Annotated in this window: 108 protein-coding genes and 3 tRNA genes (2 of these 111 running past the window's edge); 50 read left to right on the top strand and 61 right to left on the bottom strand. The window is 32.8% G+C overall.

Translation table 11 applies throughout. The features are described from left to right. On the top strand, positions 1–1,518 hold the 3' portion of the coding sequence (locus tag Q361_RS01135; protein WP_103724866.1) for a M1 family metallopeptidase. 363 nt of this gene lie to the left of the window's left edge; only the last 1,518 of its 1,881 coding nucleotides appear in the window; its start codon lies off the left edge, out of view; the stop codon is at positions 1,516–1,518. Between the two features lie 114 nt (positions 1,519–1,632). Here the strand turns inward: Q361_RS01135 and Q361_RS01130 are convergent, their stop codons facing one another. From Q361_RS01130 to Q361_RS01120, 3 genes are all read right to left on the bottom strand, one after another. Beyond that, positions 1,633–3,630: a TonB-dependent receptor gene (locus tag Q361_RS01130; RefSeq protein ID WP_103724865.1), complete on the bottom strand. Its 1,998-nt coding sequence runs from the start codon at positions 3,628–3,630 to the stop codon at positions 1,633–1,635. A gap of 53 nt (positions 3,631–3,683) precedes the next feature. Next, a complete protein-coding gene (locus Q361_RS01125) occupies positions 3,684–4,538 on the bottom strand; it encodes a hypothetical protein (protein WP_103724864.1) in 855 nt (284 codons plus the stop codon). 113 nt (positions 4,539–4,651) lie between these two features. Further along, positions 4,652–5,038 (bottom strand): hypothetical protein, encoded by a 387-nt coding sequence (locus Q361_RS01120; RefSeq protein WP_103724863.1) that lies wholly within the window; start codon positions 5,036–5,038, stop codon positions 4,652–4,654. A gap of 675 nt (positions 5,039–5,713) precedes the next feature. Between Q361_RS01120 and Q361_RS01115 the strand changes: the two genes are divergently transcribed. From Q361_RS01115 to Q361_RS01095, 5 genes are all read left to right on the top strand, one after another. Then, the gene (locus Q361_RS01115; protein WP_103724862.1) at positions 5,714–6,304 is read left to right on the top strand and encodes a Crp/Fnr family transcriptional regulator; all 591 of its coding nucleotides are present in this window, start codon (positions 5,714–5,716) and stop codon (positions 6,302–6,304) included. Continuing rightward, complete coding sequence (locus tag Q361_RS01110; protein ID WP_103724861.1) at positions 6,304–7,545, top strand: hypothetical protein; 1,242 nt, start codon at positions 6,304–6,306, stop codon at positions 7,543–7,545. The genes Q361_RS01115 and Q361_RS01110 overlap by 1 nt, the downstream gene beginning before the upstream one ends. A gap of 77 nt (positions 7,546–7,622) precedes the next feature. Then, positions 7,623–8,177 (top strand): fasciclin domain-containing protein, encoded by a 555-nt coding sequence (locus tag Q361_RS01105; RefSeq protein ID WP_103724860.1) that lies wholly within the window; start codon positions 7,623–7,625, stop codon positions 8,175–8,177. A 144-nt stretch (positions 8,178–8,321) separates the two neighbouring features. Next, on the top strand, positions 8,322–8,762 hold the full coding sequence (locus Q361_RS01100) for a c-type cytochrome (protein WP_103724859.1): 441 nt from the start codon (positions 8,322–8,324) through the stop codon (positions 8,760–8,762). Beyond that, positions 8,749–10,050 carry a cbb3-type cytochrome c oxidase subunit I gene (locus Q361_RS01095; RefSeq protein ID WP_169929237.1) on the top strand — a complete coding sequence of 434 codons (1,302 nt, stop codon included), beginning with the start codon at positions 8,749–8,751 and terminating at the stop codon, positions 10,048–10,050. Before Q361_RS01100 ends, Q361_RS01095 begins: the two co-directional genes overlap by 14 nt. Positions 10,051–10,085: 35 nt before the next feature. Here Q361_RS01095 and ric read toward each other — a convergent pair whose 3' ends face one another. The 10 genes from ric to Q361_RS01045 form a co-directional block, all read right to left on the bottom strand. Further along, entirely contained in the window at positions 10,086–10,817 is a 732-nt protein-coding gene (gene ric, locus Q361_RS01090; protein WP_103724857.1) for an iron-sulfur cluster repair di-iron protein, read from the bottom strand. 56 nt (positions 10,818–10,873) lie between these two features. Next, a complete protein-coding gene (locus Q361_RS01085; protein WP_103724856.1) occupies positions 10,874–11,317 on the bottom strand; it encodes a copper resistance protein CopD in 444 nt (147 codons plus the stop codon). After that, a complete protein-coding gene (locus Q361_RS01080; RefSeq protein ID WP_103724855.1) occupies positions 11,318–11,689 on the bottom strand; it encodes a group III truncated hemoglobin in 372 nt (123 codons plus the stop codon). 3 nt (positions 11,690–11,692) lie between these two features. After that, the gene (locus Q361_RS01075) at positions 11,693–12,460 is read right to left on the bottom strand and encodes an ABC transporter permease subunit (protein WP_103724854.1); all 768 of its coding nucleotides are present in this window, start codon (positions 12,458–12,460) and stop codon (positions 11,693–11,695) included. Then, complete coding sequence (locus Q361_RS01070) at positions 12,457–13,200, bottom strand: ABC transporter ATP-binding protein (RefSeq protein WP_103724853.1); 744 nt, start codon at positions 13,198–13,200, stop codon at positions 12,457–12,459. Before Q361_RS01070 ends, Q361_RS01075 begins: the two co-directional genes overlap by 4 nt. After that, entirely contained in the window at positions 13,197–14,429 is a 1,233-nt protein-coding gene (locus Q361_RS01065) for a nitrous oxide reductase family maturation protein NosD (RefSeq protein ID WP_103724852.1), read from the bottom strand. Before Q361_RS01065 ends, Q361_RS01070 begins: the two co-directional genes overlap by 4 nt. Next, entirely contained in the window at positions 14,426–14,746 is a 321-nt protein-coding gene (locus tag Q361_RS01060) for a nitrous oxide reductase accessory protein NosL (protein ID WP_169929236.1), read from the bottom strand. Before Q361_RS01060 ends, Q361_RS01065 begins: the two co-directional genes overlap by 4 nt. 101 nt (positions 14,747–14,847) lie before the next feature. Next, positions 14,848–15,447, bottom strand: a complete 600-nt coding sequence (locus Q361_RS01055; protein WP_103724850.1) for a hypothetical protein — start codon at positions 15,445–15,447, stop codon at positions 14,848–14,850. A 52-nt stretch (positions 15,448–15,499) separates the two neighbouring features. After that, positions 15,500–17,473: a Sec-dependent nitrous-oxide reductase gene (gene nosZ / locus Q361_RS01050; RefSeq protein WP_103724849.1), complete on the bottom strand. Its 1,974-nt coding sequence runs from the start codon at positions 17,471–17,473 to the stop codon at positions 15,500–15,502. A gap of 58 nt (positions 17,474–17,531) precedes the next feature. After that, on the bottom strand, positions 17,532–18,002 hold the full coding sequence (locus Q361_RS01045; protein WP_103724848.1) for a c-type cytochrome: 471 nt from the start codon (positions 18,000–18,002) through the stop codon (positions 17,532–17,534). 462 nt (positions 18,003–18,464) lie between these two features. Between Q361_RS01045 and Q361_RS01035 the strand changes: the two genes are divergently transcribed. Further along, the gene (locus Q361_RS01035) at positions 18,465–19,034 is read left to right on the top strand and encodes a DDE-type integrase/transposase/recombinase (RefSeq protein WP_103724846.1); all 570 of its coding nucleotides are present in this window, start codon (positions 18,465–18,467) and stop codon (positions 19,032–19,034) included. 478 nt (positions 19,035–19,512) lie between these two features. Here the strand turns inward: Q361_RS01035 and Q361_RS01030 are convergent. The 4 genes from Q361_RS01030 to Q361_RS01015 all read right to left on the bottom strand — a co-directional run bounded on the left by Q361_RS01030 (position 19,513) and on the right by Q361_RS01015 (position 23,093). Further along, a tRNA-Asn gene (locus Q361_RS01030) sits at positions 19,513–19,586 on the bottom strand. A 27-nt stretch (positions 19,587–19,613) separates the two neighbouring features. Continuing rightward, a tRNA-Asn gene (locus tag Q361_RS01025) sits at positions 19,614–19,687 on the bottom strand. A 77-nt stretch (positions 19,688–19,764) separates the two neighbouring features. Further along, on the bottom strand, positions 19,765–21,099 hold the full coding sequence (gene rseP / locus Q361_RS01020; RefSeq protein WP_103724845.1) for an RIP metalloprotease RseP: 1,335 nt from the start codon (positions 21,097–21,099) through the stop codon (positions 19,765–19,767). A gap of 71 nt (positions 21,100–21,170) precedes the next feature. After that, a complete protein-coding gene (locus tag Q361_RS01015; RefSeq protein WP_103724844.1) occupies positions 21,171–23,093 on the bottom strand; it encodes a M1 family aminopeptidase in 1,923 nt (640 codons plus the stop codon). Positions 23,094–23,315: 222 nt separating this feature from the next. Between Q361_RS01015 and Q361_RS01010 the strand changes: the two genes are divergently transcribed. The 5 genes from Q361_RS01010 to Q361_RS00990 all read left to right on the top strand — a co-directional run bounded on the left by Q361_RS01010 (position 23,316) and on the right by Q361_RS00990 (position 28,604). Next, entirely contained in the window at positions 23,316–25,091 is a 1,776-nt protein-coding gene (locus tag Q361_RS01010) for a tetratricopeptide repeat protein (RefSeq protein ID WP_103724843.1), read from the top strand. 14 nt (positions 25,092–25,105) lie between these two features. Continuing rightward, a complete protein-coding gene (locus Q361_RS01005; protein WP_103724842.1) occupies positions 25,106–25,423 on the top strand; it encodes a DUF4286 family protein in 318 nt (105 codons plus the stop codon). A 47-nt stretch (positions 25,424–25,470) separates the two neighbouring features. Continuing rightward, positions 25,471–26,250 carry a 16S rRNA (adenine(1518)-N(6)/adenine(1519)-N(6))-dimethyltransferase RsmA gene (gene rsmA, locus Q361_RS01000; protein WP_103724841.1) on the top strand — a complete coding sequence of 260 codons (780 nt, stop codon included), beginning with the start codon at positions 25,471–25,473 and terminating at the stop codon, positions 26,248–26,250. Continuing rightward, positions 26,240–27,589 carry a magnesium transporter gene (gene mgtE / locus Q361_RS00995; protein ID WP_103724840.1) on the top strand — a complete coding sequence of 450 codons (1,350 nt, stop codon included), beginning with the start codon at positions 26,240–26,242 and terminating at the stop codon, positions 27,587–27,589. The genes rsmA and mgtE overlap by 11 nt, the downstream gene beginning before the upstream one ends. Positions 27,590–27,656: 67 nt before the next feature. Next, positions 27,657–28,604 (top strand): 2-hydroxyacid dehydrogenase, encoded by a 948-nt coding sequence (locus Q361_RS00990; protein WP_103724839.1) that lies wholly within the window; start codon positions 27,657–27,659, stop codon positions 28,602–28,604. 84 nt (positions 28,605–28,688) lie between these two features. Here the strand turns inward: Q361_RS00990 and Q361_RS00985 are convergent, their stop codons facing one another. From Q361_RS00985 to recA, 4 genes are all read right to left on the bottom strand, one after another. Next, on the bottom strand, positions 28,689–30,122 hold the full coding sequence (locus tag Q361_RS00985; RefSeq protein WP_103724838.1) for an outer membrane beta-barrel protein: 1,434 nt from the start codon (positions 30,120–30,122) through the stop codon (positions 28,689–28,691). After that, positions 30,123–30,674, bottom strand: coding sequence for an RNA polymerase sigma factor (locus Q361_RS00980; protein ID WP_103724837.1), 552 nt, complete (start codon positions 30,672–30,674; stop codon positions 30,123–30,125). A gap of 14 nt (positions 30,675–30,688) precedes the next feature. After that, positions 30,689–31,096, bottom strand: coding sequence for a hypothetical protein (locus Q361_RS00975; protein WP_103724836.1), 408 nt, complete (start codon positions 31,094–31,096; stop codon positions 30,689–30,691). A 306-nt stretch (positions 31,097–31,402) separates the two neighbouring features. Then, on the bottom strand, positions 31,403–32,407 hold the full coding sequence (gene recA / locus Q361_RS00965; protein WP_103724834.1) for a recombinase RecA: 1,005 nt from the start codon (positions 32,405–32,407) through the stop codon (positions 31,403–31,405). Positions 32,408–32,523: 116 nt separating this feature from the next. Here recA and Q361_RS00960 point away from each other — a divergent pair, with 116 nt between their 5' ends. Then, positions 32,524–33,261, top strand: coding sequence for a lysophospholipid acyltransferase family protein (locus tag Q361_RS00960; protein WP_103724833.1), 738 nt, complete (start codon positions 32,524–32,526; stop codon positions 33,259–33,261). A 1-nt stretch (position 33,262) separates the two neighbouring features. Beyond that, positions 33,263–34,249, top strand: coding sequence for an acyl-ACP desaturase (locus Q361_RS00955; protein WP_103724832.1), 987 nt, complete (start codon positions 33,263–33,265; stop codon positions 34,247–34,249). Positions 34,250–34,333: 84 nt separating this feature from the next. Here Q361_RS00955 and Q361_RS00950 read toward each other — a convergent pair whose 3' ends face one another. Then, on the bottom strand, positions 34,334–34,726 hold the full coding sequence (locus tag Q361_RS00950) for an HIT family protein (protein WP_103724831.1): 393 nt from the start codon (positions 34,724–34,726) through the stop codon (positions 34,334–34,336). Positions 34,727–34,729: 3 nt separating this feature from the next. Then, entirely contained in the window at positions 34,730–35,206 is a 477-nt protein-coding gene (greA, locus tag Q361_RS00945) for a transcription elongation factor GreA (protein WP_103724830.1), read from the bottom strand. A gap of 184 nt (positions 35,207–35,390) precedes the next feature. Here greA and Q361_RS00940 point away from each other — a divergent pair, with 184 nt between their 5' ends. Beyond that, complete coding sequence (locus tag Q361_RS00940) at positions 35,391–35,813, top strand: Rieske (2Fe-2S) protein (RefSeq protein ID WP_103724829.1); 423 nt, start codon at positions 35,391–35,393, stop codon at positions 35,811–35,813. On the opposite strand, the gene Q361_RS00935 is transcribed toward Q361_RS00940, so the two are convergent. The 9 genes from Q361_RS00935 to Q361_RS00895 all read right to left on the bottom strand — a co-directional run bounded on the left by Q361_RS00935 (position 35,810) and on the right by Q361_RS00895 (position 46,912). Next, complete coding sequence (locus Q361_RS00935) at positions 35,810–37,912, bottom strand: TonB-dependent receptor (protein WP_103724828.1); 2,103 nt, start codon at positions 37,910–37,912, stop codon at positions 35,810–35,812. The two genes, Q361_RS00940 and Q361_RS00935, sit on opposite strands and share 4 nt — an antisense overlap. A gap of 189 nt (positions 37,913–38,101) precedes the next feature. Further along, positions 38,102–38,503: an alternative ribosome rescue aminoacyl-tRNA hydrolase ArfB gene (gene arfB / locus Q361_RS00930; protein WP_103724827.1), complete on the bottom strand. Its 402-nt coding sequence runs from the start codon at positions 38,501–38,503 to the stop codon at positions 38,102–38,104. A gap of 2 nt (positions 38,504–38,505) precedes the next feature. After that, on the bottom strand, positions 38,506–40,044 hold the full coding sequence (locus Q361_RS00925) for a DUF4301 family protein (protein ID WP_103724826.1): 1,539 nt from the start codon (positions 40,042–40,044) through the stop codon (positions 38,506–38,508). Beyond that, positions 40,020–40,631, bottom strand: coding sequence for a nicotinamide riboside transporter PnuC (pnuC, locus tag Q361_RS00920; protein ID WP_103724825.1), 612 nt, complete (start codon positions 40,629–40,631; stop codon positions 40,020–40,022). The genes Q361_RS00925 and pnuC overlap by 25 nt, the downstream gene beginning before the upstream one ends. Next, the gene (locus Q361_RS00915; RefSeq protein WP_103724824.1) at positions 40,628–41,359 is read right to left on the bottom strand and encodes a geranylgeranylglyceryl/heptaprenylglyceryl phosphate synthase; all 732 of its coding nucleotides are present in this window, start codon (positions 41,357–41,359) and stop codon (positions 40,628–40,630) included. Before Q361_RS00915 ends, pnuC begins: the two co-directional genes overlap by 4 nt. An 18-nt stretch (positions 41,360–41,377) precedes the next feature. Beyond that, a complete protein-coding gene (locus tag Q361_RS00910; RefSeq protein WP_103724823.1) occupies positions 41,378–42,004 on the bottom strand; it encodes a 4'-phosphopantetheinyl transferase family protein in 627 nt (208 codons plus the stop codon). Positions 42,005–42,090: 86 nt separating this feature from the next. After that, the gene (locus tag Q361_RS00905; protein WP_103724822.1) at positions 42,091–43,461 is read right to left on the bottom strand and encodes a DUF5689 domain-containing protein; all 1,371 of its coding nucleotides are present in this window, start codon (positions 43,459–43,461) and stop codon (positions 42,091–42,093) included. 4 nt (positions 43,462–43,465) lie between these two features. Further along, positions 43,466–44,098 carry a choice-of-anchor J domain-containing protein gene (locus Q361_RS00900; protein ID WP_103724821.1) on the bottom strand — a complete coding sequence of 211 codons (633 nt, stop codon included), beginning with the start codon at positions 44,096–44,098 and terminating at the stop codon, positions 43,466–43,468. A 9-nt stretch (positions 44,099–44,107) separates the two neighbouring features. Further along, positions 44,108–46,912 carry a TonB-dependent receptor gene (locus tag Q361_RS00895; RefSeq protein WP_103724820.1) on the bottom strand — a complete coding sequence of 935 codons (2,805 nt, stop codon included), beginning with the start codon at positions 46,910–46,912 and terminating at the stop codon, positions 44,108–44,110. 140 nt (positions 46,913–47,052) lie between these two features. Between Q361_RS00895 and Q361_RS00890 the strand changes: the two genes are divergently transcribed. The 8 genes from Q361_RS00890 (at position 47,053) to Q361_RS00855 (ending at position 58,954) form a co-directional block, all read left to right on the top strand. Next, positions 47,053–48,162: an endonuclease/exonuclease/phosphatase family protein gene (locus Q361_RS00890; RefSeq protein WP_103724819.1), complete on the top strand. Its 1,110-nt coding sequence runs from the start codon at positions 47,053–47,055 to the stop codon at positions 48,160–48,162. Between the two features lie 61 nt (positions 48,163–48,223). Continuing rightward, a complete protein-coding gene (locus tag Q361_RS00885; protein ID WP_103724818.1) occupies positions 48,224–48,757 on the top strand; it encodes a 3-hydroxyanthranilate 3,4-dioxygenase in 534 nt (177 codons plus the stop codon). A 226-nt stretch (positions 48,758–48,983) separates the two neighbouring features. Next, on the top strand, positions 48,984–50,537 hold the full coding sequence (gene amaB / locus Q361_RS00880) for an L-piperidine-6-carboxylate dehydrogenase (RefSeq protein WP_103724817.1): 1,554 nt from the start codon (positions 48,984–48,986) through the stop codon (positions 50,535–50,537). A 140-nt stretch (positions 50,538–50,677) separates the two neighbouring features. Further along, positions 50,678–51,553: an ABC transporter ATP-binding protein gene (locus Q361_RS00875; RefSeq protein ID WP_103724816.1), complete on the top strand. Its 876-nt coding sequence runs from the start codon at positions 50,678–50,680 to the stop codon at positions 51,551–51,553. 1 nt (position 51,554) lies between these two features. Further along, the gene (locus tag Q361_RS00870; protein ID WP_103724815.1) at positions 51,555–55,202 is read left to right on the top strand and encodes an ABC transporter permease/M1 family aminopeptidase; all 3,648 of its coding nucleotides are present in this window, start codon (positions 51,555–51,557) and stop codon (positions 55,200–55,202) included. A gap of 149 nt (positions 55,203–55,351) precedes the next feature. Further along, a complete protein-coding gene (locus tag Q361_RS00865) occupies positions 55,352–57,265 on the top strand; it encodes a S9 family peptidase (RefSeq protein ID WP_103724949.1) in 1,914 nt (637 codons plus the stop codon). A 95-nt stretch (positions 57,266–57,360) separates the two neighbouring features. Beyond that, positions 57,361–57,753, top strand: coding sequence for a 30S ribosome-binding factor RbfA (rbfA, locus tag Q361_RS00860; RefSeq protein ID WP_103724814.1), 393 nt, complete (start codon positions 57,361–57,363; stop codon positions 57,751–57,753). Position 57,754: 1 nt separating this feature from the next. Continuing rightward, positions 57,755–58,954: an ABC transporter permease gene (locus Q361_RS00855; RefSeq protein ID WP_103724813.1), complete on the top strand. Its 1,200-nt coding sequence runs from the start codon at positions 57,755–57,757 to the stop codon at positions 58,952–58,954. 5 nt (positions 58,955–58,959) lie between these two features. Here the strand turns inward: Q361_RS00855 and dusB are convergent, their stop codons facing one another. The 3 genes from dusB to Q361_RS00840 are packed head-to-tail and all read right to left on the bottom strand — an operon-like array spanning position 58,960 to position 61,984. After that, entirely contained in the window at positions 58,960–59,943 is a 984-nt protein-coding gene (dusB, locus tag Q361_RS00850; RefSeq protein ID WP_103724812.1) for a tRNA dihydrouridine synthase DusB, read from the bottom strand. A gap of 27 nt (positions 59,944–59,970) precedes the next feature. Next, positions 59,971–60,726 (bottom strand): TIGR03915 family putative DNA repair protein, encoded by a 756-nt coding sequence (locus Q361_RS00845; protein ID WP_103724811.1) that lies wholly within the window; start codon positions 60,724–60,726, stop codon positions 59,971–59,973. Further along, complete coding sequence (locus Q361_RS00840; protein WP_103724810.1) at positions 60,704–61,984, bottom strand: putative DNA modification/repair radical SAM protein; 1,281 nt, start codon at positions 61,982–61,984, stop codon at positions 60,704–60,706. The genes Q361_RS00845 and Q361_RS00840 overlap by 23 nt, the downstream gene beginning before the upstream one ends. Positions 61,985–62,292: 308 nt before the next feature. On the opposite strand from Q361_RS00840, the gene lepA reads away from it, so the two are divergent. The 4 genes from lepA (at position 62,293) to Q361_RS00820 (ending at position 67,047) form a co-directional block, all read left to right on the top strand. Further along, positions 62,293–64,089 (top strand): translation elongation factor 4, encoded by a 1,797-nt coding sequence (gene lepA, locus Q361_RS00835; protein ID WP_103724809.1) that lies wholly within the window; start codon positions 62,293–62,295, stop codon positions 64,087–64,089. Between the two features lie 249 nt (positions 64,090–64,338). Continuing rightward, positions 64,339–65,451: an NAD(P)/FAD-dependent oxidoreductase gene (locus Q361_RS00830; protein WP_103724948.1), complete on the top strand. Its 1,113-nt coding sequence runs from the start codon at positions 64,339–64,341 to the stop codon at positions 65,449–65,451. A 4-nt stretch (positions 65,452–65,455) separates the two neighbouring features. Continuing rightward, complete coding sequence (gene mtgA / locus Q361_RS00825) at positions 65,456–66,196, top strand: monofunctional biosynthetic peptidoglycan transglycosylase (protein ID WP_103724808.1); 741 nt, start codon at positions 65,456–65,458, stop codon at positions 66,194–66,196. Between the two features lie 47 nt (positions 66,197–66,243). Next, positions 66,244–67,047 carry a TIGR00266 family protein gene (locus tag Q361_RS00820; RefSeq protein ID WP_103724807.1) on the top strand — a complete coding sequence of 268 codons (804 nt, stop codon included), beginning with the start codon at positions 66,244–66,246 and terminating at the stop codon, positions 67,045–67,047. Positions 67,048–67,106: 59 nt separating this feature from the next. Here the strand turns inward: Q361_RS00820 and Q361_RS00815 are convergent, their stop codons facing one another. From Q361_RS00815 to Q361_RS00780, 8 genes are all read right to left on the bottom strand, one after another. Beyond that, complete coding sequence (locus Q361_RS00815) at positions 67,107–69,329, bottom strand: TonB-dependent receptor (RefSeq protein ID WP_317047123.1); 2,223 nt, start codon at positions 69,327–69,329, stop codon at positions 67,107–67,109. 164 nt (positions 69,330–69,493) lie between these two features. Continuing rightward, entirely contained in the window at positions 69,494–69,844 is a 351-nt protein-coding gene (locus Q361_RS00810) for a hypothetical protein (RefSeq protein WP_103724805.1), read from the bottom strand. A gap of 33 nt (positions 69,845–69,877) precedes the next feature. Next, a complete protein-coding gene (locus tag Q361_RS00805; RefSeq protein WP_103724947.1) occupies positions 69,878–72,151 on the bottom strand; it encodes a hypothetical protein in 2,274 nt (757 codons plus the stop codon). After that, complete coding sequence (locus tag Q361_RS00800) at positions 72,111–73,109, bottom strand: hypothetical protein (protein ID WP_103724804.1); 999 nt, start codon at positions 73,107–73,109, stop codon at positions 72,111–72,113. Before Q361_RS00800 ends, Q361_RS00805 begins: the two co-directional genes overlap by 41 nt. A gap of 137 nt (positions 73,110–73,246) precedes the next feature. Beyond that, positions 73,247–74,236: an aspartate-semialdehyde dehydrogenase gene (locus Q361_RS00795; RefSeq protein ID WP_103724803.1), complete on the bottom strand. Its 990-nt coding sequence runs from the start codon at positions 74,234–74,236 to the stop codon at positions 73,247–73,249. A 137-nt stretch (positions 74,237–74,373) separates the two neighbouring features. Beyond that, positions 74,374–74,751, bottom strand: a complete 378-nt coding sequence (gene mscL / locus Q361_RS00790; protein WP_103724802.1) for a large conductance mechanosensitive channel protein MscL — start codon at positions 74,749–74,751, stop codon at positions 74,374–74,376. A 77-nt stretch (positions 74,752–74,828) separates the two neighbouring features. Continuing rightward, positions 74,829–77,276, bottom strand: coding sequence for a bifunctional UDP-N-acetylmuramoyl-tripeptide:D-alanyl-D-alanine ligase/alanine racemase (locus tag Q361_RS00785; RefSeq protein WP_103724801.1), 2,448 nt, complete (start codon positions 77,274–77,276; stop codon positions 74,829–74,831). Positions 77,277–77,283: 7 nt separating this feature from the next. Continuing rightward, complete coding sequence (locus Q361_RS00780) at positions 77,284–77,907, bottom strand: thymidine kinase (protein ID WP_103724800.1); 624 nt, start codon at positions 77,905–77,907, stop codon at positions 77,284–77,286. Between the two features lie 173 nt (positions 77,908–78,080). Between Q361_RS00780 and Q361_RS00775 the strand changes: the two genes are divergently transcribed. The 4 genes from Q361_RS00775 to Q361_RS00760 all read left to right on the top strand — a co-directional run bounded on the left by Q361_RS00775 (position 78,081) and on the right by Q361_RS00760 (position 81,982). Next, entirely contained in the window at positions 78,081–78,806 is a 726-nt protein-coding gene (locus tag Q361_RS00775; protein WP_103724799.1) for a hypothetical protein, read from the top strand. 116 nt (positions 78,807–78,922) lie between these two features. Next, positions 78,923–79,594, top strand: a complete 672-nt coding sequence (rsmI, locus tag Q361_RS00770; protein ID WP_103724946.1) for a 16S rRNA (cytidine(1402)-2'-O)-methyltransferase — start codon at positions 78,923–78,925, stop codon at positions 79,592–79,594. Between the two features lie 3 nt (positions 79,595–79,597). Then, on the top strand, positions 79,598–81,289 hold the full coding sequence (recJ, locus tag Q361_RS00765) for a single-stranded-DNA-specific exonuclease RecJ (RefSeq protein ID WP_103724798.1): 1,692 nt from the start codon (positions 79,598–79,600) through the stop codon (positions 81,287–81,289). A 36-nt stretch (positions 81,290–81,325) separates the two neighbouring features. Then, positions 81,326–81,982: a peptidoglycan-binding domain-containing protein gene (locus tag Q361_RS00760; RefSeq protein WP_103724797.1), complete on the top strand. Its 657-nt coding sequence runs from the start codon at positions 81,326–81,328 to the stop codon at positions 81,980–81,982. Between the two features lie 9 nt (positions 81,983–81,991). Here Q361_RS00760 and Q361_RS00755 read toward each other — a convergent pair whose 3' ends face one another. Continuing rightward, the gene (locus Q361_RS00755; protein WP_103724796.1) at positions 81,992–83,119 is read right to left on the bottom strand and encodes a glycine-rich protein; all 1,128 of its coding nucleotides are present in this window, start codon (positions 83,117–83,119) and stop codon (positions 81,992–81,994) included. Positions 83,120–83,316: 197 nt separating this feature from the next. Between Q361_RS00755 and Q361_RS00750 the strand changes: the two genes are divergently transcribed. Continuing rightward, on the top strand, positions 83,317–83,958 hold the full coding sequence (locus Q361_RS00750) for an HD domain-containing protein (RefSeq protein ID WP_103724795.1): 642 nt from the start codon (positions 83,317–83,319) through the stop codon (positions 83,956–83,958). Positions 83,959–84,039: 81 nt separating this feature from the next. Here Q361_RS00750 and Q361_RS00745 read toward each other — a convergent pair whose 3' ends face one another. The 7 genes from Q361_RS00745 to Q361_RS00715 all read right to left on the bottom strand — a co-directional run bounded on the left by Q361_RS00745 (position 84,040) and on the right by Q361_RS00715 (position 89,795). Continuing rightward, positions 84,040–84,822, bottom strand: a complete 783-nt coding sequence (locus Q361_RS00745) for an enoyl-CoA hydratase/isomerase family protein (RefSeq protein ID WP_103724794.1) — start codon at positions 84,820–84,822, stop codon at positions 84,040–84,042. 161 nt (positions 84,823–84,983) lie between these two features. After that, the gene (locus Q361_RS00740) at positions 84,984–86,396 is read right to left on the bottom strand and encodes a sensor histidine kinase (protein ID WP_103724793.1); all 1,413 of its coding nucleotides are present in this window, start codon (positions 86,394–86,396) and stop codon (positions 84,984–84,986) included. A gap of 108 nt (positions 86,397–86,504) precedes the next feature. Continuing rightward, positions 86,505–87,053, bottom strand: coding sequence for a CopD family protein (locus tag Q361_RS00735; protein ID WP_103724792.1), 549 nt, complete (start codon positions 87,051–87,053; stop codon positions 86,505–86,507). Next, on the bottom strand, positions 87,054–87,521 hold the full coding sequence (locus Q361_RS00730) for a hypothetical protein (protein ID WP_103724791.1): 468 nt from the start codon (positions 87,519–87,521) through the stop codon (positions 87,054–87,056). It abuts the gene before it with no gap. Then, positions 87,506–88,522, bottom strand: a complete 1,017-nt coding sequence (hemH, locus tag Q361_RS00725; protein WP_103724790.1) for a ferrochelatase — start codon at positions 88,520–88,522, stop codon at positions 87,506–87,508. The genes Q361_RS00730 and hemH overlap by 16 nt, the downstream gene beginning before the upstream one ends. Continuing rightward, positions 88,519–88,923 (bottom strand): FEKKY domain-containing protein, encoded by a 405-nt coding sequence (locus Q361_RS00720; RefSeq protein WP_103724789.1) that lies wholly within the window; start codon positions 88,921–88,923, stop codon positions 88,519–88,521. Before Q361_RS00720 ends, hemH begins: the two co-directional genes overlap by 4 nt. Beyond that, entirely contained in the window at positions 88,923–89,795 is an 873-nt protein-coding gene (locus Q361_RS00715) for a helix-turn-helix transcriptional regulator (RefSeq protein WP_103724788.1), read from the bottom strand. Before Q361_RS00715 ends, Q361_RS00720 begins: the two co-directional genes overlap by 1 nt. A 230-nt stretch (positions 89,796–90,025) precedes the next feature. Here Q361_RS00715 and hemA point away from each other — a divergent pair, with 230 nt between their 5' ends. From hemA to Q361_RS00660, 10 genes are all read left to right on the top strand, one after another. Beyond that, on the top strand, positions 90,026–91,276 hold the full coding sequence (hemA, locus tag Q361_RS00710; protein WP_103724787.1) for a glutamyl-tRNA reductase: 1,251 nt from the start codon (positions 90,026–90,028) through the stop codon (positions 91,274–91,276). 13 nt (positions 91,277–91,289) lie between these two features. Next, positions 91,290–92,216 carry a hydroxymethylbilane synthase gene (gene hemC, locus Q361_RS00705; RefSeq protein WP_103724786.1) on the top strand — a complete coding sequence of 309 codons (927 nt, stop codon included), beginning with the start codon at positions 91,290–91,292 and terminating at the stop codon, positions 92,214–92,216. A gap of 36 nt (positions 92,217–92,252) precedes the next feature. Next, positions 92,253–92,924 carry a uroporphyrinogen-III synthase gene (locus Q361_RS00700; RefSeq protein WP_103724785.1) on the top strand — a complete coding sequence of 224 codons (672 nt, stop codon included), beginning with the start codon at positions 92,253–92,255 and terminating at the stop codon, positions 92,922–92,924. An 11-nt stretch (positions 92,925–92,935) separates the two neighbouring features. After that, positions 92,936–93,961, top strand: coding sequence for a uroporphyrinogen decarboxylase (gene hemE, locus Q361_RS00695; protein ID WP_103724784.1), 1,026 nt, complete (start codon positions 92,936–92,938; stop codon positions 93,959–93,961). A 471-nt stretch (positions 93,962–94,432) separates the two neighbouring features. Continuing rightward, positions 94,433–95,335 (top strand): oxygen-dependent coproporphyrinogen oxidase, encoded by a 903-nt coding sequence (gene hemF / locus Q361_RS00685; RefSeq protein WP_103724782.1) that lies wholly within the window; start codon positions 94,433–94,435, stop codon positions 95,333–95,335. A gap of 41 nt (positions 95,336–95,376) precedes the next feature. Next, positions 95,377–95,739, top strand: coding sequence for a four helix bundle protein (locus Q361_RS00680; protein WP_103724781.1), 363 nt, complete (start codon positions 95,377–95,379; stop codon positions 95,737–95,739). A gap of 32 nt (positions 95,740–95,771) precedes the next feature. Next, positions 95,772–96,767, top strand: a complete 996-nt coding sequence (gene hemB, locus Q361_RS00675) for a porphobilinogen synthase (RefSeq protein WP_103724780.1) — start codon at positions 95,772–95,774, stop codon at positions 96,765–96,767. An 85-nt stretch (positions 96,768–96,852) separates the two neighbouring features. Beyond that, complete coding sequence (locus Q361_RS00670; RefSeq protein WP_103724779.1) at positions 96,853–97,257, top strand: c-type cytochrome; 405 nt, start codon at positions 96,853–96,855, stop codon at positions 97,255–97,257. Between the two features lie 86 nt (positions 97,258–97,343). Further along, positions 97,344–97,817 (top strand): methylated-DNA--[protein]-cysteine S-methyltransferase, encoded by a 474-nt coding sequence (locus tag Q361_RS00665; protein WP_103724778.1) that lies wholly within the window; start codon positions 97,344–97,346, stop codon positions 97,815–97,817. Positions 97,818–97,848: 31 nt separating this feature from the next. Next, positions 97,849–98,562 carry a 3'-5' exonuclease gene (locus Q361_RS00660; RefSeq protein WP_103724945.1) on the top strand — a complete coding sequence of 238 codons (714 nt, stop codon included), beginning with the start codon at positions 97,849–97,851 and terminating at the stop codon, positions 98,560–98,562. Positions 98,563–98,609: 47 nt separating this feature from the next. Here the strand turns inward: Q361_RS00660 and Q361_RS00655 are convergent, their stop codons facing one another. Then, entirely contained in the window at positions 98,610–98,990 is a 381-nt protein-coding gene (locus tag Q361_RS00655; protein WP_103724777.1) for a heavy-metal-associated domain-containing protein, read from the bottom strand. Between the two features lie 83 nt (positions 98,991–99,073). Between Q361_RS00655 and Q361_RS00650 the strand changes: the two genes are divergently transcribed. The 5 genes from Q361_RS00650 to Q361_RS00630 all read left to right on the top strand — a co-directional run bounded on the left by Q361_RS00650 (position 99,074) and on the right by Q361_RS00630 (position 103,404). Then, positions 99,074–99,940, top strand: coding sequence for a DMT family transporter (locus tag Q361_RS00650; RefSeq protein WP_103724776.1), 867 nt, complete (start codon positions 99,074–99,076; stop codon positions 99,938–99,940). A 137-nt stretch (positions 99,941–100,077) separates the two neighbouring features. Continuing rightward, positions 100,078–101,394: an adenosylhomocysteinase gene (gene ahcY, locus Q361_RS00645; RefSeq protein ID WP_103724775.1), complete on the top strand. Its 1,317-nt coding sequence runs from the start codon at positions 100,078–100,080 to the stop codon at positions 101,392–101,394. 134 nt (positions 101,395–101,528) lie between these two features. Continuing rightward, on the top strand, positions 101,529–102,800 hold the full coding sequence (gene serS / locus Q361_RS00640) for a serine--tRNA ligase (protein WP_103724774.1): 1,272 nt from the start codon (positions 101,529–101,531) through the stop codon (positions 102,798–102,800). A 63-nt stretch (positions 102,801–102,863) separates the two neighbouring features. Beyond that, a complete protein-coding gene (mce, locus tag Q361_RS00635; protein ID WP_103724773.1) occupies positions 102,864–103,265 on the top strand; it encodes a methylmalonyl-CoA epimerase in 402 nt (133 codons plus the stop codon). Positions 103,266–103,330: 65 nt separating this feature from the next. After that, a tRNA-Ile gene (locus Q361_RS00630) sits at positions 103,331–103,404 on the top strand. 37 nt (positions 103,405–103,441) lie between these two features. Here Q361_RS00630 and Q361_RS00625 read toward each other — a convergent pair. The 4 genes from Q361_RS00625 to Q361_RS00615 form a co-directional block, all read right to left on the bottom strand. Then, complete coding sequence (locus Q361_RS00625) at positions 103,442–103,900, bottom strand: 6-pyruvoyl trahydropterin synthase family protein (RefSeq protein WP_103724772.1); 459 nt, start codon at positions 103,898–103,900, stop codon at positions 103,442–103,444. Between the two features lie 7 nt (positions 103,901–103,907). Then, positions 103,908–104,081 carry a hypothetical protein gene (locus tag Q361_RS13690; RefSeq protein WP_169929235.1) on the bottom strand — a complete coding sequence of 58 codons (174 nt, stop codon included), beginning with the start codon at positions 104,079–104,081 and terminating at the stop codon, positions 103,908–103,910. 1 nt (position 104,082) lies between these two features. After that, positions 104,083–104,841: an enoyl-CoA hydratase/isomerase family protein gene (locus tag Q361_RS00620; RefSeq protein ID WP_103724771.1), complete on the bottom strand. Its 759-nt coding sequence runs from the start codon at positions 104,839–104,841 to the stop codon at positions 104,083–104,085. Positions 104,842–104,923: 82 nt separating this feature from the next. After that, positions 104,924–105,754, bottom strand: a complete 831-nt coding sequence (locus Q361_RS00615) for an Omp28-related outer membrane protein (protein ID WP_103724770.1) — start codon at positions 105,752–105,754, stop codon at positions 104,924–104,926. A gap of 94 nt (positions 105,755–105,848) precedes the next feature. Here Q361_RS00615 and Q361_RS00610 point away from each other — a divergent pair, with 94 nt between their 5' ends. The 3 genes from Q361_RS00610 to Q361_RS00600 are packed head-to-tail and all read left to right on the top strand — an operon-like array spanning position 105,849 to position 109,084. Further along, positions 105,849–106,328, top strand: a complete 480-nt coding sequence (locus Q361_RS00610; RefSeq protein ID WP_103724769.1) for a TlpA family protein disulfide reductase — start codon at positions 105,849–105,851, stop codon at positions 106,326–106,328. 3 nt (positions 106,329–106,331) lie between these two features. After that, positions 106,332–108,011 carry a DUF6029 family protein gene (locus tag Q361_RS00605; RefSeq protein ID WP_103724768.1) on the top strand — a complete coding sequence of 560 codons (1,680 nt, stop codon included), beginning with the start codon at positions 106,332–106,334 and terminating at the stop codon, positions 108,009–108,011. After that, entirely contained in the window at positions 108,011–109,084 is a 1,074-nt protein-coding gene (locus Q361_RS00600; protein ID WP_103724767.1) for a hypothetical protein, read from the top strand. The genes Q361_RS00605 and Q361_RS00600 overlap by 1 nt, the downstream gene beginning before the upstream one ends. A gap of 68 nt (positions 109,085–109,152) precedes the next feature. On the opposite strand, the gene Q361_RS00595 is transcribed toward Q361_RS00600, so the two are convergent. From Q361_RS00595 to rpiB, 5 genes are all read right to left on the bottom strand, one after another. After that, positions 109,153–109,884, bottom strand: coding sequence for a T9SS type A sorting domain-containing protein (locus tag Q361_RS00595; RefSeq protein WP_103724766.1), 732 nt, complete (start codon positions 109,882–109,884; stop codon positions 109,153–109,155). A gap of 47 nt (positions 109,885–109,931) precedes the next feature. Beyond that, a complete protein-coding gene (locus Q361_RS00590; protein WP_103724765.1) occupies positions 109,932–111,746 on the bottom strand; it encodes a T9SS-dependent choice-of-anchor J family protein in 1,815 nt (604 codons plus the stop codon). Between the two features lie 358 nt (positions 111,747–112,104). After that, the gene (locus tag Q361_RS00585) at positions 112,105–114,237 is read right to left on the bottom strand and encodes a Tex family protein (protein WP_103724764.1); all 2,133 of its coding nucleotides are present in this window, start codon (positions 114,235–114,237) and stop codon (positions 112,105–112,107) included. A 69-nt stretch (positions 114,238–114,306) separates the two neighbouring features. Next, positions 114,307–115,209 carry a cation diffusion facilitator family transporter gene (locus Q361_RS00580; RefSeq protein WP_103724763.1) on the bottom strand — a complete coding sequence of 301 codons (903 nt, stop codon included), beginning with the start codon at positions 115,207–115,209 and terminating at the stop codon, positions 114,307–114,309. After that, positions 115,209–115,343 carry the end of a ribose 5-phosphate isomerase B gene (gene rpiB / locus Q361_RS00575; RefSeq protein ID WP_103724762.1) on the bottom strand. It continues 297 nt past the right edge of the window, so 135 of the gene's 432 nt are visible here — the last part of the coding sequence; its start codon lies off the right edge, out of view; the stop codon is at positions 115,209–115,211. The genes Q361_RS00580 and rpiB overlap by 1 nt, the downstream gene beginning before the upstream one ends.

Here is a 115,343-nt window from a genome sequence, read left to right as displayed (position 1 = left end):
TCTTATTTTTTACAAGATGGAAAGCCTGCTACACTTATAGATAAAGAAACCGTACTTGAAGTAATTTTACCCAAACCAATACTCCCAAAAAGTTCTACTGTATTTACGTTAGATTTTAATGGTCAAGTACCTGTACAAATACGCCGTTCTGGAAGAAACAACAAAGAAGGCGTGGCACTTTCTATGGCGCAATGGTACCCAAAAATAGCCGAATTTGATTTTGAAGGCTGGCACGCAGACCCTTATATTGCAAGAGAGTTTCATGGTGTTTGGGGCAATTTTGATGTGAAAATCACTTTAGACAAAGATTATATAATTGGAGCTACAGGATACTTACAAAACGGCAACGAAATAGGTTATAATTATCAAGATAAAGGCGTTGTAGTTACAATACCAAAAAAACAAAAAACACTAACTTGGCATTTTAAAGCGCCAATGGTTCACGATTTTACTTGGGCTGCCGACAAAGAATATATTCATGATGTAGTAAAAACAGATTTTGGTACCACGCTTCATTTTTTATATAAAAACAATCCTGACATTATAGACAATTGGAAAAAAGCACAGCCAGAAACAGTAAAGCTAATGCAGTATTATAATACCATTGTAGGCAAATACCCTTACGAGCAATATTCTGTAATACAAGGCGGTGATGGAGGTATGGAATATGCCATGTGTACTTTAATACTAGGCGAAGGTAAACTTGAAGGACTCGTAGGTCTTATTGCCCATGAAATGGGACACTCTTGGTTTCAACATATTTTGGCTACCAACGAAAGTAAACACCCTTGGATGGACGAAGGTTTTACAACTTATATAGAAGACTTAGGCATGCACTATTTAGCCGAAAATAAAGGAGAACGCCCAGTTGTAGGCTCATACAATTCATATAGAAAATTGGTAGAATCTGGTAAAGAACAACCACTATCAACTCATGCCGACCGATATGATGTGAATTTTGCGTACAGTATAGCCTCATATAGCAAAGGAGAATTGTTTTTAACGCAACTTGAATATTTAGTAGGAAAAGAAAACGTTATTAAAACACTTCAAAAATACTTTGATGAATTCAAATTTAAACACCCAACACCCAACGATATTAAACGCACCGCAGAGCGTATTACCAACGCACATTTAGATTGGTATTTGGTAGATTGGACACAAACAACAAACACCATAGATTATGGCATTAAAAATGTTGAAGCAAATTCAACAAACTCAAATACTACCAATATTACGCTCGAACGAATAGGTAGAATGCCTATGCCTATAGATATATATGTAGAATATACAGACGGTAGCAAAGAAAGTTTTTACATTCCGCTAAAAATGATGCATTACCAAAAAGAAAATCCTACTCCTGAAATTTCTAGAACTATTTTGGGCGATTGGGCTTGGGCAATGCCTACTTATACTTTTACTATTTCGAAACCAAAATCTTCAATACAATCAATTTCTATAGATCCATCTGGTTTAATGGCTGATGTAAAATTAAACAACAATGTGTTTAAACCTTAAATTAGAATTTCAAAGTATAAAAAACACGCCTAATAAAGCGTGTTTTTTATACTCTATTTTTATAAATTAATTTTTTAAACACTAGCTTACACAAATACTATTGAGGCTTGTTTATTAAAAACTAAATACAGTATTAATATAGCAATTTCTCCCTTGTCTTGGAACATTATTCCAATCTGAATACGTTGAGTAATAGGCATCGAGCAGGTTTTCAACCCCAAGTTTTAAAATTACTTTCGCTTGAGGCATCGTAAATTTGTAGCCTACGTTTGCATGGAGTAAAGCGTAATCTGGTGTTTTATCTTCTCCATAAATAGCACCAAAATGTACTTGTTTTGTGTTTCCTTGAATTGATAATTCTGATAAAAATCTATTTTTAGTATACAAAATAGATGTTGAATATCGAATAGGACTTATAAATGGTAAATTAATATTCATAAAATCTTTACCCCTACTATATACCAATTGTATGTTACTTTTTACATACTTAGAAAATTTATATTCGGTTTGCAAACTCACATTAAAAATTGTGGCATAGTCTAATGCAGAATATATTTTTACGCCTGTTGCTCCTATAGTCATTGGAACTAAAGCTGGGTTTGGTTTTCCTACAATATAATTTGCAATATGAAAATATGATGAATTTAATTGTAACGCTATTTTTTCTTTCTTAAATTCAAAAAAGAAATTCCCTTCAAAAGACGACTCGTTTTTTAAATTTGGATTTCCAATATTATCATAATTTTCAAAACTATTAAACAAGTAAAATCCATAGGCTTCTGTAACCGAAGGAGCTCTTTCGCCGTAGGCAACACCAAATCCAAATTGGATATGATTCTTGAAATAATTATAATTTCCGGCAAAACTTTTTAAAACCCTATTGCTTTTTGCTGTCATATTTGGATAAAAAATTTGCAAACTATTCAACCCAAAAGTGCTTTGTACCGTATTTGCATGGTTACCCAATGAGGCGGAAAATTTTACATTTGAATGACAATTTAAAAAATAACTATCTTCTAGAAAAGCACCATGATAAGCCGTAAGAACATCTGGCCAAGTAAGCATAAACATTGGATTTTCGTTTGGATTTGCAGGATACATAGTCATTTCGGCCAAAGATGTGTTGTAAAACGAATTGATATTGAGCAAAAAATGATGTTGGTTTTGTTTAAAATTTAGTTTAGAGTAAAATCCAAATGTTTTACTCCACCCTGGCATATCCATATGTATGGGAACAAAAGGGCGTTTTGTATCGTCCATTTTGTGCATAATTGTATTGTAATACAATTTTGTTTCCCAATGGTTTATCTTTTTGTTCAATGGGGAATACTCATATTTTAAAGAAGTGATAATTGCTTCGGCAATAGAAACGTCCATAGGCAAAGCAGGATACCCAACATTGGTTGCTTTGTCGTAAATTAATGAAGCCTCAATGTGTTTGTTTTTATCGATTTTAAAACCTGATGTAGATGAGAAATTTACTTTTTTAAACTGCGAAAATAAAATTTCTTGATGCTTTCCAGCTTTGTAATTTTCGGCATCACGTAACATAAAATCTGTATCAAAATAAAACAAACTATCCTGATACTGTATAGACGAACCTATAATTTTTTGCTTATTATTTGTTTCAAAACCAGAGTTAATATTAAAATTCCAGTTTTTAGCTCCAAAAACCGTATTATTTCTTTTCAAATCGATTGAACCCCCAATTGTATTACCAAAACACGACCCTTCTTGACCAGAACAAACTGTTGCTTCAGATAAGTTGGACACTTCAACATACGATGTTATTGGATCCATTTTATCTGTACATGCACCAAAAATGCGCATACCGTCTATAGTAATCAAAGTGCGTTCTGTAGACATCGAATTAAGCGTTGGTTCCCAAGCATAAGCTCCTCGCTTTATCATTCCAACTTTAGCCGATTTTTGCAAATAATCATCGAGTGTGGTAAGTACTTTTGTTTGTTTTTCAAAAAGTTGCGCTTTTTTACCAATTATAATAACTTCTTGCATTTTAATAGGCAACAAAGTATCGGTTTTGATGTTGTTTTGAGCAAAGTTGAATGTGTAGCAATAGATTAAAAAACCGATAGTAAGTAGATTTTTCATATCAAAAAAATAAAAAGACCAAAGCCACGTATTGCTTTGGTCTTTTAAAAAAATTAAAATTCTACTTCAAAATAAATACTACTAGACGTAACTACATCGGTAATTTCTTCTCCTTTAACTATAGTACCATCAGGTTTTGCCAATTGAAGGTTTATTTTCCAATAGCCTGTCATAGTCAATGACAATTTACCTGTATACAAATTTCCTACAGCGCTTTGTGTTGCGTGTACATTGTTTGGAGAACTGTGATTGCCCATACTAGGCATTCTTGGATCTATTTTTAGAGTGTATCCATCAACCACAGGAAAATTCATCATGTCTTGCATTTTCCAAACGCCTACTACCAAGTCATTAATTGCTACTTTTGGATTACGCGGACTAACATAGGCTACCAAATATTTTACACCATCAGAACCTGTAAATGTGTTTACTGTTCTTTTTGGAGAAGCAGGAACATCAATAACCGATGTAACACTATACGAAGTACCATCAATAGTATAATCTATTTTTAAGTCCCAATATTCTGTAGCGTTTTGTGGCATTTGAAACATAATGTAACCATTGTAAAGCGTACCGCTAGGAGATACTTTTTTTACTTCAGATTTTGGGCATGAATGGCTCATCATTGTCATGTGCATAATAGGTAACCAAGTTACAGTAGCATTTGTAATGTATTGATTGTTGGCTTTGTCTTTTATTCGCAAGCTTATTTCATTGTATCCTTGAACTGTTGCACCTGTAGTAGAGTATAACTCTACAACGTGTGTTGAATTACTCAATTCTTTAAATTTTATTAATCCATCAAGTTCATTAACAACGGGAGTTTCTGTTTCATTATCTTTTGAACATGATGTAAATAGTATTGCTACAATTAAAATAGCAAATAGATTTTTTATAAATAGTTTCATTTTTTTATATTATTTAATTTTAGGATATAAAAATCCTGTATCAACTTGATTAGACAAATCGACAATGTATAGTGATTCAATTTTAATTTGGGTAATACTACGTTTTACGTATTTTAACTAATAGAAAAAAATGATGTTGGTGGGTGAAACACAGAATTACTCATCAAATGAGAATATAAGTTTGAATATGTACACTGTGTAGGTTTTTTGGAATAAAAATAAATTTGTGCAACAAAAATATCGGTTATTTCATTGCAAAATAAAAGTTCTGTTTCTTGGGAAAATGTATTTTTTTTATCAGAATTAAGCGGTTTATCATCATTTGACGCCTTTGCTAGTTCTTTCATTAAATGACATTTCCCATTACATTTAAGTTGGGGTTTTGATTTGTTCTCACAAAGAACTTTAGAGATATAATCATAATTGACTACATAATCTATAACCGGCAAAATTGGCTTTAGAAATAGTGCTAAAACAAGTACAATTATGATTTTATTCATAAGGCAAATGTACAACAGATACTAGGAATTTTATATGATTTGAGTCATATTCTTTCGCTTTTTCTGGCATTTTTTAAGTAAATACACAACAATATATTGGATTCTAGGTGCATAAAATATTTTTAACGTGACTTACTATGGTTTTGTTTTGCACAACGCAAAAACAAATAGTATAAAATAAAAAAAGCCACTAAATAGCGGCTTCTATTGTTAGCTCCCCCTACTGACAAAATCTCGAACCAAATTTCTTTATTTTCGGGACTTTCCGAGATATAGCCCATCCCTGCTGGGCTCGAAACATTTTTATTTTTATGATTAACTGCCGAAAATTGGGCAGGTAGATTTTTTAATTTTAGTTGACTATAAAATGGATTTTTTGATGTTTTTATCTTTTTTACCTAATCTGAAATCATCTTTTGTTTCTCAAACCTATTGCCTAATATTCGTACTGCCTAATGATAAACAACTTACATTCTAACACCTTTATTATAAAAGACTTTCTAAATTACAGCCGTTCTTTCTCATCATTTTTATTCTTTGTATCTATTATAGGGAGTCACTTTTTATATGACTATGGTCATAATTTTAGTATTTTTATAAAATTAACTTTGTAATCATAAGTCGAAAAAGCTATCTGGCAACGGTTTTTTCAATTTAAAAAATATATTATCAATCATGCAAATTGATTTAGATTTATTATTTTCTTATGGAGCTATAGCAAAAGAATATAAGAAAAATGAAGTGATTTTTGACGAAGATGAAATTGCCAATTTCTACTATCAAATTATAGAAGGTAACATTCGAATGTTTAATTCTAACTATGATGGTAAGGAATTTACGCAAGGTTATTTTTCCATTGGTCAATGTTTTGGAGAGCCTCCTTTGTTTATTGATGAAAAATACCCAGCAACAGCGGTAGCTTTTCAAGACAGTAAAATTATTAAACTATCTAAAGATAAATTTTTAAAAATTTTAGACGAATATCCATCAATTCAAAAACAATTCATGATCTTGATGGCCAAACGCATTCACTCTAAAGCTAAAACATCAAAAGACATCATCAATCAAAAGCCTGAGTTTAGAATCTTAGCATTTTTGAATGCTCACAAAAAAGGTACTGATTGCAAAACAAAAGAATTAGTTCCATTTACAAGACAAGAAATTGCCAATTTTACAGGGTTAAGAGTTGAAACTGTAATTCGTGCTTTTGCAAAAATGAAGACCTGCAATAAAATTGATATTATCAATCACAAAATATATTATTAATGCAATTGAACAATAAATTTTGGTTAAAAGTTTCATTAGTAAACCTATTAATAGTAGCTTGCTTAGGTCTTTTAATGCGCTATAAAATTGGTTTTAAATTTCCATTTTTTGACCAAAAACATCTACAACATTCACACTCCCATTTTGCTTTTTCTGGTTGGATTAGTCATACTTTAATAGTATTGATGATTATTTATTTAGAGAAAAAAATAAAGAATATAGAAAATAAATTTATTGAGAAATACAATAAAGTTTTATTTGTCAATTTAATTTGTGCATACGGAATGTTGGTCTTTTTCATCATTCAAGGTTATGGGTTGTTTTCGATTATTTTTTCAACTTCTTCTATTGTAGTTACTTGTATTTTTGCTTATTATTTCATAAAAAATTTGAAGTTGATTTCTGATAATGATTTGCCCAAAAATTGGTTCAAGGCAGCACTTTTTTTCAATATTTTTTCATCAATAGGAACTTTTGCTTTGGCTTATATGATGGTAACCAAAAACATTCATCAAGAAGAATATTTGGCTTCAATTTACTATTATTTACACTTTCAATACAACGGATGGTTTTTCTTTGTATGTATGGGGTTGCTGTTTTCTTTTTTACAATTAAAATCAGAAGAAAATCCGTTTTTTAAGAATATTTTCAAACTATTTTTTGCAGCTTGCATTCCAGCTTATTTTCTTTCCACACTTTGGTTAGATTTGCCAATTATCATTTATATTTTAACTGTAATTTCCGCTTTTATTCAAGTTTATACTTGGTTTAGATTTTTACTAATTATAATAAAAACGAAACGAAAATTTCTTGAAAATTCTCATTTCGTTTTGCGTTATATTTTACTTTTTGTTGGTTTTGCCTTAAGTATAAAATTTTTGCTTCAATTGTGTTCAACAATTCCTGTTATTAGTCAACTTGCCTTTGGGTTTAGACCGATAGTAATTGCTTATTTACATTTGGTTTTGTTAGCCATTATTAGTTTATTTTTACTTTTTTACATTTATGCTAATCATTTAATTCACTTTAACGAACCAATAAAAATTGGCATAATTATTTTCTCAATTGGTGTTTTCTTAAACGAAATAATTCTTGCTGTTCAAGGTATTGCATCGTTTAGTTACACACCAATACCGTATGTGAACGAGATGCTTTTTGTAGCTGCAATTATTCTAGTTTCTGGAATTGGGATTATTGCTTTTTATTCTATAAAAAAAGTTAAAAATATTCCATTATTATGATTGCACTCATAAAATAACAGTTTCATAATTAGGTACTTTGTATGTATACTTTGAAAGTATATAAAAAAGTATCTATTATGAAAAAATCAATTAAAACATTGTTATTGGCAAGTTTATTTATTGCCATAGGTTGTAAACAAAACGAACAAACAGCAACAGAGTCGACAGCTCAATCAACAGAAGTTCAATCTGGTGGTCAAGAGAATGTTGTTGATGAAACTTCGGTGCCAAACATAGTGCAAACCGCTATTGGAAGCAAAGACCACACTACTTTAGTTACGGCTGTGAAAGCAGCAGGATTGGTAACTTCTTTGAGTAATGCTGGACCATTTACTGTTTTTGCTCCAACAAATGCCGCTTTTGAAAAATTGCCTGCAGGAACCGTTGACGATTTATTAAAACCCGAGAAAAAAGGGGATTTAGAAAATATTTTAGGTTATCATACTTATGTAGGAACTCTAAAAACAGAATATATGCAAGATGGACAAGAGTTTGACATGGTATTTGGTGGAAAAATAAAGATAACTAAAAAAGGCGAAAAAACCTTTGTAAACGGTTCTGAAATAACCACATCTATAGAAACTGGTAATGGAATAATACATGTAATAGGCGATGTACTTTTACCAAAATAACATAATTATTAATTCAATTTGATTTTTGTTTTTCTTTAAACTGAAAAAGCGTGAATTGTCGTAATTCACGCTTTTTTGTGATTTAAATCATATTTATAATCCTCAAGTTTTATTCAATTTGCAGAACATTTGCCTAATTTAATTATGGAAAATTCTAAAAAATACCTTCTGCTTTTAACTTTATTAGTTTCTGTTTTTTCAATCTATAATTTTACAATTTATACTTCCAAATCTGATTATGGAACCATTCACCTTTCTAAAAAAGCTATAAATGGCGAAAACATTTGGCTAAAAAACAACTGCAACTCTTGTCATCAACTTTATGGACTTGGTGGCTATCTAGGACCTGATTTAACCAATATTTATTCTACAAAAGGAAAAGGCGAAGTCTATATAAAAGCTTTTATAGAAAGCGGTGTTAAGGCTATGCCAAAGTTCGATTTATCTGAAAAAGAAAAAGACGATTTAGTTCAATTTTTAAAAGAAGCAGATCAAACAGGTTATTACCCAAATATTGATGCTAATATAAAACCAAATGGTTGGGTTTCTATTAAATACAAAAATCAGAATTATGAAAACAAATAAGTATTCTTTCTTTTTTATATCTGTCGGATTAATTGCCTTATTATTAGGACTTCTTTGCGGATTATTAGCTGGTTTTCAATATATAATTCCTGACTTTATAAAAGAAATTTTGCCTTTTACTGTTTTGCGACCGCTTCATACATTATTTGTAGTTTCCTGGATATTGCTTGGTGCAATTGGAGGCATTTATTACTATATTGAAAATGCAAATCAAAAGCTAGTTAAATGGCATTTTGGGCTCTTTATCATAACTGGAATTGGCATCAGTATTTCATATTTATCTAAAAATTTTGAAGGAAAAGAATACTTAGAATTTCCAAGTTATTTCTATTTCCCAATTGCTTTAGGTTGGATAATTTTTGGTGTAAACTATTTCAAAACAATGCTTCCAAACTTTAAAGATTGGCCAGTTTACTATTGGATGTGGGCAACTGGAATCGTTTTTATGATTTATCATTTTACCGAAGCACATTTGTGGATACTTCCTTATTTTAGAAGCAATTATATTCAAAATATTACCATGCAATGGAAAGCTGGTGGCTCGTATGTTGGCTCATGGAATATGCTTGTTTATGGAACTTCGTTATTTGTAATGTCAAAAATTAGCAATAATGAAAGTTATGCTAAATCTAAAAAAGCCTTTTTCTTTTACTTGCTTGGTTTGACCAACTTAATGTTTGGCTGGGCGCATCATATTTACATAATCCCAACTGCACCTTGGATTAGATATTTTGCTTATGCAATCAGCATGACCGAATGGATTGTTCTTATTTCGATAATTTATGACTGGAAAAAAAGTTTATCTGAACAAAATAAAATCGACTATTCACTAGCATATAAATTGATGATTTTAGCTGATATTTGGGTGTTTTTAAATCTGTTTTTGGCATTATTACTTTCTATTCCATCGATAAATTTATTTACACACGGAACTCATATTACTGTCGCTCATTCAATGGGAACGACTATTGGAATAAACACTTTAATTCTCTTGTCATCAATTGCTTACATTTTGGAAAATGAAAATAAATTTACTTTTATTTCCGAAAAAAGAATTAGAAATGGAATAAAAATTTTCAACCTATCATTCCTTTTTTTCTGGATAAGCATGCTTATTATGGGAATGAAAAAAGCACATTGGACATTTTTTAAGCAATCAGTTTCTTTTAGCCAATTTCAAGATTCATTGCATTGGTTTTATGTAGTATTTGTACTTTTCGGATTGGGAATTTTAGTTGGATTGTACATTATTGTTTTTGAGTTTCTAAAAGGCATAAAAAAAGCGTGAAAATATTTCACGCTTTCTCAATTTTCCTTAAAACTTTAATCTAAAATATTGAACATTTCTTCTAATTCAACTGCTTTTTGAAACAGAATATTGTTTTCTAGATGGATATGTTTATGCAAATCTTCTTCATATTCTTTTAGCATTGCAAAAGTTACTTTATATGTTTCACATGCGTCAATTGGTGGATTGTACTCGTTGGTTAATTCTGAAATTTTAACAAACAAATCGCCTTCGGTTTCGTGATCATGTTTTAGCATTGCAATAGGATTTTCAACAGTTCCGAATCCTGGTTGTTGAATAGTTTCGTTCTTTTTTATTGCATTTGTCATGGTTTTAATGAATGGAAACAAAACAACTTCTTCTTTTTGCAAATGATTTAGTAATTCACTTGATGCAATTTTGAATAAATAATTGATTTCAAATAATTCAGGATGTCTTTCACCATGAACTTTACATAATTTATCCAAATACATCAATAAAACAGGTGTTTTTTCTTGAATATATTCATGATGTTTTTCAATAATATAATCAATCAATAAATTTGGTGAAAACGATTTAAAATCCATTTCTGAAGAAGAATTGGTGTTTAAAACTGTGTTGATTTCACTTTCAATTTGATTAATACCTAAACCTTTTGCTTGGCAAACTTCATCAAGAGTTTTGTTGCCTTTGCAACAAAAATCTATTTTATATTTTGAGAAAAGAGCTGCTGTCCTAAAGTCTGTGGCAACATATTCTCCAACTGTCATTTTTTTTGTAGTATTCATGTTTAATAATTTTAATCAAATGTATAACTTGAAAAAAACCTAAAACATGACTATAATCATAAACCACCTACACGTACTAAACTTCCTAAAATAAGCATCATAACAGCAATAGTTGTGACCAAAAAGATTATAAAATAAAGAAGAAAAGGTGATAATTTATCTATTGATGGCAAAACAAATTTGATGGTAATAAAAGCCAAAGTCAAACTTACAAAAAGTAAAATCAACTTGATACTTACTATTTTTTCTATAGCATTTTCAAATAAAAACCATTTTTCAATAGTCACATTATAATTATAAGCCATTATTATTCCTGTGACAATTAGAATGAAAAGTGATGGCATTCCTACAGGTTCAAAATTTTTCCTAAATGCAGATAACTCTTCAAGTGATTTAGTTTTTATAGCTTTAGGAACATAACGAAGCAATAGAATCAAATGACCACCAACCCAAATCGTTGCAGCTAGTAGATGAATTATTAATATTAGTTGATGTAGCATTTATGCAAGTGTTTTATACATCATTACTTGAGCTATATTTGATGCTCGGTTTTTAATTTCATCTGCTTTTGCCCCTTCAAAAAGTTTGTCAACCGTTTCATTAAAAAGCATATTCCAATGCTGAAAATGTTCTTGTGTCATAGTACTTTTTTGGTGCAATTCTTTGTGAACAGCCATTGGGCTTCCGCTATAATTGGCTGTGTAGAACGATATATTTTCCCAAAAATTATACATTTTTGGCAAATGAGTTTCCCAATTAACTTTGGCAACATCAGTAAACAAATAACCAATCACTTCGTCGGTTTTGACTTTTTCGTAGAAAGCATTTACAAGCTTTTCGATGTCTCTTTTATTTCTTATATCGGTTTTCATTGGTTACAAATCTTTTTTATTAAATTTTTTCAACGAAATAAAAAACGGAATAATCCCCCATAAACTCAACAATAAAAACGAAACAATTAATCCAGTTGATGTTCCAAAAAAGTCCTTGAAAATAGCGCCTGTATAACCCATCATTGCTGAAACATCAAGATGCAAAAGAATTTGAATTCGTGCCAAATCAATTGGGCTAAAAGCAGTAATTCCAACCATTGCATTTTCAATTGGATAATCTTGAAATTGGAATAATAAAAACAAAACCAATCCATCGAAAAGTAAAGCGAAAAACAACCAAGTCATAATGGCAATTCCAATTCCTTTGGCTTTATCTCTTGTTAAAATAGAGCTTAAAAAAGCTAATGCAGTAAAAATTACGGTTATTAAACAACCATTTAGCAACATCATAACGCCAATACTATCGGGCGAATTGAGTAATAATGGTATTCCTGCGCCGACAAAAAAGGCCAAAATCATAGAAAATGAAAGTCCAAGAAATAAACTTATCCAAATTTTTCTTCTTTTGATAGGTTGGCTTAGTAAAAGCTCAATAAATTCAGAGCTATTGTACAAATAAATCGTTGCAAAAAGTATGGAAACCAATGGAACAGTAAATAAAATCACATTCAAAATGGTTAAAAGACCTTTGGCTGAATTGTCTTCCAAAGCAAATGAACTCCATGATAAAATGGCTAAAATAAAGGTGTAGGCCAAAACTATTTTGCTTTTTAAAATATCGAGTAATATGATTTTTATAATTCTATTCATGACACTTTTGCTAGTTTTGGGTTATGAATTTCAGGTTGCTTTTGTTTCAAAATACTTGCGATAGCTTTTGAAATTTTAGTTTCATTGGTTTCAGTTTTTAAAACTTCTACTTTTTTATGAAAATGAACTTCTCCGTCTTGCATAAAAATAATTTCGGTAATCAAATCGTCTAATTCACTTAGTAAATGTGATGTTATGAAAATGAGTTTTCCTTTTTCTTTTTCCTTGATGATTTTTTCTTTCAAAATCTCAGAAGCCAATGGATCTAAACCAGCTGTTGGTTCGTCTAAAATCAACACTTCTGGGTTGAATAAAAAAGCTAAAACCGCACTCACTTTTTGAGTTGTTCCACCCGAAAGTGTTCGCATTTGCTTATCAAACATTTTTTCTAATTCAAACGCTTTTAGCAAACCTTCATCTAATTCTTGATTGGAATTTCTAATTTTTTTAATCATTTCAATAATCTGTCCAATCGTCATATTATCCGGATAACGCCCAATTTGTGGCATATAACCAATGTTTTCGCGATAGATATATTCTCCTAAAACGGATTTTCCATTAAATTCAATAGAACCTTTATCTGGCAGAACCATTCCGAGAATTGATTTTATCAATGTTGTTTTTCCACAACCATTTGGTCCAATTAACGCAATACATTCGCCACTTTTACAAGAAAGATTAACGTTTTTCAGCACTTCTAATTTTCCAAATTTTTTGTTTATGTTTTTAATTTCAATCATAATGGCAACGATTTCATTAAAGGCGTTTTATCTATAAAATTATCAGGTGTAATACTTGGCAAAACCTTCTCAGACTTATCTAAAAGTGTTATCATAAAACTTCTGTATAGCAACATGGCAGAAGGTGTTTTTTCGGTTAAAACAGCAAACAAACTCAATGGATGATATGGCACATCGCCTACTCCATTTTTGTCTAAATCATATCCTTCATATTTATCCCAATAGTTAGAATTGAAAGTATTTAAAACCAAACTTCCATTGGTACTAATATCAAAAGTGTTTTTTAAGTAATTATTGTTTACAATTTCGTTATCCATACAACTTGCTTGAATTTTCATTCCCCAACCATTTGATTCAAAAACGTTTTTTTCGACCTTGATTCTGGATGTTCCTTCCATGTAAATCCCTGATGTATTTCGAGCAAATTTATTGTTGAAAATATAGCTATCGGCAATTTCTTTAAGCAATAAACCATAAGCTGAATCGCCCCAGTTTTCTTCAAAATAATTGTTATACATTTTTACATTTTTGGTAAACATAACAGCAACACCAGCTCCATTATTTTTAAAAACATTCGTTATATAAGCATCGTCGTTAGAAAACATAAAATGCAAACCATAACGAATGTTTTTATTGGAAATATTTCTCCAAATGATAGATTGTGTTACAAATTCAAAATAAATTCCGTCACGATGTCCCGAAATTTTATTGGCAATTATTTGAAGATTATCGCTTTTCCAACAGTGAATTCCGTTTCCAATTAATTGTTCTTGTTTTCCGTAAGCTAAAATTTTATTGTTTTTGATTAAACAATTTCTAGAATTTTGAAGATAAATTCCGAAGAAATTATTGTCGAGAATGTTGTTTTCAATTTTTACAAAAGATTTATCATAAACCTTAATTCCGCATGGATCATCAAGAGAAGCATAGCCTGAATTGATGATTTTAAATCCTTTGATGACAACATTATCGGCATTAACAGAAATGACTTCAAACTTGCGTTGACCATCAATAATTGGAAAATTTTTACCAAGAAAAATGATTTTTTTATTGATTAGGATATTACCTTCTTTATAAACTCCACCATTTACTATAATTGTGTCGCCATCAACAGCTAATTGAAGAGCTTGCTTGATTTTTTTGACAGGAAATTTGCTTCCTACTTCAATGGTTTTAGCATTTGAAATAGAAAATAATAGTAAAAATAATATGCAGATTAATTTCTTCATTTATAAGAATCATAAACTTGTTGCCAAGTCATAGGTTCAGCATTTAATTTGGTTTGAAATTCTTTTTGTTCTTTATCAGATGAAAATGCAGCAATATTTCCTCGCATTGGAGAATTGATTGTTCCGCCTTTTAGAAAAAAACATTTTTCGGCTGTAACTAATTCATTTTCTTTTAAATAATCATTAACAAAAAACATCTTAACCAGAACTTGATTTGATTTAGTATATTGCAACATGCAAGCAACATCATCAAACTTGTAATATCTTCCTTTTTGCGTGATTAATTCTGCACCAAATTTTCCGTTAGCAATTGTCATTTTGCAGAACTCACAATTTTCCGAATTCAATTTTATTGGTTTAGGTCGATTTGAATTACAAGAAATAACAAAAAATGTTATTAGTAGTATTAAGAATGATTTCATAACGAACTAGTTTTCTTTTTGGTAAATAATTTATATTCTTTAACAACGATAAAAAATAACAGTAAACCACAAGCTGTTAAAAACCATCCACCAATATCTGGAATAGAATAGGCACCAAAGTTCAACAACTGTTTGTAACCAATTAACGGCGGTTGATAAGCCATTCCAGGTACTTTTATTGCTGCATTTGGATCAAGATTATGTCCGTATTCATAATTCCATCTATAGAAATCGATTGCTGCTAAAGCCACAAAAAGTATGTATGAAATAAAGAAAACTAAAACCGCTTTTTTATTGGCTATAAAAACAAGCAACAGAGAAATTGCTGCTAAACCACCAAAAATATAGGGTAAAACTGTAAATTCAAAAAAGTTTTCGGTATGCAAAGTTGCCATTCCGATGTAATGATTTAATCCGTTGATGATTTCCACATCGCCACCAATTTTATTTGCATGAAGCCGCAAAACCAAACCTTCAGGATATTGTGGAGCTTCTAATTCGATTTGCCACATTGGAACAAATAGTGATCCTAAAAATAGTATTGAGACTATAAAAAGCATCATTTTTGATACCATTGAAATTTTTGAAGATTTCATATTATTAGAATTTTAAAAGGGACAAAGTAACTTTTGTCCCTTTTGGTAAAAATTATTTTGTTTTTGGTAAATTAGTTCCCACACTCCATGTAAGCGGAACAGAACTTCCTGCAGGAGAAACCCTTATGTATCCTTGCATTTCTTGGTGTAATGCACTACAGAAATCGGTACAATACATAGGGAAAATACCTACTCTATTTGGTTTCCATTTAAGCGTTGCTGTTTCACCCGGCATGATTAATAACTCTCCATTATCTGCGCCTTTTACAGCAAATCCGTGAGGAACATCCCAATCTTGCTCTAGGTTTGTTACGTGAAAATAAACTTCATCGCCAAGTTTGATACCTTCAATATTATCTGGAGCAAAGTGTGAACGTATAGAAGTCATGTAAACATGAACTTGGTTTCCTTGACGAACTACTTTTGCGTCTTTTTCTCCTTTTGCTACAAATGGGTGATTGTTTTCTCCAATTTTGTAGAATTTCAACTGACCGTTATTTCTAATTAAATCGGCTGGAGCTGCTTGAGCATAGTGTGGTTCTCCAATGGTTGGAAAATCTAAAATAAGTTTCATTTTGTCACCACTAATGTCAAATATTTGAGCAGATTGTGCCAATTCTGGTCCTGTTGGCAAATATCTATCTTTAGTAATTTTGTTATAAGCTACAAGATATTTTCCGAAAGGTTTTTTAGAATCTCCACCAGGAATACATAAGTGACCAACAGAATAATAAGTTGGAACTCTGTCTAAAACTTTCAATGATTTAATATCCCATTTTACAACTTCAGAAGATACGAAGAATGTTGTGTAAGCATTTCCTTTTCCATCAAATTCGGTGTGCAAAGGTCCTAAACCTGGTTTTTGAACTTCACCATGAAGAGCTGCTTCATATTTTACAACATTGATTCCACCATAATTTCCATCAAATTTTTTGTCTTTAATAGCCCCCATTAATTTATCAAAACTAAATACTGGAATTAATGCTGCTAATTTTCCTGAACCTACAATATATTCTCCTGTTGGATCAACATCACAACCATGAGGCGATTTTGGACAAGGAATCATATAACAAATGTCTTTTAACTCAGCTGCATCAAGAACCATTACTTCATTTTTAATTTCAGAAGTTGCAGTATGCGTTTTTTCATTCCATTTGTTGTGAGCATATTTTACTGACTGTTTTTTAGCTTTTCCTGATTTTAGGTATTCTTCAGCTTTTTTCCAATTTACAGCCATGATAAAATCTTTATCTTTTTGAGAAGCATTTACTTCTAAAAGAGTATTTGCCTGCTCAGTATTATAACAAGAGAAGAAAAACCATCCGTGAGATTTTCCTTTTCCTGCATGCGAAAGGTCAAAGTTTACACCAGGTGTTACAATTTGAAATGCTAAATCCATTTCGCCTTCTTTACCCACTTTTACAAAACTAATATGACCTTTGAAATTTTCTTTATAAGTATTGATTGCCACATCTCCATTAGCATAATCACTTGGTACACTAAAGCGAGTTCCTGCTACAACATATTCTGTATTTTCAGTAATAAATGGAGAAGAGTGATTCCCACCACTATTTGGCAATTCGATTATTTCTGCTGTTTTGAATGTTTTTAGGTCAATACGAGCAATACGAGGTGTGTTGTTGGCATTACCAAAAACCCAACGTCCATCAACTTCACCATTAGTTTGCGACATTTCGGTGTGATGTAAATCGTCCCAAGGCACAAAACCATGAGAGGTATTTAACATGGGTTTTGTTTCTTCGCTGTAACCCCAACCTTTTTCAGGATCGACAGAAAACACAGGGATAACTCTAAATAATCTTCCGCTTGGAAGACCATAAACACTTAACTGACCACTAAAACCACCAGACACGAAGTTGTAGAACTCATCGTATTTTCCAGGAGCTACATATGCTTTTTCGGCATCTCCAGCAGTTGCTTCACTAGAGTTTTTGGGTTTACAAGAAATGGATAATGCACCTCCTAAAAGGACAACTACAATTGTTTTTACAAATTTATTTTTCATCTTATTGAAATTAAAAAACCTTCTTATTGCTTTCTTTTAATAAGAGGTTAGTTGTTTTTTATTTTTCGCTATCAATTTTTCGCATATATTCAAGTATATTTCTTGCGTCATCGTCAGATAATCCTTGATTAGGCATACGAACAAGACATATTTCTAATTGAGCTTGAACTTGGGGGTCTTTGTCAATCATTGGGTCTGGATTGGTAATAAAGTTCATAATCCATTCAGGCTTTCTTCTTTCAGTTACGCCTTTCCAACCTGGCCCAACTAATTTTTCTTCTGTAGTTTTGTGACATGATATACATTTTACTCCCGCGACTTCTTCACCTTTGGTTGCCATGGCTTGGTCTAAGGCTCCTAGTTCAACATTGTCAAATTTTCCTTCTCCTCTTTTTGGGTCGTAAGATGACGGATTGGTTGTTGCTTTTTCTTCTTTAGTTGGCTGTGAGAAATCATCACCTGTTTTTTCTTTTTTACCACAAGAAAATAACATTACTGCTATGGTAAATACTACTACTAGTTTTTTCATATTCATTTAATTTAAAATATTACTCCAAAGGTCTAAATAGAATCGGGTTAAATTTTATGACTACAATCATAAATAGGTTACTTTTTACAATTGCAAAAAAGTATTTATTAAGATATCAAATCTTGAAGAGTTTGGATAAAAACACTCAAATCAAACAATATGCTTTTTGGTTATCAGACAGAAAGTTCGCTTGTTCCAAATCATTAATTGGGCAATGTTTCAAACGAAGACCTAAACAAATTTCAAACAAAGAAATCACTGTTTTAAAAAATAGAGCGAATAAATCAAGTTTTAAACTTGGTTTATTCGCTCTATTTTGGGAAAGGCAATTCGTGATGGCACTATTTCTATGGCGGAATCTATTTGGTATGAGTATGCTAAAAAACTAGGATATTCTGAGAGTAGAAAACCAGAGAAAAAACGCAAGAAAAGCTTACTTAATGCCTCACGTCCAAATGAAACGTGGCACAAGATATTTCACAATACAAAACCTTGGATAATGTTACCTTTTACATTTACACCGTGGTTGATAATTTCTCAAGAAAAATTATAGCTTGGGATATTTCAACAAAAAAGTGTTCTAAAATTAGAACCGATACTGTCAAACGAGCTATCAAAAATGAATTTGATATAACAATAGGCAATCAATCCTTAGACCTTATTGCGGATGGTGGAACAGAAAACAATAATAAAACTATCCATGAATTTATTAAAAATTGTGAAGTTACTATCAACAAAAAAATAGCTCTAAAAGATGTAACGTTTTCTAATTCCATTGTGGAAGGTCCGTACAAAATTATGAAAAGCTATTATTTTCGGACTAAAGAAATTCTATCTACAACAATCTATGAAGAACTCAAATTCTTTATTGAAGATTATAACAACAACCGACCGTGCAATAAACATAAAATCTATACTCCAAACGAAGTTCATCAAAATCCCGAACTTGCCAATATCAAAATCGTACTAGACAAATCCAATCAACAACGATTGGAAGATAATCGCAATTATTGTTGCAAGTTATCCGCGTAAACAAAAATCAAGAAAAACAGAATGAACTATCTAGAAAAGGATTCTTTTCACTTCTTTTTTAAATCTCTACAATAAATCAATGAACGTATTTTCTTTATAATTCAAATTTTAATCAAAATAAAATCACTTGTTTAGTTATTTTTTTAAACCTTGTAGAAACATAATTTTTCTACAAGGTAGAATTCGAATTTTCGAATGTATTGATATAGAATAACTTGTATTCTATGTGCCTTTTTTAATTTCCTTTCTAATAATCACTTACGTATAATATAAAAACTCTATTTCTTATCTAGGTCAATAGAGGGAGCCATAATAAGTGTGGTTTGGGAGTATTAATATTAAAGCGGTTCGAGAAATCACTCAAAAATCCCATAATTTTATTTTATACTTCTCGAACCCGTTTGTAAGCGGATATGTTTTTGATTATCAAATAGATACAAAAGAAAAAGCCGCTAAATTAGCGGCTTTGTCAGTAGAGCTCCCCCTCTTGGGCTCGAACCAAGGACCCTCTGATTAACAGTCAGATGCTCTAACCAACTGAGCTAAGGAGGAATTACCAATATGTTTACTAAAAAGTTGCTCCCCCTCTTGGGCTCGAACCAAGGACCCTCTGATTAACAGTCAGATGCTCTAACCAACTGAGCTAAGGAGGAAGGTGTTTTTCTTTTTAGCGAGTGCAAATATAATTGATTTTTTATTTTGTCAAAAAATATTTTGCTGTTTTTTCTATTTATTTTTTAGTTATTACATCCATAACCCATTGATAAATGTCTTTTCCAAAGGTAAAAGCCATCAATGTCAATAAGATAATCATACCAGCTGTTTGTACATATCCCATAGCTTTGTCTGATAATTTTTTGCCTGTAACCATTTCTGCTATAGTAAAAAGAGCATGACCACCGTCTAAACCTGGTATAGGTAATAAATTCATAAATGCTAAACCAATAGAAAATAATGCTGTAAAATTCCATACAAACTCCCAATCCCAAGTTTCGGGCAATTGGCGCGCTATACCTACAGGGCTTTTTATTTGTTTATAAGCTCCAGTTTTTGGTTTTAAAATTAGTTTAAACTGTTTAATATTGTACACAAATAATTGCCAAGACTCTTTTACAGCAGCAGGAATAGCTGTTGAAAGTGTATGATGTTTTATGATTTCAAAGTCTAATTTGTCTTTAATCTTTGGGGTAAAGCCAATTTTACCGCTTGAACTTACTTTAGTTTTTATGCTAATATCTTCTCCATTTCTATTAACAAATAAAGTAACAGAGTCGTTCTTTTTATTTTTTAAATAATCACCAAACTCATCAAAAAAAGCAATGTTTTTAGTATCTATTTTTGTAATAACATCTCCCTTTTTTAGTCCAGCCTTATAGGCGCTCATTTTAGTATCTACTTCATTAACAATAGGATTACCAAGTCTAGGTTTAACAAAATCTTTCCCTTCTGTTCCTAGTATTAATCCTTTTTGCTCGTCTGAAAGTTCTATGTTTAGTTGCTTTCCTTGTCTGTCTATTGTGATAGTATTGCCTAGCAACATATCAATAATAAGCCAATTGAACTTTTGTTGCAAAGGCTCACCATCTACGCTTACTATTTTATCTCCGTTTTTAAAACCTACTTTTTCTCCTACTGCTCCAAAAGCCAAACCATTTTTTTGTATTTCATCTGTAGCAATATACTTTTGCCCTACTGTGGCAAACATGGTGGTATAAATAGCCCAAGCTAATATTATATTTACAATAATTCCGCCCAGCATAATAATTAAGCGTTGCCAAGCGGGTTTAGATCTAAACTCCCAAGGTTGTGCTTCTCCATTCATTTGAGCAGTATCCATACTTTCGTCTATCATACCCGACAATTTTACATATCCGCCCAATGGTAGCCAACCTATACCCCATTCTGTTTCTCCTATTTTCTTTTTTACTATTGAAAAACCTGCATCAATAAATAAATAGAATTTCTCTATGCGAACTTTAAAAGCTTTCGCAGCAATATAATGTCCAAATTCATGAAGAATGACCAATACTGATAGTATAAATAATATTTGTGCTAATTGTATCATTATAGATTTTTTGTTTAACGGGCAAAAGTAATATATTCCTAGTACTTATTTTAGCAATAATCTTGCCGAGACTAATTTTTTAATACTTTTTTGTGAATTGTGCCACAATCTGTATCTATTTCCAAAATATAAGCTCCTGCCGAAAGCTGATTTATTGATAGTGTTGTTGTATTCTCTTCAAGAACTTTTTGCCCTTGCATAGTGTATAGCGTTGATTTTAATAAATTAACCGACTGTGGTAATACTATAGAAATATAAGTACTTGCAGGGTTTGGTACTATAGAAACAGAACTGTTTGATATAAGGTTTTGCGAAGATAACGTTGTTGTATTATTTTTGGTTATTAAATGTATTTCTGGATCAAAATCGAAAGCTACTATAGGAAAATTTACAGCAACAGTAATCGATTGGTTATTCATAGTATTTTGCAAAACCAAATCTTGCACTTCGCCATTGTTTCCATACACACGAATAGGCAAAGGCATTTCAAAAAAACTTACCGAACTATGCGACTGTGTTTGAGAAATTAAAAATGTTACCTGATTAGTCCCTGTGTTTGTAGCCGATATTTGATAACTTGGATAACCTTGATTGTACACCCAATCGTTAAAAAACTCTGTAAGACTGCTACCATACACAGCCTCCATGTGTGTTTTAAATTGTGTTGTAGTTGCATAATTAAAAGCTAAATTAGTATCGGCTAAATAGTTTTTAATTCCTTGAAAAAAAACAGTATCACCCATTTTAAAACGTAACATTTCTAAAACCATAGCACCTTTATTGTAAGAAAGGCGGTCATCAAAAATACGATTTACATTTTGCGCTTCTGTATTTGTAAGATACACCGCTCCACCTGCTACCGATGTAATGTTATTTACCATGCTTTGCTTATCGTTAATAAAGGTTGATAAGTCATCTAAATTTTCATACACCAAAGAAGCACAATAAGTAGCAAAACCTTCGTTTAGCCAAATGTCATTCCATGTTGCACAAGTAATTTTGTCTCCAAACCATTGGTGTGCAAGTTCGTGTGCTATAAGTTGCCTATCAAATCCTACCATAAATGACACCGTAGTATGCTCCATGCCTCCACCCCAACCAAATTGGGCATGACCATACTTTTCGGTGTGAAACGGATAAATTTCAAAAAGTGTAGAAAATAAATTGAGTAAACTTGGTGTTACAGATAATTGATTTTGTAAACTTGTATTAAAACTTTCAGGGTATATATAATTGATGATTGGATATGTATTGGGTGCATTACCTGCGGTTTGATTGTACACGGTATAATTGGTTACTGCAATAGCAACTAAATAAGCGGGTATAGGAAAACCATGATGAAAATATGTGGTTTTATTACTTCCGTTAATAACGGGTGTTGTTGTCTCGATACCGTTGGAAACGGCTACATATTGAGAAGGAGCTGTAATGTAAACATCTATAGATTCTATTTTATCATTAAGATCTTGTTTGCATGGCCACCAATCTCGAGCACCAAAAGGTTCAGATAGAGTCCAAATTATCGGAGTCCCATTGTGAGTAGATTTTACAAAAGAACCAAAGCCTCCGCCCGTAGGTGTACCCGAATATGTTATTTCTACAGTGCTACTAGCACCTGTATTAACTATCGAAGGAAGCGTAATAACGAGCTCATTATTGGCGTTTTGAACAAAAGACAAATTGGTAGTTCCTTGTTTTACACTCGATACAGTAAGCACATTAGATAAATCGAAAGTTACTGTACTCATATTTGCAAGTGCCGTAAAAGTCGTGGTTACTTTTCCTGAAATACTGTTTACAGATGGATTTACAGTAAACTCTAGTTTATGATAAGTAACATTGTAGTTTTGGGTGTTCGGGTTGGCAACCAATGCCAAAGTTTTTAGTGTAGCTTGTTTTTCTGATGATGCAATAGTGCCAACATCATGTTTACATATCTGTGCATAAGATATGCAATACAAAAACAGTACAACGAATATTCTAACTCTTTTCATCTATTATTGAAATAACATTACTATTTTCTGTGCTGTGCGAATATACAAACTTTTGCCGAAGCATTTATACCTTTTTTAACACCAATACTCTATATATAAAAGATTTACAACGCTGTACAAAAGCACATTGATTGTTTAAAAATTAAATCGTTAATGTTATGATAAGTTCTGTTTTTTAGTGAGAAAAAACACTACTTTAGTAAATTATTTCAAACGAAAAATATGCGTACAATTTTTGTTCTACTATTTTTTTTATTATCCTCTTTGTGTGTAGCTCAAAACGAGCAATTGGCACAAAATTATTTCGACAGAGGAGAATTTGAAAAAGCATTGGTTAGCTACGAAGAACTGTTAAAATCTATGCCAAACAATTATAATTATTTTGTAAAAACCATAGAATGCTTACAGCAATTACAACAATTTGACAAAGCACAAAATCTTATTGAAGATCGACTCAAAAAATACAATCAAAGTAGTCTACTTATAGAATTGGGTTATAACTACCAATTGCGAAAAGATATGGCTACTGCCGAAAAATACTACAATCAAGCTCTAGATAAGGTAAAAAAAACGCCCGCCGAGGTATATGGTGTAGCTGGAGCTTTTGAACGAAGAGTGATTATTAATTATGCTATAAATGCCTACGAAACAGCATTAGCATTAGAACCAAAATTTAATTTTAATTACCAATTGGCATTGCTTTATGGACAAAAAGGCGATACCGAAATGATGATTGATAAATTTTTGACAGAATCGTTCAATAACCCTCAAAATACACCCATGATTCAAAACCAACTTTCTCGGTTTATGATGGAAGATGCTAGTATGAGTTTTTATGAGCTTTTAAAAAAATCGTTACTAATTCGTTCTCAAAAATCTCAAGATGTATTTTGGAATCAATATTTAAGTTGGTTTTTTGTGCAAAACAAAGAATACAGCAAAGCATTTGTACAAGAAAAAGCTATTTATAAACGTAATCCCGAATCGTTTTCAAACATAGTAAACTTAGCTCAATTGGCTATAGACGATAAAAATGATGAATCTGCTGTTGAAATTCTACAATTTGTTCTCACTAACACTACAGATATTGATTTACAAATAAAAGCGCATACCTATTTGATGCAAATGAGAGTTGATCATGCGCAAGCAAAAGATTATGAAGCAGTTTCTTTAGAATTAGAAAACTTATTAAAACAATATGGGGTTTCACCAGGCACTTTGCCTTTGGTAATTTTAAAAGCGCATTTTACGGCTTTTACTCTTAAAAGACCCGAAGAAGCAAAAGATTCTTTAAAAAAAGCATTAGAATTTACATTAAATAGAGACCAGCAAGCAGATGCCAAAATGGAACTCGCAGATATTTTACTGTTGGAAGAAAAATTTAACCAAGCGCTTTTATACTATTCTCAAATAGAAGCCGACGGAGGCAACAATCCTACGGCGCAAGAGGCAAGTTTAAAAATAGCAAAAACGAGTTACTACCAATCAGATTTTGTTTGGGCAAACCAACAATTATCGGTTTTAAAATCGGCTTCTACACAGCTTATAGCAAACGATGCTCTCGATTTATTTTTATTAATTTCTGACAATACTGTGGAAGACTCTACTCAGGTAGCCTTAAAAAAGTTTTCCAAAGCAGATTTTTTAGTATATAAAGATAAAAAAATAGAAGCGCTAGAAGCTTTTAAACAAATACTCAAAGAGCATAAAGGAGAAACAATAGAAGCGGTTACTTTACTTAGAATAGGTAAATTGTATGAAAAACTAGGCGATGCTACCCAAGCCCTTGCGGCATACAAAGAAATTTTAGACCATCATAAAGACTGTATTTATATTGATGAAGCGCTCTATTTTTCGGGCGAAATTTACATGCAAGTTCCCGATATAGAACAAGCAAAATCTATGTATGAACAAGTAATTATGCAACACGAAGACAGTATTTATTATGTAGAATCGCAAAAAAAATACAGAAAACTAAGAGGAGATAAAGATATTTAACAAAAATTATATTCATGATACTTTACAATGTTACTATAAATATAGACGAATCGGTACACCAACAATGGTTACAATGGATGCAAGAAAAACACATACAAGACGTTTTGGCTACCGGCAAATTCTCTTCGGCAAGACTTATAAAAGTGTTAGTAGATGAAGAAATGGGTGGCACTACTTATTCTGTTCAATATACTACAGATAGTAAAGAAACCTTACAAAAATATTATACCGAAGATGCCCCAAGATTAAGAGAAGAAGGCTTAAAATTGTTTGGCGATAAAATGCTCGCTTTTAGAACAGAACTAGAAGTAATTTCCGATTTTTTTCAATAATTTGAATACGCATTCTTATTCCAAATTATATTCATTAATTTATAAATATGGCTTCAGTAAAAGCAAAAAAACATTTAGGACAACACTTTCTTACCGATGAAAATATTGCCCAAAAAATAGCCAATACACTTACATTAAATGGCTATGATACCGTGTTGGAAATAGGTCCTGGAATGGGTGTACTAACCAAGTATTTGTTGCAAAAAAATATAGATACTTATGTTATCGAAATAGATACCGAGTCGGTAGAATATTTAGAAGCCCATTATTTTAAATTACATGGAAAAATCATTTCAGAAGATTTTTTAAAATACAACCTAAACGATGTATTTAAAAACAAACCTCTAGCCATTGTTGGAAATTTTCCTTACAATATTTCATCTCAAATAGTATTTAAAACATTAGCACTGCGAAACCAAATACCAGAATTTTCGGGTATGTTTCAAAAAGAAGTTGCCGAACGCATTTGCGAAAAAAAAGGAAGCAAAACCTACGGCATTCTTTCGGTATTGGTTCAAGCTTTTTATGATGCCGAATACCTCTTTACAGTACATGAAAACGTTTTTAATCCGCCACCCAAAGTAAAATCGGGTGTGTTAAGGCTCATTAGAAAAGAAAATTATCAATTGCCTTGCAATGAAAAATTGTTTTTTAATGTTGTAAAAACAGGTTTTAATCAGCGAAGAAAAACACTTAGAAACAGTTTAAAATCGTTAAATTTGCATCAAGATTTAAAAGAAGATACGCTTTTAAATTTGCGTCCCGAACAATTATCGGTAGAACAATTTATAGAACTTACTCAAAAAATAGAAGCCTATGCAATTTAAAATCAGCAAAGAGCTGCTCGAGCAAATAAATAGTCTTATTCTTGAAAACAACGAAAAAGAATTGCACGATTTACTGCATGAGTTGCACTATGCCGATATTGCAGAAATCATGGAAGAGCTTGATGAAGATGGAGCTCGATATGTTTTTAACACTTTAGATAGTGAAAAAACAGCCGATATTTTACTAGAACTTGATGATGAAGTAAGGGTTAATATATTAAAACAGCTCTCTGCCAAAGAAATTGCAGAAGAAATAGACGAACTAGATACCGATGATGCTGCAGACATTATAGCAGAACTTCCCGAAAGTAAAAAAGAACAAGTAATCTCTGAACTAGAAGATGTAGAACACGCTAAAGATATCGTAGATTTACTTCGCTACGATGAAGACACGGCTGGAGGTTTGATGGGAAAAGAACTTGTAAAAGTGAATGAAAATTGGAACGTGCTTACTTGTGTTAAAGAAATGCGTTCTCAAGCAGAACATGTTACCAGAGTACATTCTATATATGTAGTAGACGACGACAACCGCCTTAAAGGAAGATTATCGCTTAAAGATTTACTTACAACATCTACAAAAACACCTATAAGCGAGGTGTATATAAAAAAAGTAGATTATGTAAAAGTAAATACCCCAAACGTAGAAGTAGCACGCATTATGCAAAAATACGATTTGGAAGCAATACCAGTAGTAGATGAAATGAACAGATTGGTAGGTAGGGTTACTATTGATGATGTTGTAGATGTTATAAAAGAAGAAGCCGATAAAGATTACCAAATGGCTGCGGGTATTACACAAGATGTAGAAGCAGGCGACAGCGTTTTGGAAATGATAAAAGGTAGGCTACCTTGGCTTTTAATTGGTATGGTAATAGAACTAATAGCTTCATTAGTACTTCAAGACAACCAAACATCTGTACAACAATACTCTACATTAATGATATTTGTTCCCCTACTTTCTGCTACAGCAGGTAATATTGGCGTACAAGCATCTGCTATTGTGGTACAAGGGTTGGCTAACGGGTCTTTAAAACAGTTTAGTAAAAACTATTTTAGTAAAGAACTTATGGTTGCCATGATTTCTGGAACCATAATATCAAGTTTTTTATTTCTGTATCATTCAATAATGTATAAACAATACCTTGTAGGCTTGGCCATTTCAACATCTATGGTGGTTGTTATACTCTTTGCTGCTACATTAGGCACTTTGGTTCCTTTATTTTTACATAAAAACAAAATAGATCCAGCTATTGCTACAGGCCCTTTTATTACAACAACCAACGACGTTTTTGGAATTATGATTTATTTTGGAATTGCCCGAATGATTTTAGGATACTAATTTTTAAAAATTGCCCCAATAACCCCTTTTTAAAAAACCCAATCTATTACAAATCACCAACCTACTTATGGAAAATATTAAAATACTGCATTTGGATACAAATCATCCACTAATAATGCAACAACTTCACCAACTTGGTTTTATTAATCATGAAGACTATAGCTCTACCAAAGAAGAAATAGAAGAAAAAATAGCTGATTATCAAGGCATTGTGATTCGTAGTAGAATTAAAATTGACAACAATTTTATAGATAAAGCCACAAATTTAAAATTTATTGCTCGAGTTGGAGCAGGTTTGGAAAGTATTGATTGTGACTATGCTTCAGAAAAAAAAATACATTTAATTGCAGCTCCAGAAGGCAATAGAAATGCCGTTGGTGAGCATAGCGTAGCACTTATTTTAAGCTTATTTAACAAACTCAATCAAGCTGATAAAATGGTTCGAAATGGACATTGGGTTCGCGAAGGAAATAGAGGCTATGAACTTGAAGGAAAAACAGTAGGTATAATAGGCTATGGAAACATGGGTAAATCTTTTGCTAAAAAGTTAAGCGGTTTTGATTGCACTGTACTTTGCTATGATATTTTACCTAATGTTGGCGATGAATATGCACAACAAGTAAGCCTTGAAGAACTGCAACGAGAAACAGATGTGTTGAGCTTGCATACTCCTTGGACTTCGGTTACAGACAAAATGATAAATACCGAATTTATTTATAGTTTTTCAAAACCTTTTTGGTTTATCAATACGGCTAGAGGTAAAAATGTAGTTACTTCCGATTTAGTTTTGGCTTTACAATCTGGAAAAGTACTTGGCGCAGGCTTAGATGTTTTGGAATACGAAAAATTATCGTTTGAAAATTTATTTCTAGAAAATGAAATTCCAGAAGCATTAAAATACCTAACCACGGCTCCAAATGTATTGCTTACCCCACATATTGCGGGTTGGACTTACGAAAGCAATGAAAAACTTGCACAAACTATAGTCGATAAAATTAAGGCTTTGTATTTATAAAAAAAAGAGTGTCTGGCAGGACACTCTTTTTGTTGATACTCTCGCACCAACATAACTTAACTAATTTTAAACCTAACTAACTTTTTAAAATGAAAATCTTATTCCTGAATATATTCCAAAAACGTAGGGCTTAACGTTTCCAGAATTTTCCGAAAAAGTATTTATATGGTATTTGAACATGGGTTCAACTTGAATTTTTAAATAATCTGAAAGAGCGTAACTTGCTCCAAAACCAACATTAGCAGAAAAATGTGTAGTGCTTATATTTTTAGCCTTCCCTATCAATACATCAAAGTTGTCTGATAGTAAATGGACTTCGTTTTTTGTACAAAACAATGTACTGAATCCCGCTATTGCCTGCAACCCAAATTTTTTATCTTGTAAAGCATAAGTAACTTCCATTGGAATTTCAACATAAGATAACTTTTGTTTTAGATATCCTTCTGTACCTTTATCTGCTATTTTATTCATAGAATTGGATACCTGATTTTGGTTTTTAGCTGTCAATATTTGATACCCTAGGCCTTCTATACTAGGCTCTACATTTTGTAAATAACTAGCCGAAACAGATTTGTAATAACTTACTTGATGTGTATCTATATTAAACTCTTGTGTATATACACCTGTGCGTACACTCCATTTTGGAGCAATGCAATATCCTAAATACATACCAAAACCAAATGTTGTATTGTATTTTTTTGTGTTGTTTGCCAAACTATTATCCAAAGAAGAACCTTGAGCAAAAGAACCTAAAAACACTGGGGCAACTTGCGGTTGAATGTACCATTTTTTTACCAAATCTGTAGGTTTGGCTTTATCTTGAGCAATTACGTTAGGATTTGTAGGTTTAGGATCTATATTTTGCAACTCTACAATTGTGTTTTCTTTGGTTGGATTGAAAGGATCTTGCGATATAGGCTTTTTAGCGGTATGGGTTGTAAATCTTTTTTCTTTATTTTCTAATGGTAATTCTTTACTATCTTGACTTTTAGCACCAACCTTTTCATCAAAATTTGTAGTAGATCCAGTCTTATTTTGTAACTCATTCACACCAAAAACCTCTTTTTGTATAGCTTCCTTTTTAGTGCTTTGTTTTGTAGCATTCGCAAAAATAAAACTAGAACTATTGTTTGGTTTAGATGGTAAAAGTGTAACACTAGATTCATCTAAATCATTGTTTTGCGTTTGAATTTTAGTTTGAACTTGAGTGGCATTATTACCTAAGTTGGTTCTTGTAGCTGTTGAACCAGTTTCTGTAGCCTGCTTTTGTAAACCTTCTACAGGAGCTGATTTTTTGGTTAAAGAATCGGTTTGGTTAAAAAAATAATGCCAACTCAAGCCCATACCCACTAAAAATATCGACGCAATACCTAGATAATTCCACCAAAAAGGTAAAATTCTTCTTTTTTCTTCGGGGTGCAACTCTTTTTTAATGTTATTCCACACTATTTGAGGTGGATTTACATTGTGTGAGTCAAACTTATCTCTAAAAAATTGATCTAGGTTCTTGTTGTTCATTTATTTTACTGAAGATAATCTAAAATTACCCTTGTTATTTTCTATTTTTTCTTTTAATATCATTCTCGCTCTTGCCAAATTTGACTTTGAAGTCCCTGAAGTTATCCCAAGTGCACTTGCAATTTCATTGTGGCTATAATTTTCAAAAACATACAAATTGAAAACCATTCGATATCTTTCTGGTAATTCTTGAATTATTTTCATTAAAAAATCCATCGAGATATTCTCTTCTATTTCTAGCTCTATTTCTTCATAGTCTTCAACTAGATTCTCATCAATGAGAACCCATTTATTGTTTTTTCTAAATTGCTGCAAAATATGATTGACAACAATCTTTTTTGCCCAGCCATCAAAAGAGCCCTTAAACTCAAATTGATCTATTTTTTGAAAAATCGTAATAAAACTTTCTTGCAGATAGTCTTGGGCTTCGTTATAGTCATGAGCATATTTCAAGCAAACACTAAACAGTTTTGGAGCATAGTGCTTGTATAACTGTTCTTGCGCTTTTATGTTATTTTTTTTACAATCATTTATGAGCTGTTCTAGACTCAAATTTTGTTGGTTAATTAATGATCTACTACCACATCATATTCAAAAAAATCATCTATTCCTTGTGGGTTTTCTCCTTTCCAAAATTTAAAATGATACGTTCCTTGTACTTGTGGCTTAAATTTGAGTACTGTTTGTGTAGGTGTTACTACAGTTTGACAGGCTTGATCTCTGTTTGCCGTGAGTAAAACTGCAACAGTACGCGTAAAGTCACTTTTTTCATAATAAAAACCATCTAGAAAATGACAGCTAGAAGGTCTATTAAACGTCAAAGGAATTTGTGTAATGCTGTCTACTGCAAATTTATTGGGCATTTCTACAGTATTTACAGGATACACATTGGTTACAAAATTATCAGTATCATCGTTTGGGTTGCACGATATAAACAAACCAACACAGGCTAATGATAATAACTGTTTTTTCATTTTTTAATCATTATTTATTTTATAGATGCAGACGATTTAAAAAGGTTGCGTCAAAAAAACAAAAAAAACCTGATTTTTATTAAAAAATCAGGTTTTTTGTAAGTTGCTTTAAGCTAAAAATTGTATTTTTCTTTACACAAATGTTTTGTAGTTGTAATTTTTTCGCCGTTACTTCCTACAGAATATTTAGTAACATTTCGACACTTCTTATGGTCATTATTTACTTTTATAAAAGTAAATGTACCAATACAGAATAATGCTACTGTAAAAACAATTGAAAGTGTAATATGTTTTCGCATTATCTAGCTATTGATTGTTTTGCTTTATATAATCTTTTATTTTGTGTTCTAATTCGTCTGCTAGTTCTGGGTTATCTTTAATAAGTGCTTTTACAGCATCTCTACCTTGCCCAAGTTTTGTATCTCCATAACTAAACCATGAACCCGATTTTTTTATTATTTCAAACTCAACCGCCAAATCTAAAATTTCTCCTGTTTTAGAAACGCCTTCTCCATACATAATATCAAATTCGGCAGTTTTAAAAGGAGGTGCTACTTTGTTTTTTACAATTTTTACTTTTGTACGGTTTCCTAGCACATTATCACCGTCTTTTATTTGTGTAGATTTTCTAATATCTAATCTTACAGAAGCATAAAATTTAAGGGCATTACCTCCAGTTGTAGTTTCTGGGCTACCAAACATTACACCTATTTTATCACGTAATTGGTTGATAAAAAATACGGTACAATGTGTTTTGCTAATGGTTCCTGTGAGTTTTCTTAACGCTTGAGACATTAAACGAGCGTGCAATCCCATTTTAGAATCGCCCATTTCTCCTTCCAATTCGCTCTTAGGTGTAAGCGCAGCAACCGAATCTATTACTACAATGTCTATAGCCCCCGAACGGATAAGGTTTTCGGCAATTTCCAAGGCTTGCTCTCCATTATCTGGTTGCGAGATAATTAAATTATCAATATCTATACCTAGTTTTTCTGCATAAAAACGATCAAAAGCATGCTCTGCATCTATAAAAGCGGCAATACCTCCTTGCTTTTGTGCTTCGGCTATCGCGTGTAATGTAATGGTTGTTTTACCCGAAGATTCTGGGCCGTATATTTCGATTATTCTTCCTTTTGGATATCCATTTACGCCCAAGGCAAGGTCTATACCCAAAGAACCCGAAGGGATTACTTCAACCTCTTCAACGGCTTTATCGCCCATTTTCATTACGGTTCCTTTGCCATATGTTTTATCTAGTTTATCTAGAGTGAGCTGTAATGCTTTTAATTTTGCTTCTTTTTCTGAACTCATTTCTCTTTAATTTTGTGCTTTTAATTTTTTGTAAAAATAACAAATTATTGGTTCACTTTTTTGTTATTGATTTTATAAAAAAATAAACCTTACTTTTGTGTTTATTTAAATTTTTAATGGAAAAAATCATTTCTTACCCCTTATCTGTATTGTTTTATATCTTTTTTGGATTATCATTGCTCATTTTTCATCCAATACAGTGGGTTTGTTTTTATGTTTTTGGCTATCAGGCCCATAAAAAAAGCGTAGATTATCTCAATTTTTGTTTAACAAAATCTACGAATGTTTTAGGCACAAGATATACCTTTAAAAACATCGATAGTATTCCAAAAAATGTACCAATTATTTTTGTAGCCAATCATCAAAGTTTGTATGATATTGTTGGAATTATATGGTATTTGAGACGTTTTCATCCAAAATTTGTAAGTAAAAAAGAACTTGGAAAAGGCATTCCTAGCGTTTCTTTCAATTTAAATCATGGCGGTTCTATTCTTATTGATAGAAAAGACCCCAAACAAGCACTACCTGCTATAAAGGGGTTGGGCGAATATATAGAAAAAAACAAGCGTTCCGCAGTTATTTTTCCGGAAGGTACTCGAAGCAAAACGGGTGTACCAAAGCGTTTTTCAGAAAACGGACTTAAAATTTTGTGCAAATATGCTCCATCTGCCTATGTAGTGCCAATCACTATAAATAATTCTTGGAAAATGGTAAAATTTGGTTCATTTCCTATGGGATTGGGCAATCATATAACCTATACTATTCACAACGCTATGGCAGTTTCTGAATATAAATTTGAAACTTTGTTTGAAAAAACAGAACAAGTAATTGTAAACGATATTAAAAATAAGTAACATGTCTATAAAAAACATTCGTCTAGAAGTAATGCAATTTCTAGAAAACAAAATAGACTCATTTATCGATGAGTTTTTAATTCCTGTAGAAAAAATATGGCAACCTTCTGATTTACTTCCAAATTCTGAAAGTGAAAACTTTTTGGAAGAGGTAAAAGAATTACGAGAAATTGCTAAAGATTTACCTTATGATTTTTGGGTGGTTATGGTAGGCGACACCATTACCGAAGAAGCACTTCCAACTTACGAGTCTTGGCTTATGGAGGTAGAAGGTGTAAAAAATTTGGAAAGAAATTCGTGGAGCAAATGGATACGCCAATGGACTGGCGAAGAAAACCGACACGGCGATGTGCTTAACAAGTATTTATACCTTTCTGGAAGAGTTAATATGCGAGAGGTAGAGCAAACTACACACCATCTTATTAATGATGGGTTTGATATAGGAACAGGCAAAGATCCGTATAAAAACTTTGTTTATACAAGTTTTCAAGAACTAGCTACTTTTATATCGCACAGCAGAGTTTCAAAAATTGCAAAGCAATACGGCGATAAAAAACTTTCTAAACTTTGCAATTTGGTAGCTGGCGATGAAATGCGTCACCACTTGGCGTATAGTGAATTTGTAAATCAAATTTTTAAAGTAGATCCAAGTGAAATGATGTTGGCTTTTCAATACATGATGAAGCTAAAAATAACGATGCCTGCACATTTTTTACGAGAGTCTGGACAAAAAATAAGTTCTGCGTTTGATGCATTTTCAAATTCGGCACAAAAAATGGGCGTGTACACAGCTTTAGACTATGTAGATATTTTGAAAAAGTTAAATGTGATTTGGGATATTAATAAGTTATCGGGTTTAACCGATGAAGCTGAAAGAGCTCGTGATTTTCTGATGAAATTACCCGATAGAATGGCAAAAATTTCTGAAAGATTAGTGTTGCCCGAAGAAACCGAAAAATTCAAATGGGTACAACCTGCTATAGTATAACAATAATCAAGATTTACGAATAGAAAACACCCCAAAATAAGAATTCAGAGAAGTTCTTATTTTGGGGTGTTTTCATATGAATTATTATTCTAAGTTTGCTTTAATTTGCTCGGCTAGCGTAGTAAACTCTTCTGGTGTGAGTGTTGTTTTTCGTTGAAAACGCATATCATCCATATCTTGCAAAGGTATAAGATGTACGTGTACATGAGGTACTTCCAAACCAACCACTGCCATGCCTATACGTTTACAAGAAACCGATTTTTCTAAGGCTTTTGCTATTTTTCTTGAAAAAGCCATTAAGCCTAGGTACTCTTCTTCTTCGAGATCAAAAATTTTATTTACTTCTCTTTTAGGAATACACAACGTATGCCCTTTTGCATTTGGGTTTATATCTAAAAATGCAAAAAAGTTTTCATCTTCGGCAACTTTATAACAAGGGATTTCTCCGTTTATAATTTTTGTAAAAATACTAGCCATAATTTAATCTCTAGAAATTTCTAAAATCTCAAATTTAAGAGTGCCGTTTGGTACTGTAATCTCTGCCATTTCTCCTACTGATTTTCCAAGCAATCCTTTGCCAATAGGCGATGTTACAGAAATTTTTCCAGTTTTTAAATCGGCTTCGCTTTCTGCCACTAGTGTGTACTTCATTTCCATACCATTGGCTTGATTTTTTATTTTTACATGCGATAAAACCAATACTTTTGAAACATCGAGTTGAGACTCATCTATTAATCGAGCGTTGGCATAAAGCTCTTCCATTTTGGCAATTTTCATTTCCAACAAACCCTGTGCTTCTTTGGCTGCATCGTATTCTGCATTTTCAGATAAATCGCCTTTATCTCTAGCTTCTGCAATAGCTTCTGATGCTTTTGGTCTTTCTACAGACTTTAAATGTTCTAACTCGTCTTTTAATTTTTTTAAACCCTCTGCTGTGTAATAAGATACTTTACTCATAATATCATCGTTTATATAAAAACAGAAAAAATCCCATTAGTACGGGATTTCTTTCCATTTGGATTTATTTAATACTTAATTTTGTTACTTTTAACACGTCAAAGTTAATTAAATAAATTTTGAATTGAAAATAATATCGATTTTTTCTAATTGAAAACAATCAACTTATTTTAAATTTTGTGCTATGAAAAAAATTGTTTGTATACTTGCTTTTTTGGTTGTGTTGGTTTCTTGTAATAAAGATAAATACAACAATAACAATCCGTTTCTTCCAAACTATAGCTTTAGTATGGATGTTGATAAAAATTTACCCTTATATTCTGGTTTACAAAACCCTGGAAATGCTGTAAAAGTATATCCTGTAAATGGGCCCGTAAAAGGTGTTATTATCTTTAATACAGGTAGTGGCTATAAAGCTTACGATGGCTCGTGCCCCAATCAAGAAATAACGACTTGTTCTGCATTAACTTACAATAGCACTAATGCTGTTTGCCCTTGTGATAATGCAAGTTACAATATGTATACAGGTGTTGCTCCAGGCAAAGAATATCCGCTTAAAGAATACCGCACCGAAGTAATCGGTACGGTAGTTCGAGTTTATAATTAAAAACGCAAGGTTAATCCTAGTAAATAGTTGCGTTTTGCTTGTGGGTAATAGTACGGGTAAATATCCCACATATATCCATTGGAACTATATTGTTTTGCAAAAACATTGTTTACCAAACCCGAAATAGTAATGGTGTCGAACCAAATTTTTGGTGTAAAAGTATATATGGCATTAAAGTCTGTAGTAGTATAGTCGTTTAATTTAGCTTGTGGCGATTCTACATTATTTAGGTATTGGTTACCCACAAATTTGTTAAGCATCATTAACTTAAAGGCTGAAAAAGGTTTTACAATAAGTTGGTTTCCTACAATTAGATTGGGAGAAAAACTAATGTCTGAACTTGAATTATTTTGAGTAGATTGTATTTTATTTGCACTTATTGTAGTATTTGCCAACCATTGTATGTGTTTTGAAATGGTAATTTTGGCATCTATTTCTGTTCCAAATCTATAACTTTTATCGGTGTTAAATCGAATAGGATTTCCAATATCGTCTATTGTACCGGTAAGCAAAATTTGGTCTTTGTAAAGCATATAATACAAATTCCAATTTATAGAAAAAGTGTTTTTTGTGCAACGCCAACCTAATTCAAAATCGTTTAGTTTTTCAGGTTTTACCGTTCCGTTTTCATAATCGTTTCTATTGGGTTCTCTATGTGCTTTTGCATAAGAAAAATAAAACGTGTTTTGCTTGTCCAGCAAATAGTTAATCCCTGCTTTTGGGTTGAAGAAATGAAATTGATCTTGTACATCTGTTGCTGCAATTCCATTGGCATTATAGGTAACGTTTCTATATTGTAAATCTACAAATGCACCCCAATTTTTTGAAATAGCATAATATGTTTTTGTATATATATTTCCATCATTTTTATTGCCAAAATAATCGTAATAATGTTTTCCAATTTCCGATGGTAAAATAGCTACGCCCCAATTTACCAACCCATAATGTTTGCCTTTGTACTGATTGTATGCGCCTCCAACGCTAAAATCTAGAGCTTCTTTTTTATAATTAATGGAAAACGTTAGACCATAAAAATCGTTGTTGAGCCATTTTTGTCTTGCTAAATCTGTTGTAGTACTACCATTTTGAGGCGTAAGATTGTAACCGTTGTATGAAGCATCTTCTTTAAAATTTTCATAATACCCTTTGCCTTTTGTGTAATGTAACGCAAAATTTGTATGCCAATTGTCTGTTAGTCTTTCGTTCCAATGCAGTTGTATATGATGTTGTGTATAGTCGTCTACCTCGTTTTTATAAAACTGTGGATTTCCATTTTCGTCAAAATACAATCCAGAGTAATTATAGGTTCTATCTTCTTGCAATTTATCGGCATCTATACCGTTCCATGCTTGATAGGTTCGTTCTGCTCCTCCAAAAACTAAGAGTTTTAGCAAGGTTGTTTCGCCTATATAATTAGATTGAAAAAAATAGGATTTTAAATTAGAGATCGCTCTTTGAATATATCCATCAGATTTTAACCAAGATAACCGACCAGAAATTTCAAACTTTTTTGAAAATAATCCTGTGCTGAATTTTGCTGTGTGTTTATGAGAATTGAAACTACCAAAAGAATTGGCTATTTCTCCATAAGCCTTAGTACTATAACTTTCTGTAAGTAAATTTAAACTTGCTCCAAATGCTCCCGATCCGTTTGTAGAAGTTCCTACTCCACGCTGTAATTGTAAACTTTGTAGTGACGATGCAAAATCGGGCATATCTACAAAAAAAGTACCGCTACTTTCGCTATCATTGTACGCAATACCGTTTATGGTAACATTTACTCTAGTTGCATCGCTACCACGAACGCGTATGCCCGTATATCCAAAACCATTTCCGGCATCTGAAGTGGTAACAACAGAAGGCATAAAATTCATGAGAATAGGAATATCTTGACCTAAATTTCGAGGTGCGATTTCCTTTTGGTTCAAGTCTGAAAAAGTTACAGGCGTTTTTTTACTCACTCGTATAGAAGATATTATAACTTCTTCAAGCTGTTTTGGTTTTAACGTGTCTTGTGTTTTGGTTTGTTGTGCAAATACGGCAAAGGTAATTGTGCTTACCAAAGCTACCATTTTTGTTTTTTTGAATAAAAGTTCCATTCGTAAATTGTTTTTACGAATAACTGGGGGTAAATTATTCTTTGGGTTAAAAAATAAATTTTGTAGTTTGCAAGCAACTCATTTGCAAACAAAATCCCTAAACAGCATTACCTGTTCTAGGTTCTATGGGTATAATCTCAGCCTTGACTATCAAAGCACCCCTATGAGACACGCAAAGATAATTATTTTTTAAAAATTTGGCTTCTTTCTATTTTGTTTTGTTTCTGCGTTGGCTTTCTTCTCTTTAATTCGTTTTTCGTTTATGGCTGTAGGAATGTTTGTTGGTTTTCTCTTTTTGGGAATTATTAAGGCTTTTTGTATGAGTTCTATAAGTTTTTGGGTAACAATTTCTTTGTTTTTTAACTGACTTCTGTCTGTTTCTGCATTTAAAGCTAAAATACCTTCTTGTGAAATTTTAGTTTTTAATTTTTGAAGTACATGAGCTTTTTCTTCATCTGTAAAAGCTTTAGATTCAAACACATTAATACTTGCAATGACTTTTGATGCAACTTTATTTACATTTTGTCCGCCTGCACCACTACTTCTTACAGCTTTGTATTGTATTTCGTTAAGCAACAATTCTTTGTCCATTTTTATTCGTTTAAAATAGGTTGATGGGCAGGTTTGAGTAAATCGTTTACCGTTTTTACTGGGTTGAATGTTGTAAGCGGAACTTCAACAAAAATGGTAATCCATTTTGCCATAGCTCCATTCCATAAACCAGGTAGTTCATAGGCTTTTAATGGCTTTCCGTTCTTGTTTTTTTCAACAATAAAACCTGTATTTTCGTCTATAAAAAGAGATAAATTAAATTTGTTGCCTTTATAATCTTTAATACCGCATACCAAATCTACTGGATTAAAATGGGTTGCGTTTTTTACAATTTCTATTTGGTTTTCGTTTTTTAAATCGATTTGAGATGTTTCAACTATTTGTAACGATATTTTACCTTTATCATCTTTTACCCAAAAAGGGCCTCCACCAGGTTCTCCTTCGTTTTTTACCATACCACACACCCTAATTGGCTTGTTAAGTTGATTGTACAATGAGGTTATTTGAAACTCTGTTTGAAACATTTCAAAATCTTCTTGAAGTGGTAATTGGAGTTTTTCACGAACAAACGTGATGATTTCGGCGATAGAAACTTTAGAAAAATTATTGGTTTCTAATACTTTTAAATAGTTAAAAACCAAATACTGCATACGCAACAGCACGCCTCCTAATAATTTTTTGTACTTAACAATATCATCAAAATGATTGAACGATACATTGTCTATGTTTTTTATAAAAATAATATCTGACTGAAGTGTATTGAGGTTTTCTATGAGTGCACCATGTCCTCCTGGTCTAAAAAGCAATTGGTTGTTTTCTAAACGAAACGGTGTATTGTTTAAGTTTACTGCCAACGTGTCTGTTGCATGATCTTGAAACGAAAAATTTATATCGTATTCTGAGTATTGTGATGTAATACTTTGAAAAGATTCTAAATGCTCTGGAGAAATAGTAAAATGAAGTTTTGTTTTTCTTGATGCAACTTTATAATAGGCTGTTTCTGCCAATTGTTCTTCTATCGGTGTTACTACCTTGGTGTTTTGCACATGAAAGGGCAAAATAGCTTTTGGTTTTGAAGCATAGTCAAAATAGTTTTTATCTAACAGTGTTTTGATGAGTAGATAATCTTTTACATCTTTGTCTACCTGTAGGTAATTGGGGTATATTTGTTTTGTTTTTTCTTTTAGTGCTTCATAAAAAGGAAAGTTTTTTAGCCCTACCAAAAAAACCGAAAGATCTTTAGACTTCGTTTTATTTATGTAAGCATTTATTGTTTCTGTTTCTGGATTATATGTTGTTATAAATTCTGATAAAAACTTAAACATTCTACTAGCTGCTCCAGAAGCAGGAACAAACTTTTCTATGGTATACTTATGTTTATGTTTATCAAAATAATCTATCAATTTTTGAGTTTCCTTTTGGTCAAAAACCCAAATTCCATCGTTTTTTGTAGCAGATTTTACTAAATTTATTTTCGAAACACCTTGCTTAAAAAATAAAATCTGTTTTTCTATTTTTTCTAAAGAGTTCCCTCTTTGTAGAATATATTTTATGTCTAGTTCACTAAATTTTTCTTCCATTCTTTATAGGCTGCAAATGCAATTATTGTAAAAACTATATATTGAATACTTGTAAAGGTATACCCTTTTACATAATACATAGGTATTGAAATTAGGTCTCCAATAATCCAAAATATCCAGTTTTCTATTTTTCGTTTTGCCATAAGCCACATACCTACCAAGAAAATTCCGGTAACAAATGTGTCTATGTAGGCTGTGTAATGTGTAAATTTATCAAAAAACCAATAAACCGCCAACACAAAAAGTATGGTGGCAACAAAAACTATAATCGCGTTTTTATATTCTTGTTTGGTCATGGTAGCTATAGGAAAAGTAGCTCCTTCATCATTATTTTTCTTTGTCCAATTGTACCATCCATAAATACTCATAACTACATAATAAAAATTAATCATCATGTCGCCTAGTAAGCTCCATTGATACAATAAATAAACATAAATTGCTGTGTTTACTATACCCGTAGGATAAACCAAAATATTATTTTTTTTTGCAAACCAAACACTTAACAATCCAAATAGTATGGCGATAATTTCTAATGCTATTTGATAATTTGGATAGTTTTTATATTGAGAAAATAAAAATTCTATCATACCTCCAAGTTGTGAAAAAAAGATGTGTTGTTTTCAAAAGCTGTCCCAATAATAACCATATCTGCACCAGCCTTGTAAGCTGCATCAATATCTTGACTTGTTTTAATGCCTCCGCCTACAAGTATCGGGATTGACACGTGGCTCGCAACATGTTCGATAATAGTATTTGAAACCCTAAATTTGGCACCACTACCCGCTTCCAAGTAAATAATTTTGTTGCCAATATACTCACCTGCTACTGCTGTTTGTACAATACTTGTTAAATCTTGTTGGCTTATTGGTTTGGTTTGGGTTACTTTCATCGTAGATGTTTCTGTACCGCCATCTACCAAAATATAACCTGTAGAAATAACTTCTATTTTTGATTGTTGAATAATGGGCACTGCTTTTATTTGTTGTTCTATTAAATACTCGGGGTTTCTACCCGATAATAACATTAAATATAATAGTGCATCGGCTTGTACACAAACCTGAAATACATTGGCAGGAAAAAGCAAAATAGGCAAATTTGTGTTTGCTTTAAGTATACTAACTATATTTTCTACATGATAAGAAATATCTTGAATTGTGCTACCTCCTACAAGAATATGAGTTGCTGGCGAAGTATGAATGGTATTTACTAAATCTTGTATGTTGTGAGTATTAATTTTTTCGGGATCTAGTAGTATTCCCAAAAGTTTTTGGTTGTTGTTTTTGGCTTGAATTATTTCTTGATAAATAGAACCCATAGTATCTTTTTACTTTATTTATGCTAAAAATGTGCATACAAAGATATAGTCTTCTATTTGATTAAAGTACACTTCAAATTTTTCTGTTGTATTCTTAAAATTTAAATACGCAAAAGTATGTTTGTCTTCAATAGTAAAACGTTCTTCTGCAATATGATTTGGAAAACTTATTCCTTTTTCATTTTTAATTTTAAAAACGGTTTCTTTAATGCCCCAAACTACAGTGGCTTTTATGAGTTGGTTTGCAATTGAAAGGTTTGCAAGATGGCTTGTATCCATAAACCTTGGTGCAATTTTGAGTGTTTTTTCTTTGATTTTTTCTAAATCTAATCCTATTGCTATATCGCTTATTGCTATAGCTGAAAACTCATGTGAATGCGAAATACTAATATGCTTACCATTTAAAAGATGTGGTTTTCCATGATTGTCGTAATACAAATCATGGTCTGTATAACCTATGTGTTGTAAAATCATTCGCACGGCTAAGAATCCTTTTTGATGCTCTTGAGACTTCATGTGTTGTAATCGCTCTAGCGATGCGTTTTTTAGGTCTACTGCGTGAAAAAGACTATGGTAATCTTCGGAAATTTTCCAAAAATATACAATGGTGTTTTCTTTTACATTATATAATTCTACTAAAGGCAAAATGTTTTTTTTATAAAAATAATATTTTAAATTAAAAAGGATGTCTCTTTTAAAGACATCCTTTTTAATCTATACTCTATTATATGTTATGGAATAAGTTTTACATCATCTATTTGAATGGTAGTAGTTACTCCTCCTGCTCCATTGCCTGTGTATTCAAAAATAAAGAATCCATTACCTGTTACTGAACTCGGAATTACAAAATCTCCACTATTTGTAAAGTTTGTAGCATATCCTGAAGTTGTTCCAGAAGCAATTGCAAAATTATTGGTAATATTTACTTTACTTGTTGTACCAATGTCAGAACCTGGTGTATAAGAAGTAGAGTAGTAAACTTTTAAGCAATTTCCATTATTATAACCATCTTTTGTTTTAAAAGAAAATTTATATCCTGGTGTAAAAACTGCTGGTACAATTAAATATGTTTTTATAGCTCCTGTAGCACCAAAAGCTGTCATTTGAGCATATTTATTGGAAGAGAATGTTTTTATGTCCCAATATCTAGAACCTACGTATGCATCATTTATATATTTTGGAAATACTGCTCCAGAAGATGTTACTGAATAAGTTTCAAACGTTTCTGTAAAGGTGTTTAAATACTGGATAGCTGTTCCGCCTATTGCAGGAAACACGTCTATTCTAGCATTTGATAAACGAAAATCGCTCATGTAACGTACCATATACTGAAAATCAGCATTATACTTAGTAAGTACTCCTCTTATTGTTCCGCTTCCACTTGGAACTTGATTTCCAGAGAATGGAGCAAAACTACTTATTCTTACTATTTTACCTGTACCTCCAGATGTTGATACAACAGTATGATTTGTAGCTCCTCCTCCTGAATCAACATCATATAAAGTTCTATTTAAAGAACTATCATCAAATTGAACAGGCTCTAAATCTATTAATGTATTTTGGTTAGCATCTGCAAAAGCTGCTGTAAATGATAACGTTCTTACTAAACTGCTTTCAGAAACAACTGTAGATGATGGAAATAAATGTTCTTGCCATTTATCTTCAGATATTCTGCCTATAGTTCCTTCATATAATGCACCAATTTGTGTAGAACCATATACTTTAGCAATATATAATCCTTTTAATTTAATGTATATTTTTCTACCTGGAGTAAATCCTTTTGCAAATAAAGACGTTTCATTTACAGGAACACTAAATCCAATAGGTGTATTTGGGCTTACGGCCAAAGTTTGGAAAGAAATTGATTTATAAAAATTACCTCCTTCATCGCTAGAAGTAACATAAGCTTCAATAATATCATCTTGTGTGTATTCTGTAGGAACAGTAATTGCAGCAGAAGTGATATCTAGAACTGTTTTTGTTGTTGTTAGCTCGTACGTTTTGAGTGGATTTTCGGGTGTACCGAATTTCTCATCAACACAACTACCAAGTGTAGTTGAAAAAAGTACTAGTGCAACTAATTTAAATATTGATTTTTTCATGTTTTTATTTTTTATAAACTCTAATATTGTCTACTTGATATGTGCCATCTAAACTAGTATTTGTACCAGAACCTTTTACTCTAAAAGCAATATTTACTTTTCCAGTATATGAAGACAAATTAATTTCTCCTGAGTCTGTAAAGTAGAAATATGCACTACTTGTAGTAGGCAATGTACAATCTAGTGGTGTCCATGTAGCTCCTAATACGTTTGTACCATCAAAATTATTAGAAATTAAGACTTCTATAGAGTTGGCAGCACTACTAACGTAGGCTTGAGCACATTCAAATCGTAAAACTTCTCCTTCTTGTGCATCTAAATCTATTTTTGGAGAAATTAACCATCCTATGTTTGATGCCTGTCCGCTTTGATATGAATTAAAAACTGCATATCCTTGGTATATATTTGAAGGAGTTACTTTGTGATAACCTTGTTTCCAAAGTAAAGTTCCTGCTTCACTATAGTTTATCCATCCTGGAGCTATAAGCGCTGTACCATCTTCTGTGCTTTTTGAGAAATCTTCACCAAAAATTAATGGGTTAAAATCTGGATTTTTAATATCCTCTTCTGGTGAGCAAGACGTAAATCCTAATAAGGTTAAACCGCTCATTGCAATAATTAATTTAATTTTTTTCATATTTATTTCTTAGAAGTTGATGTATAAGTTTACAAAATAAGTTCTACCATAACCATAGAAATATTTAGGCCCAAATGCTGGAGTACCGCTAGAAACATCTTGATTAAGTTCTCTAAAGTTTGAGTTTCGAGCTTGTTCAAATCCAGAAGTTTTATATACTTGATCTAATACATTGTTTATCGAAGCAAAAAATCCGAAAGTAGTATTTTTAACTTTCCAAGATTTTCCTCCAGAAAGGTTTACTAAATAAAAGTTGGCGAACTTTTCTTGTGCTAATAATTGAGATGCTCTTTCGCTTGTAGCTTCAGCAAAAGGTAAACCCCAAGGGTCTGTTGGATTTGTAAAAAATCTATCTGTTCTAAGTAAAGCAGAAACATCCATATAATTACTTGCTAGATAATTTGCGTTTGCACCAATCCACCAAAAATGAGGGTCTCTATATTCTATTCCTACTGAGTATGCTTCTTGAGGAGTTCCACTTTGACGATAGCCTTTTAATTTTGCTGTACCCATATTGGTTACAGGTGCTGTATTTGTTGCAGAAGCTAAATTATCATTATTTAAAAATACTAGCGGATTGTTGTTGTATATATATTCTCCAAAAGATGCGCTTCCAGAAAGTTTAATGGTAGAGGTAAGTTGATATTCTACACCTGCTTCTACACCCATATTTCTTTTTTCTATATTGGTTACTGTTTCTGCTACAAAAGCGTCTCCTCCATCTCCTCCTTCATCTGCAAAAATACCATCTCCAAAAAAGAATGAAGTTTCGGTTGCATTTTTTACATTAGAATAGAACCCTGTTATTCTAGATTTGAATTTTGGAGTTCTTATAATGTAACTTGCATCAGCACTTGCAATTGTTTCAGAACCAATTTCTGACAAGGTATTACTATTTAATCTTGCATATGGATATACGTTTCTTAGAGCAGGTGCTTGTGTCATGTATACACCATTAAAATTTAGGAATTGACGACCTGTTATTTTGTAAGTTAAACCTCCTTTAAAACCAAAGTTTTCAAAAGATAGCTTACTGCTTTTTCCAAAAGAATTTGTAGGGTAAAGTCCATTTTTGTAAAGCCCTTCTCTTTGGTATGTAGAGCGACTAAAGGTTTGTCCTAAATAAAAATCAGCCTTTTTATAGGTAAACTTAAATTGGGTAAATGCGCTATATGTATCTGCATATAGTTTATAATTGTATCCAAAAGTATCGCCTACAACTACAGCTCTATTCGGGTTGTTTAAGTCAGACTCTTGTGCGTTTCCAGATTGGAATGTGTCTTTATCCATAAAATACTTACCTCCAAGTAAATCTTGTAAATATTGGAAATTATGTGAGCTTAAATGTTTATAATTAGCTCCTGCATTAAGTATAATATTATCTGATAATTGTGAATTTAAAATAGTATTAGCCGTCCATGTTTTATCATCAGTACGATCTTCATACAATATATATGCACTATGTCCATCACTTGTATTCATATTAGCAGCATACATAGCTTCCCAATCAATTTGTTTATTGTTTAAAAAGTTTTGTTTTGCCCAATTTGCTAAAGCTAAATTTTCTGGTGTATTTCCTAAGTAATTACCGAGTCCGTCATATAGTGATGTGTAATAACTTGGTAAATTTCTGTAATAAGTAGGATCTGGATTATCTGCGTTTTGATAGTCTAAACGGCTATTTCCTATTTTACCAAACTGATGTGTAATACTTGTATTAAGATTTGTTTTTTCGTTTATTTTCCAATAATGGTTTAGCATTAATATAGGCTCTACCACATCTTTCATTCTTGAATTGCGTTTTTTGCCATCTTGCCAACCCCAATATGAGTTGTACTCTACTCCTGCTAAATCGGTAACTTCTTGTGTGTTTGCAGAACTTTTACCTCTAAAATTTTCAGCATATATAGAAGTAAAATTTAAAGAGTGTCTATCGTTTATTTTTTTCTCTACACTTGCAAAAAGTGAATTTGCACTATAATTTGTTCCTTCAAAATAAGCCTCTTGAGCCCATCTTCTAGATGCTGATACTACAAATGCCCATCCGTCATTACTCATTCCACTAGCATGCGTACCCATAACTCTCCAGTTATAATTTGTATTTGTTCCTGAAAAAGAAACTCTAGAACCTGGTCTATATATAGAAGCTCTTGTATTTATTTCTTGTGTACCCAATATACCACCAAAAGTGTAGTCTGAAGGTGAAGAACCCATTGTAAATTCTTGATTACGAGTAGCATCATTTAACCCTCCCCAATTGCTCCATTGTGGTCTTCCATCATAAATTTTGTTCATAGAAACACCATTTATCATAGTAGTTCCATACTCATTACTTAGACCTCTTAGTCTAAAACGAGCTTGTCCCCAATTGAATGCTGCAGCTTGTTGAATAACATCTCTTGATGCTTGTAATAATCCAGCTGTATTTTCAGAACCACTATTGTCATCTCCCAAATCGTTGTCTGTAATAGTAACCAAACTTAGTTGCTGTTCTTGGGTAATGTCTTCTTCCAAAATAATTTTACCAATGTCTGTAACTTTTTGTTTTTGAACATCTACAGCCAAAAGTTGGTCTTTGTATCCAGCACTTTTTATTGCTACTAAATACGAACCTACCGGAACGTCTTTGAATAAAAATTTACCTTCACCATTAGTAACTTCTGTGAGTACCGTGTTTTGAATAGTTGCCACTACATCTTTAAGTGGTTTTTGCGTCTTAGAATCTACTACCGTACCAGAAATTCCAGTATACGATTGTGAAAATCCTGAAAACAAAGTCATTGTAAATAAAATACAAAATACTAGTTTTTTCATAAAAAAATATTAATATTAATTTTTTAAACACCAATCTATTTTAAAAATAAATCAGCCTACAAATGTACATATATTTAATATTATTATTTACTTTTGGCGTGAAGTTTGTTTAAACTTAATAAAGAAATAATACCCTTGTTATGAAAATTAGTAAATCAATTGCCCTTTTTTTTGTAGTATTCTTAATTTGGAATACAAATGCACAAACCAAAAAATACCAAATTCATACCGTTGCTTTTTACAATTTTGAAAATCTTTTTGATACTATAAACGATCCTATTACCAACGACGAAGAATGGACTCCTAATGGAAATATGCATTGGACATCAAAAAAATATCAAAAAAAACTAGATAACCTTTCGCGCGTACTTTCAGAAATTGGTACAGGTGAAAACCCAAACAACTCTCCTACACTTATTGGTGCTTGTGAGATTGAAAACCGAAAAGTACTTGAAGATTTAATAAAACAACCAAAACTTTTAGCTCGTGATTATGGTGTTGTTCATTTTGATTCGCCCGATAAAAGAGGTATCGATGTTGCGTTACTATATCAAAAAAAACACTTTAAACCTACAAGTTACACCAATATTCCTTTATTAATATACAAAGATCAAGAAGGAAAAGAAGATAAAAAAGACAAAGGTGAAGCCACAGACGATGTAACCGAAGAAGACAAATCTTCTAGAAGAATTTACACACGTGATCAGCTTCTTGTAACAGGATTTTTAGACGGCGAAGAAGTAAATATTATTGTAAACCATTGGCCTTCTCGCTCTGGAGGAGAAAAAAAGAGTTCTCCGTTTAGAGAAGCTGCTGGAGCCTTAAACCGTAAAATAATAGATTCTTTGGTAAAAATAAATCCAAATGCAAAAATTATTACTATGGGCGACCTTAATGATGGTAGCTACAATAAGAGTGTAAAACAAGGCATTGGCGCTAAACTCAAAAAAACAGAACTAAAAGAAGCAGGCGATATTTACAACCCATTTGAACAAATGGCAAAAGATGGTAATGCTACATTATTTTACCGTGATGCAGGCGATATTTTTGACCAAATTATGATATCCCAACAACTCACTCTTGCAGATTATTCTTCTTTTAGATATTGGAAAGCTGGTATTTTTAACAAGTCATATCTTATACAAACCACAGGGCAATACAAAGGATATCCTTTAAGAAACAATCCTTCCGAACCTGGTTTTAGCGATCACTTTCCTGTATATATTTATCTCATAAAAGAAGTAAAATAAAACAATTTAAGGTTAGCAAATGCTAGCCTTTTTTTATGTAATTTCGTAAAAAACAAAGTTTATGTCTGTAGCAAAACCATTCAATTTACCCCAATGGATTGAAGAAAACAAACAATTACTTCAACCACCAGTAGCCAATAAAAACCTATACATACATTCTGGCGATTACATCGTTATGATTGTTGGCGGACCCAATGCTCGTAAAGACTATCATTACAACGAAACCGAAGAATTGTTTTATCAATTGCAAGGCGAAATTACAGTATACATACAAGAAAATCATCAAAAAAAAGCCATGCACTTAAAAGCTGGCGATATGTTTTTATTACCCGCCAAAATACCCCACTCACCCTCTCGAACAGAAAATTCAATAGGGCTAGTTATTGAACGAAAAAGAGAAAATCTAGGCTTAAAAGATGGATTACTTTGGTTTTGCGACCACTGTAACCACAAATTGTACGAAGTCTATTTTGAACTTCACAATATAGAAAAAGATTTTCTACCTCATTTTGAGCACTTCTACAATTCAGAACAACTCAGAACCTGTAAACACTGTGGAACAATAATGCCTACAAACCCAAAATATACCAAATAACAACCTCTTTAAGAAGCAATTTCCAGCTATACATTGCAAGTTTTTGCATATCTATAAGTTTTTGTAAGCCAATAAAAGAGCTTCCTTGCGGTCGCTTTTTATGCGCTACAAAAACAGTAATAGCTACAGCAAAAAGCTTTTCATTTCTATCTGGGCTAAACGTTCAAAAATTCAAAATAATCCACTATTTTTGTAAAATCATTAATAAAACAAACCAAAAAATACAATGTCATCAATTGCACAACAATTCGGCATGACCGAAGCTTTAGAAATATTAGGTATCAAAACCTTAAACCAAGGAACCTCAACAGGCAGTAACTGGTTTTCAAGCAACGAAAAAATAGATAGCTTTTCGCCCGTAGACGGTAAGCTCGTCGCATCGGTTACTACCACAACACCACAAGATTACGAAAAGGTAATGCAAGCAGCCTCAGAAGCATTTAAAACATTTCGCTTGATGCCTGCACCAAAACGAGGCGAAATTGTACGTCAGTTTGGCGAAAAACTACGCAAATACAAAGAACCGCTAGGAAAATTGGTTTCGTATGAAATGGGGAAATCATACCAAGAAGGTCTTGGCGAAGTACAAGAAATGATAGACATTTGCGATTTTGCAGTAGGCCTATCTAGACAACTTCATGGATTAACCATGCATTCAGAAAGACCAGGACACAGAATGTATGAACAATACCATCCACTCGGAATTGTTGGTATCATTTCAGCATTCAACTTTCCAGTAGCCGTATGGTCTTGGAATACAGCTTTGGCTTGGATATGTGGAGATGTTTGTGTTTGGAAACCATCCGAAAAAACACCTCTTTGTGGTGTAGCTTGTCAAAATATTATTGCCGAAGTATTAAAAGAAAATAATTTACCCGAAGGAATTTCATGTTTAATAAATGGCGATTACAAAGTAGGCGAAATGATGACTCATGATAAAAGAGTTCCTCTAGTTTCGGCTACCGGTTCTACTAGAATGGGTAAAATTGTTGCTCAAGCTTGTGCGGCACGTTTAGGAAATTCATTATTAGAATTGGGAGGAAACAACGCCATTATTGTAACGCCAGATGCCGATATAAAAATGACCGTAATAGGAGCAGTATTTGGAGCTGTTGGTACTGCTGGACAACGTTGTACATCGACCAGAAGATTAATCATTCACGAAAGTATTTATGAAAAAGTAAAAGAAGCTCTAGTATCTGCATACGGGCAACTTAGAATTGGAAATCCATTAGATCAAAACAACCACGTTGGTCCTCTTATTGATACTCACGCTGTTGAAATGTACAATAAAGCACTCGAAAAAGTAGTAGCCGAAGGAGGCAACATACTTGTAAAAGGAGGCGTTCTTCAAGGCGAAGGGTATGAAAGTGGTTGTTATGTAAAACCTGCCATTGCAGAGGCTCAAAATCATTTTGAAATTGTACAACACGAAACCTTTGCTCCTGTTTTATATCTATTAAAATATAGTGGCGATGTGCATGAAGCTATAGCTATTCAAAATGGTGTTGCTCAAGGATTATCTTCGGCTATTATGACCAATAATCTTCGAGAAGCAGAAGCGTTTCTATCGCACGCTGGGTCAGATTGTGGTATTGCCAATGTAAACATTGGTACATCTGGGGCAGAAATAGGTGGCGCTTTTGGTGGTGAAAAAGAAACTGGTGGCGGAAGAGAAAGTGGCTCTGATGCTTGGAGAGTATACATGCGTCGTCAAACAAACACCATTAACTATACTACAAATTTACCTTTGGCTCAAGGTATAAAATTTGATTTATAATAATACTGCTATAAAGGCAATTATAATTGCCCAAACTGCCCCAAATACTTAAAAACTATTTGGGGCAGTTTCATTTTTAGAGCTTTTTTGTAACTAATTGCTAAAATGAACTACTTATTTAGAAACTAAAACCAAGATTAATGAAACTTATAATCAATCAATTAAGTAAAACGTATTCCAATGGTGTAAAGGCATTAGACAGTCTAAACCTTGAAATAGGCGCAGGAATGTTTGGGCTTCTTGGCCCTAATGGCGCAGGAAAATCTTCTTTAATGCGCACTATAGCCACACTTCAACAACCCGATTCGGGAACAATTTTTTTTGATACTATCAATGTACTCGAAAATCAAATGGAGCTTCGTAAATTACTTGGTTATTTGCCGCAAGAATTTGGCGTTTATCCAAATATGTCGGCGCAAAATTTATTACATTATTTTGCAAAATTAAAAGGAATTACATCGGCAAATGATAGAAACGCTATTGTAAAAGAAGTACTTGAAATTACCAATTTGTACGATGTGCGCAACAAAAACGTAAGTGGCTATTCTGGAGGAATGAAGCAAAGATTTGGGATTGCACAGTTGTTGCTCAATAACCCAAAACTCATTATTGTTGATGAACCTACAGCAGGATTAGATCCAGCAGAAAGACACAGATTTTTAAACGTATTAAGAGAAATAGGAACCAATCATACTGTAATTTTTTCTACCCATATTGTTGATGATGTAAAAGAACTCTGTAACGATATGGCTATATTAAACGGCGGAAAAATACTCGCTCGAAATACTCCAAAAGAAGCAACTCAACAACTAGAGGGAACCATTTGGACACGTATTGTTGAAAGAGAAAAACTAGAAGAATACGAGCAAAAATACAATGTAATATCTTCAAATTACAACCAAGACAATACATTAAATATACGTGTACACAGTGCAGAAAAACCAGAAGATAGTTTTGTATTGGCAAGCCCGCAACTAGAAGATGTATATTTTGTAGCATTAAAATCTGATCAATAATATGTTTGCTACAATATTTAAGTTTGAGGTAAAACGCTGGATAACCAATCCGAGTTTTTATATTTATTTGGGAATATTCTTTTTATTCTCATTGCTTATCATGGCAAGTAGCCTAGGCGTTTTTGATAGTTTTACAGTTACTACTGCTTCCAATGAATATGCAAATTCACCAATTGCATTAAATAATATGCTAAATGGACTGTCTTTGTTTTTATACTTTTTATTACCTACAATAATTGGCGCTTCTGTATATAGAGATTTTAAATACAATATGCACACTATATTGTTTTCATATCCTTTTACCAAAGCAAACTATTTGTTGGCCAAGTTTTTTAGTTCGTTTTTTATAGTAACACTTATTGTTGTTTTTATGGGCGTTGGTGCTTATCTAGCATCGTTTTTGCCTTTTGTAAACGAAGATTTATTGGGGCCACAACGTTTTATGGCTTATGTGCAATCGTATGTAATTTTTATACTGCCCAATTTATTTTTTTATGGCGTAATTGTATTTTCGGTAGTAACTATTACTCGTAATATTTCAGTTGGATTTATTACCGTACTAATACTTTTGTTTGTGCAAAGTATTGTTGGTAGTTTTACCAATGATGTAGATAACAGATATTTAGTAGCCTTGCTCGATCCGTTTGGTAGTGATGCGTTAAGCTATATTACTAAATATTGGACGGTTTATGAAAAAAATGAAAATTTACTTCCTTTTGAAGGGGTTATTATATACAATCGTTTGATTTGGTTGGGTGTTTCGTTACTAATTTTTGGATTAATCTACAAATACTTTTCTTTCAACCAAACTGCACTTACATTATTTAAAACTAAAAATGAGCAACGCGTTACTAAAAATAATTTTGGCGGAATTACCACAATAAATCTCCCTAAAGTAAATTTTGATTATTCGTTTAAAAATCAACTGAAAACCGCCAATGGTCTTTCTAACTACGATTTTAAATTTATAGTAAAAAATTGGGTTTTTATAAGTATAATTTTAGTAGGGTTTTTATTTATATTTTTAGTTTCGCTCTCTACAGGTCAAATATTTGGCACTTCTACTTATCCTGTAACATGGCAAATGCTTTTATTACCAGGAAACACGTTTGGATTGTTTATAAACATTCTTACTTTTTTATTTACTGGAATGCTTATTCATAGAGGTAGAACAACCCGCATGAGTACTATTGTAGATACCACACCTACACCCAATTGGGTTTTTCAATTATCGCATTTTTTGGCTATTGTAAAAATGCAAATCGTGCTTTTATTGGTTGTTATGTTGGCTGGAATAATTATCCAAATTTCAAAAGGATATTATCATTTTGAAATAGGTTTGTATCTAAAAGAACTGCTTACATTAAAACTTATTCATTATATTATTTGGGCATTATTAGCTGTATTTATACATACGCTTATTAAAAATTACATGCTTGGTTTTTTTATACTATTGGTATTATCTATAGGAATAAAATACCTTTCGGCAATAGGTGTAGAACAAACTTTTTTAAAATTCAATAGAGATTCCGGATACGATTATTCAGACATGAACGGTTATGGTAGTAGCCTCACCTTGTATTTATTCTATAAATTGTATTGGCTTTTACTCGGCATTGTACTATTTGGTATTAGTTTACTGTTTTATGTACGAGGCGTTGGTAAATCTTTACCACAGCGTTTTGCAGAGGCAAAAACGAGATTGAATAAAAAAATTATTTTTCCTGTATTGTTAAGTTTTATAGCGTTTTTAGCGCTTGGTTTTACGGCATATTATCAAAATAATGTGGTAGAAAAATACCAATCAGATAAAGATTTAGAGCTTGAGGCTGTAAATTGGGAAAAAACCTACAAAAAATACCAAAAAACACCTCAGCCAAGAATTACAGATGTAAAAGTAAATCTAGATTTGTTTCCAAAACAACGAAACTTAAAAGCAGAAGGAACATATACTTTAAAAAATAAAACGCAAAAAAACATCGATACATTGTTTGTAAGTTATAGTTTAAAAACAAAGCTTTCATTTTCTACAAAAAATAAACTTGTACTTAAAGACACGCTCAACAAAATTCAAATCTACAAGTTGGAACAGCCAATAAAACCAGGCGATTCTATACAAATGCGTTTTGAGGTTTCCAACAAACCAAATTCAATGTTTCACAACGAATCGCCAGTATTAGAAAACGGAACGTTTCTAAACAACAGTATTTTTCCAAGTTTTGGGTATGATGCACAGTCAGAAATTATGGATGACGATATCCGTAAAAAATATGGGCTAAAAGCCAAAGAACGTATGCCTCTTGCTACTGATAGTATTGCTAGAATGAATACTTATATAAGCAACGACTCCGATTGGATAAACTTTGAAACTACTGTAAGCACATCGAGCGACCAAACGGCAATCGCGCCTGGGTATTTGCAAAAAAAATGGCAGCAAAACGATAGAAATTATTTCCATTATAAAATGGATAAAAAAATATTAAATTTCTATGCTTTTAATTCGGCACGATATGAAGTTAAAAAGGATACTTACAAAGGCATTAATCTAGAAATTTATTATCATAAAGGGCACGAGTATAACTTAGACCGTATGATGAAAGGCATGAAAAAATCGCTTGAATATTATACATCAAACTTTAGTCCATATCAATTTAAACAATTACGAATAGTAGAATTTCCTAGAGATATGGGCACTTTTGCACAATCGTTTGCCAATACTATTCCGTTTTCTGAAGCTATAGGTTTTATAGCACAAGTAGATGATACAGATTCAAACGGGGTTGATTATCCGTTTTCGGTAACTTCGCACGAAACTGCACATCAGTGGTGGGCTCATCAAGTAATTGGAGCCAATGTACAAGGAGCTACTTTGTTGTCTGAAAGTTTATCAGAATACAGTTCGCTAAAAGTATTAGAACATCAATACGGTAAATATCAAATGCGTAAGTTTTTAAAAGATGCTTTAGATAAATACTTACAAGGTAGAACCTTTGAAGGAAAAAAAGAAAAACCATTAATGTACAATGAAAACCAGCAATATATTCATTACAACAAGGGTTCTTTGGTGTTGTATACACTAAGCGATTATATAAGCGAAAAAACGATGAATAGCGCTTTAAAAAGTTATATAAACAAAATGGCTTTTCAAGATGCACCGTATACCAGTTCTTTAGAATTAGTACAAGAACTAAAAACGGCTACTCCCGATAGTTTAAAATACCTCATTGCCGACATGTTTGAAAACATAACTTTGTATGATAATAAGATAAAAACCGCTACAACTAAAAAATTAGCCAACGGAAAATATCAAGTAGATATAACATTTAATGTGTCTAAATATAAAGCCGATGAACAAGGGAAACGCATCTTTAAAAACCAACAAGGAAAAACATTGGTACTAAATAAAACCGACAAAAAAACCAAAATAGAGTCGTTGCCTTTGCAAGATTATATAGAGCTAGGAGTTTTTGCCAATGAAGATAAAAAAGATCCTACCAAAGAAAAAACATTGTTTTTAAAGAAGATAAAAGTAAACAAAATACAAAATACGTTTACAATAGTGGTCGATAAAAAACCAACCGAAGTAGGTGTAGATCCCTACAACAAGTTGATAGATACCGACTCTAACGATAATAGAAAATCACTATAATAAAAACACGTATAAATTTTTAAAAATAATGAGGTAGTGATGCCTCATTATTTTTTATCAATTAATAATTTATAAAGCAAACTCTATAGCTCTGTTGATTGATTTACTGTTTTCAAAAATTTAGTACATTTATGGCAAATATTTTAAAAATGAAAAAACTTTTATTTATAATTATTGGTAGTATGGGCATATCTGCATCTGCACAACAGGTTTTAACCCCCGAAACACTCTGGAAATTAGGCAGAGTAAGCGCACTGGGTATTTCAAAAGACGGAAAATCTGTAGTGTATAAAGTTTCTATACCTTCTATAGAAGAAAATAAATCTAACTCTAAATTTTATACTGTTCCTGTTGCAGGTGGTGTTGCCACAGAAGTTGCAGACGTAAAAGATTTAGTAAAAGATAAAAATATCTCTCCAGATGGCTTATGGATGCTTTCTAGCCAAGAAGTAAAAGTAGAAAAAGTGTTGGGTAAAGACTATTATCCAGAACTTGATAAATCTAATGTGCAACGTTATGATGCACTAGATTACCGCCATTGGGATACTTGGAATGATGGCACACACAACCATGTTTTTTATGGTGGAGTACCAAAAGACAATGTGCGTTTGGCACAACCTATAGATATTATGCAAGGTGAGCCTTATGATAGCCCACAAAAACCACATGGCGGAGAAGAAGATTACATTTGGTCACCTTCGGGTAAAAGCATTATATATGTTTGCAAAAAAAAATCGGGTACTGCTTATGCTGTTTCTACCAATACCGATTTATATGAATATGATTTGGAAACCAAAACGACCAAAAATTTAACCGAATCCAATTTGGGTTACGATACCAACCCTGCATTTTCTCCACAAGGCCATTTAACATGGTTGCAAATGAAAAGAGATGGTTATGAGGCCGATAAAAACGATATTATAGTTCGGTTTAAGGGTATTGATATGAATTTGACTGCCAATTGGGACAATTCTGTTGATAGTTTTATGTGGAGTCCAGATGGTAAAAAAATATATTTTACGGCTGCTGTTGATGGAACAAAACAACTTTTTGAAGTAAATTTTCCTGGACTCACAAAAATTGCCATTATTGTAAAACAAATTACAAATGGCGATTTTGATGTAAATGATATTGTTGGGTTTACAAAAGAAACTATTATTTTAACGAGAAACGACATGAACCATGCTCAAGAAATATTTAGTTTTAATACTAAGAAAAAAACATGGTTGCAACTTTCGCACACCAACGACGATTTCTATACTACTATTGCATTACCTAAATATGAGCGCCGTTATGTAACCACTACCGATGGTAAAAAAATGCTGGTTTGGGTAATATTGCCTCCAAATTTTGATAAAAATAAAAAATACCCAACTCTTTTATACTGCCAAGGCGGCCCACAAAGTCCACTAACACAATTCTATTCGTTTCGTTGGAATTTTTCGCTTATGGCATCACAAGGTTATATAATAGTAGCTCCAAATCGTAGAGGTATGTATGGGCACGGGCAAGAATGGAACGAGCAAATATCTAAAGATTGGGGAGGACAAGTAATGCAAGATTACCTAGCCGCTATAGACGATGTGAGTAAAGAGAATTATGTAGATAAATCGAGGCTTGGAGCTATTGGAGCAAGCTACGGTGGATATTCTGTGTTTTATTTAGCAGGTATACACAATAAACGCTTTAAAACTTTTATTTCTCATTGTGGCGTTTACAATTTGCAAAGCATGTATGGCACTACCGAAGAAGTTTTCTTTAACAATTGGGATCATGGTGGAGCATATTGGGAAAAAGATAACGCTGTAGCGCAAAAAACCTACACTCAATTTAATCCTATAAATTTTGTAAACAATTGGGATACACCTATACTTATTATTCAAGGCGGAAAAGACTATCGTGTACCAATTGGGCAAGGGCAAGAAGCCTTTCAAGCAGCACAACTTAAGGGTATAAAAAGTAGGTTTTTATATTTTCCAGAAGAAAACCACTGGGTGCTTAAACCCCAAAATGCTTTGGTATGGCAACGAGAATTTTTTAAATGGTTAAAAGAAACTTTATAATTTTGAACAATAAAACCGTTAGCTTAAAAACTAACGGTTTTTTTAGGGGGTAAGGTAGCGTTTACTATATACTAAATTTTAGTTACTTTTGCAACATGGAAACAAATAGACAGAAAAAAATAGGTAGCTTGCTACAAAACGATTTGGTAGATATTTTGCAAGGAGAAGTTCGTAAAAACGGAATTACCAATTTGATAATTTCTGTTTCCAAAGTAAATGTTACTACAGATTTATCTATAGCAAAAGTATACCTAAGCATTTTTCCAAACGAAAAAGCACCAGAGCTACTCAATGCCATTAAAACAAACACACCGCTTATAAAACACGATTTGGCGCAACGTGTAAAACAACAATTGCGCAGGGTGCCTAATTTGATGTTTTATATAGACGATTCATTAGAATATATCGAAAAAATAGATCGTGCTTTAAGTGATAAAGAAAACCCAATAGAAAACAGAGACCTTTTAGAAAAAAGAAAAAAATCTTAGTTTGAATTTCTCGTACTACATAGCCAAAAGGTACTTAAAAAGCAAAAGTTCCAATAATGCTATAAATATTATTACGCTTATTGCATCGGTAGGCATTGTAGTGGGTGCCGCTGCTTTGTTTGTAGTATTGTCTGTTTTTAGTGGTCTTCGAGAGTTTTCTTTATCTTTTTCTAATGATTATGATCCCGATTATAAAATAGTTCCAAAAACAGGAAAAATTATATCGTGCTCTGTAGCGCAAGAACAACAACTCAAAACAATTGCAGGATACAAAAATCACAGTAAAGTAGTAGAAGAACGTGTGCTGTTTTATTGCAACGAAAAAGAGCACGTTGCTTACTTAAAAGGGGTAGATAGCTTATATAACTTATGTTATCCTATACAAAGCAAAATTCACAGCGGACAATGGTTGGAAAATCAAACCTCGCAAGCTGTAGTGGGCTACGGAATTGCATACAAAATGTCGTTGGGTATTATGGATACCAACAACCCATTGGAAGTGTTTGTACCAAAACCTGGCAAAGGTAGTATAGCCGATAATATTGAAGGTGCTTTCAATAAAAGTTATTTATTTCCTGTTGGTATTTATGCTATTAACGAAGAACTCGATTCTAAATATGTGTACTGCGATTTGGCTACAGCACAAGAACTTCTTTCGTATTCAAATAATAAAATATCGGCTATCGAAATTAAATCAAACGCTCAAAATGAACAAAATTTCATAGCATCTCTACAAAATATTTTTGGCAATACTATCGAAGTAAAAACAAGAGCGCAACTCAACGAAACGCTTTACAGAATGCTCAACACCGAAAATTTTGTGCTGTATTTAATATTCACATTGGTTTTTATTATGATTCTTTTTGCTTTTGTAGGTTCTGTAATTATGATTATTATAGATAAAAGAGAAAATTTAAAAACCTTATTTTTTATAGGTGCCGAAATAAAATCTATTAAAAAGATTTTTCTTATTTATGGTACAAGTATTTGTGTTATTGGCGGTATAGTTGGCATTATTTTGGGTGGCATAATTGTTTATGCACAACAAAAATACCAATGGATTATGATAACAGAATCGTTACCCTATCCGGTAGTTTTTTCAATCCAAAACATCGTTATTGTTTTGGTTACTATTGTGAGTTTAGGTTTTATTGCCAGCTATATTTCTAGCAATACGGTAAGCAAAAAATTATTAAAATAAAAAAACTATTTATTCTCGTAAACACTTACTATTTCATCAAAAGCATCAAACAAAGCATTTGCCTCATCTAGTGTTACTAGTTTTAATCTATGCTCTTTAAAGTTTGGAATTCCTTTAAAATAATTGGTATAATGTCTGCGCATTTCTACAATGCCTAGTCGTTCGCCTTTCCATTCCATAGACCAAATTAAATGATTTTTGGCTGCAATTACTCGATCTTTTATACTTGGTTGTGGCAAGTATTCTCCTGTAGCAAAATAGTGTTTTATTTCATTAAATATCCACGGATATCCTATCGCTGCACGCCCTATCATAATGCCGTCTATGCCGTATTTGTTTTTGTATTCTAACGCTTTTTCGGGGCTATCGATATCGCCATTCCCAAAAATTGGCATAGAAATTCTAGGGTTGTTTTTTACTCGAGCAATATGACTCCAATCGCTATGCCCTTTATACATTTGCGCTCTTGTTCGGGCATGAATTGTAAGAGCTTGTACACCTATATCTTGCAATCGTTCGGCAACCTCATCTATATTTATTGAGTTTTCATCCCAACCCAAACGGGTTTTTACTGTAACAGGCAAATGTGTGCTTTTTATTACTGCTTTGGTAAGCCTTACCATTAAATCTACATCTTTCAAAACGCCTGCACCTGCGCCTTTACACACTACTTTTTTTACAGGACAACCAAAGTTAATATCTACCAAATCGGGTTGTACGGTTTCTACAATTTTGGCAGACATTGCCATAGCCTCTTCATCGCCACCAAATATTTGAATTCCTATTGGTTTTTCATAATCAAAAATATCGAGTTTCATTCTGCTTTTTATAGCATCGCGTATTAATCCTTCGCTCGAAATAAACTCAGAATACATCATGTCTGCACCATGTAATTTGCATAATCTACGAAAAGGTGGGTCGCTCACATCTTCCATAGGAGCAAGCAATAAAGGAAATTCGGGCAGTATAATATTACCTATTTTGGGCATTTGAAAAATTTTGACAAAAATAGAAAATTAAAACGTTCTTTTCTCTGTTAAATATTTCCAATACCGTTTAGGCACATGTTGTATGTGTAGTTTGGTGTTTTTACGTTCTTTTATATTGGTATGATCAAAATATTCTGCCCAAAGATGTTGGTATTTTCGCTCGGTTTGATCGTGCTTTTGGGTAATATTTTTTATTTCTAAATCGAGTTGAATCCATTCTACTGTTTTTAGGTCATAGTAAATACCAAAATTTCTTTTTGTATCATAAACAAGCCATTTTTGATCTTGATATCTTTCTTTAAAATAAGAAATAGTAAGAGGCAATACATTAAAATCGGGTTTTATTTGAGCAAAATAAATACCATCTTGCAAAAGCTCAAATCGCACAAATGCTTCCATACGATGTGCTTCTCTACCCACACTTTTTACCCATTTTGAAAGTTGTAAAACCGCTGGGTGTGCATAATTTTTTAAAATATTTTGGTTAGGATGTTCTATACCATACTTAATTATTTCAAATACAATATCTTCAAAGTTTTCATTTTCAGATAAAAACCCAAAAAGAATTTCCCTTAAACCCTCTTTGCCTATTTGTTTTTCAAGTCTTTGGGTTACTCTATCGGCTTTATCTTGTTGGGTAATAATAGGCGTAACTTCTGAAAAAAGTGCGTTTTGAGCCAAAGATTGTCTTACAATTTTTGGATTTAGATATTTGTATTCATAAACTTCAAAAACGGCTGTAAAAAAACCTTCGAGTGTATTATCGTAGGAAAGAATGTTCATTGAGTAATGATAGCTGGTTGCTAAAAGTTTTTTGATATTTTGTTTTTGATTCGTCTAGAATAATTTGTTTTAAATGTATTGTACTTAAATGTTTTAGATGATTATTTTGGATTTTAAAATCGATAAAATATTTGGCTCTATTGGTTGCTACGCCCATTTTTTTTAAGTGTTCTAAACTAAGGCTTTGAAAACGTCTTGCGTGTACAATTTTGTACGCCGATTTTACACCTACACCCGGAATACGAAAAATCATTTCTAGCGGAGCTTGCTGAATGTTTATAGGAAATTGATCTATATTGCGTAAAGCCCACGAAATTTTTGGATCAACCTCTAGGTCTAAAAACGGGTTTTGTCTATCTACAATCTCATCGGCTTTAAAGCCATAAAAACGCATAAGCCAATCGGCTTGATACAACCTGTTTTCACGTACCATAGGAACTTCGGTACCCAATGCTGGCAATCGAGTATCTGAAAGTACAGGTACATAACCCGAGTAATACACTCGTTTTAAATTGAAATTGTTATAAAAATGGTCGGCTACTTTTATAATTTGCAAATCGGTTTCTTGTGTAGCACCAATAATCATTTGGGTACTTTGCCCTGCTGGAGCAAACTTGGGTGTAGATTTAAACTTTTGACGTTCTTCTTTGTATTGTACAAGAGCATCTTTAACAAACCCCATAGGTTTAATCATTTGTTTATGATCTTTTTCTGGAGCAAGAAGTTTAAGCCCCGATTGGGTTGGTATTTCAAGGTTTACACTCAATCTATCGGCATAGAGCCCTGCTTCTTGCATAAGCTCATCGCTCGCACCTGGTATTGTTTTAAGGTGTATATACCCATTAAAATTGTGTTCTAACCGAAGTTTTTTGGCTATACGAACAAGTCGTTCCATGGTAAAATCGGGGGTTTTAAAAATACCCGAACTTAAAAACAAGCCTTCTATGTAATTTCTTCGGTAAAAATTAATGGTTAAATCTACCACTTCTTCTACGGTAAAAGCGGCTCTTTGTATATCGTTGCTTTTTCTAGAAACACAATAAGCACAATCATAAATACAATAATTGGTGAGTAAAATTTTTAGCAATGAAACACACCTTCCATCTTCGGTAAAGGTATGACAAATACCTGAGGCATGAGAATTACCCAACCCTTTATTAGTATTTTTTCTTGTACCACCACTAGAGGAACACGATACATCATATTTGGCTGCGTCTGCCAATATTTCTAGCTTTTCTTTTATTCTATCGTAATTCATGGTGTATTATTTTCTTAGCAAATGTATGAAAAAATACTTCGTTTTGATTTTGTATTAGAAAATTTATGATTTGTTTAATGTTTCTAGGAGGTTTGAAATAGACAAAAGTTACTACAAACTTGATTTTTTACTGTATATTTGCAGATTAGGTGCGTGAGGGATAGAAGCGGCATCCTTTTGCGAAGCAAAAGATAAAGCGTATAGCCCGACCTGTTCTTGCGAGGCACGAAGCAAACAGGGCACGCCATAAAAATGAAAACAGAAGTTAAAACCTATACAAAAACTTAGTTTACAATAACTATTTATAGATGAAAAACATACGTAATTTTTGCATTATTGCACATATAGACCACGGAAAAAGTACGCTTGCCGATAGACTTTTGGCTGCAACTCAAACCGTTACTGCACGTGAAGAAAAAGCGCAATTGCTTGATAATATGGATTTGGAGCGTGAACGTGGTATTACTATAAAAAGTCATGCTATACAAATGGAGTATGAATACAAGGGCGAAAAATATATTTTAAATCTTATTGACACTCCAGGTCACGTAGACTTTAGTTATGAGGTTTCTCGTAGTATTGCAGCTTGCGAAGGTGCATTACTTATTGTAGACGCTGCACAAAGTATTCAGGCTCAAACAATTTCGAATTTGTATTTGGCTCTTGAAAATGATTTGGAAATTATTCCTGTATTGAATAAAGTAGATTTACCAAGTGCCAATCCAGAAGAAGTGAGCGACGATATAATAGATTTACTTGGATGTAAGCTTGAAGATATTATTCATGCCTCTGGAAAAACAGGTTTTGGTGTAGATAAAATTTTGGAAGCCGTTATAGAACGTATACCTGCTCCAAGTGGTTCTAAAGATGAACCTTTGCAGGCTTTGATTTTTGACTCTGTTTACAACCCTTTTCGAGGTATTGAAGTAATTTTTAGAGTAAAAAATGGCGAAATACGCAAGGGTCAAAAAATAAAATTTATGGCTACCGGCAACGAATATTTTGCCGATGAAATAGGAACACTAAAACTTAATCAGGTTCCAAAAGAGTTAATTTCTACAGGTGATGTGGGTTATTTAATTTCGGGTATAAAAGAAGCCAAAGAAGTAAAAGTAGGTGACACAATTACCGATGCCAAAACACCTACCACCAATATGATTCAAGGTTTTGAAGATGTAAAACCCATGGTGTTCGCTGGAATTTATCCTGTAGATACCGAAGATTTTGAAGACTTGAGAGCTTCTATGGAGAAACTACAACTTAATGATGCTAGTTTGGTGTTTACTGCCGAAAGTTCTGCCGCTTTAGGTTTTGGTTTTCGTTGCGGATTTTTGGGTATGTTACACATGGAGATTATTCAAGAACGTTTGGAACGTGAGTTTGACATGACTGTAATTACCACCGTACCCAACGTATCTTATTTGGCCTACACCAAAAAAGATCCCGATACGGCTCTCGTGGTAAACAACCCTTCAGATTTGCCAGAACCCTCTAAGCTTGACCGCGTAGAAGAGCCATATATTAAAGCTACCATTATTACAAAGTCGGATTTTGTGGGCAATGTAATGAGCTTATGTATAGAAAAACGAGGCATTATTACCAATCAAACTTACTTAACTACCGAACGTGTTGAACTTAATTTTGACATGCCTTTGGCAGAAATTGTATTTGATTTTTATGATAGATTGAAAACCGTTTCCAAAGGTTACGCATCGTTTGACTACAGCCCTATAGGTATGCGTGTTTCTAAACTTGTAAAACTTGATGTATTGCTTAATGCTCAAACAGTAGATGCACTTTCGGCGTTAATTCACGAAGACAATGCGTATAATATTGGTAAAAAAATGACCGAAAAGTTAAGAGAATTAATACCAAGACAGCAATTTGATATTCCTATTCAAGCCGCTATTGGTGCAAAAATTATTGCTCGTGAAACCATTAAAGCACTTAGAAAAGATGTAACAGCAAAATGTTATGGTGGTGATATTTCTCGTAAAAGAAAACTTTTAGAAAAACAGAAAAAAGGGAAAAAGAGAATGCGCCAAGTAGGTAATGTAGAAATTCCTCAAGAAGCATTTATGGCTGTATTAAAACTAAATGATTAAAAAACATCTGGGGGTTTTTAAGATAAAAAAGAGCAACAACAGGCTTAACTTTACTCAAGTTAAGCCTGTTGTTTATAAACGATATTGTATAAATATAAACAAAAATATTATAAGCATTTAAACTTATATGTTTTATAGTATTACTCTTTTACTAGGTATTCTAAAAATGAATGTGCAAAATTTTCAATGTTTCTATCTGTAGAGATTTATACAAAGCAAAACAAAAAACAGTATTTTTACATCATGGATATGCACCTTAGTTATTGGGAAATAAAAAACTGGTTTTCGCAAGTTGATTTTGCTATTGTAGGTAGTGGCATTGTAGGGTTGCATTGTGCCTTGCGCTTACGCGAAAAATACCCAAAAGCCAAAATTTTGGTATTGGAAAAAGGTATTTTACCTCAAGGAGCAAGTACAAAAAACGCAGGGTTTGCTTGCTTTGGAAGTCTATCGGAAATACTAGACGATTTAAATACCGATACCGAAGAGCAAGTAATCGCCTTGGTAGAAAAGCGTTGGCAAGGATTACAATTACTCCGAAAAAACCTTGGCGATGTAGCTATTGATTTTAAACCTCATGGCGGCTACGAACTTTTTTTAAAAGATGACGAGGCATTTTACAACCAATGTTTACAACGATTACCCTTTGTAAACGAGCTATTGAAACCTATTTTTAAAAATGAGGTTTTTTCAAAAGAAATCGATCGTTTTGAGTTTGGTACATGTCATGAACATCTAATATTTAACCCTTATGAGGCACAAATAGACACCGGAAACATGATGCAAGCTTTACTAAAAAAAGCTTATGAAAACGATATTTTAATATTGAATCATGCAACGGTTTCATCTTTTACAGAACAACAATCGGGCGTAAAAATAATAATAAATAACTACGAGTTTACAGCCCATAAATTACTATTTGCCACCAATGGTTTTGCAAGTGAGATTACTCAAAATGAAGTAAAACCCGCACGTGCACAAGTATTGATAACCAAACCTATTCCCAATTTGGATATTCGTGGTACATTCCATCTAGACCGAGGGTATTATTATTTTAGAAATTATGAAAACCGAATTCTATTGGGAGGCGGAAGAAATCTCGATTATGAAGGAGAAACTACCACAAATTTAAACCAAACAGAACTTATACAAAATAAGCTAGAACAATTGTTAAAAGAAGTGATTTTACCGCAATACAATTACTCCATAGAGCATCGTTGGAGTGGCATAATGGGTGTTGGAAACTCAAAACAACCTATTGTAAAACAGTTAAGTAATCATGTATATTGTGGTGTTCGTATGGGCGGTATGGGAGTAGCAATAGGAAGTTTAATAGGCTCAGAATTAGCAGACTTAGTATAAAATTATGGCAGAGATAAATAAAAATACGGCGGTTAAAAAGCGTACTTTTTTTCAAAAAATAAAACGATTTATCTGGAAATTAACGTTGTGGTTTTTCGCAATTTCTATTTTTTTGGTCGTTATTTTTAAGTGGATTCCTGTACCGTTTACTCCTCTTATGTTTGTGAGAGCCTACGAACAAAAAACTGCAGGTAAAGAAATCGTTTGGAAACACAACTGGACTCCTCTCGAAGATATTTCTCCCAACTTACAAAAAGCAGTTATAGCTAGTGAAGATGGTAATTTTATGCACCACAATGGCTTTGATTTTAAAGCCATGCAAAAGGCTTTTAAAAACAACAATAGAGGCAAGCGATTAAAAGGAGGTAGCACCATATCGCAACAAACGGCAAAAAATGTATTTTTATGGCAAGGAAGAAGCTATGTTCGCAAAGCATTTGAAGCCTATTTTACCTTTTTAATAGAACTAATTTGGGGTAAAGAACGTATTATGGAAGTCTACCTAAATTCTATAGAAATGGGAGATGGCATATATGGTGCACAAGCCGCTACACACTATTGGTATCATAAAGATTGTAAAAGTCTTACGTTGCAAGAAGCTGCAGGTATTGCCGCTATATTACCAAACCCCAGAAAATACAAAGCAAGTAATTCATCTAGGTATGTAAACGGAAGAAAAACAAAGATTATAAAAAATATGAAGCATTATCCTAAGGTAAAATTTACAGAGCATAAAACAAAGTAACTGTAACTTTTAAATCTTTCGTTCGACCAATAAAAAAATAAAATTTTATGAATGCACACGAAATAGATTACCAAATTTTTGGAGAAGAAATGCAATATGTAGAAATAGAACTTGATCCTCAAGAAATCGTAATTGCCGAATCGGGAAGCTTTATGATGATGGAAAACGGGATTAAAATGAATACTATTTTTGGAGATGGTTCTGGGCAAGAACAAAGTGGTATTTTTGGAAAACTATTATCTGCTGGAAAACGAGTACTTACAGGAGAAAGCCTTTTTATGACGGCGTATACCAACGAAAATTTTCAAAAAAGTAAAGTTTCTTTTGCTTCTCCTTATCCAGGAAAAATTGTCCCTATAGATTTAAAAAATTATGGAGGGCGTTTTATTTGTCAAAAAAATGCTTTTTTGTGTGCTGCCAAAGGTGTTTCTGTAGGAATAGAATTTTCTAGAAAATTAGGAAGAGGTTTGTTTGGCGGTGAAGGTTTTATTATGCAAAAACTAGAAGGAGACGGTATGGCTTTTGTACATGCTGGTGGCACATTGGCTCGTAAAGAATTGGCAGCAGGCGAAGTACTCAAAGTAGATACTGGCTGTATTGTAGGTTTTACCAAAGATGTAGACTATGATATTGAGTTTATAGGTGGAATTCGCAACACTATTTTTGGTGGCGAAGGCATGTTTTATGCTACTTTGCGTGGGCCAGGCATAGTATATGTACAGTCATTACCTTTTAGCAGATTGGCCGATAGAATAATAGCTTCTGCACCCAAAAATGGAGGAAGTTCTAGAGAAGAAGGAAGTTTGTTGGGAGGACTAGGAAACTTGCTTGATGGCGATAATAGGTTTTAATATTTTTACATCAAATAATAAACCCCTAACAAAATAATTTGTTAGGGGTTTTGCATTATTTACCATGTGAAATTTACACCAAACATAAAGTTTCTGCCCATATTGGGCATGCCATCTATTTTTAATCGAGATAGATGGGCAATATAATTTTTATTGAATATGTTGTTGGCATTGCAGTATACGTCAAACACTGATTTTCCTAAGGTTATTTTAGTGCCTAAGCCTAAATTTACCAATACATAATCTTGTGTTGGAGTTTCAAATAAACTGATTTTGTTTTGTTTTAAAAAATAATCAGTATTTATAGTAAAATAACTATTGGATAAATTTTTATATTCTTTCAAATCAATTTTTACGTTCATATTCCATTTGTTTGCAGGAATTAACGGTAAGTTTTCGCCCGAAGTTCTCTTGCCTGTAACACACTCAAAAGTGGTAATAATATGCAACCAATCTAACGGGTGTGGGTGAAAATGCACTCCTGCTTCTCCTCCAAATAAATAGGCATTGTTTTGCTCATATTGATAAACCAAATAACCGTCCAATTCTTCGGCAGTTGGAGCAATATAGATATAATTGTTTATTCGATTATAAAAACCATTGACAAACAATTCAAAATGCGGATTTCTATATTCAATATTAATATCTGTTTGTAAATTTTGTTCGTTTTTTAAATCGTTATTCCCTTTTTCATACCTGTTACTGCCTTCGTGAACTCCGTTTGAAGTGAGTTCTGCTAAATTGGGCGCTCTAAAACCAGAAGCTACATTTAGTCGTACTATTGTATTTTTCTTCCATTCGGTTTTATATCCTAAAGAACCATTAATGCTCTTGAATTTTTTATCATTTCCAGCAAAGTAGCCTTCTTCGTTGGCTATTCCATGTGTAATGGTATTTATATTTCGGTAATCGTATCGTAAGCCTGCTTGAAAAGTGTGTTTGTTTTTTTCATAATTTGCTGTTGCAAAAACGCCAAAATCTTGTGTAGAAGCATTTGGAATAAGTAACTCTTCTCCATAATTACTATTTTTTTGATACATACCTTGTACCCCAACTATAGATTCTAAATATTTGCCTTTGGGTAGGTAATATTTTGCCGTATAGTTGAAGGTTTTTAGTTTCATATTCAGTATAGGTATTTCACTGTTTTCAAACTCATTTCTATGATTGTCAATGTACCCTAAATCGGTTTCTAGTTTAGAATATTTAAAAAAGAAAACACTATTCCAACTCGCTATTTGCCCTAGTACTTTTTGTTTTGGGTAAAGCGGATTTTTATTGTTTGATGACTCTCCCTCTGGTATTTCGAGATCTTTTTCGGGAATACCCAAATCGATTTTATTAAAATTGTAACTAAAAATGGTATTAAAATATTTGGAGATATACCCCAATGCCGTTTTAAAGTCGAGTTCTTTAAAGCGTGTGTTTACAATGCGGTTTTTGTTTGGAATGGTGTAATCTGCGTGGTTATTTTGTGCTATTCTTGTTGAAAATTTTAATGATTCTCCCGATAGTTTATAGCTTAATGTTTGTGAAGTACCTTGTGTGTTGGTAAAATATTTATAATGATAATTAAATTGTTGGGAATTAACGCGTGCAAATTTTTCGGGGTTAAAATACAGTACACCACCCAAAGCATCGGAGCCATAAAGTAAAGAAGCAGGACCTTTTATTACCTCAACACTTTCTATACCTGTATCGTTAAGACCTAAACCGTGTTCTTCTCCAAATTGTTGGTTTTCCAATCGTACACCTTGGTTGTAAACCAAAACTCTATTACCGCTTAATCCACGTATTACGGGTTTTCCTATAGAAGTTCCTGTAGAAATTTGTGAAACACCCGGAATGGTTGCCAAACCTTCTGCAAGCGAAGTAACTCCTTTTTGTTGCATAGATTTTAAACTTTGATGCTCTACTTTCATTACATTTTGCGATTGTATTTTGTTGAACGCTGTAGAGATAATTAACTCATCCATTTGATGCACACTTTCTTCTAGGTTTATGTTTACGCTTTGTTGTGCTATTGGAATGGTTATGTCTATAATTTGTGTTTGATAACCCACACACGAAACAATAAGTTTATGTTTTCCTTTGGGTACAGAAGAGAAAAAATAGGTTCCGTTTTGTGAAGATATTGTTTCTAAATGTGCATCGGGTATAGCAACCGTGGCTGCTTCGATGGGCAGTTTATTTGATGTAATAGTGCCTTGTACTGATTGTTGGGCTTGTACAAATAGCGTACAAACCAATAATAATATTGAGAATATATGTTTGTTCATCATGATTTATTGAAAAGATTACTAGTATACCTAAAGCCGTTTTATAGCCCCGATAGAGCCGGTATCCTTTTTGTACAACTACGCGTTTTGCACTGGTACAAAAAGATAAAGGCGAAAGCGGGAATATGGCTTGCTAAATAGCACTGAAGTGCTTGCTTCTAAATAGTTTATACTAATGGTGGTGCACGTAACGAAAAGTAAGTGCTTTTGTGTGTTTTTTTAACAAAGTTGTAGTAAACTTTTTGTTGCTTGTTGAAGTAACAAACTTGATGTTTAAAGGTGTTTTCGGAAGTGTTTTTTACGGCAGAACTAAATGCAAACTCACAACTGAAACATTTTTCAAAACCTTGATGTGCGTGGGTTATTTGGGCTTTACCATGTATGTAATGATGGTGGCATTTTTTTTGAGAAATTTCGTGCCCTATATGCCCAATAGCGTGTATAGACTGCAATACAATGGCTAGCCATACAACTAAAGCAAAAAATAAACTGGTTATTTTGTGGCTGTTTTTTTTCACAAGGCAAATATAATGTTATTTAAACCTGTATACCTAATTTTTATGGCTCACATAGGTTTTAAAATATCCGCATTCGCGAATAACATCGTTGTAAAACGCCGTGTGAGCGTATTTATTTTTTAGATTTTTAAATCCGTCCCAAGCTATAAAGTTTACTTTTTCTTCGTCTAAATACCATGTATTGCTTACATCTTCGTATTTATTACTATAAAAGTCGTTACGCTGGCATTTGGCAAGCATATATTGTGCTTTGGCTCTTTGCTCATCGTCTGTAGCGGTATTAAAAGCCGCTTGGTAATATTGGGTTGCTTTGCTACAATCTATCATGAGTTGATACAAACGCTTATCGCTACTATCGTCGTAATTGCTAAACTCGTTTTTTTGCAATATATTTCCTTGATAGAATATTCTAGCGTTGCCATAGTATGTAATGTTGTAAAAAGCGTTACCGAGTAAAATGTTGTTTGCAAAAGCGTCTTCGTTGTTTTTTACTTTGGTTTGCATTTCTTTTATTAACGTAACAAAATCTAAGTAGCTGTATTTTCGTTTTTGTTTGGCTAGATGATCACAATCGTGGCAATCTTGTATTTTGCCATTGAATGGATTTCCGTAGAATAGTGTGTTTTTTGCTTTTTCGGTTTTTTGTAAGTAGCTTATAGCATCGTCTATTTTATTGTTGTAGGTTGCCAATACCGCTTGATATTCATAAATATCGTCTAGGGTAACACTGTATATTTTGGTTGCCAATGTTTCAAATTCGGTTTTATTTGGTTTAGACAAAAATGTTTTCATAGCTTCCAAACTTGAGGCATCGTCGTAATAATTGCCGTTTCGATTAAAAATTTCATTCATAATCGTATTATTATTCACGCTAAAAAGTGTGGCTATATACATTTTGCTCCAGTTTACGGCATTTTGATATCTAAATATATTGTCTTCTTTTTGTGGCAGTTCAAAGTACAGCCAATTTAAGTCGGGTAGTAATTTTTTTTCTTCTGCGGCACCTATTTTATCCAACGAACTTAGGTAATTTATAAACCTTAGCAATCGTAATTGTTTGATTGACAAGTCGGTTTTTGGCATTGTTTTTTCGGCCAAATCAAAATACGTTTCGGCTTTATTGTAGTTGCAAGCTAAGCTTTGCATATAGCCGCTTGCCATATTCCACATATAAGGTTTATGGGTTTTGTTTTCGTCGGCTATTTTTTGAACGAGTGCCACGGCACTTTTAGATATAGAATCTTTACACATTTTTCTATATCCGGTAAGCGATTTATCTTTAAAAGAATTGTCTATTTTTAGTTCGGCACTATTTACAATTCTCGAAAGTAAATAATCTATGTATTCGCTTTTTGGATTCAGTGCGTAAATGTTTTCAATGGCTTTCTCTTCATCGACGTAATAACCTTGAATGCCCCAAAGCGCTGCTTTTTCTTCATTGTTTTTTGCCATAGCTAAAGAGGCTTGCCAATCTGTTTCGTTTTGCGGATGAAAATTGTGAGCAGCAATCATTTGCATGGGTTTGCATTGAGCAAAAACAATACTATAAATGTAATTGGAAAGCGCAAAATTCTTTTGTTTGTATTGTATGCCTGCTGTATAGGCTAGAGCTCTGTAATACAAATTGTTTTTGGGTACTTGGTTTTCGGTTTTTTTAAAAAAAGTTAAAGCTTTGGTTCTGTAGTTACTATAAAAGTAGGCTTTCATCGTTTGAAACCAATACCTGTTTTTTAAAAAAGTATCTGTAGTTGCGTTGTATTTATTTTCTAGTAATGCTAAAAATTTTTCGTTGTTTACAGAAGGTCTTTCATAATTATCGTAAACCCAACTTCCGTAGTTGGCAACAGACGCTTTTTCTACTTGTTGTGCTAAATATAAAAACTCCAAAAATGCTTTGGTTTTAGTTTCTTCTAAATTTATTTTTTTACTCCATTTTATACTAAATGGGTTGGCTTTTTTGGAGGTGTAATACGTGTGTATTTTGCTAACATCTGTGCTGCTAGAGTCCAATAAAAAAAATGAAATGTCTTTTGCAGGCATGGTAGAACCCAAATATTTTGTCCAATCGGAGACTATTTCATCATTAAAAACAGTTTCGTTATTGTTTATAGGATCTTCATTGTAAAAAATATCACTCGATAAAAATAAAGGCGAATAAGTATTGTCTACAAAAGTTTCGGGAGTGTAGTTGCTTTGGTAAAAAATACCCCAATCACCACCATCTGCACAAGCATAAATAAGGCCATAACCTAGCCCAATTAGTATACTAAAACTGATGTACCACTTTTGTAAAAACTTCTTTTTCATAAGTATTAATATTTTGTTCATCTAAATCGTAAAAAACTACTTCTTTTGGTTTGGTTTGTAAATGATTGCTCAAAATCTTTGCCATTTCTAATAAATTTTCTTCAGATATGGTTTCAATTTTTATTAAATCGCCTTTTTTATAAAACACACCTTCTAGATAATGGCTGTTTAAAACACTGTAAAAGTGTTCCTTTTTTTTGGAATAATTTTTATTATTCGCTATTTTTTTTTCACTTATTTTACTGGTAAGACTTATAATTTTTCCGTTTCTAAATTGAATAACCCAACTGTAAATGGGTAAGGCAACATTTAGGTTTTTTGGATAACTATGTAATCGGTTTACATACTTATTTGCTATGTCTTTATCGTAGATAGAATTTGTGTTTTTTATACTTAAAACACCCATATTGTAATACATTAACGTGGCTTCTGCTACAGGTGGAACACCCATTTTTTCAGGATACTTTACTTGATGAAGTCTTACGGTTGATGTAATTTTAGTTTTTGAAAAATGTTGTAATTGTTCTATTAATTTAAAAAAGTGAACTTTGGTGTTTTCTGTCCAATCGCAATCGAGCTGTATTGATTTTACAGAAACTCCTGCTCTTTTATTAATTTGATTTATAAAACTATGTATTTGTTGCGCCAAAAGAGAAACATTAACATTTTTATTAAGCAACACTTTGTTTTGAATATATACTACAGGGGTGATTTGTAGCGTAGGTTTTTCTACAAATAAAATTGGGCTTACAGGAATTGGTAATCCAGTTTGTGGTGAGAGCCCTACATCAAAATAACGGATATAGAGGTGTTGTACTTTTAAGGCTGTTAGCAATTTACTTTCTTGAGTGGTAAGTGCGTATCGTGTTTTCCAATAATAAAATGATATAGCAGGCTTTGGCTCATTTTTACAGGATAAAACAATAAACAAAAGTAAAATAACACGTAAGAGTTTCATTGGAATAATTTTATAAAAAAACCATAATAAGAATAAGCCTATTATGGTATACTTTATGCTTTTGTTCTATAGCCTTTAAGTATTTATTATACTTGATTTTAGTTCAGAACCAAAAATTGATTTTGATTCTTTTTCTATTAAACCAAATTATTAGCTACTAAATATTCTGCTATTTGAATCGCGTTTGTAGCGGCTCCTTTTCTTAAATTATCGGCAACAATCCACATATTTAAAGAGTTTGCTTGACTTTCATCTCTACGAATACGTCCTACAAACACGTCATCTTTACCTTGTGCATATAGAGGCATCGGATAGGTGTATGTATCGGTATTATCTTGCACAACTACTCCTGTAGTATGGTGAAGTATTTCTCGAACTTCTGAAATTGAAAAATCATTTTCAAATTCTAAGTTTACAGCTTCGCTATGCCCGCCAACTACAGGTATTCTAATGGCGGTAGCGGTTACGGCTATCGTTTTATCTCCAATTATTTTTTGTGTTTCACGCACAAGTTTCATTTCTTCTTTAGTGTATCCGTTTTCTTCAAATACATCACATTGCGGAATAGCATTTCTATGTATAGGGTATTTATACGCCATTTCGCCTTGTATTCCAGCATATTCATTTTCCAATTGTTTTACCGCTTTCACGCCTGTTCCTGTAATAGATTGGTAGGTAGAAACTATGGCACGTTTAATTTTATATTTTTGGTGCAATGGCGCTAAAACCATAACCATTTGTATAGTTGAACAGTTTGGGTTGGCAATAATTTTGTCTTCTTTAGTAAGTATTGATGCATTTATTTCGGGTACTACAAGTTTTTTTGTAGGATCCATACGCCATGCCGAAGAATTATCGATAACAGTAGTGCCTACTTCGGCAAATTTTGGAGCCCAATCTAGCGAGGTTTGCCCACCTGCCGAAAACAAAGCGATATCTGGACGCATGTTTATAGCATCTTGCATTCCAACTACTTTATATGTGTTGCCCTTATATTGAAGTTCTTTTCCAACAGACTTTTCTGAAGCCACAGGAATCAATTCGGTTACAGGAAAATTTCTTTCAGCAAGAACTTGAAGCATTACTTCGCCAACCATTCCGGTTGCGCCAACAACAGCAACTTTCATAAAATATAAAGGGATTAAAAATTAATAAAATAATTAAAATGTATACAAAAGTATATAGAAAAATGATTTGTTTTACAACACAAAGAAAAATCCCGATAAAAATCGGGACTTTAGTTAGAATATGTATGTAGCGGTATTTATTTTTTTAATAAATCTCTTATTTCTGCTAATAATTCTTCTTGCGATGGCCCTGCTGGCGCAGCTGGAGCTTCTACTTCTTTTTTCTTTAAACTGTTAATTCCTTTTACCAATAAAAAAATTACAAAAGCAATAACGATAAATCCAATTACCGCTCCCAAAAATTTACCATACAATATACCTCCATCTGTTTTTAATTCTTCTATTTTTTGAAGGTTTGCAGCTTTTAATGCAGGTGTAAGTAATGCAGGAGTAATTACGTCTTCTACCAACGATGTAACAATTTTTCCAAAAGCAGCACCAATGATAACTCCTACAGCCAAATCCATTGCATTTCCTTTTGCAATAAATTCTTTAAATTCTTTAAGCATTCCCATAATTATTTAGTATTAAATTGTTTGCGCAAAGTTAGTTAAAATTTTAACAAATATTTTTTGATTTTGTAAAACTATTACTACTCTCTATAAAACACTCGTTTTACTCGTTTTGAGATACTTGTCATTATTTCATAAGAAATAGTTTGTAGTTCTTTTGCCATGTACTTTATGCTTGGATTTTCTCCAAATATAACCACTTCTTGTCCTTCTTTACACTCAATATTTGTGCAATTTACCATAAGCATATCCATACAAATACTACCCACTATAGGTGCTTTTTTACCATTTATAGTAACATAGCCTCGCTCATAACCCCAATGTCTTGAAATTCCATCGGCATAACCTATGGGTATTGTAGCTATTTTTGTTTTGGATGAAGCTTTAAATCTTCTATTATAACCTACGCTTTCGCCTGCTTCAATAGTTCGTATTTGAGAAATTATAGATTTTAATGTTCCTACATTTTCAAGATATTTTTGTTCTTCTTCATTGCTAGAAATTCCATACAAACCTACACCAAGTCTTACCATGTTATATTGCGCCTCTGGAAAATTGGAAATACCAGAACTGTTTAATATATGTCTAATAGGATTAATTTGTAAAGTAGTTATAAGTTGTGTTGAAAGGTTTTCAAAAAGCTGAATTTGATGCAACGTAAACTCGGTTTCATTACGATCGTCGCTACAAGCCAAATGCGACAAAATACTTGCAATTTTTACACAACTAGTGTTTTTTAAAATAGCAAGTAACTCCAACATATTGTTTTGCTCAAAGCCCAATCGATGCATGCCTGTATCAAATTTAATATGTATTGGGTAATGATAAATCTCCTTAGATTCAAGTATTTTAATAAAAGATTGTAAACCTCTAATAGAATATATTTCGGGCTCTAGTTTGTTCTGTATCATGGCTTCAAAAGCAGTGCTCTCTGGATTCATTACAATAATAGGAAGTTCTATGCCCAATGTTTTTAATTCAATTCCTTCATCTGCAAATGCTACACCTAAGTAATCTACTTTATGATGTTCAAGAAGTTTGGCTATTTCAAATCCGCCGTTGCCATAACCAAAAGCTTTTACCATGACCATCATTTTGGTTTGTGGTTTTAATTTCGATTTAAAATAATTAAGATTATTGCTTAGTGCATTGAGGTTTATTTCTAATACTGTTTCGTGGGTTTTCTCTTCTAGAGCGGTTACTATTTTTTCAAACTGAAAATCTCGCGCTCCTTTTACAAGTATGGTTTCATTTTGAAAATGAAGATGTTCCATTTGATTTAAAAAATCGTTGGTAGAGCTAAAACCAATAGCGTTTGGAAACAAATGTTTATAACCCGAAATTACTTCTCCTATCGTAAAAACACGATTTATTTTATTAGCAATAATTAATTGAGAAACTCTATGGTACAAATCGGTTACAGGTAGTCCGCTTTGGTAAATATCTGAAAGAATAATGGTTTTGTTGGTGTGTAATTTTTGATGCTCCAAAAAATCTAAAGCTATTTTTAAAGATTGATAGTCAGAACTATAACTATCATCGATAAGGCTAGTATTATTTACCCCGTTTTTTACTTTTAGTCGCATTTCTACAGGATATAGTGCCGCAACTCTTTTTTGTATAGTATCTACAGGATATTTAAAATACAAAAGAACCATAACACAATGAATAGTGTTTTCTATAGAAGCTTTGTCTGTAAACGGAATTATAACCGAAAGATTACTGTTTTGATGATAAAATGTGAGTTCAGTACCCACAGAAGACTCGTGGGTTGTTACCCAAACACTTGCATTGTCATTTTTTTCAAAACTCCAAGTAAACTTTTCTTGTGTATTAAGCGCTAAAAGATTTTCAAATGTTTTATCTTTTTTGAAAATAACAACTTCTGAATGTTTAAAAAGCTTCCATTTTTCAAGTGCCTTTTGCGAGGTGTTTTCAAAACCTTCGTCGTGTGCCGAACCTATGTTGCTTAAAATACCTATACTAGGACGAATAATCTCTTCTAGTTTATCCATCTCGTTTACTGTAGAGATACCTGCTTCAAAAATGCCAAAATTGTGCATTTCATTCATTCCTAAAATAGACAAAGGAACACCAACTTGCGAATTGTAACTCTTGGGCGAGCGCACAATATTATAATCGGGACTAAGCAAAAAATTAAGCCATTCTTTTATAATGGTTTTCCCGTTGCTACCCGTAATTCCAATAACAGGAAACGAAAATAAAGTTCTATAATAAGCCGCCAATTTTTGTAAAGCTTCCAAAGTATCTGATACTACAAAAAAAGTAGCGTTTTTTGTATCTTGAGGCATTTCAGAAACCACAAAAAAGCGAACACCTTGTTCGAGCAACTGCGGTATATAATGATGACCGTTGTTTCTAGAGCCTTTCAAAGCAAAAAAAAGCGTTCCTTCTGCATTAAGTAAAGAACGACTATCTATAGAAACATGATTAACAACACCTTCGTTGGTATGTCCATGTATTGTTGCATGGATAACCGGAATAATATTTTGTATGGAGATTGTCAAAAACTGTTTATTTTAAGTTATCCGAAATATTTTCTGCATCTTTCACATCTATATTTTCTCTCATCGCTTTAAAATAGGCAGCTCTACTCAAAGGTTCGTATTCTTCTGTTTCTCCAAGTAATACCAAACTGTCGCTATCAGCTTTTCTAAAACTATAGTGTGCCAAATTACCTGTACGTGTACACACCGCATGTACTTTGGTAACATACTCGGCTGTAGCCATTAGTGCAGGCATAGGACCAAATGGATTACCTTTAAAATCCATATCGAGCCCCGCAACAATTACTCGTATACCCGAATTGGCCAAATCGTTGCATATTTTTACAATCTCATCGTCAAAAAACTGGGCTTCGTCTATACCCACAACATCACAACCTTGTGCTAAAATAGAAATGTTGGCTGCTGCTGGTACAGGTGTAGAGCGTATTTCGTTTTTGTTATGCGATACCACCATTTCTTCATCATACCTAGTATCTATGGCTGGTTTAAATATTTCTACTTTTTGCTTGGCAAATTGAGCTCGTTTTAATCTTCTTATCAATTCTTCCGTTTTACCGGAAAACATCGATCCGCATATTACTTCTATCCAGCCAAATTGCTCTTTATGGTTTACGGTATTTTCTAGAAACATTTAGTAGTATCTTTTTAGTAAAAAATAAGTATTTTCTGTTACATTTGTACAAAACAAAAGTATCAAAATTCTGTACTAGATTGCTTAGAAAACTAAAAACTTTTACACTTTTTTTTGGTAAAAGACTAAAAAACAAACAAATAGAGCTTTATACTTAACAAAAAACAGATTTTATGAAAAAAATGATTCAGGCAGAACTGGTTAGTATTGCGCACCGTATATTGAAATTAAAAAATAATGCAGAAATTTATCAACTTCATACAGAATCTCAAAAACTTTATGAATCGTTATCCATATTAAAGTTTTATTACGAAAGCTATGAAAGCGATACACAAGATATTCCCGAAGAATCTATTTTTCAGCAATTGGAAGCCAAAATGAAATCTGCGCCAGCTACCATTACACAAACCGTAAGCTTAGAACCAGAATCGATAAAACCTACAACTACGCCTGTTGTAGAGCCCGAAGAACAACCTATTCAAGAGCTCGAAATACAAAAAACAGTACTAGAAAATCCTGTAGAGATAGACGAACAACCTTTGCCAACACCACCTATAAACAAAAACACCTCCAAGTCTGTAGCTGCTTCATTTGAAGAACTATTAGGCCAAGAGTACAAAGACCCTGTGTTTGTAAAACCAAACGAATACAAAGCTACCGATGTAAATAAACTAGGAATTAGCATAGGGCTTAACGATAAAATTGCCTTTGTAAGCAATTTATTCAACGGTAATAACGAAGATTACAACAGAGTAATTTCGCAACTTAACACACTCACAAGCTTTTTTGAAGCCTACGATTTTATTGCCGATATCGTTAAACCAGATTACAACAATTGGGAAGGAAAAGAAGAATACGAAGCCCGTTTTCTAGACGTACTCCAAAAACATTTTAGTTAATAATTTGGGTGTGCCCCTTTGGGTCGCGCTCTCACGACTCGCTTTTTTATTTATTTTATTCAAAACAAATAAAAAGAGCTCAAACAATCGTTCCATCGCTCACACAAACCCACATTATGTCTAAGTTATACATAGTACCCACACCCATAGGCAATCTAGACGATATGACTTTTAGAGCTATAAAAGTACTCCAAGAAGCCGACATAATTTTAGCCGAAGATACCCGTACAAGCGGAAAACTACTCAAACATTTCGAGATTTCAACGCCAATGTACAGCCATCATATGCACAACGAACATAAAACAGTAGACCATATTGTACAACAAATACAATCTGGAAAAACTGTAGCTTTAATCTCAGATGCTGGCACACCTGCTATTTCAGATCCAGGATTTTTACTAACACGAGCTTGTGTAGAACATCAAATTATAGTAGATTGCTTACCTGGCGCTACTGCTTTTGTACCTGCTTTAGTAAACAGCGGTTTACCCAATGACCGGTTTTTATTTGAAGGATTTTTACCTGAAAAAAAAGGACGCCAAACCCGTTTTTTACAATTAGCCGAAGAATCTAGAACGATGATTTTTTATGTATCACCACATAAATTAATAAAAACATTAACCGAATTTATACAATATTTTGGAGCCGAACGCCCCGTATCTATCTCTAGAGAGTTATCAAAACTGCACGAAGAAACCATAAGAGGTTCGGCACAAGAAGTACTACAACATTTTGAAAACAAACCTCCTAAAGGCGAAATAGTTGCTGTGGTAGGAGGTAAAAAATAAACTATGCGCTGGAATATTCAATCAACACCAAACACTCAAAAATTACAACACTTACAAAACGAGCTTCAGGTAGATACTACTATTGCTACATTATTATTGCATAGAGGTATAGAAACCTACGAACAAGCCAAGCAGTTCTTTAGACCAACATGGCATGATTTGCACAATCCATATCTTATGAAAGACATGGATAAAGCTGTAGCAAGAATAGAAAAAGCGATAGCCAACAATGAAAATATCTTAATTTTTGGCGATTATGATGTAGATGGTACAACTGCCGTTGCTTTGGTTAGTTCATATTTAAAAAATTACTATAAAAACATAGCGACTTATATACCCGATAGATATACAGAAGGTTACGGTGTATCGTTTCAAGGAATAGATTTTGCACACGATAATGATTTTTCTCTTATTATCGCACTAGATTGTGGTATAAAATCTATAGAACATGTACACTATGCACTTCAAAAAAATATAGATTTTATTATCTGCGATCATCACCTTCCTGCAGATGTATTGCCTTCTGCTATAGCTGTTTTAGACCCAAAAAGACAAGATTGTACATATCCTTACAAAGAACTTTGTGGTTGTGGCATCGGTTTTAAACTAATTCAGGCATTAGCAAAAAATAAAAAGCAAAGCGATATTGATTTAATGCCTTACCTAGACTTAGTAGCCACAGCCATAGCAGCAGATATTGTACCCATAACGGGCGAAAATAGAGTATTGGCAAAATTAGGATTAGAGGTTATTAATTCCAACCCTCGACCAGGAATAAAAGCGCTCATTCAAAACTTAAAAAAGCAATACCTCACCATTTCTGATGTTGTTTTTATTATTGCTCCACGAATAAATGCAGCAGGTAGAATAAAACATGGCAATGAAGCTGTGGCATTGCTTACAGAGTTTAACATAAATCAAGCTGAAATTTTTGCCACAGAAATAGAACAACATAATTCAGATAGAAAAGATATAGACAAACAAATCACAACAGAGGCATTAGAACTTATACAATTAAACAACGAGCAAGAAAACTACACTACAGTAGTATACCAACCACATTGGCATAAAGGAGTGATAGGTATTGTTGCCTCTAGACTTATAGAAAATTATTACAGACCTACTATTGTATTTACAAAAAGTGATACTAAATTGGCAGGTTCGGCACGCTCTGTAAAAGGGTTTGATGTTTACAAAGCCTTGGAAAATTGTGCACAACATTTAGAACAATTTGGCGGGCACATGTATGCGGCAGGTATGACTTTGCAAGAAGATAATTTTTTGAATTTTAAACACGCTTTTGAACAAGAAGTAAAAAAAACAATTCCTGAAGAATTACGTAGCCCAGAATTGAGTATCGATATGGAATTGGATTTCGATAAAATTACCCCAAAATTTTTAAGGATTTTAAAACAATTTGAACCTTTTGGCCCGCAAAACATGACACCTGTTTTTGTAGCCAAAAATTTAAAAGATACGGGCTTTGCTAAACAAATGGGAAAAAACAATGAACATTTAAAACTTTTTATAAAACAGCCTAACAGTGTTGGTATAGATGCTATTGGTTTTGGATTGGGAGATAAAATAAATTTGGTTCAAAATCAACAAGTGTTTAACGCTGTATTTTCTATTGAAGAAAACGAATTTAATGGTGTTGTAAATTTGCAATTAAAAATAAAAGACATTCAACCGTAATTATCTCTATTTTTGCATTTTAATTTTTTATTCTAAATGAAACAACTTATTATACTTTTACTGTCTATCATAGTCCTATTTATAGGCATTCATGTTTATACCAACTATCAAAGATTTCATGGTGTAAAAAGCGAATATAAAACCCAAGCAACACTCGATTTAAACTATTATGACACATCTGTAATAACCAATTATTACCGAGCAGTAGAAGAATTAAATAGTTATGTTCGAATGCAATGGGCAGAAAATAGCATTGATGTACGTTTGCCACAAAACGACACTCAAGAAACCAAAGATGCTTTGTTAGAATACAATAAAAAATTAGCCGAAGTAAAACGCTTAGAAAACAAGCTGTCTTTTTCGGCACAACTTAAAAAACAAGGGTTTAATAATCAAGACGTACAAGTTTGTGAACAAACAGGAAGTACAATAAAATATAACGACTGGCTTTCCAATAACTTTTTAATACAAACCTATAGGACCAATCCAGAAAAATATAGTTTAAAAATTGGCGATTACAATTCGTTTGTATACGAGCTACAAAAAAAGCTTGTTCAAAAAGGATATAAAATTCCTGTAGACGGTTTATACAGAGATATTACACAAAAAGCAGTCGGGCAATTTGAATTAAAACACAATTTATTGCCCGATGGTAAAGTAGATAGTATGATGCTTGCTTATTTATTAAAATAAGTAAAGCTCTTAATACGAAATGACAACTAGACCATTTCCACCTGGTTCAGTTCCACTTGGAACCCCTCCGCCAATAGCTATTCCAGTTATATAATCTGGATCTGTATTTGAAGGTGGATAGACAATATTTCCTGAAGTGTCAATATTTCCTGCTACATTACTTGATAAAGTAAAAGACCCAGAATAATACGAACTTCCGCCACCGCCGCCAGAAGAGTAAAAAGAAGGAGAGTTACCTCCGTAGCCACCGCCACCGCCATAATAACCGCCACCGCCACCGCCACCGCCATAGCTGTATGCAGCATTTCCACTACCTCCTTGTAAAGCAGTACCAGCAGTACCATTCCTTGGGTTTGTTGGGCTACCATTATAAATTCCTCCCGCACCACCAGTTGAAGTGGTACCTCCAGTTCCTCCGGTGTATGAAGCACTATAATTGCCCGCCGATATTCCTGTTGTAGCACCGCCTCCGCCACCATAGGTTGAAAAATCAAAATAGCCACCTCCGCCACCTCCGCCACAAATTACTAATGTATTAGTTAACGATACTGAATTATTAAATATGCCACTATAACCCCCTCCCGAACCTCCTCCTGGACCGCTTGATGCGCCTCCGCCATAACCTCCTGCTACGCCGCTTGTACTATATGCGCCTCCTTTTCCTACAGCTATTATTAAAGTTTGACCAGGTGTTACAGTAAGTGTTCCTGAAATAAAAGCTCCAGAGCCTCCAGAACCATATGAACCTCCGCCACCAGCTCCCCATATTTTAACGTTTAAAGAGGTAACTCCAGCAGGTACAGTAAATGATTGGTCGGAACCAGTATATGAATAAACATTTTTAAAACCTAAAGAACCTAGGTTTTCATAAACAAGTTGTTTCCAAGATGGAGAACTCGGTGTTCCTGCATTTACAGCAATTTTATTTGTTGTAGTACAATAAACCATCAAACCTGTAGCAGGACTAACTATTGCCTCTATTTGTGCTTTTGTTAATCGAGGTAATAATACTCCTTGATTGTTGGTAGAAGATTGAATGTCTAAAATTGCTGAGGCATCTGGACTTGTTGTTCCAATACCTATTTGACTAAAAGCAATTTGAACCCAAAAAAATAGTAGTAAGTTGTAGTGTTTCATATCTTTAAGGTTTTTGTTAAAATTACTTAAAATTTTTATATTATTGTTTTTTCATTAATAAAAAAAGCTTTAAACTATAATATTTGGTAAAAATTTAATAAGTTTTTGGTGATTAATACTGCTCTTTGTAAGTAATTGATTAATAAATAAACTTTTAAAGCAATCCACAAATTCTAAAATCATACTATTTTTGCGCTATGATATTTGAAGTAACTAAAAGTTTTGTAAAAAAAGAGTTGAAATATGCCGAAGGAGGGCATGATTGGTACCATATTGAAAGGGTATACAAAAACGCATTACTTATTGCTAGAGAAGAAAAATGCAATATTACAGTTGTAAAACTAGCTGCTCTTTTGCACGATATTGCCGATAGTAAATTTCATGATGGCGACGAAACTATCGGCCCAAAAAAAGCTAGAGAATTCTTAGCTTCATTAAGTATTGCGTCTGAAGATGTTGAGCATGTAGTACAAATTATCGAAAACATATCCTTCAAAGGAGGCAATTTTGAAAAACCATTTAATTCTATAGAGTTGCAAATAGTGCAAGATGCCGACAGACTCGACGCTATAGGAGCCATTGGTATTGCTCGCACATTTAATTATGGAGGCTATAAAAATAGAAGTATTTATAATCCAGAGATTGCCCCTAAAATAAACATGACCAAAGAAGAGTATAAAAAAAGTGAAGCGCCTACAATCAATCATTTTTACGAAAAATTGTTGTTGCTAAAAGATAAAATGAATACTGAAACTGGAAAAAAATTGGCTAAAAACCGTCATGTTTTTATGGAACGATTTTTAGCACAATTTTATGCTGAATGGGATGGAGAAAATTAGTATTCTATCTTATAAGTAAGTTAGAATAGTCTAAAATATAATGAACTACTATTATAAATGGTTTTTAATAAACCACAAAAACTAGTTTCCTTTAAAGTCGGCTTTTCTCTTTTCTAAAAATGCAGTTGTTCCTTCTTTAAAATCTTCTGTTCCAAAACATTTTCCAAAATTTCTAATTTCTACATCGTAGCCGTCTACATCGTGCTTAAAGCCTGCGTTAATAGATTTTATAGCTTTGCTTAGTGCTACTGGAGAATTTTTTACGATTTTTTGAGCAATACTTAGTGTTTCTTCTACTAAGAATTCTTGTTTGTAAACATGATTTACAAGGCCATATTCTTTGGCTGTTTCTGCATCGATCATCGAGGCTGTCATTATCATTTCCATAGCGCGACCTTTACCTACAAGTTGTGGTAAACGCTGTGTGCCTCCGTAGCCTGGTATTACTCCGAGTGTTACTTCGGGCAGTCCCATTTTGGCGTTGTCTGAAGCGGTTCTAAAATGACACGCCATGGCGAGTTCTAGGCCGCCACCGAGTGCAAAGCCATTGATGGCTGCTATCACTGGCGTTTTTAGTTTTTCTACAAAATCAAACAATAGTTCTTGTCCTTGTGCGGCTAGTTGTGCGCCTTCTTCTACAGAAAAATTTGCAAATTCTGAAATATCGGCTCCAGCTACAAAGGCTTTTTCGCCAGAACCTGTAATAATAATTGCTCTTACATCTGGGTTTTGTTCTAATGATGTAAATGCTTGGTGAAGTTCTAAAATAGTAGCTTTGTTAAGCGCATTGAGTTTTGATGGACGATTGATGGTAATTTGTGCAATTTGATTTTCGGTGGTTACCAATAGGTTTTCAAATGTCATATTAATTTGGTTTGTTGTGGTTTATGGTTTACTTTTTTAGCCCCGATTGTAGTGGAAATCCTTTTGTTTTTGAGGTTACGAAATAACAAAAGATTGCAACGTAAAGCGGGAATATGGTTGGTTGAAAATGCCCATGCCTTTCGCTTATAAAATTATAAAATTTATTTTAAGATAGGTAAACTCACTATAAAAGTGGTGCCTTTGGCTACTTGGGTTTCAAATGTAATAGTTCCTTTGTAATTTTCTATAATGTTTTTTATAATACCTAAGCCCAACCCCATACCGCTTGTTTTGGTGGTAAATTTTGGTTCAAATATACGGTCTCGAAATTCAGGTGGTATGCCTATTCCGTTATCGGTAACGGCTATTTGAACTTGGTTTTCAAGCTGTTTTACGGTAACATGTATCGATTTTTCGTTTTGGTTTTCGGGTATAGATTGTATGGCGTTTTTTACTAAATTGGTGATGATTCTTATGAGTTGAGTTCTATCCATTATGGTAATAATTTCTTCCTCGTCGCTGTAAAAATGTATGTAGTCTTCATTAAAAATATCCAATGAAAATTCTACCACTTCTACTACATTAAGCGTTTCGTTTTGCTGAGCAGGCATAGATGCAAAGTTTGAAAACGCAGATGCAACGGCTGTCATTGTATCTATTTGCTGGATAAGAGTTTTGGTATAATCGTTGAGTTTTTGGCGCAGGTTTGGATCGTTTTCGTCAAACTTTCTTTCAAAACTTTGCACTGTTAAGCGCATGGGTGTAAGCGGGTTTTTAATTTCGTGTGCCACTTGTTTTGCCATTTCTCTCCAAGCTTGTTCGCGCTCGCTTTGTGCCAGCATCGTGGCGCTTTCTTCAAGCTTATCTACCATTTTGTTGTAGGCATTAATGAGCGAGTTTATTTCACGGCTGTTGGCTTCAATAACAATTTTTTCGTTTTTTTGGTTTAGGCTTGTTTCATTAATTTTATCGGAAATAGTTTTTAGGGTTTTGGTAATGTAACTCGCTAAAAAATAAGCAAGTCCAAAAGAAATAAGAATCATTAATAGGTATACTTGAGACAATCTAATAAGAAACTCTTGTATTTCGTTTTGGTAAAAACTATCATCTTCGGCATACGGTAAATTAAGTATGCCTAGCGGCTTAAATTTATCGTCTTTTATTTGAGTGTACGATGATCTAATTTTTACACCCTCTACGTTTTTAATGTCAATGTATCTTTTTTCAATGCTCGATTGTACCAATTTTAAAACATATTTTGGTATAGGTGGCGAAATGCTGTCTATAGAAAAAGAGGCTTTGGACGATTTGAGTAGTTTTCCTTCTAATGAATAAATATTGATTTCTATATTATGAATATCGGCAAGCTCGTGTATTTTGTCTTTAAAAATGTAGGGTAAATTTCGCTCTGTAAGTGGGTAAGTTGTATTGGCAAGCACGTAGTTTATATGTTCTTTTACTGCGTCTTCTTTGCGCTCCATACGCTCTTGTTGGTAACTGCGTGCTTCATTTTTGAACTGAATAACAGACATATAAGCCAACAATGTAGAGGCAATAAGAATCAATACTACCATAGACAGGAATATCCTGATACGGAGCGAAAGCATTGATATTTTGAAGTTTTTTAACATTTTTAGGTATTCGGCATTAGTTGAAACTCATTGCTTTTTACTATTGCCTTTTTACTTTTTCTCTCTTATTTTTTTATAAAATTTAAAACCTAACATAATAAGTATTGAAAACAAAACGATATCAACAACGCCATAAACCCAATTGATAGCATTTTTTAAAATTACTAAAAATACTACAGCAAAAAGTATAATGGTCGCTACTTCGTTCCAAAGTCGAAAAAAATTTGAAGAATGATTACACGTGTCGTTTTGCAATTGTTTAAATAGTTGATGGCATTTCCAGTGATACAAATACAATACCAAAACAAAAGCGAGTTTTACATGCATCCATGTCATAGATAGCCAAGCGTTGCCAATAGGGGTAAAAAAAATCATCCAAAAAGCAAAAAAACTTGCCAAAACAGCGCTAGGCCATGCAATAATGTACCATAAACGATAACTCATTATTTTATATTGATTGAGCAGAATGGTTTTTTCGGGTTCTGTTTTTTGAAACGCTTCTGCTTGATATACAAACAAGCGTACAATATAAAACAAACCTGCAAACCAAGTAATCACAAATATTAAATGTAATGATTTTATGTAGTTGTAAAGTTCCATTTATTTGGTTTTATCATGAATCTCTAGATTCAAGGTTTTATTAATTTTATATGCAAATTTTATAGCTTTCATTCTATTATCACTTTCAAAAATAGTGTAATGCATTTCGTTTTCATCAAACAAATTTACCTGATATCCCTTACCATAAAAGTATCTATTTGTACTCTCTTCACAAAGTGTTTTCTCTAAAATTGAGAAAACGGAAATATACTTTAATTTTGGTATTGGTTTCCATTTTCCAAATTTTATTCCTAAAAAGGAACTAAAAAAACGAATTTGTTGGTTTAATAAATCGATTTGAATGCCTTTAAATAATAGTATTGGTATACTAAAAATAAAAAGAAGTGTTGCATAAAGAAATGATTGTATAGAAAGAAAATAAACTCCAAATCCTAATAATAGCAAAAGCACGAGTATTTTGATAATAAAAAGATGTGTATCGAAGTATATTGTTAATTTTTTTTCCATTTCTCAATCCAATTTGCAACTGTTTTTGCCCAATCATCATTATCATTCAAACACGGAATTGCTTTAAAATATGCTCCGCCGTTTTCTTTAAAACTGTGCGCTGCTTCCATGCCAATTTCTTCTAAGGTTTCTAAACAATCGCTCACAAAAGCAGGAGTTACAACTGCCAAGTTTTTTATGCCTTTTTGTGCCAAACCATCAATAGTAGCATCGGTATAAGGCTGTAACCAAGGATCTCTACCCAAGCGCGATTGAAACGAAGTGCTGTAAGTTCCTTCTTTTAAATTTAGCTTAGTAACCACTTGTTTTGTGGTTTCGTAACATTGGTGTCGGTAGCAAAATTCGTGTGCTGGAGATGACGACGCACAACATTGACCGTCTATTTTACAATGACTTTTGGTTATGTCTGATTTTTTTATGTGGCGTTCGGGTACACCGTGATAGGAAAATAAAACATAGTCAAAAGTGTGTTTTTGTAATTCTACATCAACAGATTTTGCTAGGTTTTCTATGTATTCTTCTCGGTTGTAAAAAGCAGGAATTGTGCTAAACTTCATGGCAGGAAATTTTTCTTTCCTAATTTTTTCTGCCAATACCAAAATAGTTTCGGTTGTTGCCATAGCAAACTGAGGATACAAAGGAATAAGTAGCACTTCGGTAACACCTTTGTTATGCAATTCTTGCAACCCGTTTTCTATAGAAGGGTTTCCGTAACGCATAGCTAGCGCTACTGGAATATCGAGCTGTTTTTGTACTTTTTCTAGTAACTTTTTGGATAAAACAATAAGTGGAGAACCATCTTGCCACCATATTTTTTTGTAGGCAGCGGCCGATTTTTTTGGTCGTGTATTGAGTATTATTCCTTTTACCAAAAAAGCGCGTAATAAATAGGGTAAATCTATTACACGTTCGTCCATAAGAAATTGGTCTAAATATTTTTTTACATCTTTTGGTTCTGGGCTATCGGGCGAACCAAGGTTTATAAGTAATGCTCCTTTCATTTATTTATAATACTATCTATTTGTTTTTTCATTTTTTGTTCCCAGTTTTTACCATTTCGTTGTAAAAGATAATCTTTAGTTGCTTTGTTGTATTTTTTTGACAATATTTTTGTTTGATTATCAATTACACAACCTAAATTATATTTGTATAATCCATATTTAGAAAAAATAGTGTTTACTTTTTCATTTTTATTTATAAACTCATTGTATCGTTTTATGTCATCTAGATTATTAACCCTTACAGGAGGAATAAAAGGCAATCCAGAAGTAAAACTTTTTATCGAATCAACTTTGATATCATGCTGAGCATTATCTAAGATTTCTTTAAACGAAGGATCTTTAATTGTTGCACAATTTAAAAAAAACACAGAAAAGATAATTATAAAAACTATATTTCTCATCACATATTTACATTCAAATTCAATAAATATTTTTTTGGCGTTATGCCAAATTTTTTCTTAAAAGCTGCAATAAAATGGCTGGCTGTACTGTAGCCTATTTTTAGCCCAACTTCGTTTACGTTGTATGAACCGCTATCGAGCAATTGTCTTGCATATTCCATTTTATAATCAAACAAAAATCCATAAACTGTATCGCCATAAATTTGCTTGAATCCTAATTTAAGCTTTTTTAAACTCAGCCCTACTTGTTCGGAAAGCACCTCTAGAGTAGGCGGTTCGGCCATATTTTCTAGAACGATTTCTTTGGCTTTTCGTATTTTTAACACATTTTCTTCATCTATCAAAAATGGGCACTGTTCTACATTGGCATCTTCAGATCGGTTAAAGTATAAACTTAACAATTCGTAAGCTTTGCCCTTATAATACAAATTTTTTATAGACGGATTAAGGTGGTAATGAAACAGTTGATTTAATACAATAGCCATTGAAGGGCTTATATTGGTTTCTTTATAATACTTTCGGTCTTTGTTTTCTTCGCTTAAAAAAGGTATATGTTCGGCTTGATTTGAAAAAAGTCCGTGAAATTTTTTAATAGAAATTACTATAGAAATCACCCACGAATTGGGGTGCAACTCTAAATGTAGCGGTAATTCTTTTTGCGGATTGTAAAAAAGCATACTTTTTTCTTCGTTTAAATCAATAGAGTAGCCTCCTTGATTAAAGATGAATTTACCTTTTCCTTTCAATCCAAAATGAAATTGTATTAATCCTTGCGGTATTTTTTTTTGAAAAGTAACTTTTTCATTTTCATTATTTTGAAAACGAAATAAAATAAAATCTTTTTCTATACTAATTTCTTCAAAAGAACTCATAGCGGTATTTTTTATATTATAACTTACAACCCTATCGAACTTTGTTATTTAGAATAATTCTATTTAATAAATCTTGAAAGGCTTATATTACTTACAAAAATAGTATAAATATCGTAAAAAGTTCTACTAAGCAATAAAAAAACATTGAGCGACATAAAAAGACCTTTTAGCGTTATTTTTATAAATAAATAAAAAATACTTTTGTGTTGCTTTTAGGTAATAAGCAATTTATGGATAACGGAAATATAGTAAAACACGCATCATTTTATGCTATTGGGCTTAGTTATAAAAAAGCCGATGCTGAAATGCGTGGTAAATTTAGCCTAGACTCAAACTCAAAAGATAATTTACTAAACCAAGCAAAGCAAGAAGGTATTTCGTCATTACTTGTTACATCTACTTGTAATCGAACTGAAATTTATGGGTTTGCACAACACCCTTTTCAGCTTATAAAATTATTATGTGATAATAGCTTGGGCACGGTAGAAGATTTTCAAAAAGTAGCCTATGTATATAAAGGAAAAGATGCTGTAAACCACATGTTTCGTGTAGGAACAGGTTTAGATAGTCAAATTCTTGGTGATTTTGAAATTATTAGCCAACTTAAAAATGCTTTTGTAGAAAGTAAAAATCATCATCTTGTAAATGCTTTTTTAGAACGCTTGGTAAACTCGGTTATTCAAGCCAGTAAAAAAATCAAAACAGATACCGAAATTTCTTCGGGGGCAACTTCTGTTTCATTTGCATCGGTACGTTACATTTTTGAAAATGTAGAAAATATTAGCAATAAAAATATTTTGCTTTTTGGCACAGGAAAAATAGGCAGAAATACTTGTGAAAATTTAGTAAAACACACAAAACATAGCCACATAACCTTAATAAATCGTACAAAAGACAAAGCCGAAAAAATAGCCAATAAACTCAACGTTATTGTAAAAGATTATGCCAATTTGCAACTTGAAATACAAAATGCAGATGTATTGGTAGTCGCTACAGGAGCACAAAACCCAACGGTAGATAGAACAATACTAAATCTAAAAAAACCATTGGTCATATTAGATTTATCTGTTCCAAAAAATGTAAATCCAAATGTAGAAGAAATCGATGGAGTAACTCTAGTACACATGGATCAGCTTTCACAAATGACCGATGAAACTCTTGAAAAAAGAAAACAACATATTCCTGCTGCCGAAATTATTATTGAAGAAATACAAGATGAGTTTTTAGCCTGGACAAAACAACGCAAATTTGCCCCTACTATTCATGCCTTAAAAGCAAAATTAAACAGCATAAAAGAAGGTGAGCTAAACTACCAACGTAAAAAACTTTCTAATTTTGATGAAGAACAAGCCGAACTTATTAGCGCTAGAATAATTCAAAAAATAACCAATCATTTTGCTAATCATTTAAAAGATGACAACACCATGATTGACGAAAGCATTAACTGGATTGAAAAAATATTTCAGTTAGAGAACAATTAAACAAACTTGAAACTTGAAACAAAAAACCATACGAATTGGAACCCGCGATAGCGAATTAGCACTTTGGCAGGCAAAAACCGTAGAAAAACAACTCAACGACTTAGGTTGTAAAACCGAAATTGTAGCCGTAAAATCGCAAGGCGATATTATCTTAGATAAACCTCTTTACGAATTAGGCATTACTGGCATTTTCACAAAAACATTAGATATAGCACTCTTACAGCACGAAATAGACATTGCTGTACATTCCATGAAAGATGTGCCAACAGCATTACCTCATCATATTGTACAAGTTGCAGTACTCGAACGAGCGAACACAAAAGATATACTCGTTTATAAAGAAGGTTTAGATTTTTTAAACAACGAAGGCACCATTGCTACAGGAAGTTTACGCAGACAAGCACAATGGTTGCATAAATACCCACAACACAATGTAGTAGATTTGCGCGGAAATGTAAATACACGCCTTCAAAAACTAAACGATAGCAATTGGAATGGTGCTGTATTTGCTGCAGCAGGATTAGAACGATTGAACTTAAAACCACAAACCAATATTGAACTAGATTGGATGATACCTGCGCCTGCACAAGGCGCTATGGTTGTTGTAGCACATGTAGACAATATAGAAATAGTAGATACTGTTTCGCAACTCAATCATATTGAAACCGAAATATGCACGCATATTGAACGTCAATTTCTACGTACTTTAGAAGGCGGTTGTACAGCACCTATTGGAGCTATTGCAAGCTATAATGAGCAGGAAGATGTTATAATTTTTACAGGCGTTTTATTGTCTATTGATGGAAAACAAAAAATAGAAGTGGAAAAAAAGGTAGCTGTTTCAGAGTGGAAAAAACTAGGGTTTAATACAGCACAAGAAATTTTAAATAATGGAGGAACAGAGTTAATGGCAAACATAAAGAAACAATTGAAGAAATAAGTTTTTCTGATTTCTTAAATCTGTAATCAAACAACCATGACAAAACCAATCAACATATTATCTACCAAAAAACTATTATCAAATCAAAAGCAAGATTTAATCTATGCCAATATTAATCTGATAGAAGAAGATTTTATTTCTATTAAATACACCTCCCCTCCTTTGGAGGGGTTGGGGGAGGCATTAATTTTTACCAGTCAAAATGCAGTACAAAGTGTTTTAGACCACCCAAAATGTAACGAACTAAAAAACAAGAATGCATTTTGTGTTGGAATAAAAACCAAAGAATTATTAACCAAAAACGGATTCAATGTTATTGCATACACAGGTTATGCAGCAGATTTAGCCGAAATAATTAGTTTGATTTACAACCAAGAAAGCTACACATTTTTTAGTGGAAATTTGCGCCGAGATGTGTTGCCAAATACCTTGAAAGAAAACAAAATAATATTGAATGAGGTAAACGTATATGAAACACATTTAACGCCCAAAAAAATAAATGAAAAGGTTGATGGCATATTATTTTTTAGTCCATCGGGCGTTGAGAGTTATTTAAAATTAAACACAATACAAAACGAAAAGTGCTTTTGTATAGGAACAACCACTGCAGAAGCATTAGATAAAAACAAAATAAAAAACATCATAATTGCAACAAAACCATCGGTTGAAAATGTGATTACAGAAGTTGTAGAAAATTATAAACGCTGAAAACTAAAACAATGATAAAAAACGACCTTTTTTTAAGAGCATTAAACAACGAAACCGTAGAACGTCCGCCTGTATGGATGATGCGTCAAGCTGGAAGATATTTACCCGAATTTAGAGCTTTACGCGATAAATACGATTTCTTTACGCGTTGCGAAACACCCGAATTGGCTGCCGAAATTACAGTACAACCTATACGTATTGTAAAACCCGATGCTGCAATATTGTTTTCAGATATATTGGTAGTGCCTCGCGCCATGGGTATTCATGTAGAATTAAAGGACAATTTAGGACCACAAATTCCAAATCCAATTCGTAGCATGGAACAAATCAATCAAGTTATAGTTCCAAATATTGAAGAAACTTTAGGTTATGTAATGGATGCTGTAAAATTGACAAAAGAAATGCTTAACAATGAAGTTCCCTTGATTGGTTTTGCAGGTTCACCATGGACAATTTTTTGTTATGTTGTAGAAGGAAAAGGCTCGAAAAGCTTTGATACTGCCAAAGGATTTTGTTTCTCAAACCCAATAGAAGCACACACTTTATTGCAAAAAATTACCGATACAACGATTTTATATTTAAAAGAAAAAGTGAAAGCGGGTTGCAATGCTATTCAAATTTTTGACTCTTGGGGTGGCATGTTATCACCTGTAGATTATCAAGAGTTTTCTTGGAAATACATCAATCAAATTGTAGAAGCTTTGGCAGATATGACTAAAGTTATTGTATTTGGAAAAGGATGCTGGTTTGCACTCAACGAAATGTCAAAATCTAAAGCTTCGGCTCTTGGTGTAGACTGGACTTGTTCGCCTCAAAACGCTCGCTATTTAACAGGTGGAAACATTACTTTGCAAGGAAATTTTGATCCAAGCAGATTACTTTCTCCTATTCCAACTATCAAAAAAATGGTTCATGAAATGATAGACGAATTTGGAAAAGACAAATACATTGTAAATCTTGGTCACGGAATTTTACCCAATATCCCTGTAGATCACGCTAAAGCGTTTATTGAGGCGGTGAAGGAGTATAGAAAGTAATCAACAATAGTTTTTTAGTTATTAACTTTAGACGTTAATACAACTAATTGATTTAATTTCTAAATGATTAAAGACATTCTAATTTTATTTCCAATTATATTAGCTTTTGGATTCAATTTTTTCTTAACCTTAGGGAGAAGTTTAAATCCAAAAACATTCAGGTATAATGATTTATTTAATAAAAAAGCTCGATATTATATCATTTTTGGAGTTGTTTTAAGTCTAATAGGTATTTTAAATATTCAATACGAAGCAAATGTATTTTACATATCTCCCATGATTACAATTGTTTTAATTTATTTCTTTAATTTTTTAATTTTAAAGCTGTACGGAAGAAATATTTATATTACAACAAAATGGGATTTTAAACCTAAGAACACAAAATTTTTAGATACATTTTTTGGTTTTTTGATTCTTCTAATATCGCTATGTTTGCCATTAATCATTAAAATTTATTTAGATAATTAAATAATGAAAAATAAATTCTACCAATACATACAAAACCTCCAAAATCAAATCACTTCCAAACTAGAAAAAGTCGATGGCGTAGCAAAATTCCGTGAAGACATTTGGGAACGACCAGAAGGCGGTGGCGGAAGAACTCGCATTATTGAAAACGGAGCTGTTTTTGAAAAAGGAGGAGTCAATATTTCGGCAGTTCACGGGAAATTACCCGATACGATGCAGAAACTATTCAACGTAGGTGAAGCCGATTTTTTTGCTTGCGGATTGAGTTTGGTTATTCATCCAAAAAATCCAATGGTGCCAACAGTTCATGCCAATTGGCGCTATTTCGAAATGTATGATGATAACGGAAATGTAATCAACAGTTGGTTTGGTGGCGGACAAGATTTGACACCTTATTATTTATTTGAAGAAGACGGTAAACATTTTCATCAAACATGTAAAACGGCCTGCGACAAACACAATTCAGAATTTTATCCAAAATATAAAAAACAATGCGACACTTATTTTTGGAACGCACATCGAAATGAAGCTCGTGGTTTGGGTGGATTATTTTTCGATTATTGCAAAGCAAATGATGAGATGAGTATGGAAGATTGGTATAACTTTGTAACTGAAGTTGGCAATAGTTTTCTGGAAGCGTATGTTCCCATTGTAGAGCGACGAAAAGATTTACCATATACCGAAGCGCAACGAACTTGGCAAGAAATTCGTCGTGGACGTTATGTAGAATTCAATTTAGTTCACGACAAAGGCACGCTTTTCGGGCTAAAAACCAATGGTAGAATCGAATCTATTTTGATGAGCTTACCACCACACGTACAATGGGTGTATGACCACAAGCCAGAAGAAGGAAGTGAAGAAGAAAAATTAATCAAGGTATTACAGCATCCTAAAGATTGGATTTAAATGATTAGATTTCAGCTATCAGTAGTCAGTAAATTAAGCTTATGAGAGATTATAAAAAATTGCAAGTTTGGGAAAAATCTCATCATTTAACTTTAGAATTATATAAAGAGCTAAAAAATTATCCAAAAGAAGAAATATTTGGATTAACTAGCCAAATGAAAAGATCTTCGAGCTCCATTGCAACTAATATAGCTGAAGGCGTTGGTAGAAATACGAATAAAGATTTTGCCCGATTTTTATCAATAGCATATGGTTCGACAAATGAATTAGAATATCAAATTATACTTAGCATTGATTTACTATTTCTTGAAAAATCAAAAGGAGAAGACTTTTTAGAAAAAATCCAAGAAATTAGAAAAATGTTGCATGGATTAATACTTAAAATAAATAACCCTGAAAGCTGATTTCTGAAGGCTGACAGCTAAATAAAAACAATATGTTCCCATTACAAAGAGGTAGAAGATTAAGAGTGAACGAATCCATACGTTCGTTAGTACGCGAAACTACATTAAGCCCAAGCGACTTTATGTTTCCAATGTTTATTATGGAAGGCGAAAACGCAAAAGTTGAAATTCCATCGATGCCAGGAATTTTTCGCCGCACATTAGATTTAACTGTTGAAGAAGTTAAAGAATTATATGCTTTAGGAATTCGTGCTGTTAATATTTATGTAAAAGTAAACGACAATTTAAAAGACAATACTGGAAAAGAGGCTTGGAATGAAAATGGATTAATGCAAAACGCTATTCGAGCCATAAAAAAAGCTTGTCCAGAAATGATTGTAATGCCCGATGTGGCGCTCGACCCATATTCTATTTATGGGCACGACGGAATTATTGAAAATGGTGATATTGCCAACGATGCTACCAATAATGCTTTGGTAAAAATGGCAGTTTCACACGCACAAGCTGGAGCCGATTTTGTAGCACCAAGCGACATGATGGACGGACGTGTATTGCGTTTACGCCAAGGTTTAGACGAAGCAGGTTTTCATAATGTTGGTATTATGAGCTATTCGGCAAAATATGCTTCAGCCTTTTACGGACCATTTCGTGATGCACTAGACAGTGCACCAAGAGAAGCCGATATCGTAGTTCCAAAAGATAAAAAAACCTATCAAATGGATTACGCCAATAGAATAGAAGCCGTAAAAGAAGCTTTATGGGATGTAGAAGAAGGTGCCGATATGGTTATGGTAAAACCAGGTATTGCCTATCTCGATATCGTTCGTGAGGTAAAAAATGCTGTGAATGTTCCTGTAACTGTTTTCCATGTTTCTGGCGAATATGCTATGATAAAAGCCGCTTCCGAAAGAGGTTGGCTCGATCATGATAAAATTATGATGGAGCAATTAATGTGCATAAAAAGAGCTGGCGCAAGTTTAATTTCAACCTATTTTGCCAAAGAAGCTGCAATTATTTTAAATAAATAGTACTCTTAAATAAGATTTCTGATATAAATCATATTTATTACAGATAATCATAATTACTTTTACTCAGTATTTAAATGAAATTTAGATGAAAACTTTTTTAAAATCATTCCTTTTAGTATTGGTTGTTTCTTTAATGAGTTGCGGAGGAAAAAAAGAAGAACAAGATTTTGGTAAAAAAACAGAATCTTCTTCCAATACCGAAAAAAAATTATCGGCAGAAGCAGAAATGGGGAAAACTATTTTTGAAGGTAAAGGTACGTGTGCTACTTGCCATAAACCAGACACTAAACTAGTTGGGCCAAGCGTAAAAGATATTTCTAAAATTTATACTGATAAAAAAGCTAGTATTGTAACCTTTTTAAAAGGAGAAGCGGAACCAATTGTAGATCCTACACAATATGAAGTAATGAAAGCAAATTTTGCAATTACCAAAAATATGACAGATGAAGAACTTAAAGCCTTAGAAGCATACATTCATTCTGTAGAATAATAATTTTTCATGTTTCGTTTGAAAATCACAAAGCTGAGATTTTTTCTTGACTTTGTGATTTTTTTATGTAATTTTCCATAAAAAATATGGAAGAAATAGCACACATAGAAACACCATTAGGTATAACAAAAATAATAGGTAGTAGCTATGGCATTTCTCAAATTACGATTGAAGAAAATGCAAAAATTTCTTCCACTATCCCTTTAGTTTTACAAGAAGCTGTAGAACAACTCCAAGAGTACTTTGCAGGTTTGCGTAAAGAATTTACCTTGGCTTTACACCCAAAAGGAACTGATTTTCAACAAAAAGTTTGGCAAGAGCTTTTAAAAATTCCTTTTGGTAAAACAATGTCTTATCTTGAATTGTCAAAAAAACTTGGCGATGTAAAAGCGATTCGAGCCGTAGCTTCTGCCAACGGTAAAAACCCACTTTGGATTGTGGTTCCTTGCCACCGCGTTATTGGTACAGACGGATCTTTAACAGGTTATGCTGGAGGGCTTTGGAGAAAAAAGTGGCTTTTAGAGCATGAAAGTCCTTTTGAGCAACAATCTCTATTTTAAATACACTAAAACAACTTTATACACCAAAATCATGATTGAAAAAATTAACCTTAACAATATTCTTTTTATAGATATTGAAACTGTGCCAGAGACTGAAGATTTTAGTCAAATAGACCAAGAAATGCAACAACTTTGGGAACAAAAAACACAATACCAAAGAAAAGATGATTATTCGCCCGAAGAGTTTTATGAACGTGCAGGAATATGGGCCGAATTTGGTAAAATAATATGTATTTCTGCAGGATATTTTACCAATAAAAACGATATTAGAAACTTTAGGGTAACTTCTTTTATAGGAGAAGAAGCAAAAATTCTTAAAGATTTTTCAAACTTAATACAAAATCACTTCAATGGTGCTCAACATCTATTGTGCGGACATAATAGTAAAGAATTCGACATTCCTTTTATTGCACGACGTATGATAATACAGGGTATCGCTATTCCTGCAAAAATGAATTTGTTTGGCAAAAAGCCGTGGGAAGTTCCACATCTTGATACTTTAGAATTATGGAAATTTGGAGACTATAAACATTATACATCTCTAAAATTATTATCCAAAATATTGGGTATACCTACCTCAAAAGATGATATAGATGGTAGTCAAGTAGCACAGGTGTATTATGTTCAAAAAAATATTGACCGTATTGTAACCTATTGTGAAAAAGATGTAATAGCAACGGCACAGATATTCTTACGTTTTAGAAGAGAAGATTTATTAATAGATGAAGAAATCATTCATGTATAAAAAAGCCCAAAATAAATTTGGGCTTTTTTACTGATTGTTCTGGTGTTTTACTTTTTTTCTGCAGTTTTAATATCTGATACTTTATAGCTTTTACCATCGGCGGTAGATTCTACCAATTTTTTAATATCATCTGTAGAGAGTTTATCCAAATCAAAATGAACTACGGCTTCTTGTTTGTCAAAATCTACTTTTGCATCTTGAATTCCATCTGTTTCGTTTAATTTGTCTTCTATTGTTTTGGCACACCCAATAGCGCATGTCATGCCCTCTATATGAAACGTTATGGTTTCTGGTTTAGTAGCTGGTGTTTTGGCTTTTTTTTCGGCTGCTACTTTATTTTGAGGAATTGGTTTTTTTGCTTCGTTTTTACAACCTACAAATAGAATAGAACTTAAAAGAACTGTTGTTAAAATAGTTGCTAACTTCATAATGTTTAATTTTTATACAAATTTACTACATTATATTTGCATCTGCACAAAAAGCATCAAATTTGTACTTGTAATTATTTAGTATGCCAACAAATAAATTAAAATGGATTTTATTAATAGGACTCGCACTTGTATGGGGAAGTTCTTTTATCTTAATTTTTAAAGGGCTTCATGGTTTGTCTGCCATAGAACTAGGCTCGATGCGGATTATATTTTCGGCTCTTTTTTTATGGATTATTGGCTTTAAAAGTATCTATACCATTCGGTTACATCAATGGAAATATATAGCATTAACGGGTTTTATGGGTACTTTTTTTCCTGCCTATTTATTTGCTATTGCCGAAACTCAAGTAAGTAGTTCCATCGCTTCTATACTTAATTCGCTTACTCCTTTAAACACACTATTAATTGGGGTTTTGGGTTTTGGATTTACTTTCAAAAGAAATCAATCTTTGGGTATTCTTATTGGACTTTTGGGCATTCTAACATTAATTTTAGGAGGTAATCAAGCTGGGAGTTCAAAAAACATTTACTATTCTTTGTTGGTGGTGCTTGCCTCTATATGTTACGCTGTAAATATAAATTTGATAAAAAAATACCTTTCCGATGTAAAACCCATAAGCATTACCACAGGAAATTTTACTGTTCTATCTATTCCTGCCTTTGTAATATTGTTGTTTACAGATTTTTTTGAAAAAATTCAGTTACAAAACACTCAAACTTCTCTACAATATGTATTGTTGCTTGCTGTTTTAGGAACCGGAATAGCCAATATTGTTTATTTTAAACTAATACAAATATCTTCTCCAATATTTGCTTCTTCGGTAACTTATTTAATACCTATTGTAGCGTGCGTATGGGGCTTTTTTAATCGTGAATCTTTAACATTTATACAATATATAGGTGCTTTTGTAATTCTTATTGGTGTGTATTTATCGAACAAAAAATAAAGTGTTATTATTATTTATTTCTTTATCAGTACTTTATCAGGTTAAACAAAATATAAATCGTTCTTATTTTATATAGAATAAGAAACTTATTTTGTAATTTTGCACCCGTATTTATAAAAAATAAATCTAATAAATTGATGAGTACAAACACAATGCCCTATGTGGCCTACAAAGTAAAAGATATTTCTCTAGCAGAATGGGGAAGAAAAGAAATTCAATTGGCAGAAGCAGAAATGCCAGGTTTAATGGCACTTAGAGCTGAATATGGTGCTTCGCAACCCCTTAAAGGAGCTCGAATAGCAGGATGCTTACACATGACTATTCAAACCGCTGTATTAATAGAAACTTTAGTTGCTCTTGGTGCAGACGTTACTTGGAGTTCTTGTAACATCTTTTCTACTCAAGATCATGCGGCGGCGGCTATAGCAGCAGCTGGAATTCCTGTGTACGCTTGGAAAGGAATGAATGAACAAGAATTTGACTGGTGTATTGAGCAAACTTTGTTCTTTGGTGAAGACCGCAAACCTCTTAATATGATATTAGACGATGGTGGAGATCTTACCAATATGGTTTTCGATCGTTACCCAGAGCTTATAGCAGAAATTAAAGGATTGTCTGAAGAAACTACTACAGGAGTACACCGTTTATATGAAAGAATGAAAAACGGAACATTACATATTCCTGCAATCAATGTTAATGACTCGGTAACCAAATCTAAATTTGACAACAAATACGGTTGTAAAGAAAGTGCTGTAGATGCTATTCGTAGAGCTACCGATGTAATGTTGGCGGGTAAAAGAGTTATAGTATGCGGATATGGAGATGTTGGTAAAGGTACTGCTGCCTCTTTCCGTGGAGCAGGTTCTATAGTAACTGTTACAGAAATTGACCCTATTTGTGCTCTACAAGCTGCAATGGACGGTTTCGAAGTGAAAAAACTAGACACTGTAATTGCCAATGCCGATATTGTAATTACAACTACAGGAAATAAAGACATTGTGGTAGATCGTCATTTTAAAAACATGAAAGACAAAACCATTGTATGTAATATTGGTCATTTTGACAACGAAATAGACATGGCTTGGCTAAATGCAAACTATGGTGCTACTAAAGTTGAAATCAAACCTCAAGTAGATAAATACAATGTAGAGGGTAAAGATATTATTATCTTGGCAGAAGGTCGTTTGGTAAACTTAGGTTGTGCTACTGGACACCCAAGTTTTGTAATGAGTAATTCATTTACAAACCAAACTTTAGCTCAAATTGAATTATGGACTAATACTGCTGCTTATAAAAACGAAGTATATATGTTGCCAAAACATCTTGATGAAAAAGTTGCTGAATTGCACCTATCAAAATTAGGAGTAGAATTGGAAACATTAAACCAAGAACAAGCACAATATATTGGTGTAGAGGTAAAAGGTCCTTTTAAACCAGAATATTACAGATATTAATATTTATTAAAAAAATAATTATTACAAAGGTTGCTTCCAAAAAAAGCAGCCTTTTGTATTTTTTATAAAAACTTAATTTCTAAAACTTCAAAATAAATTGGTTTTATTACCTTTGTTTCCTTAAATAATAACCCATGTTACAGATAGCATTTATTAGAGAAAATCAAGAAAAAGTGATTACAGCCTTGGCAAAAAAACATTTTAACGCCAAAGCTATTGTAGAAGAAGTGGTTCAACTAGACGAAAATCGCAGAGCTACTCAAGTTGAACTAGATACTATTCTTGCAGAATCCAATAAACTATCCAAAGACATTGGTGAGATGATGAAGAATGGAGAAAAAGCAAAAGCTGAAATTCTCAAAGAAAAAACAGCTCAACTTAAAGAAAAAAGTAAAGAACTTTCTGAAAAACTAGATGCATTTGCAAACAACTTGCAAGATAAAATGTATTTACTACCCAATTTGCCTGCCGAAATAGTTCCAGAAGGAAAAACTCCCGAAGAAAACCTCAATGTTTTTCAAGAAGGAGAAATACCTCAGCTACACGAAGGTGCTTTGCCACATTGGGAACTTTCAAAAAAATACGATATTATAGACTTTGAATTGGGTGTAAAAATTACAGGTGCTGGATTTCCAGTTTACAAAGGAAAAGGAGCAAAATTACAACGAGCTCTTATCACTTATTTTTTAGACAAAAATACAGAAGCAGGATATCAAGAATTTCAAGTGCCTCACATGGTTAATGAAGCCTCTGGTTTTGGAACGGGGCAATTACCCGATAAAGAAGGACAAATGTATCATGTAACAGCAGATAATTTGTATTTAATTCCGACAGCCGAAGTGCCTGTTACCAATATATTTAGAGATGTAATTTTAAACGAAAATGATTTACCTATATGTTGCACAGGTTATACACCTTGTTTTCGTAGAGAAGCGGGATCATACGGAGCTCATGTAAGAGGTTTAAACCGTTTGCATCAATTTGACAAAGTAGAAATAGTACGCATAGAACATCCTGAAAAATCGTATGAAGCTTTAGACGGAATGGTAGAACATGTAAAAACCATTATGCGTGAATTAAAGTTACCGTACAGAATTTTAAGACTATGCGGTGGCGATATGAGTTTTGCATCGGCGCTTACTTACGATTTTGAAGTCTATTCAACAGCACAAGAGCGTTGGTTGGAGATTTCGTCTGTTTCAAACTTTGAGACTTTCCAAGCCAATAGACTTAAATTGCGCTACAAAAACAAAGAAGGTAAAACCCAACTAGCACATACTTTAAATGGAAGTTCATTAGCATTACCAAGAGTTTTAGCTGGTATTTTAGAAAATTATCAAACGCCCGAAGGTATTGTTGTACCCGAAGTTTTAAGAAAATATACAGGTTTTGACATTATAAACTAAAAAAACGCCTCTTGATTGAGGCTTTTTTTTAATAATAACGAACTTTGCATAAAGTACATTTTTATGAGAAAAATAGAACACATTGGTATTGCAGTAAAAGATTTAGCTGTTTCCAATAAAATTTTTGAAAAACTATTTGGAGCACCCGCCTACAAAGAAGAAGAAGTGGCGAGCGAAGGTGTAAAAACTTCTTTTTTTATGAATGGTCCAAATAAAATAGAATTACTAGAAGCCACTAATGCCGAAAGCCCAATAGCAAAATTTATAGAAAAAAAAGGCGAAGGCATACACCATATTGCTTTTGATGTAGAAGATATCATTCAAGAAATCAAACGTTTAAAAGATGAGGGTTTTATTGTATTGAATGAAGTACCCAAAAAAGGCGCCGATAATAAACTTGTTGCTTTTTTACACCCAAAAAGTACCAATGGTGTTTTAATAGAACTTTGTCAAGAAATTGCTTAAAAATATTTGTAGATTACAAAAAAATACAGTAATATTGCAACCTCAAAATAAGCAATAGCTTATTGGGTCCTATAGCTCAGTTGGTTAGAGCACCTGACTCATAATCAGGTGGTCCCTGGTTCGAGCCCAGGTGGGACCACAAAAAAACCTCTCAATTTGAGAGGTTTTTGTTTTTATTACAATGTGTTATCTTCTGCATACCACTCGGCAAAAGAACTCTCTGTTTCTTGTAATTTTAATGAATATAATACAATGTCTTGCGGTAATCTACTTTGTATTTTTTTTGCAAAATCTATAACCATGTTCTCCGAAGTAGGTTGGTAATTTACCAAAATAACATGATGTCCTCTTTGTTTAAGTTCGTGTGCTAGCTCTATATGAGGCGTGTTTTGGTTAAAAACAGTAGCATGGTCAAAAACATCAACAATTTCTTCTTTAACTATCTTTTTTAAATCCGAAAAATCTATAACCATTCCGTATTTTACATGAGATGTGTCATGAATAGGTACACCTATAACGGTTACAAACAATTTATAGCTATGCCCGTGCACATTTTTACACTTTCCATCATAACCATATAAGGCATGCCCTGTTTCAAAATTAAATATTTTGGTAATTCGTATTTTTTGTTGCATTCTACTTCTATTCTTTGTTTTTTTTCTTTGCCCAATAATAAATCAAATATGCCAACCCTACTAATATTACATAAGGAAGTAAAGAACCTATTAATATACCTGTTTGATAATTCCCGTTGGGTGCTTCTTTTATTTTTTTATCAATATCTACTTGTAAAAATAATAATGAAATAAAATTCATTTTACTGTTTTTTAAATTGTTTTAATGCGTTTTTGGTAAAATCGGAAAGAACCAATTTTCCAGATAATGCAGCTCTTTCATACAATAGTTTATCCCAATGCGACGTGTTTTCCCATAAAACTCTTTTAATATCTGTTAAGGCTTCTGGGTTGTAATTTGAAAATTCTTGAGCAAAATTATCTGTGTAGTTATCCAATTCTTCTTGTGTGTCAAAAACCTTTGTAAATAATCCTTTTTCAAAAGCCCAAGATGCTGTATACCATTGATTTGGATTAAGGGTTAATGTGCTCATTGCTGCAAGCCCTATTTTTCTAGATACTGCGGGCTCTATTACAAATGGACCAATACCGATTGCGATTTCCGATAGTTTGATGCTCGAGTCTATATGTGCAATTGTGTAATCGCAAGCAGACGCTAATCCTACCCCGCCACCTACTGCTTTACCTTGTACTTTACCAATAATAATTTTGTTGCAGGTTCTCATGGCATTGATTACTTGAGCAAATCCAGAAAAGAATTTTTTACCCATATCAAAATCTTGTATTGCCAGTAACTCATCAAACGAAGCGCCTGAACAAAATATTTTTCCGGTGCTTTGCAGTACAATACAATGTACCGAGGCGTCGTTGGATAATTGGGATATGGCATCTGTAAGTTTTTGCAACAACACACTAGGAAATGAATTTCCAGAAGGGTGAAAAAAAGTTATTGTAGCAACTTTATCATTTTTTTGTACAGAAATAGTGCCTAAATTGGACATTACAAAATATATTTAAATACAAATTTACAAAAAAAAGACTGCTTAAAAAAGGCAGTCTTTAACGTATGTTTTTAATTATTTCTTACGGATTTTGTTCAAACGATTGACTTTCTCCTTTGTGTGCGTTTCTTACATTAACCACTACATTGTTTTCATTTACCACAAATGCAGCAAAACTTATATTTTCGGGGTTAGAAACATTGGCAGGAACTGGAAAAGAAAATGATTTTGTTACAGAAGTACCTGTAGTAAAGCTGCCCAAAAGCGGATCGCCTAGAATATTCGTAACCGATTGGCGTAATACATGATTGTGCTCAAAATTTGGTATCGGGTTTACTCCATTATAATACGAAGTATAATTGCGTTGCATATAAATAAGATGATCTTCAAGCAAATAAACCACCAACTTTAAATTTGAATAGTTTTGAGCAAATTTTATAGTAACATCTAAGTTTATATTTCCGTTGGTTACTGTAGAATTTAAAGCAAGTCCTAATCCTGAATTATTTCCTGTTAAATCTAGCGCTTGTTGCACATTTGATGGTTCTGGCGATGTCCAAACAATCGTTCTATTTAATCTAGATTGTGGTAGTTCTAAATCAGAATTTGGTAATATCAATTCTTTTAAAGGTTGAATTCCAGCGAAATGATACGGGTCGTTTCCATTATGGATAGCCACCGAAACGGCTTTGTCTGTTTTAGTAAAAACTTGATCTATTGCATAGGCAACACGAGTACAATTACCGCACCATGTACCTGTATAATCTTCAATTAGCACACGTTTTTTAAAATATCCAGAAATAGGTGGTGCTGTTTCAGAATCTGAAGGAATGTTTTCTATAACATTTGGGGCATTACAAGAAAATAATGCCATAAAGATGAAAAACAAGCCAAAAAAATAAGATTTGTTCATGTTGTTGTGGGTTTATTATAAGCAAATTAAAGAAAAATATTATAATTATTAAATATTTATTTTATTTATTTGTAGTACAAATAATAACTAAACAATGAAAAAAATAATTCTAACTGCATTACTCCTAGTAACAACCTACAATTGGTGTCAAACACAAATGCCCAACATTTCTTTAAAAGATTTGGAAGGAAAAAACCACACAATTACAACCGATTATAGTGAAAAAGATAAAATTTATATATTTTCGTTTTGGGCTACTTGGTGTACACCTTGTATAAATGAACTTGACGAAATGAATGATGTAATTGAAGACTGGAAAAAAGAAATTAATGTAGAAGTTGTTGCTGTAGCTACCGATGATACAAGAACCCAAAAAAGAATAAAACCTTTAGTAAATGGCAAAGCATGGGGTTTTAACGTGCTATTAGATAGTAATCAAGATCTTAAACGAAGTTTAGGTATTGTAAATATACCACATACTATAGTTGTAAAAAATAATAAAATAGTATTGGTACAAAGTGGTTATGTACCAGGAAGCGAAAACGAATTATTAGCTAAGCTAAAAGCATTATAAAAAATGAAGAAAAAAATAATATTTTGTTCTCTACTATTATCATTGGGAACTGTTATGGCGCAAGAAAAAAAATCAAATATTTCTGGTGGTTTTGAAAATAACAGTCAGTGGTACCTTAATGATAAAAATCTTTTTGATGAAAATCTTTTACCCACACAACACCCCGAGCAACCCTTTCGTTCCAATAGTTATTTGTTTGTAAACTACAAGATTAAAAATTTTACTTTTGGTGTTCAAACAGAAGGATATTACGATAAAGCATTGCTTAATTTGAATCCAAAATTTGAAAAAGCAAATATTGCAACGTATTTTGCTCAATACAAAAACGAAAAAATTGAAGCTACATTAGGTTATTTTTACGAACAATTTGGTAGCGGTTTACTTTTAAGAAGTTGGGAAGATAGAGCCCTTGGTATTAACAATGCTCTAAGAGGAGCTCGATTTGTTTACAAACCTACTTCGTATCTTACCTTCAAAACACTTTATGGGCAACAACGCACAGGTTTTGAAGTATCTGAAGGTAAAATATATGGTTTTGATACCGATTTTAATGTTTTTGAAGCTTTGAAAAAAGAAAACTCTGAGCTTTCAGTAGGTTTTACCTTTGTAGGTAGAAATGAAAAAACAACTCTAGTAAATCCAAATTTTACGAATCTTACATACGGTATTGGCGGTCGATTTAATTACTCGAGAAACTCGTTTTATGCTTCGGGAGAATACAATTTTAAATCAAAAGATGCTGTAGTACAGGTTAAAAATCAAATTGATAATAATTTGATAAAATCGGGAAGCGCACTACTATTTAATATGGGTTACTCTAAAAAAGGGTTTGGTATTGATGGTACATTTCGAAGACTCGAAAATATGGGGTTCTATTCTGAACGATTGGCAAACAAAAATGCTTACAACGATATGTTGATGAATTATGTTCCTAGTTTAACAAAACAACATCATTATAATTTAGCAAATATTTATGTGTACCAATCGCAACCAGGCATAATATTAAACGACCCAAGTATGGTAAAAGCAGGGGAAATTGGTGGTCAAATAGATTTGTATTACAATTTTAAAAAAGGAACCCATTTTGGCGGAAAATACGGTACAAAATTGGCGGTCAATTTTTCTCAATACCATGGGTTGTCAGGAGATTATTTTATTTACAATCCACAAGATTTTCAAACAAAATTCATTGGCTTCGGACAAAAATACTTCTCAGATATAAACATAGAAATTACTAAAAAATGGAATTCTAAATGGCAATCTGTTTTTTCGTATATAAATCAATATTACAACAAAAAGTTTATAACCGAGCAATACGGTGTAATTAACACAAATATTTTGGCTGCAGAAGCCATTTACAAATTTGGAACGAATAAATCTATTCGTGCGCAAGGAGAACATTTATGGGCAGACGCCGACAAAAAAAATTGGGCTTCATTATTAACAGAATTTAACCTTAGCAGTAAATATACTGTATATGTTACAGATATGTACAACTATGGCAACGATGAACCAGAATTAAGACAACATTACTTTACAGTAGGAAATGCTTACCGATTGGGTTCGACAAGAGTGTCTTTAAGTTATGGTAGACAAAGAGATGGTTTGGTTTGTGTTGGTGGCGTATGTAGATATGTACCTGCTAGCTCTGGATTTTCGTTTTCAATAAACACTTCTTTCTGATGAAAAAAATAATTGTTTATTTTTTTATCTTGGGTATTATTTCTTCATGTAATAAATCTGATTCTGAAGAATATGAAGAAATTTCTACTCCAGTTTCGGTAGGTACTAACCCATATCAAAAACTAAGCGATTATCATTTTTTTACAGGCAATATAAAAGATTTGGTTGCTAACACTGGTGTTTTGCCTTATGAACCAGCAAGTGGTTTATTTACAGACTATGCCGATAAAAAAAGATACATTTGGATGCCAAAAAGTACAATGGCAAATTATGTTTCAGACGGAGAGGTTTTAAACTTTCCCGAAAATACTGTACTTATTAAAGTGTTTTATTATAAAGATGTTTTACCCAATCATACCCAAAAAATAGTAGAAACAAGACTACTTATTAAAAAAAATACAGGATGGATAACTGCAAATTACATCTGGAATGCCGAGCAAAATGAAGCTTATTTAAATGCTAATGCTGTTGTTTTTCCTATTTCGTTTCAAAAATCTAATGGCGAACAAATATCTATCAATTACAAAACCCCAACCAATACAGAATGTGCCTACTGCCACACATTGAACAATCAATTGGTGCCTATTGGGCCTAAACCACAAAACTTAAATTGGAATTTAGCTTATAATGATGGAACTAAGAATCAAATTACTAAACTTATAGAAGAAGGTTATTTATCTTCTCAAAATATTCCTCAAAATATAGTTTCTGTAATAGATTATACAAATACTAATTATCCACTTAAAACAAGAGTGCGCTCGTATCTTGATGCAAATTGTAGTTATTGTCATGTAGATGGTGGCTATGCAGAAGAGTTTAATGTTCGTTTTTCTTTTAACGAATCAACCTCATCATCAAATTTAGGTATTTGTAAAGATGCTATCCATTTCGTTCCAGGATACAATGCTAATAAAATAATTATACCTGGCGTAGCAAATCAATCAATATTGTATTATAAAATGAATACTTTAAATCCAAATTACATGATGCCTTTTGTTGGAAAAACCATTATTCATACAGAAGGTGTAAATCTTATAGAACAATGGATTAATAGTTTAACAGACTGTAATTAAAAATGTAAAAGCCCGATTTAAAAAATCGGGCTTTTAACATTACAAAATATGTATATTTGTAGGTATTCTTATTTTTTTACAATTTTAACGCTAGCCGATTTATTATCTGACGAATTTAATTGCAATACATAAACGCCCGAAGTAATAGTATCTAAAGTAATAGTATTTGCTCCTTGTTTATAAACCTCTTGCACTAAGCTTCTTCCATTCATATCAAACAACGTTACTGTTCCGTTTGAACTACTCGAAAAATCTAGTGTCTGATTAACCAATGTAGATGTAAGAGTAACTCCCAAGGTATCGAGAGACTCAACAGTATTTACAGATAAAGTTGTAGTATATCTATAAGTAAATGTAACCGAATTACCCACTTCATTTCCAGAAGTGTCCAATTGATAAACTTTAAAAACATAATCTATAGGATAATTAACCCCGTCTCCTGTATCTAAATTATAAATATGATTAGCATTAGTTTCAGTAGAATTTGCAGCTACTGTAACTGGATTGCTTGGGTAAGAATTGCCTGTATGTATAGAACTCAAACAAACAGGGCCTATACATAACTCTAGAGCACTACCATCAGAATTTGTAATACTCATAGATTTTATTTTTATCAAAGTAGGGGTTGATGCAGCATTATGAATATGAAAATCAAAAGATGCCTGCGGATAAGCAGTAGTGTTATAAGTAATAATTTCTCCTTCTGTTACTTGCTGTCCATTAGCTTTTAAAACACTTATTTGAGCTTGTAAAGAAGTTGAAAGTATTATGAATCCAAATATTGCGAATATTTTTTTCATGTTTTATTAAAACACCTTAGCGTTTTTAGCGCTAAAGTGTATGGTTTTTAGTTAATAATAATTTTTTGTGTAGATTGTGAATCACCATTAGAAAGTGTTGCTAAGTAAATTCCTTTTGAAAATTGAGAAAGATTTACTGACTGACCGTCTAATACCGAATTTTGTGTGTAAACAACTTTACCACTGATATCTGTAATTTGAACTGTACAAGCATCTGTTGCTTTCAAATAAAATATTCCTGTAGAAGGATTTGGATATAAACTTGTGTTTTTAGCAAATTCAGTATTGTTTACAGCCAATGCTTGTGTAGCATATTTAGCTTGCATTACATTTTTGGTAGCATAATCTTGGATAAAAACAACAACTTTCAAATCTGTCATTTGTTCAATAAATGTACCTGTCAAATCAGCTGATAATGTTGTAGTTGTTGGTTGATTGTAAACAAAATTTACTGTTTGTCCTGTTGCGCTTGGTAACATTTTCATAAATACTTCATGAAATGAAGTTTCACCATTGGAAGCTGTATTATTATAAGTAGTACCTTCAACAACTGCAGCAAAAACTCTATATGTACCTGATATATAAGGCATAGTATTAATACTAACATTCATAATATTGCCCGATAATTCTTTTGTTGCATTTATGGTAAAATATGATGGTTTTGCTAAAGCGTTTGTTAAATCTTGTTGCAACAAAGATGTATTGAAATTTGTTCCCTCTACAGAATCAACCAATAACGTTGGAGCTGCTGTAATACCATAATATCCAACTCTAGTATCTACTTCTGCCGTATTATAAGGATCTCCTGTACCTGGCCAATCTACACGGTAGGCTATGGAGGCAAAATTTGAACCGTTGTTTGTATGAAACGGATTATAATAATTATTATTGAAAGTTGCACAAGGGCCACAAGTAGAACTTGAAAATTCTTCATACAATGGTAGTCTTGCAACAGAATTACTCGCAACAGATATCGATTTTATTATTTGATCATTTGTAGCTACTGCATCTGCGCCTGAGCCGTTAATATTTGAAACCCATAGCTTTAATGAATATAATCCTGGAGAACAATTCCAAGCATCTTGATGTGTTACGGCATAAGTTTGCCCTGCCGCCAAACTTAACCCTGTAATAGTTTGCGTATGTACTGCGCCTGTGCCCTCTTGCCAATTCAAATTAAAGGAAGTAATAGTTGAAGATCCTTGATTTTGAAAAGATCCCTCAATAGGTACACTTGTTGTGCCATTTGGTATAATAGAATTAATAGTGAAAGTAGATAACTCTAAATCTAGGTTTGGAATTTGCTCTACAGATACCTCATCAATAAAAATATTGTTACCATAATTTGAGGTTCCTTTTATGTTTATATAACCTGTGCCTGTTAATGTACCAGGAATATCAAAAGAATACGAATACCAACCATTTCCTGATACAGCTGGCGCTAATGTTATAGAACGATTTACTGTTCCAAGTAAAGTTCCTCCTGCTGTTGCTGTTGTATTGTAATAAACATCTATTTTATCTGCATCTGTTGTATATCCATCATCGCGATACATTTTTAGCTTTACTCTGTAAGTAGCACCAGAAAATGTAAGAGTTGGAGAAGTAAGAGTTCCTACACCATTAGATGGTATATTGTAAGAATTAAATCGAGCCATACCAGCACCCGCAAAAGGTGAACAGGCTGGAGCACCACCCGTGGTTCTTCTAGACCAAGCATTAATAGTTGCTCCAGAATCGTTGGTAACTGTTGTAGTAGTCCAACCCAAAGCTGTGTCAAAATTTTGACTTGCCACTACCTGTGCCTCAGACACCGTAGGAACAGCAATTAAAGAAAGAAAAAATAAAGTAATTTTCTTCATGTTGTTAAAGTTTAGTTAGTTAATAATATGCAATTATATAAATTTTACTCTTAATTAACAAATTATCAACATATTGTTAATGCAACAAGCTATTTTCTACTAAACAACAAACCTTATATTACAGTAAAAATGTTGTAATAAAAACGGGGAATTTTCAAAGTATTGTAAATATGATAAATGATTGATATTTTGTTTTATGAAATGAAAATCATTTTAAGAAAACGGTTAGCTTGAAACAATTAAATCAAATTTTTCTGTTTTTCAAAATATTTTATATTTTGAAATCAAGACTTTTTGAGTGTAGTTTCTATTTTATTTGCACTATTTTTAATTTTTAGATTCTTTAGGAAAAGATAATTTAGATTACCATAGTAAGTTGAATGCGTTTTCTAGCTTCATCTACCTCAACTACTTTTACTTGCACGTGTTGGTGCATTTTTACTACTTCATTTACATCGGAAACATAGCCTTCTTTGAGTTGTGAAATATGTACCAAGCCGCTTTCTTTGATGCCTATATCTACAAAGCAGCCAAATGCAGTAATATTATTAACAATTCCAGGTAAAATCGTGCCCGCTCTCACATCGTTTATGGTGCGCACATTTGGGTCAAACTCAAAAACTTTGGCTGCTTTGCGTGGGTCAAGACCTGGTTTTTCAAGTTCTTTTAATATATCTTTTATTCCTAAAATTCCAATTGTTTCGTCTATATATTTTTCGGGAGTAATTTTAGCTATTTGATCTTTATTGGCTACCAAATCGGTTAATGAAATACCTAAATCTTTAGCCATTTTTTCTACTTTTTTGTAAGATTCTGGATGCACTGCCGAATTATCCAACGGATTTTTTCCTTCTTTTATTCTAATAAATGCGGCAGCTTGCTGGAACGCTTTTTCACCTAAACGAGGCACTTTTTTTAATTGATTTCTATCTTGAAAAGCACCATTTTCTGTTCTAAAATTTACAATGTTTTCGGCCATTTTTTCTCCTATTCCAGAAACATAACTCAACAACGATTTGCTCGCTGTATTGATGTTAATACCCACCGAATTTACACAACGAATTACCGTGTTGTCTAATTCTTCTTTCAATTTACTTTGATCTACATCGTGTTGGTATTGCCCCACTCCTATTGATTTTGGATCTATTTTTACCAATTCTGCCAACGGATCGCTCAATCTTCTGCCTATAGAAACCGCACCACGAACAGTAACATCATAATTACCAAATTCTTCTCGAGCAATTTTACTGGCAGAGTACACCGAAGCACCCGCTTCGGAAACTACAAAAACCTGAACCGGCTTATCAAAAGCTATTTTTTTGATAAAAAACTCGGTTTCACGGCTAGCTGTTCCGTTACCTATAGAAATGGCTTCGATATTATAGGCATTTACCATCGATTTTATTTTTTTCATCGCCATAGCCGTTTCATTTTGTGGCGCATGCGGATAAATGGTTTCGTTGTAGAGCAAATCTCCTTTTTCGTCCAAGCACACTACTTTGCAACCTGTTCTATAGCCTGGGTCTATCGCCAAAATTCGTTTTTCGCCCAATGGTGGTGCTAGTAAAAGTTGGCGTAAATTTTCCGAAAAAACATCAATGGCTTTGATATCGGCTTTGGTTTTGGCTTCTTGCAAAGCTTCGTTGGAAATAGCGGGTTCGAGCAAACGTTTATAACTGTCGTCTATAGCTTTTTCTATATGGTAAGCGCTATCGCCTTCGTTTTTGATAAGGTTTTTATCCATAAACCGTAATAGTTCATCTTTATCTTCATCAAGTAAGGTGATTTTTAGTTTGATAATTCCTTCGTTTTCTGCACGAAGCATGGCTAACAATCTATGTGATGGAGCTTTGGCAAGATTTTCGTTCCAATCGAAATATTGAGAAAATTTTTGAGCTTCTTCTTCCTCTTTTTTGGTTTTGACTACCTTGGTTTCTACAATAGCTTTTTTCTGAAAAGTTCTGCGTAGTGTTTTTCTAATAAAAATATTTTCATTAATCCACTCTGCAATAATATCGCGTGCGCCTTGTAGAGCTTCTTCTTCATTGGCTACGTTGTCATTTAAGTATTTTGATGCTAAGTAATCTAAATCGTCGTTTTTTTGAGCCATGATAATTTTTGCCAAAGGTTCTAATCCTTTTTCTCGGGCAACATCGGCACGGGTTTTTTTACGCTTTTTGTAAGGTAAATACAAGTCTTCGAGTTCCTGTAAATCAAAACTATTTTCAATTTTTGATTTTAGATCTGGCGAAAGTGCATTTTGTTCTTCTATAGACTTTAAAATAGATTCTTTCCGTTTTACAATTTCATCAAACTGCTTGTTGAGTTTTGCAATTTGCTCTATTTGTACTTCGTCAAGGTTTCCTGTTTGGTCTTTTCTATAACGAGCTATAAACGGAATGGTACAGTCTTCGTTAAGTAATTGTACCGTGTTTTCTATACTTTTTACTGCAATTTGAGTATGGTTGTGTATATATTGTATGTTTGTCATTGTTATAATTGTTGTAAATAATGCGAGATTATCTTAAAATCTCGCATTATTTACGAGTTTTGTTTTTTATTAATCTTGAACTATAAAATCTTTTGGGTCTTCTTTTTTAAATTCGGGCTGAATAGTAATATGATTGATACCAAATTTTTGAAATAGTACTGTTTCTATTTTATGTAAAATTTCATCAAATTGGGTTAAAGTAAAATTTTCTGGACAATCTAGATGTGCTTCTAGATGTAATTCTTCTTCATTAAGATGCCAAACGTGTATGTGGTGAAGTTTTCCAGCGCCTTCTATTTTATGAACTTCTCGTACTATTTCTTTAATATCTATTTCATCGGGAGTAAAAAGCATTAACATTTTTGTTGATTTTATCAGTAAATCCCAACCTACATAAATAAGATAAACAGCAATAAAAATAGTCATAAGGCTATCTACCCAAAACCAACCCAAATATTTCATAAGCAAACCGCCTACAAGTACTGCTACCGATGCCATCATATCGGTAAGTAAATGCAGGTAGGCCGATTTCATATTTAAGTTATGATCGGCATCTTTTTTTAAAAATAATACCGAAAGTCCATTAACAACAATACCTAATAATGCCAACCATATTACCAAATCTGAAGCTATTGGTTTTGGAGTTATAAATCGTTCAACCGCACCATATATAAGTATAAAAGCTACAATTACAAGTGTAGAAGCATTTACAAATGCTGCTATAAGTTCGGCTCGTTTGTATCCAAAAGTGTGGTCTATAGATGCTTTACGACGCGAAAGTTTGTGAGCAATTAAACTAAATACCAATGATAATACATCGGAAAAATTGTGTAACGCATCAGAAATTAAAGCTAAACTACCCGATATGATTCCGCCAACCAATTGAGCGATAGTTATCACTAAATTTAAAACAATCGAAATTACTAAGTTATCCGATTTTACTTCGTGCTTGTGTATGTGAACGTGGCTCATTATTTACAAGCTATTTTTTTTACTCTATTGGCGTGTCTTCCGCCTTCAAAAGCAGTATTCAAAAATGTTTTTACAATATCTATAGCTTGTTCTATAGAGGTAAAACGTGCTGGAATACTCACTACATTAGCATC

It is taken from the genome of Flavobacterium croceum DSM 17960 (assembly GCF_002917885.1).
Classification (GTDB): domain Bacteria; phylum Bacteroidota; class Bacteroidia; order Flavobacteriales; family Flavobacteriaceae; genus Flavobacterium; species Flavobacterium croceum.
Note: the sequence above shows the minus strand (reverse complement) of the source record. Positions and strands in the feature narration are given on the sequence as shown.

Bases quoted from the DNA above. Each gene is read 5' to 3' on its own strand.
- Q361_RS01110 (WP_103724861.1), top strand. From the start codon at position 6,304: ATGCAATTGAACAATAAATTTTGGTTAAAAGTTTCATTAGTAAACCTA.
- hemA (WP_103724787.1), top strand. From the start codon at position 90,026: ATGGATAACGGAAATATAGTAAAACACGCATCATTTTATGCTATTGGG.
- Q361_RS00915 (WP_103724824.1), bottom strand. From the start codon at position 41,359: ATGGGTTCTATTTATCAAGAAATAATTCAAGCCAAAAACAACAACCAA.
- Q361_RS00800 (WP_103724804.1), bottom strand. From the start codon at position 73,109: ATGAAACTCTTACGTGTTATTTTACTTTTGTTTATTGTTTTATCCTGT.
- Q361_RS01085 (WP_103724856.1), bottom strand. From the start codon at position 11,317: ATGCTACATCAACTAATATTAATAATTCATCTACTAGCTGCAACGATT.
- Q361_RS00760 (WP_103724797.1), top strand. From the start codon at position 81,326: ATGAAACAACTTATTATACTTTTACTGTCTATCATAGTCCTATTTATA.
- mce (WP_103724773.1), top strand. From the start codon at position 102,864: ATGAGAAAAATAGAACACATTGGTATTGCAGTAAAAGATTTAGCTGTT.
- Q361_RS01010 (WP_103724843.1), top strand. From the start codon at position 23,316: ATGCGTACAATTTTTGTTCTACTATTTTTTTTATTATCCTCTTTGTGT.
- Q361_RS00940 (WP_103724829.1), top strand. From the start codon at position 35,391: ATGAAAAAAATTGTTTGTATACTTGCTTTTTTGGTTGTGTTGGTTTCT.
- Q361_RS00670 (WP_103724779.1), top strand. From the start codon at position 96,853: ATGAAAACTTTTTTAAAATCATTCCTTTTAGTATTGGTTGTTTCTTTA.
- pnuC (WP_103724825.1), bottom strand. From the start codon at position 40,631: ATGATAGAATTTTTATTTTCTCAATATAAAAACTATCCAAATTATCAA.
- mscL (WP_103724802.1), bottom strand. From the start codon at position 74,751: ATGGGAATGCTTAAAGAATTTAAAGAATTTATTGCAAAAGGAAATGCA.
- Q361_RS01065 (WP_103724852.1), bottom strand. From the start codon at position 14,429: ATGAAGAAATTAATCTGCATATTATTTTTACTATTATTTTCTATTTCA.
- Q361_RS00650 (WP_103724776.1), top strand. From the start codon at position 99,074: ATGCCAACAAATAAATTAAAATGGATTTTATTAATAGGACTCGCACTT.
- Q361_RS01075 (WP_103724854.1), bottom strand. From the start codon at position 12,460: ATGAATAGAATTATAAAAATCATATTACTCGATATTTTAAAAAGCAAA.
- Q361_RS00895 (WP_103724820.1), bottom strand. From the start codon at position 46,912: ATGAAAAAACTAGTATTTTGTATTTTATTTACAATGACTTTGTTTTCA.
- ric (WP_103724857.1), bottom strand. From the start codon at position 10,817: ATGAATACTACAAAAAAAATGACAGTTGGAGAATATGTTGCCACAGAC.
- mgtE (WP_103724840.1), top strand. From the start codon at position 26,240: ATGCAATTTAAAATCAGCAAAGAGCTGCTCGAGCAAATAAATAGTCTT.
- Q361_RS00955 (WP_103724832.1), top strand. From the start codon at position 33,263: ATGTCTATAAAAAACATTCGTCTAGAAGTAATGCAATTTCTAGAAAAC.
- Q361_RS00620 (WP_103724771.1), bottom strand. From the start codon at position 104,841: ATGTCCAATTTAGGCACTATTTCTGTACAAAAAAATGATAAAGTTGCT.
- Q361_RS00715 (WP_103724788.1), bottom strand. From the start codon at position 89,795: ATGAGTTCTTTTGAAGAAATTAGTATAGAAAAAGATTTTATTTTATTT.
- Q361_RS01125 (WP_103724864.1), bottom strand. From the start codon at position 4,538: ATGAAACTATTTATAAAAAATCTATTTGCTATTTTAATTGTAGCAATA.
- Q361_RS00990 (WP_103724839.1), top strand. From the start codon at position 27,657: ATGGAAAATATTAAAATACTGCATTTGGATACAAATCATCCACTAATA.
- rsmI (WP_103724946.1), top strand. From the start codon at position 78,923: ATGTCTAAGTTATACATAGTACCCACACCCATAGGCAATCTAGACGAT.
- Q361_RS00740 (WP_103724793.1), bottom strand. From the start codon at position 86,396: ATGGTAGTATTGATTCTTATTGCCTCTACATTGTTGGCTTATATGTCT.
- Q361_RS00780 (WP_103724800.1), bottom strand. From the start codon at position 77,907: ATGTTTCTAGAAAATACCGTAAACCATAAAGAGCAATTTGGCTGGATA.
- hemB (WP_103724780.1), top strand. From the start codon at position 95,772: ATGTTCCCATTACAAAGAGGTAGAAGATTAAGAGTGAACGAATCCATA.
- Q361_RS00755 (WP_103724796.1), bottom strand. From the start codon at position 83,119: ATGAAACACTACAACTTACTACTATTTTTTTGGGTTCAAATTGCTTTT.
- Q361_RS00610 (WP_103724769.1), top strand. From the start codon at position 105,849: ATGAAAAAAATAATTCTAACTGCATTACTCCTAGTAACAACCTACAAT.
- arfB (WP_103724827.1), bottom strand. From the start codon at position 38,503: ATGGACAAAGAATTGTTGCTTAACGAAATACAATACAAAGCTGTAAGA.
- Q361_RS00615 (WP_103724770.1), bottom strand. From the start codon at position 105,754: ATGAACAAATCTTATTTTTTTGGCTTGTTTTTCATCTTTATGGCATTA.
- Q361_RS00865 (WP_103724949.1), top strand. From the start codon at position 55,352: ATGAAAAAACTTTTATTTATAATTATTGGTAGTATGGGCATATCTGCA.
- Q361_RS00585 (WP_103724764.1), bottom strand. From the start codon at position 114,237: ATGACAAACATACAATATATACACAACCATACTCAAATTGCAGTAAAA.
- Q361_RS00660 (WP_103724945.1), top strand. From the start codon at position 97,849: ATGATTGAAAAAATTAACCTTAACAATATTCTTTTTATAGATATTGAA.
- Q361_RS00805 (WP_103724947.1), bottom strand. From the start codon at position 72,151: ATGAAAAAGAAGTTTTTACAAAAGTGGTACATCAGTTTTAGTATACTA.
- recA (WP_103724834.1), bottom strand. From the start codon at position 32,407: ATGAGTTCAGAAAAAGAAGCAAAATTAAAAGCATTACAGCTCACTCTA.
- Q361_RS00735 (WP_103724792.1), bottom strand. From the start codon at position 87,053: ATGGAACTTTACAACTACATAAAATCATTACATTTAATATTTGTGATT.
- Q361_RS01130 (WP_103724865.1), bottom strand. From the start codon at position 3,630: ATGAAAAATCTACTTACTATCGGTTTTTTAATCTATTGCTACACATTC.
- Q361_RS01005 (WP_103724842.1), top strand. From the start codon at position 25,106: ATGATACTTTACAATGTTACTATAAATATAGACGAATCGGTACACCAA.
- rsmA (WP_103724841.1), top strand. From the start codon at position 25,471: ATGGCTTCAGTAAAAGCAAAAAAACATTTAGGACAACACTTTCTTACC.
- Q361_RS01100 (WP_103724859.1), top strand. From the start codon at position 8,322: ATGGAAAATTCTAAAAAATACCTTCTGCTTTTAACTTTATTAGTTTCT.
- Q361_RS00815 (WP_317047123.1), bottom strand. From the start codon at position 69,329: ATGATGAACAAACATATATTCTCAATATTATTATTGGTTTGTACGCTA.
- dusB (WP_103724812.1), bottom strand. From the start codon at position 59,943: ATGCCCAAAATAGGTAATATTATACTGCCCGAATTTCCTTTATTGCTT.
- Q361_RS00730 (WP_103724791.1), bottom strand. From the start codon at position 87,521: ATGGAAAAAAAATTAACAATATACTTCGATACACATCTTTTTATTATC.
- Q361_RS00745 (WP_103724794.1), bottom strand. From the start codon at position 84,822: ATGACATTTGAAAACCTATTGGTAACCACCGAAAATCAAATTGCACAA.
- Q361_RS00775 (WP_103724799.1), top strand. From the start codon at position 78,081: ATGAAAAAAATGATTCAGGCAGAACTGGTTAGTATTGCGCACCGTATA.
- Q361_RS00925 (WP_103724826.1), bottom strand. From the start codon at position 40,044: ATGGAAGAAAAATTTAGTGAACTAGACATAAAATATATTCTACAAAGA.
- Q361_RS00600 (WP_103724767.1), top strand. From the start codon at position 108,011: ATGAAAAAAATAATTGTTTATTTTTTTATCTTGGGTATTATTTCTTCA.
- Q361_RS01060 (WP_169929236.1), bottom strand. From the start codon at position 14,746: ATGACAATTGCTAACGGAAAATTTGGTGCAGAATTAATCACGCAAAAA.
- recJ (WP_103724798.1), top strand. From the start codon at position 79,598: ATGCGCTGGAATATTCAATCAACACCAAACACTCAAAAATTACAACAC.
- rbfA (WP_103724814.1), top strand. From the start codon at position 57,361: ATGGAAACAAATAGACAGAAAAAAATAGGTAGCTTGCTACAAAACGAT.
- Q361_RS00700 (WP_103724785.1), top strand. From the start codon at position 92,253: ATGACAAAACCAATCAACATATTATCTACCAAAAAACTATTATCAAAT.
- Q361_RS01015 (WP_103724844.1), bottom strand. From the start codon at position 23,093: ATGAAAAGAGTTAGAATATTCGTTGTACTGTTTTTGTATTGCATATCT.
- Q361_RS01070 (WP_103724853.1), bottom strand. From the start codon at position 13,200: ATGATTGAAATTAAAAACATAAACAAAAAATTTGGAAAATTAGAAGTG.
- Q361_RS00935 (WP_103724828.1), bottom strand. From the start codon at position 37,912: ATGGAACTTTTATTCAAAAAAACAAAAATGGTAGCTTTGGTAAGCACA.
- Q361_RS00960 (WP_103724833.1), top strand. From the start codon at position 32,524: ATGGAAAAAATCATTTCTTACCCCTTATCTGTATTGTTTTATATCTTT.
- Q361_RS00870 (WP_103724815.1), top strand. From the start codon at position 51,555: ATGTTTGCTACAATATTTAAGTTTGAGGTAAAACGCTGGATAACCAAT.
- greA (WP_103724830.1), bottom strand. From the start codon at position 35,206: ATGAGTAAAGTATCTTATTACACAGCAGAGGGTTTAAAAAAATTAAAA.
- Q361_RS00985 (WP_103724838.1), bottom strand. From the start codon at position 30,122: ATGAACAACAAGAACCTAGATCAATTTTTTAGAGATAAGTTTGACTCA.
- amaB (WP_103724817.1), top strand. From the start codon at position 48,984: ATGTCATCAATTGCACAACAATTCGGCATGACCGAAGCTTTAGAAATA.
- Q361_RS00590 (WP_103724765.1), bottom strand. From the start codon at position 111,746: ATGAAGAAAATTACTTTATTTTTTCTTTCTTTAATTGCTGTTCCTACG.
- Q361_RS00845 (WP_103724811.1), bottom strand. From the start codon at position 60,726: ATGAACATTCTTTCCTACGATAATACACTCGAAGGTTTTTTTACAGCC.
- Q361_RS00885 (WP_103724818.1), top strand. From the start codon at position 48,224: ATGTCTGTAGCAAAACCATTCAATTTACCCCAATGGATTGAAGAAAAC.
- Q361_RS01055 (WP_103724850.1), bottom strand. From the start codon at position 15,447: ATGAAATCTTCAAAAATTTCAATGGTATCAAAAATGATGCTTTTTATA.
- nosZ (WP_103724849.1), bottom strand. From the start codon at position 17,473: ATGAAAAATAAATTTGTAAAAACAATTGTAGTTGTCCTTTTAGGAGGT.
- Q361_RS00950 (WP_103724831.1), bottom strand. From the start codon at position 34,726: ATGGCTAGTATTTTTACAAAAATTATAAACGGAGAAATCCCTTGTTAT.
- Q361_RS00665 (WP_103724778.1), top strand. From the start codon at position 97,344: ATGGAAGAAATAGCACACATAGAAACACCATTAGGTATAACAAAAATA.
- Q361_RS00975 (WP_103724836.1), bottom strand. From the start codon at position 31,096: ATGAAAAAACAGTTATTATCATTAGCCTGTGTTGGTTTGTTTATATCG.
- Q361_RS00890 (WP_103724819.1), top strand. From the start codon at position 47,053: ATGAAAATTAGTAAATCAATTGCCCTTTTTTTTGTAGTATTCTTAATT.
- lepA (WP_103724809.1), top strand. From the start codon at position 62,293: ATGAAAAACATACGTAATTTTTGCATTATTGCACATATAGACCACGGA.
- Q361_RS01120 (WP_103724863.1), bottom strand. From the start codon at position 5,038: ATGAATAAAATCATAATTGTACTTGTTTTAGCACTATTTCTAAAGCCA.
- Q361_RS00605 (WP_103724768.1), top strand. From the start codon at position 106,332: ATGAAGAAAAAAATAATATTTTGTTCTCTACTATTATCATTGGGAACT.
- Q361_RS00595 (WP_103724766.1), bottom strand. From the start codon at position 109,884: ATGAAAAAAATATTCGCAATATTTGGATTCATAATACTTTCAACTTCT.
- hemH (WP_103724790.1), bottom strand. From the start codon at position 88,522: ATGAAAGGAGCATTACTTATAAACCTTGGTTCGCCCGATAGCCCAGAA.
- mtgA (WP_103724808.1), top strand. From the start codon at position 65,456: ATGGCAGAGATAAATAAAAATACGGCGGTTAAAAAGCGTACTTTTTTT.
- Q361_RS00655 (WP_103724777.1), bottom strand. From the start codon at position 98,990: ATGAAGTTAGCAACTATTTTAACAACAGTTCTTTTAAGTTCTATTCTA.
- ahcY (WP_103724775.1), top strand. From the start codon at position 100,078: ATGAGTACAAACACAATGCCCTATGTGGCCTACAAAGTAAAAGATATT.
- Q361_RS00795 (WP_103724803.1), bottom strand. From the start codon at position 74,236: ATGAAAGTTGCTGTTGTTGGCGCAACCGGAATGGTTGGCGAAGTAATG.
- Q361_RS01045 (WP_103724848.1), bottom strand. From the start codon at position 18,002: ATGAAAAAACTAGTAGTAGTATTTACCATAGCAGTAATGTTATTTTCT.
- Q361_RS00580 (WP_103724763.1), bottom strand. From the start codon at position 115,209: ATGAGCCACGTTCACATACACAAGCACGAAGTAAAATCGGATAACTTA.
- hemE (WP_103724784.1), top strand. From the start codon at position 92,936: ATGATAAAAAACGACCTTTTTTTAAGAGCATTAAACAACGAAACCGTA.
- Q361_RS01115 (WP_103724862.1), top strand. From the start codon at position 5,714: ATGCAAATTGATTTAGATTTATTATTTTCTTATGGAGCTATAGCAAAA.
- Q361_RS00830 (WP_103724948.1), top strand. From the start codon at position 64,339: ATGCACCTTAGTTATTGGGAAATAAAAAACTGGTTTTCGCAAGTTGAT.
- Q361_RS00750 (WP_103724795.1), top strand. From the start codon at position 83,317: ATGATATTTGAAGTAACTAAAAGTTTTGTAAAAAAAGAGTTGAAATAT.
- rseP (WP_103724845.1), bottom strand. From the start codon at position 21,099: ATGATACAATTAGCACAAATATTATTTATACTATCAGTATTGGTCATT.
- Q361_RS00625 (WP_103724772.1), bottom strand. From the start codon at position 103,900: ATGCAACAAAAAATACGAATTACCAAAATATTTAATTTTGAAACAGGG.
- Q361_RS00720 (WP_103724789.1), bottom strand. From the start codon at position 88,923: ATGAGAAATATAGTTTTTATAATTATCTTTTCTGTGTTTTTTTTAAAT.
- Q361_RS01080 (WP_103724855.1), bottom strand. From the start codon at position 11,689: ATGAAAACCGATATAAGAAATAAAAGAGACATCGAAAAGCTTGTAAAT.
- Q361_RS00840 (WP_103724810.1), bottom strand. From the start codon at position 61,984: ATGAATTACGATAGAATAAAAGAAAAGCTAGAAATATTGGCAGACGCA.
- Q361_RS00680 (WP_103724781.1), top strand. From the start codon at position 95,377: ATGAGAGATTATAAAAAATTGCAAGTTTGGGAAAAATCTCATCATTTA.
- Q361_RS00900 (WP_103724821.1), bottom strand. From the start codon at position 44,098: ATGAAAAAAATTAAATTAATTATTGCAATGAGCGGTTTAACCTTATTA.
- Q361_RS00820 (WP_103724807.1), top strand. From the start codon at position 66,244: ATGAATGCACACGAAATAGATTACCAAATTTTTGGAGAAGAAATGCAA.
- Q361_RS01105 (WP_103724860.1), top strand. From the start codon at position 7,623: ATGAAAAAATCAATTAAAACATTGTTATTGGCAAGTTTATTTATTGCC.
- Q361_RS00875 (WP_103724816.1), top strand. From the start codon at position 50,678: ATGAAACTTATAATCAATCAATTAAGTAAAACGTATTCCAATGGTGTA.
- serS (WP_103724774.1), top strand. From the start codon at position 101,529: ATGTTACAGATAGCATTTATTAGAGAAAATCAAGAAAAAGTGATTACA.
- Q361_RS00905 (WP_103724822.1), bottom strand. From the start codon at position 43,461: ATGAAAAAATCAATATTTAAATTAGTTGCACTAGTACTTTTTTCAACT.
- Q361_RS13690 (WP_169929235.1), bottom strand. From the start codon at position 104,081: ATGAATTTTATTTCATTATTATTTTTACAAGTAGATATTGATAAAAAA.
- hemF (WP_103724782.1), top strand. From the start codon at position 94,433: ATGAAAAATAAATTCTACCAATACATACAAAACCTCCAAAATCAAATC.
- Q361_RS01095 (WP_169929237.1), top strand. From the start codon at position 8,749: ATGAAAACAAATAAGTATTCTTTCTTTTTTATATCTGTCGGATTAATT.